This is a genomic window from Rhodococcus sp. ARC_M5 (assembly GCF_022810405.1).
GTDB lineage: Bacteria > Actinomycetota > Actinomycetes > Mycobacteriales > Mycobacteriaceae > Rhodococcoides > Rhodococcoides navarretei.
In genome coordinates, this window is record NZ_JALGQE010000003.1 from 56,075 (window position 1) to 169,900 (window position 113,826).

Annotated in this window: 110 protein-coding genes (2 of these 110 only partly in view); 61 read left to right on the forward strand and 49 right to left on the reverse strand. The window is 65.0% G+C overall.

Features of this window, described 5'->3' with window-relative positions:
- The 6 genes from MTX34_RS05740 to MTX34_RS05765 all read left to right on the forward strand — a co-directional run.
- Positions 1–87: the final stretch of a LacI family DNA-binding transcriptional regulator gene (locus MTX34_RS05740; protein ID WP_243608751.1), read on the forward strand. It extends 933 nt beyond the left edge of the window; 87 of the gene's 1,020 nt are visible here — the last part of the coding sequence; its start codon lies beyond the left edge, outside the window; the stop codon is at positions 85–87.
- An 8-nt stretch (positions 88–95) separates the two neighbouring features.
- Complete coding sequence (fbaA, locus tag MTX34_RS05745; RefSeq protein ID WP_243593947.1) at positions 96–1,118, forward strand: class II fructose-bisphosphate aldolase; 1,023 nt, start codon at positions 96–98, stop codon at positions 1,116–1,118.
- 95 nt (positions 1,119–1,213) lie between these two features.
- Entirely contained in the window at positions 1,214–1,621 is a 408-nt protein-coding gene (locus MTX34_RS05750; RefSeq protein WP_243593946.1) for a YciI family protein, read from the forward strand.
- Positions 1,622–1,629: 8 nt separating this feature from the next.
- Positions 1,630–2,766, forward strand: a complete 1,137-nt coding sequence (locus tag MTX34_RS05755) for an RNA polymerase sigma factor (protein ID WP_243608752.1) — start codon at positions 1,630–1,632, stop codon at positions 2,764–2,766.
- A gap of 107 nt (positions 2,767–2,873) precedes the next feature.
- Complete coding sequence (locus MTX34_RS05760; protein WP_243593944.1) at positions 2,874–3,869, forward strand: alpha/beta hydrolase family protein; 996 nt, start codon at positions 2,874–2,876, stop codon at positions 3,867–3,869.
- 60 nt (positions 3,870–3,929) lie between these two features.
- Complete coding sequence (locus tag MTX34_RS05765; protein WP_243593978.1) at positions 3,930–4,145, forward strand: DUF2945 domain-containing protein; 216 nt, start codon at positions 3,930–3,932, stop codon at positions 4,143–4,145.
- 51 nt (positions 4,146–4,196) lie between these two features.
- On the opposite strand, the gene MTX34_RS05770 is transcribed toward MTX34_RS05765, so the two are convergent.
- Complete coding sequence (locus MTX34_RS05770) at positions 4,197–6,185, reverse strand: hypothetical protein (RefSeq protein WP_243593977.1); 1,989 nt, start codon at positions 6,183–6,185, stop codon at positions 4,197–4,199.
- 41 nt (positions 6,186–6,226) lie between these two features.
- Positions 6,227–7,468 (reverse strand): acetyl-CoA carboxylase biotin carboxylase subunit family protein, encoded by a 1,242-nt coding sequence (locus MTX34_RS05775; RefSeq protein WP_243593943.1) that lies wholly within the window; start codon positions 7,466–7,468, stop codon positions 6,227–6,229.
- A gap of 216 nt (positions 7,469–7,684) precedes the next feature.
- Between MTX34_RS05775 and MTX34_RS05780 the strand changes: the two genes are divergently transcribed.
- From MTX34_RS05780 to MTX34_RS05790, 3 genes are all read left to right on the forward strand, one after another.
- A complete protein-coding gene (locus tag MTX34_RS05780; protein WP_243593942.1) occupies positions 7,685–8,026 on the forward strand; it encodes a GNAT family N-acetyltransferase in 342 nt (113 codons plus the stop codon).
- An 82-nt stretch (positions 8,027–8,108) separates the two neighbouring features.
- The gene (locus tag MTX34_RS05785) at positions 8,109–9,044 is read left to right on the forward strand and encodes a pirin family protein (RefSeq protein WP_243593941.1); all 936 of its coding nucleotides are present in this window, start codon (positions 8,109–8,111) and stop codon (positions 9,042–9,044) included.
- Between the two features lie 28 nt (positions 9,045–9,072).
- Entirely contained in the window at positions 9,073–9,648 is a 576-nt protein-coding gene (locus MTX34_RS05790; protein ID WP_243593940.1) for a hypothetical protein, read from the forward strand.
- Here the strand turns inward: MTX34_RS05790 and MTX34_RS05795 are convergent.
- Complete coding sequence (locus MTX34_RS05795) at positions 9,645–10,577, reverse strand: DAPG hydrolase family protein (RefSeq protein WP_243593939.1); 933 nt, start codon at positions 10,575–10,577, stop codon at positions 9,645–9,647. The genes MTX34_RS05790 and MTX34_RS05795 overlap by 4 nt on opposite strands.
- Positions 10,578–10,657: 80 nt before the next feature.
- Between MTX34_RS05795 and MTX34_RS05800 the strand changes: the two genes are divergently transcribed.
- A complete protein-coding gene (locus tag MTX34_RS05800) occupies positions 10,658–11,302 on the forward strand; it encodes a TetR/AcrR family transcriptional regulator (RefSeq protein ID WP_243593938.1) in 645 nt (214 codons plus the stop codon).
- Here the strand turns inward: MTX34_RS05800 and MTX34_RS05805 are convergent.
- From MTX34_RS05805 to MTX34_RS25945, 8 genes are all read right to left on the reverse strand, one after another.
- On the reverse strand, positions 11,291–12,016 hold the full coding sequence (locus MTX34_RS05805) for a YoaK family protein (protein ID WP_243593937.1): 726 nt from the start codon (positions 12,014–12,016) through the stop codon (positions 11,291–11,293). The two genes, MTX34_RS05800 and MTX34_RS05805, sit on opposite strands and share 12 nt — an antisense overlap.
- 50 nt (positions 12,017–12,066) lie before the next feature.
- Positions 12,067–12,819, reverse strand: a complete 753-nt coding sequence (locus tag MTX34_RS05810; protein ID WP_243593936.1) for a TauD/TfdA family dioxygenase — start codon at positions 12,817–12,819, stop codon at positions 12,067–12,069.
- A complete protein-coding gene (locus tag MTX34_RS05815) occupies positions 12,816–13,838 on the reverse strand; it encodes a D-alanine--D-alanine ligase (RefSeq protein WP_243608753.1) in 1,023 nt (340 codons plus the stop codon). Before MTX34_RS05815 ends, MTX34_RS05810 begins: the two co-directional genes overlap by 4 nt.
- A complete protein-coding gene (locus tag MTX34_RS05820) occupies positions 13,838–15,124 on the reverse strand; it encodes an ATP-grasp enzyme (protein ID WP_243608754.1) in 1,287 nt (428 codons plus the stop codon). The genes MTX34_RS05815 and MTX34_RS05820 overlap by 1 nt, the downstream gene beginning before the upstream one ends.
- Entirely contained in the window at positions 15,121–15,900 is a 780-nt protein-coding gene (locus tag MTX34_RS05825) for a class I SAM-dependent methyltransferase (RefSeq protein ID WP_243608755.1), read from the reverse strand. Before MTX34_RS05825 ends, MTX34_RS05820 begins: the two co-directional genes overlap by 4 nt.
- Positions 15,901–15,917: 17 nt before the next feature.
- Positions 15,918–17,129: a sedoheptulose 7-phosphate cyclase gene (locus tag MTX34_RS05830; protein WP_243608756.1), complete on the reverse strand. Its 1,212-nt coding sequence runs from the start codon at positions 17,127–17,129 to the stop codon at positions 15,918–15,920.
- A 29-nt stretch (positions 17,130–17,158) separates the two neighbouring features.
- The gene (locus MTX34_RS05835; RefSeq protein WP_243608757.1) at positions 17,159–17,824 is read right to left on the reverse strand and encodes an HAD-IA family hydrolase; all 666 of its coding nucleotides are present in this window, start codon (positions 17,822–17,824) and stop codon (positions 17,159–17,161) included.
- Positions 17,825–17,959: 135 nt separating this feature from the next.
- Entirely contained in the window at positions 17,960–19,465 is a 1,506-nt protein-coding gene (locus MTX34_RS25945; protein ID WP_243608758.1) for an adenylate/guanylate cyclase domain-containing protein, read from the reverse strand.
- 153 nt (positions 19,466–19,618) lie between these two features.
- On the opposite strand from MTX34_RS25945, the gene MTX34_RS05845 reads away from it, so the two are divergent.
- The 4 genes from MTX34_RS05845 to MTX34_RS05860 all read left to right on the forward strand — a co-directional run bounded on the left by MTX34_RS05845 (position 19,619) and on the right by MTX34_RS05860 (position 24,722).
- Positions 19,619–20,524, forward strand: a complete 906-nt coding sequence (locus tag MTX34_RS05845) for a diiron oxygenase (RefSeq protein ID WP_243593929.1) — start codon at positions 19,619–19,621, stop codon at positions 20,522–20,524.
- A gap of 39 nt (positions 20,525–20,563) precedes the next feature.
- On the forward strand, positions 20,564–22,060 hold the full coding sequence (locus tag MTX34_RS05850) for a 4Fe-4S binding protein (protein WP_243608759.1): 1,497 nt from the start codon (positions 20,564–20,566) through the stop codon (positions 22,058–22,060).
- A gap of 97 nt (positions 22,061–22,157) precedes the next feature.
- Entirely contained in the window at positions 22,158–23,255 is a 1,098-nt protein-coding gene (locus tag MTX34_RS05855; RefSeq protein ID WP_243593927.1) for a ferredoxin reductase, read from the forward strand.
- A 24-nt stretch (positions 23,256–23,279) separates the two neighbouring features.
- On the forward strand, positions 23,280–24,722 hold the full coding sequence (locus MTX34_RS05860) for an acyl-CoA desaturase (protein WP_243608760.1): 1,443 nt from the start codon (positions 23,280–23,282) through the stop codon (positions 24,720–24,722).
- Between the two features lie 92 nt (positions 24,723–24,814).
- On the opposite strand, the gene MTX34_RS05865 is transcribed toward MTX34_RS05860, so the two are convergent.
- The gene (locus tag MTX34_RS05865) at positions 24,815–26,167 is read right to left on the reverse strand and encodes an MFS transporter (protein WP_243608761.1); all 1,353 of its coding nucleotides are present in this window, start codon (positions 26,165–26,167) and stop codon (positions 24,815–24,817) included.
- A 288-nt stretch (positions 26,168–26,455) separates the two neighbouring features.
- Between MTX34_RS05865 and MTX34_RS05870 the strand changes: the two genes are divergently transcribed.
- The gene (locus tag MTX34_RS05870; RefSeq protein ID WP_243608762.1) at positions 26,456–27,277 is read left to right on the forward strand and encodes a trans-aconitate 2-methyltransferase; all 822 of its coding nucleotides are present in this window, start codon (positions 26,456–26,458) and stop codon (positions 27,275–27,277) included.
- Positions 27,278–27,281: 4 nt separating this feature from the next.
- Here the strand turns inward: MTX34_RS05870 and MTX34_RS05875 are convergent, their stop codons facing one another.
- Positions 27,282–27,722, reverse strand: a complete 441-nt coding sequence (locus MTX34_RS05875; protein ID WP_243608763.1) for an SRPBCC family protein — start codon at positions 27,720–27,722, stop codon at positions 27,282–27,284.
- A gap of 23 nt (positions 27,723–27,745) precedes the next feature.
- A complete protein-coding gene (locus tag MTX34_RS05880) occupies positions 27,746–28,213 on the reverse strand; it encodes a polyketide cyclase (protein ID WP_243608764.1) in 468 nt (155 codons plus the stop codon).
- 189 nt (positions 28,214–28,402) lie between these two features.
- Between MTX34_RS05880 and MTX34_RS05885 the strand changes: the two genes are divergently transcribed.
- Positions 28,403–30,583: a glutamine synthetase III gene (locus tag MTX34_RS05885; protein WP_243608765.1), complete on the forward strand. Its 2,181-nt coding sequence runs from the start codon at positions 28,403–28,405 to the stop codon at positions 30,581–30,583.
- 100 nt (positions 30,584–30,683) lie between these two features.
- A complete protein-coding gene (locus MTX34_RS05890; RefSeq protein ID WP_243608766.1) occupies positions 30,684–31,757 on the forward strand; it encodes an alkene reductase in 1,074 nt (357 codons plus the stop codon).
- Positions 31,758–31,818: 61 nt separating this feature from the next.
- Here the strand turns inward: MTX34_RS05890 and MTX34_RS05895 are convergent, their stop codons facing one another.
- Genes MTX34_RS05895 through MTX34_RS05905 form a run of 3 tightly spaced genes read right to left on the reverse strand, consistent with a single transcriptional unit; the run spans position 31,819 to position 34,857 of the window.
- The gene (locus MTX34_RS05895) at positions 31,819–33,324 is read right to left on the reverse strand and encodes a tripartite tricarboxylate transporter permease (RefSeq protein WP_243608767.1); all 1,506 of its coding nucleotides are present in this window, start codon (positions 33,322–33,324) and stop codon (positions 31,819–31,821) included.
- A gap of 16 nt (positions 33,325–33,340) precedes the next feature.
- Positions 33,341–33,871, reverse strand: a complete 531-nt coding sequence (locus MTX34_RS05900) for a tripartite tricarboxylate transporter TctB family protein (protein ID WP_243593918.1) — start codon at positions 33,869–33,871, stop codon at positions 33,341–33,343.
- A complete protein-coding gene (locus MTX34_RS05905) occupies positions 33,868–34,857 on the reverse strand; it encodes a tripartite tricarboxylate transporter substrate binding protein (protein ID WP_243593917.1) in 990 nt (329 codons plus the stop codon). Before MTX34_RS05905 ends, MTX34_RS05900 begins: the two co-directional genes overlap by 4 nt.
- A gap of 143 nt (positions 34,858–35,000) precedes the next feature.
- On the opposite strand from MTX34_RS05905, the gene MTX34_RS05910 reads away from it, so the two are divergent.
- From MTX34_RS05910 to MTX34_RS05920, 3 genes are all read left to right on the forward strand, one after another.
- Positions 35,001–35,363: a universal stress protein gene (locus MTX34_RS05910; protein ID WP_121872675.1), complete on the forward strand. Its 363-nt coding sequence runs from the start codon at positions 35,001–35,003 to the stop codon at positions 35,361–35,363.
- 120 nt (positions 35,364–35,483) lie between these two features.
- Complete coding sequence (locus MTX34_RS05915) at positions 35,484–36,887, forward strand: hemolysin family protein (protein WP_243593915.1); 1,404 nt, start codon at positions 35,484–35,486, stop codon at positions 36,885–36,887.
- Positions 36,884–37,903 (forward strand): hemolysin family protein, encoded by a 1,020-nt coding sequence (locus MTX34_RS05920; protein ID WP_243593914.1) that lies wholly within the window; start codon positions 36,884–36,886, stop codon positions 37,901–37,903. Before MTX34_RS05915 ends, MTX34_RS05920 begins: the two co-directional genes overlap by 4 nt.
- 324 nt (positions 37,904–38,227) lie before the next feature.
- Here MTX34_RS05920 and MTX34_RS05925 read toward each other — a convergent pair whose 3' ends face one another.
- The gene (locus MTX34_RS05925) at positions 38,228–38,707 is read right to left on the reverse strand and encodes a DUF6764 family protein (protein ID WP_243593913.1); all 480 of its coding nucleotides are present in this window, start codon (positions 38,705–38,707) and stop codon (positions 38,228–38,230) included.
- Positions 38,708–38,888: 181 nt separating this feature from the next.
- Positions 38,889–39,263, reverse strand: coding sequence for a helix-turn-helix domain-containing protein (locus MTX34_RS05930; RefSeq protein WP_243608768.1), 375 nt, complete (start codon positions 39,261–39,263; stop codon positions 38,889–38,891).
- A gap of 113 nt (positions 39,264–39,376) precedes the next feature.
- Here MTX34_RS05930 and MTX34_RS05935 point away from each other — a divergent pair, with 113 nt between their 5' ends.
- The gene (locus MTX34_RS05935; protein WP_243608769.1) at positions 39,377–40,231 is read left to right on the forward strand and encodes an SDR family oxidoreductase; all 855 of its coding nucleotides are present in this window, start codon (positions 39,377–39,379) and stop codon (positions 40,229–40,231) included.
- Between the two features lie 59 nt (positions 40,232–40,290).
- The gene (locus MTX34_RS05940) at positions 40,291–40,878 is read left to right on the forward strand and encodes an FKBP-type peptidyl-prolyl cis-trans isomerase (protein WP_243608943.1); all 588 of its coding nucleotides are present in this window, start codon (positions 40,291–40,293) and stop codon (positions 40,876–40,878) included.
- A 103-nt stretch (positions 40,879–40,981) separates the two neighbouring features.
- Here the strand turns inward: MTX34_RS05940 and MTX34_RS05945 are convergent, their stop codons facing one another.
- Complete coding sequence (locus MTX34_RS05945) at positions 40,982–41,611, reverse strand: lipocalin family protein (protein ID WP_243593910.1); 630 nt, start codon at positions 41,609–41,611, stop codon at positions 40,982–40,984.
- Positions 41,608–43,608 (reverse strand): MMPL family transporter, encoded by a 2,001-nt coding sequence (locus MTX34_RS05950; RefSeq protein ID WP_243608944.1) that lies wholly within the window; start codon positions 43,606–43,608, stop codon positions 41,608–41,610. The genes MTX34_RS05945 and MTX34_RS05950 overlap by 4 nt, the downstream gene beginning before the upstream one ends.
- 208 nt (positions 43,609–43,816) lie before the next feature.
- Here MTX34_RS05950 and MTX34_RS05955 point away from each other — a divergent pair, with 208 nt between their 5' ends.
- The gene (locus MTX34_RS05955) at positions 43,817–44,296 is read left to right on the forward strand and encodes a MarR family winged helix-turn-helix transcriptional regulator (RefSeq protein WP_243593909.1); all 480 of its coding nucleotides are present in this window, start codon (positions 43,817–43,819) and stop codon (positions 44,294–44,296) included.
- 217 nt (positions 44,297–44,513) lie between these two features.
- Positions 44,514–44,915 (forward strand): STAS domain-containing protein, encoded by a 402-nt coding sequence (locus tag MTX34_RS05960; protein ID WP_243593908.1) that lies wholly within the window; start codon positions 44,514–44,516, stop codon positions 44,913–44,915.
- A 150-nt stretch (positions 44,916–45,065) separates the two neighbouring features.
- Here the strand turns inward: MTX34_RS05960 and MTX34_RS05965 are convergent, their stop codons facing one another.
- The 3 genes from MTX34_RS05965 to pruA form a co-directional block, all read right to left on the reverse strand.
- Positions 45,066–45,254, reverse strand: a complete 189-nt coding sequence (locus MTX34_RS05965) for a hypothetical protein (protein ID WP_243593907.1) — start codon at positions 45,252–45,254, stop codon at positions 45,066–45,068.
- 73 nt (positions 45,255–45,327) lie between these two features.
- Positions 45,328–46,272: a proline dehydrogenase family protein gene (locus tag MTX34_RS05970; RefSeq protein WP_243593906.1), complete on the reverse strand. Its 945-nt coding sequence runs from the start codon at positions 46,270–46,272 to the stop codon at positions 45,328–45,330.
- Positions 46,269–47,918, reverse strand: a complete 1,650-nt coding sequence (gene pruA / locus MTX34_RS05975) for an L-glutamate gamma-semialdehyde dehydrogenase (RefSeq protein WP_243608770.1) — start codon at positions 47,916–47,918, stop codon at positions 46,269–46,271. The genes MTX34_RS05970 and pruA overlap by 4 nt, the downstream gene beginning before the upstream one ends.
- A gap of 99 nt (positions 47,919–48,017) precedes the next feature.
- On the opposite strand from pruA, the gene MTX34_RS05980 reads away from it, so the two are divergent.
- Positions 48,018–49,622 (forward strand): CdaR family transcriptional regulator, encoded by a 1,605-nt coding sequence (locus tag MTX34_RS05980; protein ID WP_243608771.1) that lies wholly within the window; start codon positions 48,018–48,020, stop codon positions 49,620–49,622.
- A 49-nt stretch (positions 49,623–49,671) separates the two neighbouring features.
- Here the strand turns inward: MTX34_RS05980 and MTX34_RS05985 are convergent, their stop codons facing one another.
- The 8 genes from MTX34_RS05985 to MTX34_RS06020 form a co-directional block, all read right to left on the reverse strand.
- Positions 49,672–50,682 carry a LacI family DNA-binding transcriptional regulator gene (locus MTX34_RS05985; RefSeq protein WP_243608772.1) on the reverse strand — a complete coding sequence of 337 codons (1,011 nt, stop codon included), beginning with the start codon at positions 50,680–50,682 and terminating at the stop codon, positions 49,672–49,674.
- Between the two features lie 75 nt (positions 50,683–50,757).
- Positions 50,758–52,089, reverse strand: a complete 1,332-nt coding sequence (gene mmsB, locus MTX34_RS05990; protein WP_243608773.1) for a multiple monosaccharide ABC transporter permease — start codon at positions 52,087–52,089, stop codon at positions 50,758–50,760.
- Positions 52,086–53,624 (reverse strand): multiple monosaccharide ABC transporter ATP-binding protein, encoded by a 1,539-nt coding sequence (mmsA, locus tag MTX34_RS05995; RefSeq protein WP_243608774.1) that lies wholly within the window; start codon positions 53,622–53,624, stop codon positions 52,086–52,088. The genes mmsB and mmsA overlap by 4 nt, the downstream gene beginning before the upstream one ends.
- Positions 53,625–53,632: 8 nt before the next feature.
- Positions 53,633–54,769, reverse strand: coding sequence for a multiple monosaccharide ABC transporter substrate-binding protein (gene chvE / locus MTX34_RS06000; protein WP_243593900.1), 1,137 nt, complete (start codon positions 54,767–54,769; stop codon positions 53,633–53,635).
- 194 nt (positions 54,770–54,963) lie between these two features.
- Entirely contained in the window at positions 54,964–55,767 is an 804-nt protein-coding gene (locus tag MTX34_RS06005) for an ABC transporter (protein WP_243593899.1), read from the reverse strand.
- A 32-nt stretch (positions 55,768–55,799) separates the two neighbouring features.
- Entirely contained in the window at positions 55,800–56,114 is a 315-nt protein-coding gene (locus MTX34_RS06010; protein ID WP_243593898.1) for a multidrug efflux SMR transporter, read from the reverse strand.
- A 154-nt stretch (positions 56,115–56,268) separates the two neighbouring features.
- Positions 56,269–57,006, reverse strand: a complete 738-nt coding sequence (locus tag MTX34_RS06015; RefSeq protein ID WP_243608775.1) for a TIGR03943 family protein — start codon at positions 57,004–57,006, stop codon at positions 56,269–56,271.
- The gene (locus tag MTX34_RS06020; RefSeq protein WP_374638948.1) at positions 57,003–58,007 is read right to left on the reverse strand and encodes a permease; all 1,005 of its coding nucleotides are present in this window, start codon (positions 58,005–58,007) and stop codon (positions 57,003–57,005) included. Before MTX34_RS06020 ends, MTX34_RS06015 begins: the two co-directional genes overlap by 4 nt.
- A gap of 100 nt (positions 58,008–58,107) precedes the next feature.
- On the opposite strand from MTX34_RS06020, the gene MTX34_RS06025 reads away from it, so the two are divergent.
- Complete coding sequence (locus tag MTX34_RS06025) at positions 58,108–58,815, forward strand: response regulator transcription factor (protein ID WP_243593895.1); 708 nt, start codon at positions 58,108–58,110, stop codon at positions 58,813–58,815.
- A gap of 26 nt (positions 58,816–58,841) precedes the next feature.
- On the forward strand, positions 58,842–60,227 hold the full coding sequence (locus MTX34_RS06030) for a HAMP domain-containing sensor histidine kinase (RefSeq protein WP_279392973.1): 1,386 nt from the start codon (positions 58,842–58,844) through the stop codon (positions 60,225–60,227).
- Here the strand turns inward: MTX34_RS06030 and MTX34_RS06035 are convergent.
- The 3 genes from MTX34_RS06035 to MTX34_RS06045 are packed head-to-tail and all read right to left on the reverse strand — an operon-like array spanning position 60,207 to position 63,151.
- Positions 60,207–61,328, reverse strand: coding sequence for an AbrB family transcriptional regulator (locus tag MTX34_RS06035; RefSeq protein ID WP_243608777.1), 1,122 nt, complete (start codon positions 61,326–61,328; stop codon positions 60,207–60,209). The two genes, MTX34_RS06030 and MTX34_RS06035, sit on opposite strands and share 21 nt — an antisense overlap.
- Positions 61,325–61,735, reverse strand: coding sequence for a universal stress protein (locus tag MTX34_RS06040; protein ID WP_243593893.1), 411 nt, complete (start codon positions 61,733–61,735; stop codon positions 61,325–61,327). The genes MTX34_RS06035 and MTX34_RS06040 overlap by 4 nt, the downstream gene beginning before the upstream one ends.
- A 33-nt stretch (positions 61,736–61,768) precedes the next feature.
- Complete coding sequence (locus tag MTX34_RS06045; RefSeq protein WP_243608778.1) at positions 61,769–63,151, reverse strand: CitMHS family transporter; 1,383 nt, start codon at positions 63,149–63,151, stop codon at positions 61,769–61,771.
- Between the two features lie 168 nt (positions 63,152–63,319).
- On the opposite strand from MTX34_RS06045, the gene MTX34_RS06050 reads away from it, so the two are divergent.
- Together MTX34_RS06050 and MTX34_RS06055 are read left to right on the forward strand one after the other, a co-directional pair.
- On the forward strand, positions 63,320–64,984 hold the full coding sequence (locus MTX34_RS06050; protein ID WP_243593891.1) for a sensor histidine kinase: 1,665 nt from the start codon (positions 63,320–63,322) through the stop codon (positions 64,982–64,984).
- The gene (locus MTX34_RS06055; protein ID WP_243593890.1) at positions 64,981–65,637 is read left to right on the forward strand and encodes a response regulator; all 657 of its coding nucleotides are present in this window, start codon (positions 64,981–64,983) and stop codon (positions 65,635–65,637) included. The genes MTX34_RS06050 and MTX34_RS06055 overlap by 4 nt, the downstream gene beginning before the upstream one ends.
- Here MTX34_RS06055 and MTX34_RS06060 read toward each other — a convergent pair.
- Together MTX34_RS06060 and MTX34_RS06065 are read right to left on the reverse strand one after the other, a co-directional pair.
- Positions 65,620–67,002 (reverse strand): MFS transporter, encoded by a 1,383-nt coding sequence (locus MTX34_RS06060; RefSeq protein ID WP_243593889.1) that lies wholly within the window; start codon positions 67,000–67,002, stop codon positions 65,620–65,622. The genes MTX34_RS06055 and MTX34_RS06060 overlap by 18 nt on opposite strands.
- Before the next feature lie 108 nt (positions 67,003–67,110).
- Entirely contained in the window at positions 67,111–67,536 is a 426-nt protein-coding gene (locus tag MTX34_RS06065) for an HIT family protein (RefSeq protein ID WP_243593888.1), read from the reverse strand.
- Between the two features lie 88 nt (positions 67,537–67,624).
- Here MTX34_RS06065 and MTX34_RS06070 point away from each other — a divergent pair, with 88 nt between their 5' ends.
- The 3 genes from MTX34_RS06070 to purD all read left to right on the forward strand — a co-directional run bounded on the left by MTX34_RS06070 (position 67,625) and on the right by purD (position 72,184).
- Positions 67,625–68,851 carry a bifunctional glycosyltransferase family 2/GtrA family protein gene (locus MTX34_RS06070; RefSeq protein WP_243593887.1) on the forward strand — a complete coding sequence of 409 codons (1,227 nt, stop codon included), beginning with the start codon at positions 67,625–67,627 and terminating at the stop codon, positions 68,849–68,851.
- Complete coding sequence (locus MTX34_RS06075) at positions 68,848–70,854, forward strand: glycosyltransferase family 39 protein (RefSeq protein WP_243593886.1); 2,007 nt, start codon at positions 68,848–68,850, stop codon at positions 70,852–70,854. Before MTX34_RS06070 ends, MTX34_RS06075 begins: the two co-directional genes overlap by 4 nt.
- A 79-nt stretch (positions 70,855–70,933) precedes the next feature.
- Positions 70,934–72,184: a phosphoribosylamine--glycine ligase gene (gene purD / locus MTX34_RS06080; protein WP_243608779.1), complete on the forward strand. Its 1,251-nt coding sequence runs from the start codon at positions 70,934–70,936 to the stop codon at positions 72,182–72,184.
- A 67-nt stretch (positions 72,185–72,251) separates the two neighbouring features.
- On the opposite strand, the gene MTX34_RS06085 is transcribed toward purD, so the two are convergent.
- The gene (locus tag MTX34_RS06085; RefSeq protein WP_243608780.1) at positions 72,252–73,088 is read right to left on the reverse strand and encodes a DUF559 domain-containing protein; all 837 of its coding nucleotides are present in this window, start codon (positions 73,086–73,088) and stop codon (positions 72,252–72,254) included.
- 167 nt (positions 73,089–73,255) lie between these two features.
- On the opposite strand from MTX34_RS06085, the gene MTX34_RS06090 reads away from it, so the two are divergent.
- Positions 73,256–74,416: a pyridoxal phosphate-dependent aminotransferase gene (locus tag MTX34_RS06090; RefSeq protein WP_243608781.1), complete on the forward strand. Its 1,161-nt coding sequence runs from the start codon at positions 73,256–73,258 to the stop codon at positions 74,414–74,416.
- An 18-nt stretch (positions 74,417–74,434) separates the two neighbouring features.
- Here the strand turns inward: MTX34_RS06090 and MTX34_RS06095 are convergent, their stop codons facing one another.
- Positions 74,435–75,466 carry a GntG family PLP-dependent aldolase gene (locus MTX34_RS06095; protein WP_279392944.1) on the reverse strand — a complete coding sequence of 344 codons (1,032 nt, stop codon included), beginning with the start codon at positions 75,464–75,466 and terminating at the stop codon, positions 74,435–74,437.
- 49 nt (positions 75,467–75,515) lie between these two features.
- On the opposite strand from MTX34_RS06095, the gene MTX34_RS06100 reads away from it, so the two are divergent.
- A complete protein-coding gene (locus MTX34_RS06100; RefSeq protein WP_243593881.1) occupies positions 75,516–76,154 on the forward strand; it encodes a TetR/AcrR family transcriptional regulator in 639 nt (212 codons plus the stop codon).
- A 99-nt stretch (positions 76,155–76,253) separates the two neighbouring features.
- Here the strand turns inward: MTX34_RS06100 and MTX34_RS06105 are convergent, their stop codons facing one another.
- On the reverse strand, positions 76,254–76,904 hold the full coding sequence (locus MTX34_RS06105; protein ID WP_243608782.1) for a DsbA family protein: 651 nt from the start codon (positions 76,902–76,904) through the stop codon (positions 76,254–76,256).
- A 107-nt stretch (positions 76,905–77,011) separates the two neighbouring features.
- Here MTX34_RS06105 and purB point away from each other — a divergent pair, with 107 nt between their 5' ends.
- Positions 77,012–78,430, forward strand: coding sequence for an adenylosuccinate lyase (purB, locus tag MTX34_RS06110; protein ID WP_243608783.1), 1,419 nt, complete (start codon positions 77,012–77,014; stop codon positions 78,428–78,430).
- On the opposite strand, the gene MTX34_RS06115 is transcribed toward purB, so the two are convergent.
- A complete protein-coding gene (locus tag MTX34_RS06115) occupies positions 78,431–79,222 on the reverse strand; it encodes an HAD-IIA family hydrolase (protein ID WP_243608784.1) in 792 nt (263 codons plus the stop codon).
- A 68-nt stretch (positions 79,223–79,290) separates the two neighbouring features.
- Here MTX34_RS06115 and MTX34_RS06120 point away from each other — a divergent pair, with 68 nt between their 5' ends.
- Positions 79,291–79,716: an HIT family protein gene (locus tag MTX34_RS06120; RefSeq protein ID WP_243593877.1), complete on the forward strand. Its 426-nt coding sequence runs from the start codon at positions 79,291–79,293 to the stop codon at positions 79,714–79,716.
- Here the strand turns inward: MTX34_RS06120 and MTX34_RS06125 are convergent.
- Positions 79,703–80,809 (reverse strand): ABC transporter substrate-binding protein, encoded by a 1,107-nt coding sequence (locus MTX34_RS06125; RefSeq protein WP_243608785.1) that lies wholly within the window; start codon positions 80,807–80,809, stop codon positions 79,703–79,705. The genes MTX34_RS06120 and MTX34_RS06125 overlap by 14 nt on opposite strands.
- Before the next feature lie 340 nt (positions 80,810–81,149).
- Here MTX34_RS06125 and MTX34_RS06130 point away from each other — a divergent pair, with 340 nt between their 5' ends.
- The 5 genes from MTX34_RS06130 (at position 81,150) to MTX34_RS06150 (ending at position 86,348) form a co-directional block, all read left to right on the forward strand.
- On the forward strand, positions 81,150–82,436 hold the full coding sequence (locus MTX34_RS06130) for a lysine N(6)-hydroxylase/L-ornithine N(5)-oxygenase family protein (protein ID WP_243608786.1): 1,287 nt from the start codon (positions 81,150–81,152) through the stop codon (positions 82,434–82,436).
- 17 nt (positions 82,437–82,453) lie between these two features.
- Positions 82,454–83,506 (forward strand): iron chelate uptake ABC transporter family permease subunit, encoded by a 1,053-nt coding sequence (locus tag MTX34_RS06135; protein WP_243608787.1) that lies wholly within the window; start codon positions 82,454–82,456, stop codon positions 83,504–83,506.
- On the forward strand, positions 83,503–84,570 hold the full coding sequence (locus MTX34_RS06140; RefSeq protein WP_243608788.1) for an iron chelate uptake ABC transporter family permease subunit: 1,068 nt from the start codon (positions 83,503–83,505) through the stop codon (positions 84,568–84,570). Before MTX34_RS06135 ends, MTX34_RS06140 begins: the two co-directional genes overlap by 4 nt.
- Positions 84,567–85,373, forward strand: a complete 807-nt coding sequence (locus tag MTX34_RS06145; protein ID WP_243608789.1) for an ABC transporter ATP-binding protein — start codon at positions 84,567–84,569, stop codon at positions 85,371–85,373. Before MTX34_RS06140 ends, MTX34_RS06145 begins: the two co-directional genes overlap by 4 nt.
- An 81-nt stretch (positions 85,374–85,454) precedes the next feature.
- The gene (locus MTX34_RS06150) at positions 85,455–86,348 is read left to right on the forward strand and encodes a siderophore-interacting protein (RefSeq protein WP_243608790.1); all 894 of its coding nucleotides are present in this window, start codon (positions 85,455–85,457) and stop codon (positions 86,346–86,348) included.
- Here the strand turns inward: MTX34_RS06150 and MTX34_RS06155 are convergent.
- Positions 86,345–87,538 (reverse strand): FAD-dependent monooxygenase, encoded by a 1,194-nt coding sequence (locus MTX34_RS06155; protein WP_243608791.1) that lies wholly within the window; start codon positions 87,536–87,538, stop codon positions 86,345–86,347. The genes MTX34_RS06150 and MTX34_RS06155 overlap by 4 nt on opposite strands.
- 117 nt (positions 87,539–87,655) lie before the next feature.
- On the opposite strand from MTX34_RS06155, the gene MTX34_RS06160 reads away from it, so the two are divergent.
- The 3 genes from MTX34_RS06160 to MTX34_RS06170 are packed head-to-tail and all read left to right on the forward strand — an operon-like array spanning position 87,656 to position 91,338.
- On the forward strand, positions 87,656–88,714 hold the full coding sequence (locus MTX34_RS06160; RefSeq protein WP_243608792.1) for an iron ABC transporter substrate-binding protein: 1,059 nt from the start codon (positions 87,656–87,658) through the stop codon (positions 88,712–88,714).
- 3 nt (positions 88,715–88,717) lie between these two features.
- Positions 88,718–90,286 carry an iron ABC transporter permease gene (locus MTX34_RS06165; protein ID WP_243593868.1) on the forward strand — a complete coding sequence of 523 codons (1,569 nt, stop codon included), beginning with the start codon at positions 88,718–88,720 and terminating at the stop codon, positions 90,284–90,286.
- Positions 90,283–91,338 carry an ABC transporter ATP-binding protein gene (locus tag MTX34_RS06170; RefSeq protein ID WP_243608793.1) on the forward strand — a complete coding sequence of 352 codons (1,056 nt, stop codon included), beginning with the start codon at positions 90,283–90,285 and terminating at the stop codon, positions 91,336–91,338. The genes MTX34_RS06165 and MTX34_RS06170 overlap by 4 nt, the downstream gene beginning before the upstream one ends.
- 3 nt (positions 91,339–91,341) lie before the next feature.
- Here MTX34_RS06170 and MTX34_RS06175 read toward each other — a convergent pair whose 3' ends face one another.
- Positions 91,342–92,754: an MDR family MFS transporter gene (locus MTX34_RS06175; RefSeq protein WP_243608794.1), complete on the reverse strand. Its 1,413-nt coding sequence runs from the start codon at positions 92,752–92,754 to the stop codon at positions 91,342–91,344.
- A gap of 62 nt (positions 92,755–92,816) precedes the next feature.
- Between MTX34_RS06175 and MTX34_RS06180 the strand changes: the two genes are divergently transcribed.
- Positions 92,817–93,701, forward strand: a complete 885-nt coding sequence (locus tag MTX34_RS06180) for a phosphoribosylaminoimidazolesuccinocarboxamide synthase (RefSeq protein ID WP_243608795.1) — start codon at positions 92,817–92,819, stop codon at positions 93,699–93,701.
- Positions 93,698–95,824 (forward strand): S9 family peptidase, encoded by a 2,127-nt coding sequence (locus tag MTX34_RS06185; RefSeq protein WP_243608796.1) that lies wholly within the window; start codon positions 93,698–93,700, stop codon positions 95,822–95,824. The genes MTX34_RS06180 and MTX34_RS06185 overlap by 4 nt, the downstream gene beginning before the upstream one ends.
- Before the next feature lie 48 nt (positions 95,825–95,872).
- Here the strand turns inward: MTX34_RS06185 and MTX34_RS06190 are convergent, their stop codons facing one another.
- Both MTX34_RS06190 and MTX34_RS06195 read right to left on the reverse strand, forming a co-directional pair.
- Positions 95,873–96,547 carry a response regulator gene (locus tag MTX34_RS06190; RefSeq protein WP_243593863.1) on the reverse strand — a complete coding sequence of 225 codons (675 nt, stop codon included), beginning with the start codon at positions 96,545–96,547 and terminating at the stop codon, positions 95,873–95,875.
- Positions 96,544–98,121 (reverse strand): sensor histidine kinase, encoded by a 1,578-nt coding sequence (locus MTX34_RS06195; protein WP_243593862.1) that lies wholly within the window; start codon positions 98,119–98,121, stop codon positions 96,544–96,546. The genes MTX34_RS06190 and MTX34_RS06195 overlap by 4 nt, the downstream gene beginning before the upstream one ends.
- Before the next feature lie 151 nt (positions 98,122–98,272).
- Between MTX34_RS06195 and MTX34_RS06200 the strand changes: the two genes are divergently transcribed.
- The 5 genes from MTX34_RS06200 (at position 98,273) to MTX34_RS06220 (ending at position 102,868) form a co-directional block, all read left to right on the forward strand.
- Positions 98,273–99,667, forward strand: coding sequence for a cation:dicarboxylate symporter family transporter (locus tag MTX34_RS06200; protein WP_243608797.1), 1,395 nt, complete (start codon positions 98,273–98,275; stop codon positions 99,665–99,667).
- Between the two features lie 130 nt (positions 99,668–99,797).
- The gene (locus MTX34_RS06205) at positions 99,798–100,307 is read left to right on the forward strand and encodes a glutathione peroxidase (protein ID WP_374230235.1); all 510 of its coding nucleotides are present in this window, start codon (positions 99,798–99,800) and stop codon (positions 100,305–100,307) included.
- Positions 100,308–100,362: 55 nt separating this feature from the next.
- The gene (locus MTX34_RS06210) at positions 100,363–101,064 is read left to right on the forward strand and encodes a DUF2334 domain-containing protein (protein ID WP_243608798.1); all 702 of its coding nucleotides are present in this window, start codon (positions 100,363–100,365) and stop codon (positions 101,062–101,064) included.
- 171 nt (positions 101,065–101,235) lie between these two features.
- Positions 101,236–102,054: a hydroxyethylthiazole kinase gene (thiM, locus tag MTX34_RS06215; RefSeq protein ID WP_243593858.1), complete on the forward strand. Its 819-nt coding sequence runs from the start codon at positions 101,236–101,238 to the stop codon at positions 102,052–102,054.
- Between the two features lie 193 nt (positions 102,055–102,247).
- Positions 102,248–102,868, forward strand: coding sequence for an LppP/LprE family lipoprotein (locus MTX34_RS06220; protein ID WP_243608799.1), 621 nt, complete (start codon positions 102,248–102,250; stop codon positions 102,866–102,868).
- Here MTX34_RS06220 and MTX34_RS06225 read toward each other — a convergent pair.
- Positions 102,865–103,503, reverse strand: a complete 639-nt coding sequence (locus tag MTX34_RS06225) for an MBL fold metallo-hydrolase (protein ID WP_243593856.1) — start codon at positions 103,501–103,503, stop codon at positions 102,865–102,867. The genes MTX34_RS06220 and MTX34_RS06225 overlap by 4 nt on opposite strands.
- A 100-nt stretch (positions 103,504–103,603) precedes the next feature.
- Here MTX34_RS06225 and purS point away from each other — a divergent pair, with 100 nt between their 5' ends.
- The 5 genes from purS to MTX34_RS06250 are packed head-to-tail and all read left to right on the forward strand — an operon-like array spanning position 103,604 to position 105,393.
- Positions 103,604–103,840: a phosphoribosylformylglycinamidine synthase subunit PurS gene (gene purS, locus MTX34_RS06230; protein ID WP_032371340.1), complete on the forward strand. Its 237-nt coding sequence runs from the start codon at positions 103,604–103,606 to the stop codon at positions 103,838–103,840.
- Complete coding sequence (gene purQ, locus MTX34_RS06235) at positions 103,837–104,514, forward strand: phosphoribosylformylglycinamidine synthase subunit PurQ (RefSeq protein ID WP_243608800.1); 678 nt, start codon at positions 103,837–103,839, stop codon at positions 104,512–104,514. Before purS ends, purQ begins: the two co-directional genes overlap by 4 nt.
- 36 nt (positions 104,515–104,550) lie before the next feature.
- Positions 104,551–104,901: a VOC family protein gene (locus MTX34_RS06240; protein ID WP_243608801.1), complete on the forward strand. Its 351-nt coding sequence runs from the start codon at positions 104,551–104,553 to the stop codon at positions 104,899–104,901.
- A gap of 4 nt (positions 104,902–104,905) precedes the next feature.
- Positions 104,906–105,235 carry a hypothetical protein gene (locus tag MTX34_RS06245; RefSeq protein WP_243608802.1) on the forward strand — a complete coding sequence of 110 codons (330 nt, stop codon included), beginning with the start codon at positions 104,906–104,908 and terminating at the stop codon, positions 105,233–105,235.
- A complete protein-coding gene (locus MTX34_RS06250) occupies positions 105,232–105,393 on the forward strand; it encodes a hypothetical protein (protein ID WP_243593851.1) in 162 nt (53 codons plus the stop codon). The genes MTX34_RS06245 and MTX34_RS06250 overlap by 4 nt, the downstream gene beginning before the upstream one ends.
- Positions 105,394–105,418: 25 nt before the next feature.
- Here the strand turns inward: MTX34_RS06250 and MTX34_RS06255 are convergent, their stop codons facing one another.
- Positions 105,419–106,315 carry a hypothetical protein gene (locus MTX34_RS06255; protein WP_243608803.1) on the reverse strand — a complete coding sequence of 299 codons (897 nt, stop codon included), beginning with the start codon at positions 106,313–106,315 and terminating at the stop codon, positions 105,419–105,421.
- A gap of 58 nt (positions 106,316–106,373) precedes the next feature.
- Between MTX34_RS06255 and MTX34_RS06260 the strand changes: the two genes are divergently transcribed.
- Complete coding sequence (locus MTX34_RS06260) at positions 106,374–107,678, forward strand: M18 family aminopeptidase (RefSeq protein ID WP_243593973.1); 1,305 nt, start codon at positions 106,374–106,376, stop codon at positions 107,676–107,678.
- Positions 107,679–107,983: 305 nt separating this feature from the next.
- Here MTX34_RS06260 and MTX34_RS06265 read toward each other — a convergent pair whose 3' ends face one another.
- Positions 107,984–108,748: a nucleoside phosphorylase gene (locus MTX34_RS06265; RefSeq protein WP_243608804.1), complete on the reverse strand. Its 765-nt coding sequence runs from the start codon at positions 108,746–108,748 to the stop codon at positions 107,984–107,986.
- A gap of 113 nt (positions 108,749–108,861) precedes the next feature.
- Between MTX34_RS06265 and purL the strand changes: the two genes are divergently transcribed.
- The 4 genes from purL to MTX34_RS06285 all read left to right on the forward strand — a co-directional run.
- On the forward strand, positions 108,862–111,153 hold the full coding sequence (gene purL, locus MTX34_RS06270) for a phosphoribosylformylglycinamidine synthase subunit PurL (RefSeq protein ID WP_243608805.1): 2,292 nt from the start codon (positions 108,862–108,864) through the stop codon (positions 111,151–111,153).
- Between the two features lie 80 nt (positions 111,154–111,233).
- Complete coding sequence (locus MTX34_RS06275) at positions 111,234–112,961, forward strand: alpha/beta-hydrolase family protein (protein ID WP_243593972.1); 1,728 nt, start codon at positions 111,234–111,236, stop codon at positions 112,959–112,961.
- Entirely contained in the window at positions 112,958–113,551 is a 594-nt protein-coding gene (locus MTX34_RS06280; RefSeq protein ID WP_243608806.1) for a CPBP family intramembrane glutamic endopeptidase, read from the forward strand. Before MTX34_RS06275 ends, MTX34_RS06280 begins: the two co-directional genes overlap by 4 nt.
- A gap of 2 nt (positions 113,552–113,553) precedes the next feature.
- Positions 113,554–113,826, forward strand: the 5' portion of a protein-coding gene (locus MTX34_RS06285; protein ID WP_243593846.1) for a sterol carrier family protein. Its footprint extends 114 nt past the window's final position; 273 of the gene's 387 nt are visible here — the first part of the coding sequence; it begins with the start codon at positions 113,554–113,556; its stop codon lies off the right edge, out of view.

The following is a 113,826-nucleotide window of genomic DNA, read 5'->3' on the forward strand; positions in this document are numbered from 1 at the left end:
CGATCCATCCGTGTACCGACCACCTTCACCCATCGAAATTCCTGCGGCTGTACGGCAGCAGACAAGCCGGTCGCACCCCGAAGATAGGACAGCTCATGCCGATTGCCAGTCCGGAGCAGTACAAAGCCATGCTGGACCGCGCCAAGGAAGGCGGGTTCGCGTACCCGTCGATCAATGTCACCGGCTCGCAGACACTCAACGCTGCGCTTCAGGGATTCGCCGAAGCCGAGAGCGACGGCATCATTCAGGTGTCGGTCGGTACCGCGCTCTACCTGTCCGGCAATGCGGTGCAGAACCGCTTCGCCGGCTCCAAGGCGCTCGCGCAGTACGCCCACGAAGTGGCGCAACACTATTCGATCTCGGTGGCACTGCACACCGATCACTGCCCCGCCGAGAACCTCGACGACTGGGTCCGGCCATTGCTGGCCGACGCGATCGAACGCCGCGGCCGAGGACTGGAACCGCTGTACCAATCGCACATGTGGGACGGCTCGGCGGTGCCGCTGGACGAGAACCTGCGGATCGCGCGCGAGTTGCTCGACCTGTCGGTGGAGGCGAACACCATTCTGGAGATCGAAGTGGGAGTGATCGGCGGCGAGGAAGACGGGGTGTCACACGAGATCAACGAACAGCTGTACTCGACGGTCGACGACGCTCGCGCCACGATTGCCGCGCTCGGTGCGGGGGAGCGCGGTCGCTACATGACGGCTCTGACCTTCGGCAACGTCCACGGCGTCTACAACCCCGACTCGGTACATCTGCGACCCGAGATCCTCGACGAGATCCAGTCCGTCGTCGGAGCCGAGACCGGTAAGGACAAGCCCTTCGATCTGGTGTTCCACGGCGGATCGGGTTCCAGCGCAGAGGACATCGCCTCCGCTGTCGCCAGCGGGGTGATCAAGATGAACATCGACACCGACACTCAATACGCCTTCACCAGATCGATCGCCGGACACATGATCAGCAAATACGATCAGGTCCTCAAAGTCGATGGCGAGTACGGAAACAAGAAGGCGTACGACCCCCGCTCCTGGGGCAAGCCCGCCGAGACGGCCATGGCAGCTCGGGTGGTCGAGGCCACGCAGATGCTCGGTTCGGCGGGTCGCACGATGCGCTGAGAACTTTTTGCGCCGAACGTGTCGAAATCTGCGGACCGGTTCCGTCCCAGGGTCGAATGCGGCAAGAATGGCCGCATCGAACGTCAGGAGACATCATGGCCAAGTACCTCATGCTCAAGCATTACCGCGGCGCTCCTGAGCCGATCAACAGCGTCCCGATGGACCGGTGGACGCCTGCGGAGGTGCACGCCCACATTCAGTTCATGCAGGATTTCGCCGCCGAACTCGAAGCCACCGGAGAGTTCGTCGACGCTCAGGCCCTGGCTCCCGAGGGGACCTGGGTGAGCTCCGGCGGTGAGGGCAAGCCACCGGTCACCGACGGTCCGTTCGCCGAGACGAAGGATCTCATCGCAGGCTGGATGATCATCGACGTCGAGAGCTACGAGCGGGCGCTCGAGCTCGCCGGACAGCTGTCGGCCGCGCCGGGAGCAGGCGGCCAACCGATTCACGAATGGCTCGAACTGCGTCCGTTCATGGAGGCTCCTCCCACCATCGCCGACTGACGATCGCCATGGACCCCCAGGTGCTGCGGGCATCGACACCCGCGGTGATCGGCGTCCTCGTCCACCGCGGAGCAGACTTCGCGTCGGCCGAGGACGCCGTACAGGAGGCGATGCTCGAGGCGACCTCCACATGGGTCGACCGAGTGCCGACCGATCCGAAGGGTTGGCTGGTGACCGTCGCGTGGCGAAAGTTTCTGGACGCGCAGCGCTCCGAGAAGGCGCGACGAGCCCGCGAGTATCGAGTCGCTGCCCAACCGGATCCCGGCAGTGTGGGCGGCGTCGACGACACGTTGCAGTTGTTCTTCCTGTGCGCGCATCCCTCGCTCGGTCCGGCGGCAGCGGTGGCACTGACGCTGCGTGCCGTCGGGGGATTGACGACACGGCAGATCGCGCAGGCGTATCTGGTGCCGGAGAAGACCATGGCGCAACGCATCAGCCGAGCCAAACGCACAGTGCGCGACGTGCGTTTCGACGCGCCCGGTGATGTCGGGACGGTGCGGCGGGTGCTGTATCTCGTCTTCAACGAGGGGTACACCGGGGACGTCGACCTTGCGGCGGAGGCGATCCGCTTGACTCGGCAGTTGTCGACGCTGTCCGAGGACGAGGAAACGGCCGGACTGTTGGCGCTGATGTTGCTGCATCACGCGCGGCGCTCGGCGAGGACCGGATCCGACGGCCACATCATCCCTCTCGCCGAGCAGGACCGATCTCGTTGGGACACAACGCTGATAGCGAAGGGAGTGTGGATTCTGCAGGCAGCGCTCGCGCAGGATCGGTTGGGCGAGTTTCAGGCTCAGGCGGCCATCGCCGCCCTGCACGCCGATGCGACGACTGTGGAGGAGACCGACTGGCTGCAGATAGTCGAGTGGTACGACGAGTTGCTCGCTCTCACCGACAGCTCCGTCGTGCGACTCAATCGAGCGGTGGCGATCGGGGAAGCCGACGGTCCGGCGGCGGGGCTCGAGGCACTGGGCGAGGTCGATCCGGCCGTCCCGCGGCACACGGCGGCGGCCGCGTATCTGTGCGAGAAGTCGGGTGATCTGCTGCGTGCCGCCGAGTTGTACGCGCAGGCGGCGGAGAAGGCGTCGTCGATTCCCGAGCGGCACCATCTGACGCTGCAGGCCGCGCGGATCAGGGCCAGCTGAGACCTGCGACCAACCAACGGACCGATCGGTTTCGTAATCCGATCGTTAGCGATCGAAAGCTGAATTCGTGCAACCCTCGTATGGTGCTGAAGTTGCCAATGGGACAGATGAGGAACAAACAGAGTCGCTCGGCCTCGGTGGTGACGGTCCTTGCGGTGGCGGCGATGCTGATGACCGGAACGTCGGCGCAGGCGTTGCCCGGCAACTCGGGATCGGCCGATGCGGCTGCGGGAGCCATCGGTATCCATCAGGTGTCGGCCACCCGCGCGGTGCTGAACGTGTTCTCCCCGTCCATGAATCGGGTCATCTCCAATGAGGTGCTGCATTCGCCCGACGGTGGACCAGCGCCCACTCTGGTACTGCTCAACGGCGCGCTCGGCAACGAGGACGGCGTGGGGTGGCTCAACAACTCCGGCGTCGAACAGTTCTTTCTGGACAAGAACGTCACGGTCGTCGCGCCCATCGGCGGGCGCTTCAGTTTCTACACCGATTGGCAGACTACGGATCCGGTGCTCGGCAGCAACATGTGGCAGACCTACCTCAGCCGCGAATTGCCTGCCGCCGTCGACGCGGCCTACGGATCCACCGGTAGGCGCGGCGTCGCCGGGCTGTCGATGAGTGGTGGGCCCGCCCTCGACCTGGCGATCCAGGCTCCGGACGTGTTCGACGCGGCCGCGTCGTTCAGTGGATGCCCGGCCCCGTCCAACCCGCTTGCCACTGCTGGGATCTCGGCGATGATCGCCGGCGGGCTCAACAACCCCTTCAACATGTGGGGTCTGCCGGGAAGCCAGGGATGGCGGGATCACGACCCGTCGCTCAACGTCGAGCGGCTACGCGGCACCGCGGTCTATGTCAGCTCGTCCCGTGGACTACCCGGACCGGTGGATCGCATTCCCGAGGGCGCGATCCCGCCGTTCGGGGGAATGGCGGTCGAAGCGATGGTCAACCATTGCACGTCGATCTTCGTCGACGCCCTGCGCCGAGCCGACGTGCCGGCGACGGTGTCCATGCGTGGGGAGGGCGCACACACCTGGCCGTTGTTCGAGGATCAGTTGCGCGAGGCCTGGTTCACCACTCTGGCACCGGCTCTCGGAACCAGGTGATTGCACCGAGACCGTCGCGGGTACGCGTCCGTGGACAGCACCGACGAAGGGACCACGTACATGTCGAAGGACGAACTGCACAAGGGCGACAAGGTCGAATGGCAGACCCACGGCACCACGACCGAGGGTGAGGTGGTGGAGAAGATCACCTCCGAGACCGAAGCTGCAGGCCGAACCGTGAAGGCCTCGAAGGACGAACCGCAGTATCGCGTCGAGAGCGACAAGTCGGGCAAGGACGCGGTGCACAAGCCGGAGTCGCTCGACAAGAAGAACTGACGATCGAAGTTCGCTGCGCCCCGAGTCTTGGACTCGGGGCGCAGCGTCTTCTCAGGCCTGAGGCACCGAACGCTCTGCGCCCCAGCTCCGTTCGATGTATCCCCGAATTCGCTCGATGTCCTCGGCGGGAATTCGCTCCGGCTCGCCGTTCTCCAGCGGATCCGTATGGAATATGTAGAGCCGTGACGCGAACTGGTCGAACGGCAGCGAACCTTCCCCTGCGCGTTCGCCGTTGCCCGCCGTTCCCACCACGACGCCGTCGCCCCAGTCCTGCCCGCTGTCGTTGTTCGGGTTGAAGAAGTACACCCGCATCACGCCGTCGGGGTCTGTGGTCACGCGCAGGATCGTGATGGCGTGCCAGCCCACATACCGTGCCGCACTGTCGGTTACGGCCACACCCGCCGGCTGCGGGTGGATCAACGGTTGGTGGCCGTTGTACTCGGGGTGGTACGCCGCATAGAACTGGCGCAGGAATGCGTCCAGGTCGACGAGATTACCGGTCGCGACATCGACGTCGATATGGAACTCGCGTGCTGACCACCAGCCGTGGAACTCCGGGTTGACCCAGCGGTGCGGATCGCCCGGACGGTCGGCGCACCGCCGGACCATCTCGGCGTAGATGCGATCGAGGTGCGGAACCAGCAGCAGCGACGTGGGGTCGAGATCGACCGGATCGGACGTGGCGACGCCGCTCACGCTCTCGGTCGACGAGATCGACTGGCCCTCGAAGTGCATGACGATCTCCTCGTCACGCGCCGCCCACACCACCATCTGCAGGAGGTAATCGGGATCGTTGTAGGCCCACATCGACAACGCTCGCGCGGATTGACACGTCGGGTTGTCGCCCTGGCCGACGCCGAGCGGTTGCCCGAGCATCGAGAGCAAACCACCGAGCAAGCGCGACTCGGGTGCGGGGACCGGCCCGAACGTGGTGATCAGTCGTTCCCGCACTGCCGGAGCGAGTTTCAGCGACATCTGGCGCCACAGTGACGGCACGATCGGCGGCTGATGCAGAATCCCGCGATCGAGGAGCAACGCCAGTCCGTAGAGGCACTGCGCAGTTTCGGGGAACACCGTCTCCTCGATGAGGCGATGGACCAGTTCCGGATATCGCGTCAGGCAGGTCCGGCCGGTATCGGACAGACCCAGTGCCTCGGGAAGGACGTACGAGTAGTGATCGACGAGGTACTGCGTCAGCGTCGCGTGGTACGGCGACACCAGACCGGTGTCGTGCATCGCGCGCGCAAAACCGCGAGCCTCGAACTGCAGCGCCTCGACATCCATCGCCTCGAGCCGCGATCGGTACACCTCGACGCCCGGATCCTCCCGGCACGCATCGGTGGTACCGAACAGGGCTGTGATCAGTCGATCCAAGCCCTGCCCGGAAGTACCGAGGTCGACGGTCGGATCGTCGCGATAGATCGCGATACGGGTGACCATCGCTTTGATGGTGTCCACCTGGATCGGACGCTGGCGCAGTATTCGCCAGATCTCCTCGAGCAACTCGTCGAGCACACTGTCGTACCCGATCTGCTGCGCGATGTACCCGAACAGATCGCGAATCAGATGTGCGGTGCGCCCCAGGCGAACTCGCTCCGATTCCGACGGCGGTGTGAACAGCACGTCGAGATTGAGCGCAAGCACCTGTGACAGGAACCGGCGCGCGTCCTCGGCAGTCACCGCCGAGTGGTCGTACTCGCCCGCGACGATCGCGACCATGCGCAATTCGCTCGTCGCCTCGAGCACCACGGTGTCGTCGTTCCCGCTGCGCAAACTGGGTCCGACGAATCCCGGGACGAGAATGTCCGGCTGGGCCCAGTCCGTGCCGGCGAACAGCCCGGCCTTCTCCAGCGTCGCAGCGCGCTCACGAATTGCGTGACAACCCCCGGTTTGCAACAACACTCGATGCAAGGCGTCGAGAACTCGTCGCACCTTCGTGCTCTTGCTGAACTCAGGTGCATCGGCCAAGGCATGCGTCGCATGGTCGAGTTGCGCCAGCCGCGACGCCAGAGCCTTGTCGACCGGTGCGGGCTCATCCATCGTCTGCGACGGCGGGTCGGTGTCGTTCCCGAGTTGTTGCCTCACACGTAGAAGTCCAGTTCTTCCTGATGCTTCAGCAGGTCACGCATGACGTAGGTATCCTCGCCGAAGAAGTACAGCAGTCCCCAGTGGGTACCGAATGCCGTTCTCTTGGTGACGGTTTCCTCGACGGGTGCCGACAGGTCGTTGGTCTCGTAGTAGTCGTGCCCGGTCGTCTCCTCCGGAATCTGCAGTTGGCTCACGACGCGGCGTCGGGGGTAGACGCCGAAACATCCGGCGACACCGGTGGCATCGACAACCTCCCGCGGGAAGAAGGCGTCGATTTCCTCCTCGGTGGTCTTCGGATCGAACGCCAACGCCAGGCCCTGGTAGGCGTTGAATCCGTAGGCCCGCTCGAGGAGCTCGAACACCTTGAAACCCGGTGGGCGGTAAGCCACTTCACCGAAGTACATTTCACCGTCACTGGTGACGAAGTACTCCGGGTGAATGAACCCGAACTCGATGTCGAAGGTCTTGATCAGCTTCTCGATCTGCACCGTGATCTGCTCGCGGTACTTCTCGAGTTCCGGCGTCGCGGGAACGAACACCGAGTATCCGAGGGTCACGTACTCGGAGATGTTGAGGAACTTGATCTTGCCGTTGTGGATCCACGCTTCCACGGCGAACTCCCAGCCGTCGAGGTGCGATTCCATCAGTGCCGGGAATTCCTCGTCGGGAATGGAGTCGACCTCGTCCGGAGTGCGAATGACGCGGTGGCCGAGGCAGCCTGCTTTGTCGAATGCCTTGACATGGATGGGATCGTTCGGATCGCCGTCGAGCTTGAGCAGGGTCTGGTTCACCCGCTTGAGGAATCGGATGACGTCCTCGCGGTCGTGCGCCTCCTCGAAGATGCCGACGCGGATTCCGCCGAGCTGAGCGCGACGCTTCATCAAGGACTTGTCGCGCAGCAGCATTGCCTGCCCGAACAGTCGCGGGTTGTCGAGAAGTACAGAATTGATGGCACCGGCCCACTCGACCGTCTCCTCGTAGAGCGGGATCGCGACGTCCACACCCTTGGCCTGCAGAGTTTCGGCGATCTCCAGCGATCTGTCGTTGAGTCGCTCGAAATTCCACGGTAGGTAGGGAATGTCGTGCTCGGTGCAGTACGCCTCGGCCCACTCGGGCGCGACGACGACGTAGCGCCGGTCGAACTTGTCCAGTGCTTCCACTGCGGCCAAACTCCACCCCAGCAGAGCCACGAAACCCTTGTTCGGGTCCTTCTCCAGCCTGTCTGGCTGCGCCATGAAGTTCCTTTCCCTTCGATGATTCATCGGTCGAGGTCCTTCGCTCCACCGTACAGAGGCGCTATCGGCTGCTCGGCACCGCTGTGTGTGACGGTCGATCTCGAACCCGCCGTACGCAGGTGTTCAGTACTGTTCACGATCGACAGATATCCGCAGATCGTGCACGATCGTGAACGGTGAGGTGCGGTTCGCGCCCACGACGAGCGAGGAGGACGGATGACGGTCGACAAAACCGGTGCCGAGGTCGAGATCTCCGAACAGGCGGACCGTTTCACCGTGTCGGTGGACGGCGCACAGGTCGGGTTCACCGAGTTCGTCGACGACGAACACGGCAGACGCATCTTCTTCCACACCGAGGTCGACGCGGCCTACGGCGGACGTGGTCTGGCAACGATTCTGGTGCAGGAGGCGCTCGACGCCACCCGCGCAGACGCCAGGCGAATCGTTCCGATCTGCGAACTGGTTGCGGCCTTCGTGGGCAAACATTCGGAGTACGAGGACAGCGTGGAGCAGCCCACCGACGAGATCCGGCAGTGGCTGGCCGACCGACAGGGCTGAACACGGGAATACGGTCGGCGCTCGTCCCGTTGGACTCGGTACAGTAGTTGCACAGTCAACTACATTGCCGAAAGGGACGATGATGCCTGCAGTGACGGTCGACAACATTCTCGAGTTGCCCCGAATCCCCATGCCCGACGCCACCGCGGTCCCTCGGCCGGTTCGGTCCGTCACGACGGCACCGACGGGCTACGAGGGTGAGGGCTTTCCGGTCCGTCGAGCGTTCGCCGGACTGGACATGACGTCCCTCGACCCGTTCATTCACATGGATCAGATGGGTGAGGTGAATTACGCGCCCGGTGAGCCGAAGGGAACGCCGTGGCATCCGCACCGCGGATTCGAGACGGTCACCTACATGATCGACGGCATCATGGAGCACAAGGACTCTCACGGCGGCGGCGGAATCATCAGCGGTGGCGACACCCAGTGGATGACGGCGGGTGGTGGCATTCTGCACATCGAGGCCCCGCCGGAGTATCTGGTGCTGTCCGGCGGGCTGTTCCACGGTGTGCAGCTCTGGGTAAATCTGCCGCGCGAGAACAAGATGGCGCACCCGCGTTATCAGGACATCACCGGGAGCAAGGTGGCGTTGGCGTCGAGTCCCGACGGCGGTGCCTTGGTGCGCGTCATCGCCGGTGAGATCGCGGGTCTGCAGGGACCTGGGTCCACATACACTCCGATAGCGCTCTCGCACAGCACGATCGCACCGGGCGCGGAGTTGACGCTGCCGTGGAATCGTGAATTCAACGCACTCATCTACGTTCTCGCGGGCGAGGGAACGGTGGGTGCCGAGAAGCATCCGATACGGATGGGACAGACGGCGTTGTTCGGCCGCGGCGACACGATCGAGATGTCCGCGTCGGCGGTGGGGGAGTCGCTGGAGGTGTTCGTTCTCGGTGGCAAGCCGATTCGGGAACCCGTCGCGATGGCAGGCCCGTTCGTGATGAACACCAAGTCCGAGGTGCTGCAGGCGTTCGAGGACTACCAGGCCGGCCGGCTCGGAGTTCCCGTCGAGTGATCGTCTCGGCCGTGCGACGATCTCCCGCATGAGCGACGCAGAACCCCGTATTCGTAGAACACGGCTGTATCGCCGATTGGTCACCCGCGCGGACGGTCCGCTCGAGCCCGCGCGGGCGGCCAGGAGGCTTTCGGCCTACGTCTACGGGAACATTCTGGTCCTCGCGGCGGTCGCGGCGTCGACGCCCGGTTCGATCGAGCACGGAACGGCTGTTGTGCTGGTTCTGGGCACTGCGGTGACGACTTTTCTGGCGCACGTGTTCGCGGATTTCGTCGCAAGCAGTCAGATTCCCGAAGCGCACGGTGATGCGACCGACGAGCAACGCACGTTCGAAGCCGTCGAGGAACTTCGTGATGCAGTCCCCATCCTGAGTTCCGGTACCGTCCCTGCACTGATGCTGGCCCTCGGTTGGTTGTCGGTGCTTCCTGGCCAGTGGTCGGAGCTGCTGGCCGGTGTCGTCATCGTGGTGCGCATCGCCACTATTCAGATGGTCACGGAGCGAATTCGTGGGAACTCGTTGACCTTCCGCGCATTTCTGGGTGGGTTGGCCACCGCGGCGGTTGCGGCACTGATCGTCTTGGCGAAGGTCTTTCTGGGGCACTAGCTCCCGAACTCGGCGTACAACTCCGGCAGGAAGCCCGCGAGGTGGTTCATCTCCTGCCCGCAGTGCAGCATCAGTTCTCGGGCGAGATCGAGCCCGAGTACGAGGTCGGTGGGGTCCACCGACGCGCCGCGTTGGACGGCGCACGCGGCCTGCTTCACGTCCGGCACGCGCAGTCCTCGCAGGTTCAGGTGGAAACGGCTCCGCATCTCGGCACCGCCGGCGACGGGTCGGACCTGGTGGGCCAACCAGCCCAGGTCCACCGGTGCGATGGAGCTGCCTACTCTGCCGAACACGATCGTCTGGTCTGCGGGAACGTCGAAGCCGTGCGCAATCGGATCGCGAAAGCCGATACCCAACTGCTGCAGCTTCGGCCCGACGTATTCGTCCACGAAGGTCGTGTTGCCGATGTATTTGGCCTTGTCGGGTATGTCGAGTGCAGTTCGATCGTCGGCCAGCGCGGCATACAGATGGGCATCGGGATGCCACAGTTTGTAGCGCGCGGCCTCGGTGGAATGCCAGCCGAACCACCAGTCCCACATGGCCGCCGTCACGCGTGGCATCACCGTACGGACCGCCACGAATGTCACTCCGTCCGCGCGTCGGCCGTATCCGGTCTCGACCGCGGAGTAGCCGGTGGGTGCGAGATCTGTTGTGATCGAGTCGAATTCGGGAACCGAGTCGGGCGCGAGTGCAGGTCCGGCGTAGGCCTCGGTGACGGCTTCCTGTGCGGGAGTGGTTCGCTGCGCCATGAACCGTGCATAGGGCCGTTCTCTGTCGGTGTCGCGATAGCCCTGATAGCGCTCGCCGCACCCGGTACTCGAACCGGTCGTGGGAGACGCTGCGGCCGTGGCGACCGGACCGACGACGGCTGCGGTGGCCGCGGCTGCTGCTCCCATGATGATCTGGCGTCGGGTCGGTCCTCTGCTCACTCATCCACCACTCTCAACAGAAGTTGAGGATAATGTGCAGAATCGTCGGCTGTCAATGGCCGGGCACTACACTGCGCGGTATGAGTCCGGCACACCCCAAGGACGACGAATCACGAGTGCGGCGGCGCGACGAGATCGCGACGGCAGCGATCGAGGTGCTGGCCACCAAAGGTTTCCGTGGCCTGACCCACCGCGCGGTGGACGCGGCCGCGGGACTGGGGCCCGGGTCGGTCAACTACCACGCGCCCACTCGAAGTCGGCTGCTGCACCTGGCTCTCGGCCAGTTGTTCGCTCGCGACTTCGAGATCGCCGGAGCGACCTTCGGCAGTCTCGTCGATGTCAAACCGCTGACCGTGGACGTCGTGGTGGCTCGGATCGTCGACTTCATCGAGGCGATGACGACCGGCGAGGCCGCAAAACGAGTGATCGCTCGCAGCATCATGCTGGGCGAGGCGCAGCACGACGCCGAGGTTCGCGAGCTGTTCGACACTCAGCGCGGTGCCTTCGTCACCTACACCCAGTGGATCGTCGCCGCACTCGACTCCGAGGACCCACAGTCGGAAGCAGAAACTCTGGTGGTGATGATCGAGGGTCTGATTCAGCGGCAAGTGCTCATCGGGTCTCGCCTGCCCCGGTCTTTCGTGGAGCAGATGCTGCGCACGATCGTGGTGAACTCGCCGCTGATTGCCGATCGGGCACAGGACGGGCGGACATCACCCCAGTAGCGACCGACGCTCGGTGTGGGTGAACGTGAAGATCGTTGCGCCGAAGCTGATCAGCGCGGTCAGGAGCAATACCTGCGGGCCGGTGATGACGACGCCGATGAAGGCACCGATCGCGCCACCCAGTGCGAACGATCCGAGAAGTGCTGTGTAGCAGAGCCAGTCGTAGCGCGTCCCGCCGCCGAACAGGTGCCGCTCGATACCCTGGCCGAGTTTGACCAACGTGCCGGTGACGTAGCTGAGCGGAATGTACGTCTCTTCCTTCTTCGTGAAGGCGGTGTTCAACGCACCGAGGGCGAACGCCACCAACAGGATCGGGTAGAAGTTCACGGTCGCCGACGACCAACCGGAGATGGCGATGTCGATCGATCCTGCCGCTGCGAGCGCGACGGTGGTCAGCACGGTTGCCCCGTGCGGATGGTTCGACCAGTAGCGACGACGGCAGATGGAGGAGACGACCACGCCGGCCAGGAAAGAGCCCATGAGTGCCAGAGCCGCAATGGGTGAGGCTCCCGGGGTGACCTCCTTGCCCTCGGGATGCCCGAAGTGCCCGACGACGGCACGTTCGGTGTTGCCGGTCATGAAGGTAACGAAGTAGCCGGCGGAGTGCAGGAAGGCGACTGCGCCCACCATCCCGGCAAGCCCGGACAGAATCCAGGACAGACGAGCTTCGGCACCGACGGCTGTCTCGCGGCTGATCGTCAATGGGGAAGTCATGACTCGATTCTCCTGGGCTGAGGCGAACCGGCAATACTTTGAGTTGTCGGTCACATAACCGACGTCGATTCCTCGACGGCCACCATTCCGCGGTGCATCACCCTGTTTCCTACCACCGCGCTGTGATCGGCTCGATGCATCACACATCTGTTGTCCCACATCACCACGTCGTCGGGTGCCCACGAGTGCCGCAGCAGGTTGTCCTCGTGCGTGGAGTGCTCGAAGAGGTATCGAATCGTCTCCTGCGCCTCGTCGGCGGACATTCCGCTGATCGCCACGCACCGCGCGGGCGCAGACAGGGCCAATGCGGTACGCCCGGACACGGGATGCACTGCGAACAAGGGATGTTCGGCGGAGGAATCGGTGTCCGACGCCACCCCGGTCACACGATGCGTCACCATGCGTCCGGCCAAGTGCGCTTTTCGGTCGTCGGGCAACGTGTCGTAGGCCGCGTACTGGTCGCTGAACAATGTGCTGCCACCGGCCCGCGGTACCTCCACCGCGCGTAAGGCGGTGTACGCAGGTGGATTCGGAACGTAGGTGGTGTCCACGTGAAAGGTCGATTTCGGAGGTGTCGTTCGGCCGACGTTGCTGATGACGTTCAGGTCGGGGAATCCCGGCACCGGCGTCTCGCCCTCGGTGAACATCATGTCGCCGAATCGGCGCAGGAACGCGAGAAAGTGCTCGTCGTCCACAGACTGCCGCCGCAGGATCAGTACGCCGTGTTCGGCCAACAGCATTCGTAGTTCGTCGACCGCGGCCGAGCCCACGTCCAGGTCGTCGATCTCGATTCCCAGCGTCATGAGGACAACTCCTTCACCAACAGTTCGTCGAGCGAGTGTGCGAACAATTCGTCGACGGCGATCCCGGCTGCCGAGGCCATCACAGCGAGCACACTGGACGGGGAGTACGAGCAGTAGAGACCGGCTTCGAGAAACCACGGTTCACCGTCGGGGTCGATGCGAAAGTCGAAGAGTCCGTAGTGCCGGCAACCCAGGGCTCGGTAGCACGATCGTGCTGCGGCCCAGACCTTCTCGGTGATCGGATCGGAGACGTCCACCATCCACGCCTTGGTCTGCTCCTTCGCGACCAGGTACAGATCTCCGTTCGAGGTGCGATTCAACTTGTCGGCGCTGGTGCGTATCGACTCGACGGCATACTCCTCCAGGGGAAGACAGATCAGTTCACCGCCTCGTTCGATGATGCCGCAGCGGACTTCGCGGCCGAGTTCGATGTACGACTCCACCAGCGCCGCGCTCGAATACGTCAGCGCCTCACTCACTGCGCTTGTCAGACGGTCGGATTCGCGAACGAGCGTGACGCCCATCGAATTGTCCGAGTCCACGGGTTTGACCACGACCGGCAGATCGACCTCGACGTTCTCGCCGCATCGCACCACAACGCCGTCGGGAACCGCGACCCCGGCCGCGGCGACGACGGCTCGGGCACGAGCTTTGTCCGCCGTCATCGCCATCACGTCAGGACCGTTGCCCACATACGGCACGCCCAGCAGGTCGAACAGGCTGCGATACGTCGTCATGCCGGGTAGGCAGAACATCTGCGGCACCATGACGTCGAAGTGCCACGACGATATGACCTCCACTGCCTGCGTCAACGACATCTGGTGCGCCGCAGCCACACTGGCGGCATCGATGCCGCCGGGGAAACTCCAGAGTCCGCCGGGGGAGACGAACGCGACCTCGAACCGGTAGGCGGGATCACCACCGAACGCGTCGAGAAAGCCGCCCGCGTACACCCGAGACAGATCGCAGTGGAACTCGTCCACCGAGGATCCGACGAGTACCAGGACCGACACGGTCATCAATCGCCTCCGTTCTCCACGAGCTTGCCGATGTTGAAGTCGATGCGAGACCACCCTCGGCGCATCAGCAGGTTGCGCACCAGCAGTGACGGAATCTGGAGGTGGTGCACCAGCAGGTACGGCAGAGGATCCCATCCCGTCAGGATGGCGTCCGTGCCACGGAAGATGCTGCGCAGCCGAGCCTTCCGATCGGACTCGGTGATCAGACGCCACAATTCGTGGTAGATCCAGTACGTCGGTCGGGCCGTCGGGCGCGGGACGATCACCGGATGACCGTCGTCGAGGTACGCGGCAGCCAGGTCGGGATGGTCGTAGAACATCGTGATGGCCGAATGGGTGCGGGGGTTGCATTCGATGGCGTAGATGTGGCCGTCGGCGGCGGACTCGATGAAGTCGAACGAGAGCTGGCCGGTGACGTCGAGCGAGGAGACGAAAGTGTCCACCCAGCGCAGGATCTCGGGCTTGTCCACCATCTCGTAGTTGACCTGGAACGCCGACGATTCGCAGCAGCCGTACACCTGCAACTGCCCGCCACGAACGGTCCCGTGAGTGCAGTACTCCTGGCCGGGAACGAACTGCTGGAGGATCCACGGATCGTCCTCGGAGATTCCGAGACCCTGTGCGAACCGCAGATTCTCGGCCGGGGTCTCGCGGGTCAGGCGGGTGAGGTCCATTCGGCCGACCGGGTTGTAGGAGATGCGCTTGAGGATGTACTCGCGGCCCGGTGGGAAGTCGAACTTCTCGATCTGCTGCACGTCGGTGATGCGCTGCCAATCGGGAACGCGTAGTCCCAGTGCTGCAGCGTGCTCGGAGAATCGCGATTTGTCGTCGAGCATGCGAACCGTGTCGCCGTCGCCGTGAATCACCTCGCAGTGTGGATCGAGGAGTGCTCGTGCGTCGGCATCGTGAATGCTCGCAGCGGGGCTTGCGACGGGGACGAAGACGTCGACGCCCTCGCGAAGAACCACATCCAGAAGCGCTCGGGCGTAACCGGATTCGGTGGGCTCGGGAATGCAGTGGAATCGGTCGACTGCTCGCGAGAACCGATGGCCGGTAAAACGGTACTTGGCCGATTCCACCAGGACGACGCGATGCCCGGCGAGGTGGAAGGACCGTGCGAGCTGCAGGGCCTTGGTCATCTTGCCGCCGCTGATCAGGACCGTTCTGGGTGAATCGGATCGGCGCGTGGCCGGTCGGCCACCGCGAACGACAGCCACCCCCGCCGCCACGAGATCGGCGGGGATGGTGACCGCGAGGCCGGCGAGCGCGGCAAGGGTACGAATCATGTTCGACGGATCAGCGTCACGCCGTCGCGCAGAGGAAGCAGTACCTGCTCCACGCGGGGGTCGTTCGCCACGTAGTCGTTGAACTCGGCGACGGCGCGACCGTTCTCGGTGGGCTGTTCGCTGTACGGCTGGCCCTGCAGCAGGGTGTTGTCGACAGCGATCACGGCGTTCTCGGCCAGCAGCTCGCTGCCGAGCAGGTACTCCACGTACGCCCGGTATCCGGTCTTGTCGGCGTCGATGAAGACCAGGTCGAATTTCCCGTCGAGCCGGCGCAGGGTGTCCAGCGCCGGACCCACTTCCACCGTGATGGACGCGCCCGCAGGCGATTCCGCGAAGCAGGACTGCGCGAACTCGGCCACGTACGGATCCACCTCGCACGCGACGACCTCGCCGCCCGCGGGCAGGGCCTCGGCCATCGCCAAAGCCGAGTAGCCCGTGAACATACCGATCTCGAGCACCCGCTTCGCTCGGGTCATGTGCACGAGAAACGCAAGGAAGCGTCCCTCCACGTGGCCGGAGAGCATCTCCATCTCCAGGGGCCCCGAGCCGGAGACGATGTCGCGTGATCTCCAGTCCTCGGTGCGGGTCCGCGATGCCAGCGTCGCCAGCGCTGCGGATTGGGAGGTGGTGCAGGTGTCGAGATACGGGTCGAGTCCCACAGCGAGATCGCGGGCTCGATGAACACGGGTGGTCAGCTCGTCGGTGACCCCGGCACCGGCGTCGAGCAGAGCGGCTATCTCGCTCAGCTCACGCGCCAGAATGGTCGTCGGGGTCACCGGTCGCGGGGCCTTCGTCACGGCGTCGGTGCGGTGAACATGTCGAGGCCCTCGCCTGCCCGAGGGAAGTCCAGACAGATCTTCTTGTGCAGCGTCAGGACGTCGGCCAGCTCGGCGGCGTCGAGGTCGTTGAGGAAGCGGCACGTACCGATCGGATCCGGCACCGCGGCACGCAGAATACCGTCGCGAGTCTTGAGGATCGATGCCGTTGCCTCGGACAGCAATTCGGGTGTCAGGTAGGGGCTGTCCAGAGCGAGGCCGATGCTCGACATCACTCCGAGCACTCGATCGCGGTCGGCCGTGGACAGGTGTCCGCGTTGCTCGGCGACGGTCGTGGACAGAGCCATGTCGATGTTGATCGCGTGGCCGTGGAAGAACGGTGCGGGCGGGGTCAGTTCGAGTGTGGGGCTCCACGTGTGGCCGAACGCGATGACGCGATCGAGATCGATCTCGTGCAGATTGGGAGCCTCCAGTTCGAGCATGGTGGCGATCGCCGAGTAGGTCAGTCTGTCTGCGACCGAACGCAATTCCGCTGTTCCGTCGAGATGACCGAATCGGGTTCGCAGTAGTTCCGGTCCGTACTGTTCCAGCATCTCGAAGATCTCCAGATTGCCGACGACGGAGATCTTGATCAGCTCGGCCATGCCGTTGCGCACCTGATCCTCGGGCAGTGTGCCGAGGAAAGAGAAGTCCAGCAGCACCTTCTGCGACGCGTGGTACGCACCGAGGCGGTTCTTGTGCTTTCCGTAGTTGACGGCCACCTTGATGGAGACGCTCGCGTCGATCAGGCCGATCAGTGTGGTGGGAATGCGAATGTACGGAGTGTTGCGACGGTAACTGGCGCACGCGAAACCTGCTACGTCCGTGGTGAGTCCGCCGCCCACCACCAGTACCGGCTCGGTGCGGACCAGGCCGAACGCATCGAACTCTCCCACGATGCGCTCGAATGTCTCCAGCGACTTCGCGGTCTCCGCAATCTGAACCGGAACGACCGTGAGGGCGATGTCGTGGTGATCGAAATACGCGCTGATCCGGTCGCCGTAGATCTCGTGGACCGATTCGTCGACGACCATCAGCGCGCGACCGTACGGCCGGTAGCTGTCGGCCAATTCGGTGTTCTCGAGTGCGAACATCCCGTCGACATAGATCAGGTCGTATTCGATCCGCTCGTATCCTTCGACACGAAACGACCTGTCCCCGGCAACGACCTGGGCCTGAAGATTGCTCACTGGTTACTCCTGGAGGATTGGATGGAAGGTCAGACTGAGAGCAGAGCTCGGAGGCGCTCGGGATCGAGTGCATCGACCGTCTCGGTGGCGGAGCCGAATTCGGTGCCCGCGGTGTTCTCGTTGGGGAATGCAACGCAGGTGATACCCGCGGCTGCTGCTGCCTGGACGCCGCCTGCGTTGTCCTCGATGGCCACGCTGTCGGACGCGTTCTCTCCCAGCGTCTTCAAGGCGTATTCGTACGAGGCGGGATCGGGCTTTCCTGGCTCGACCGAGGTCGCATCGACGATGATGTCGAACGAATCTGCGGTCAGCTCGGGAGACAGAGCGGCCAGCAGCGCGTCGATGTTCTCGCGCGAGGTCGTCGTCACGAAGCCGACCTTGAGGCCGTTGGCCTTGGCCGAGTCGATCGTGTCGGCCACGCCGGGCCTGGTCTCGACGTCGGATTCGCCGATCAGACGCTGGAAGATCTCGGACTTGGTGGCGTGCACGGCGGCTGCGTCCACCTCGGTGCCGGTCTCGGACGCGTACTCACTGATGCGGTCGGCACCACCGTTGGATCCGAGCATGGCGCGGTAGTCCTCGCGAGACCAGTTCCAGTTCAGGTCGTGTGCAGCGAACGCCTCGTTGAACGAGCGGCGCTGCAGTTCGGACGTGTCGACGAGAGTGCTGATCGAGCCGAACAGAATTGCGGACATGGATGCCTTTCGGAGCGAGAGACGTTGTATCGGTCAACGTCTCGCGCATGCGCGATGGGGTGAGTTGGTTCGGGGGGTATGCCCCATCGGCACCGAATTGGAAACCTTCGAATTTCTCGGCGGAACGGTCGGACGTCAGCGGTGACGCACGGGTGCGGCCAGAGTGGTCGGTGTCGAGCGGCCGCGCAGTGTGACCGTCTCGCCCGTCTTCCAATACGAGCGTTCGTCAGGGGATGCGTGATCGAGCACGATCGACGACGTGAGCACGTCGGTGTTCGGGTCGTCCTTCGCCAGATCGGTGAGCCGGGCGGCCTGGTTCACGGTGTCGCCGATGACGGTGTACTCGAAACGAGACTCGGCGCCGATGTTGCCTGCGATGACCGTTCCGTACGTGACTCCGATGCCTATCTCGTAGTCGCCGTCGGTGGCGAGTGCGGCCGCCAGGGTGCGCGCGGTGCGCAGTGCGGCGGTCGCCGGATCCGGGTGATCGACCGGAGCGCCGAAGATGAGCAGCGCCGCGTCGCCCTCGAACTTGTTGACGAATCCGCCGCCGCGTTCGCCGTGCTCGACGACGACCGCAAAGAATCGATTGAGCAGATCCACCACGGTCTCGGCCGATTCACGTTCGGCCAGCGCCGTCGAACCCACCAGATCGATGAACAGAACCGCCACCGTCCGGTTCTCGCCGCCGAGGCGGGGTGCGCTCGCGAGTGCGCGTTGAGCAACGTCCTGGCCGACGTGGCGACCGAACAGTGAGCGGAGCCGCTCACGTTCGTCGAGTCCGACGACCATCTTGTTGAACCCGTTCTGCAGTCTGCCGATCTCGGAGGCGTCGTAGACGTCCACACGGGTGTCGGTGGCTCCGGCCTCGACGCGCTGCATGGCCGAGCTCACCTGCTGCAGCGGATCGGATACGGAACGACCGACGAGAAACATGCCGCCGAAACCGACGACGAGGGCGATGGCCGACAGCGAGACCATCGCGGGAGACAGGTCCACGTCCGGGGGAATGACGGTATCGATCAGTCTGCCGAGTCCGATGAGGCCCAGTCCGAGGATGGGAATGGCCGTACTCAAGACCCAGATCAGGACGACGCGAAGCCGAACACCGAGTGCGGCCGCGTCGGTGACCGCACTGACCTCCATCACAGCCGCGGTGATCGGCCGGAGAGTGCGCTCGGCCACCAGATAGCCCAGTGAGCAGGTGGCCAACCCGCCGAAGCTGACGGCTATCGCCACGATGATCGACAGCGCAGCGCCGGCCGATGCATTGACTGCGACGAACACTGCGACGCCGAGCGCCCACAGCAGGACATGGACGCCGAGTTGGCGCAGAGGCAGTCGGACGACGGCGATCGCGGTCTCGTCCGAGGGCATACCGCCGGTGTGCAGCCACCGCACCAGAGGTGCTGCGACGCGGAGTCCGAGCGCGATGCCGATGCCGATCGCAACCGGCAGATACACGAAGAACGCCAGGTAGTTGCGGTCGGAGAGGATCTCTTCCGAACCGACCGGCAGCGGCAGGATGAAGCGCGCCAGCACGAACACGATGACGGCACCGATGGCGTTGGCCGACACCATTCCCACCGCGTACAGACGCATGGGTGTGCGGTCGAGGGCGGACCGTAGAGCTGCGATCACCGGTGAATCTCCGTTCTCTGGTCGCTCGCACTCTAGGTGCCCGAAAAAAAGAATCGAGGATTTTCCGCGCAAGTGACTATCTGTGTCGGCAAGTACCTGGTAATCTCCGTAACAGTTAACCACTCCTGTTCGACGATGAAAGGAACGACGGCGATGACCAGCACACTCTCCAGGAACGACGTCCTCGAGCCCGAAGACGTTTCCGCTCGTTTGCTCGATTCCGCCGCCCAGCTGTCGTACGACCCGTCCGAGGAGGTCGACTGGGAGGCCGATCTGGATCCCTCCCTCTACGGACTCAACCCGGAGTGGAGCACCCTCTACGGCACGAAGCTGTGGGACGAGATGAGCGAGGAGCAGCGCATCACGCTCACCCGCCACGAGGTCTGCTCGATCATGAGCACCGGCATCTGGTTCGAGATGATCCTGCAGCAGATGGTCCTGCGCGATCAGTACTGCAAGGACTCGTCCAACTCGGACTTCCAGTTCGCGCTCACCGAGATCGCCGACGAGTGCCGTCACTCGATCATGTTCGCTCGCGCCTGCCAGAAGATGGGCATCAAGGCCTACCTGCCGCGCCGGTCGAGCATCGAGCTCGGCCGTGGCTTCAAGGCTCTTGCCTCCGCCGAGGTCGCCTACGGTGGCATCCTCGTCGCCGAAGAAGTGCTCGATGTCATGCAGCGCGACTGGATGCGCGGCGAGAACGTGTTGCCGCTGGTGCGTACCACCAGCAAGATCCACGTCGTCGAGGAATCGCGGCACATGACGTTCGCACGCGCACAGATGCGTGAGGAGATCGCCGAGAAGAGCCCGGCGCGCCGCAAGGCCAGTGCGCTCGTCGTCGCGATCGCCGCTCGCATGATCGTGTCCAACATGGTCAACAAGGAGGTCTACGCAGCAGCGGGCCTCGATGTCGACCGTGCGGTGAAGGAAGCGAAGAACAACGCCCACCACCACACGATGATGCGCACCTCGAGCGAGCACCTGATGGCATTTCTTCTCGACTGCGGTTTGGTCACCAAGCCGGCCGAGATGATCTACCGTCGTCTGCACATGCTCTGACCACTCTTTTCGAGGCCGTGAAGGACATCTGAGAAACCCATGCCGTTCGCGATCACGCAGAACTGTTGCAACGACGCATCATGCCTGTCGGTGTGCCCGGTCAACTGCATTCATCCCACGCCCGACGAGCCGGATTTCGGTAAGACGGAGTTGCTCTACATCGATCCTCGCTCGTGCATCGACTGTGGGGCCTGCGCCGACGCGTGCCCGGTGGACGCCATCACTCGCGTCTCGCGATTGACGCCCGACCAGCAGATCTACGCCGACATCAATGCCGACTACTACAAGGACAAGCCGGCTGTGGCGGAGTGGGGCGCGCCTCGGTTCCCGGTGGCAACGGTCAACGATCTGCCGCCGATCGACATCGCCATCGTCGGGACCGGACCGGCCGCCTGCTACACCGCCCAGGCGCTGCTGCGAGTGCCCGGCACCACCGTCACGTTCTACGACCGGTTGCCCGTAGCGGGTGGCCTGGCCCGGTTCGGTGTCGCTCCCGATCACCTCGGTACCCGACGCATCAGCGAGCACTTCCGCGGGATCTTCGTGCATCCACGAGTGACGATGAAGCTCGGCGTCGAGGTCGGTAAAGACGTCGATCACGTCGAACTGGCCCGAAAGTTCGACTCGGTCGTCTACGCCGTCGGTGCCGACAAGGACCGAGCCCTCGAGATTCCCGGCATCGACCTCGATGGATCCGTCAGCGCGCGCACCCTGGTGGGTTGGTACACCGGCCATCCCGACGTTCCCGCCGACGCGATCGATCTCACCGGCGTCGACCGCGTCACCATCATCGGAAACGGCAACGTCGCCCTCGACGCGGCTCGTATCCTCACTGCCGACCCGAACCAGCTCGACGGGACCGAGATCGCGCCCCATGCCTTGGCCGAGCTGCGTCGAAACAGAGTGAGCGAGGTAGTCGTCCTCGCCCGCCGTGGCCCGGAGTTCGCGGCGTTCACGCGCTCCGAGTGCAAGGCTCTGGTCGATCGCCCGGACGTCGACGTAGTCGTGGCAGGACCGGACGGAATCGTCGACGCCATCGACAGACTGCCGCTCTCGTCCTCGGCCTCTGCGCTGGCAGGAGCCCCGCGCGTTGATCTCGGCTCTCGCGCGCCGGGGCGTCGCATCGTCTTCGCGTTCGGGCGCGCACCGTCTGTCCTGCACGGGCAGGGCTCGGTGGAGTCCATCGAGGTCGGTGTCGGCGACGCCGCCGTCGAACTGTCTACCGAGTTGGTACTGCTCGCCATCGGTTATCGCGGAACCCCGTCGCCGGGCATCCCGTTCGACGACATCACCGGCACCGTTCGCAACGAGGGCGGTCGAATCACCGCCGCCGACGGCACTCCCGTTCCCGGGTGTTACGTCGTCGGATGGGCCAAGCGAGGGGCCACCGGCGGTATCGGCGACAACAAGATCGACGCGGAGGAAACCGCCGAGGCGTTGCTCGCGGACGTCCCGACGCGAGGCCCGGCGCGTCCGCTCGGCTGGTACGGCAAAGTGAGCGCCGCTCTCGGTGATCGAGTCTCGCGAGCGCGTTGACCGCTGGTGACGCCTGTTCTGTTCACCTTGTGTAGCAGTCTCATTCGAGTCTGACCGATTCGTACGCACGGCGAGCTTCTCGGAGTTACCGTTGAGTATGGCTGAACGGGGGGCCAAGCCCCAGGTTTCTTTTGTGAGACGGACGATGCTGCGCGCAGTCCGATCTCTGTTCAATCCGCTCCGACCCGACGACTACCTGTCGATGATCAATCCGCTGTGGACGACTCGCGAACTTCGCGGGAAGGTCGAGCGGGTGGTTCCCGAGGGATCGGAAGCCGTCTCGGTGTACATCCGTCCCGGTTTCGAGTGGCAGGGACATACGCCCGGCCAGTACGTCCGACTCGGAGTACTGATCGACGGTCGGTACCACTGGCGGGCGTATTCGCTGACATCCGATCCGGATCCGGTGGACGGACTCGTCAGCGTCAGCCCCAAGCTGGTGCCGTCGGGCACGGTCTCGCCATACCTGGTGGGCACCATCAGAACCGGCGATATCGTGCGCCTCAGCGAGGTGGAGGGTGAATTCACTCTGCCGAGTCCGGTTCCGGACAAGATGGTGTTCATCAGCGCAGGCAGCGGCATCACGCCGATCATCAGTATGCTTCGCGCCCTCGACCACCACGATCAGGTGACCGACGCCGTGGTTGTGCACTCGGTGCACAACCGTGAGCAGTTGATGTTCGCCGACACCCTCGACGAACTCGAAGCCAAGCACGACGGCCTGACGGTGAAGCTGCGGATCACCAGCGACGAAGGTCGAATGAAGGCGTCCGAACTGGACGAGTTGGTTCCGGATTGGCGGGAGCGCGAAGCATTCTGCTCCGGTCCGGGTGAACATCTGGACGATCTGCGCTCGTATTGGAAAGACCAGGGCGATTACGACAAATTCCATCACGAAAGTTTCCAGCCCGTCATCGGCGGCGGCGACGATGCAGGCGAAGGCGGCGTCGTCAAGTTCCTGAACAGCAAGAAGGACGTCGAATGCGACGGTGGCACAACAATTCTCGCAGCAGGAGAGGATGCCGGACTGGACCTGACGTTCGGTTGTCGCATCGGCATCTGTCATACCTGTGTAGGTACCTTGAAAAAGGGGCGTTTACGTGACCTACGTAACGGGGATATCTCCGAACCTACGGGGCAAGCGGTTCGGATCTGTGTCAACACCGCTGAGGGCGACATCGAAATCGAACTCTGATCTTCCATTCGAACAGGGGAATGTATGTCTATCGACGAAACCACCAGGCGCGTCACCGACACCGATGAGCCGGTGAACCCGCTGGCGCACCTGAGTGACGAGACCATTGCCGAGCTCGCCAAGGAATTCGACGCCATCCACGACGAGGTGTACGCCAGCCTCGGTGAGAAGGACCGAAAGTACATCACTTCGGTGATCGCGGCCCAGCGTCAGCTGCTTGTCGCCGGACGCGTGCTGTTGCTCGGTTCCACCAGCAAGCCGGCCTGGCTGGCCGGCACCGCATGCCTCGGAATCGCCAAGATTCTCGAGAACATGGAGATCGGCCACAACGTCATGCACGGCCAGTGGGACTGGATGAACGATCCGGAAATCCACTCGTCGGTGTGGGACTGGGATACCGCCTCCACTGCCAACTCGTGGAAGCACTCCCACAACTACGTGCACCACACGTACACCAACATCCGCGGCAAGGACAAGGATCTCGGCTACGAGATTATGCGGATCGACCCACGTCAGAAGTGGAGTCCCGTCTACCTGGCCCAGCCGTTCTACAACGTGCTGCTGATGGCGTTCTTCGAGTGGGGCGTGGCCCTGCACGATCTCGACATCGAGGCCATCCGTCGTGGCGAGAAGCCGATCAAGGATCTCGTCGAGGACCTCAAAGGGATCGGCGTCAAGGCACGCAAGCAGTTCGTCAAGGACTACGTCGGTTGGCCCCTGATCAGTGCCGGTGCGTTCGCATTGGCACAGCTGGCGTCCGGTGGCCGTCTGCCCGAGAGCAAGAGGTCTCGCCTGGCGTCCAAGCTGCGGGGATCCGCGCGTTTCGGCAAGAACCGTCGCACGGCAGCATTGCTGGACAGCCGACTCAGTGGTGTCGAGAGCACGTTCCTGTCGACGGTGGCCGCGAACTTCACCGCCAACATCATTCGTAACGTCTGGTCGAATGCCATCATCTTCTGCGGTCACTTCCCGGACCAGGCCTACACCTTCAGCCAGGAAGAGGTCGAGAACGAGACCCGCGGCGGCTGGTATGTCCGTCAGTTGGTCGGAGCCGCGAACATCGACGGCGGACCGCTGTTCCACCTGATGAGTGGCAACCTGAGCTACCAGGTGGAACACCACCTGTACCCGGATATGCCCAGCACCCGGTACTCGGACGTCGCGCCGAAGATCAAGGACATCTGCGAGCGCTACGAATTGCCGTACAACACCGGACCGTTCTTTCAGCAGTGGGGCATGGTCCAGCGGACCATCGCACGGCTGGCGTTCCCGGGTGGCAAGGTTCGGCCGAAGCCGGGCCCCTACCGTCCCGAGGAGAGCTGGCGTCGCAAGTTCGCCGAGGGTGCCACCAAGGACAGCGAGGCCGCGAAGACGCGTGGACGCGTACCTGCCGGTCATCCAGCGGCCGGACCGGAGCACAATTCCGGTGGCGTCGACGTTCAGCCGCCGCCCCGTGGCGACGACTGAGTTTCGTCCCACCGAACAGCCGACAAGAACCGCGGCCACCCGACTTCCGGGTGGCCGCGGTTCTTCGTTGTTCGCGGTCGGGTTGTCGGCCCTCACGCCATGTCGACATCCTTGGTCTCGATCAGTCTCTTGGTGCAGACCAGACTCAGCACCGACAGCAGAGCCAGCATCACGCCGATCGAGATACTGCCGAACGCGGCGGTGAGCGGAGCGGCCAGCATCGGCGGAATCGCTCCACCGAGAACTCCGGCGAGGTTGTAGCCCAAACCTGCTCCGGTATAACGGAATCGGGTCTGGAACAGCTCCGGGAGCAGGGCCCCGGTCGGTCCGTAGGCAACTCCGAAGATGGCGAGCGTGACGCACATGCCGATGACGAACGCCGCAGACGAACCCGTGTCGAGAATCGGGAACAGAGCGATCGACCACGGTATCGCGATGATGCATGCTCCCATGATCACTCGCCGTCGGCCGACGCGATCGGAGTAGGTCGCCGAGAGCGCGATCGCGATTCCGAAGATGACCGCGGCTCCGATGCCGGTGACCAACACGAAGGGGCGGTCGAACCCGAGGGTCTTGGTGCCGTAGCTCGTCAGGTATGCGGTCCCCATGTAGAAGAAGGCGAACAAGGATGCCAATGCGCCTGCCGCAGTGATGATTTCACGCTTCTGAATGCGCCAGGCGTCGAAGATCGGCAGTTTCGTCGGGGTCGCGTTCGCCGGTGCCTGCTCCTCGGCGAGTTTGTTGGCGCGAAAGACCGGGGTCTCCTCGATGGCCAACCGCATGTACAGGCCGATGAGCACCAGAACAGCACTGAGCAGGAACGGGATTCGCCAGCCGTAGTTCAGGAACGTCTCGTTGGTATCGCCGAGCAGCAGACCGGTCGCGAGGAATGTCGCGCTGGAGAAGATGAAGGCGGCCGACGGTCCGAGTTGGGGGAACATGGCGTAGAAGCCGCGTTTACCGGGCGGTGCGTACTCGGCCGTGAGCAGGGTCGCGCCTGCCCATTCTCCGCCGACCGCGAACCCTTGCCCGAACCTCAGTAGCACCAGGATGATCGGGGCCGCGACGCCGATGGTCTCCGCGCCGGGCAGCAGACCGATCGCGAACGTGGACACCCCCATCAACAGCAGCGTCGAGATCAGGGTCTTCTTGCGACCGATGCGGTCGCCGAAGTGCCCGAACAGGACTGCGCCGACGGGCCTGGCGATGAACGCGACCGCGAACGTCGCGAACGAGGCCACGGTGCCTGCTGTGGATCCGAGGGCCGGGAAGAAGATCGTCGGGAAGACCAGCGCGGCAGCGGTGCCGTAGATGAAGAAGTCGTAGAACTCGATCGTCGTGCCGATACCGCTGGCGACGGCGACCCGTCGAACACTGGTCTTGGTCTGCACCGCAGGTGACGACGGTGCGGACACACCCGGGTCGTCGGGTGAGACAGTGGTCATGGTTCCTCCGTTTTGTCGGGTATCGGGTGAATGCGCGATACCGAGTGCGACGAACGGTAGTGACCCGAGTCACCCCACGAATACCCCCGAATGGGGGGATCGGTCGAGGGCGGAGAAGTCGGCGACGGTACGTGGCTCGAGTTCATACTTCGTTTGTCGCCGTCGGTGGTGGCGGAGGCCACACTTCGGTGGGTATTCGGCCTCAGGCGCACCTCAGGCTTCGCCGGTACCGTCTGATTTCGGGGCGAGGCGCGGGTGGCAGCGGTCAGGGAGGAAGAGGTGATCGGCGTGTCCACAGACCACAATCGGGATGTGTTCGACAGTGCTCGGGTGGCCGCGGCCTATGTGGAGTACGCCGGCCCCACCGATGGATTTCTCGACCGTGGGGAGGCCGCAGCGTTGGTCGCTGCCGCCTCGGTTGCGCGCGGAACGCCGGTGCTGGACGTCGGCGTCGGCAGTGGGCGAACGACGGCCCTGCTCCGACTCGTGAGCGATCACTATGTTGCGATCGACTACGCGCCCAACATGATCGACGCGTTCCGCCGAAATTTCCCTGACCTGCAGGCGCATGTGGCCGACGCGCGCAATCTGACGGCGTTCACCGACGGCGAGTTCGGCCTGATCGTGTTCAGCAACAACGGAATAGACACCGTCACCCACGAGGAGCGCGGCCAGATACTCGCAGAATTCGGCCGACTGCTGGCGGATTCCGGAGTGTTGGTGTTCTCCACCCTCAACCGCAACGGACCGTCGTTCGGGGAGAAGCCGTTTCAGCTGAGCAGGCCGACGCAGCGGTTCAGCTTCTCGCCGAAACGGGCGGTGACGGCCATCGGGCGGAGGCTGCTCGATCCTGCCGGTGTCGTTCGCAGCGTGCGCAATTGGTGGTCGGCCAAATCCCGCGTCGACGATCGGGGATCATGGGCCATCGCTCCACTCGCTGCACACGACTTCGCGCCGTTCATGCATTTCACCACGGTGTCGGACGTGCGATCGCTGGTGACGGGTGCCGGGTTCACGATCGTGGAGATCTTCGCCGACGACGGTTCGATCGTGGCACCCGACGCCGTGGCGAGCTCGGCCGACAACTTCACGATCGTCGCGCGCAAGTAAGCGGTCAGTTCAGCCGCTCGAGCGCCTCGGTCATCTTCTCCACCGTCTCCGGAGCGACTTTCGCCTCGAATCCGGCTTTCAGGAACGGGCCGGCTACCTTGGCTGCACCGTTGAATTCGACCTTCGCGTGGTAGTCGATTCGGGTCGAGTGCGGTCCTTCGGAGGTCAGCGTGATGTCGTCGACGCTGGTGGCCGTCTTGTTCTCTCCCTCGAACACGATGTGTGTCGGTTCGTCGGTGACCAACGTGTAGGTCAGTTCGGTGGTGATCCCGAACAGTTTCGAAACGTTGTGCCACTGCGTACCGACGGCGACCGGGCCGGCGGAAACCTGTGTGCAGCTTTGTGTCCCGGGATCCCATGCCGTCGCGTTGGAGAAATCTCGAAGAAAGGCTGCGGCCTTCTCGATCGCGACTGCGGCGGTGAATGTTCTGGTGACGTCGACCATGACGCTCTCTCTTTCTGTGCGGATCAGTTTTCGAGGCGGACGCCAAGATGCTCGGCGATGCGGCGCATGGTGCCCACTATCTGGTCCTCGGTCACCCGAGGAAAGCCGGCCATCTTGCGAAACTCCGGATCGGTGACACGAGACCAGTCGTAGACCTGAGTCAGCGCGGTGCGACCCTCGGAGACCGCGTCGAGCTCCCAGGACCACCGCGTGCCGCGAGGCTCCATGCCCTGACGGCGGGGAATCCAACCGATACGCCGGTCCTGCTCGAAGACGAAGACGGTGTTCTCCATGACGTACTCGCCGAGCTGCGGCTGATACATGTCCATCGCAAAGGTATCGCCGACCGCACGCAGCGGCGTCGGGTCGATTGCGCCGCGCAGCATCTCCGAGCCGTCGACCGCGGCCTGGACCTCGGGGTTGGCCAAGGCGGTGAACACCGAGGCGGGGGGAGCGTCGATCACGCGGCGGACGGTCAGCTGGTCGGTCACGGGGCTCGCTTTCGGTTGTTTACGCTGGCTACGGAGTTACCCCCGTCTGCGTGGAAAGAAACTCCGATCGCGGTTTTGCATTGCAGTGGACACAGCGACGAAACACCACCGCCACGAGGCATTCGTACAGTCGCCGGGTCGGACTCCGCACAATCCAGGTGCGGAGCAGCACCTTGTCAAGGGGTAGCCATGAGTGGAAATACCGTACGCCTGCAGGCGATCAAAGACGTCGAGGCGTATGTACCGCCTGCGGTCAGCTTCGTCGGAGACGAGAAGCCGGGCGAGATCTTCGGTGAGAACGTCTTCAGCAAGGTCGTCATGCAGAAGCGTCTGCCCAAATCGGTCTTCAAGTCGGTGATGGCGACGATCGACAAAGGCAAGAAGCTCGACCCGATGGTTGCCGACGCGGTGGCGTCGGCGATGAAGGACTGGGCCCTCGAAAAGGGTGCCACGCACTACGCGCACGTCTTCTACCCCCTCACCGGCTTGACGGCCGAGAAGCACGACAGCTTCTTCGACCCCGTCGGTGACGGCAGCGCACTCGCAGAATTCGCGGGCAAGACGCTGATCCAGGGCGAGCCCGACGCCTCCAGCTTCCCCAACGGCGGCCTGCGCAACACGTTCGAGGCCCGCGGATACACCGGCTGGGACGTCACCAGCCCGGCGTACGTGCTCGAGAACCCGAACGGCAACACCCTGTGCATCCCGACGGTGTTCGTCTCGATGACCGGTGAAGCCCTCGACCACAAGACGCCGCTGCTGCGCAGCCAGCAGGCGATGGGCGGACACGCGGAGCGCATCCTGAAGTTGTTCGGGCACGAGAACATCGAGAACATCGTCTCGTTCTGTGGCCCGGAGCAGGAGTATTTCCTCGTCGACCGGCACTTCTTCCTGGCCCGTCCCGACCTGCTCAATGCCGGTCGCACCCTGTTCGGCTCGAAGCCGCCCAAGGGCCAGGAATTCGACGACCACTACTTCGGTGCCATCCCCGAGCGTGTCCTCGGCTTCATGATGGACACCGAGCGGGAGCTGTTCAAGCTCGGTATCCCGGCCAAGACCAGGCACAACGAGGTTGCACCCGGACAGTTCGAGATCGCCCCGATGTTCGAGCGCGGCAACATCGCGGCCGATCACCAGCAACTGCTGATGACGACGTTCAAGACGATCGCCAAGAAGCACGGCATGGAGTGCCTGTTCCACGAGAAGCCATTCGAGGGCGTCAACGGCTCGGGCAAGCACGTCAACTTCTCGCTCGGCAACTCCGACCTGGGATCGCTCCTGGTGCCCGGCGACAATCCGCACGACAACGCGCAGTTCCTCGTCTTCTGTGCCGCCGTCATCCGCGCGGTACACAAGTACGGCGGCCTGCTGCGCGCATCGGTGGCGTCGGCGACCAACGATCACCGCCTCGGTGCCAACGAGGCTCCGCCCGCGATCATCTCGATCTTCCTCGGCGATCAGCTCGCCGACGTGTTCGATCAGATCGCCAAGGGTGCGGCCACGTCGTCGAAGGGCAAGGGCACCATGATGATCGGTGCCGACACCCTGCCCGTGCTGCCCACCGATCCCGGTGATCGCAACCGAACCAGCCCGTTCGCGTTCACCGGCAACAGGTTCGAGTTCCGCGCACCCGGTTCGATGCAAACCGTCAACGGCCCGATGGTCACGATCAACACGATCATGGCCGAGGCTCTCGACTACATGGCGACCAACCTCGAGGCGGCCGTCGCCGACGGCACCGATTTCGACACCGCCGTGCAGAACCTGCTGACGGAGATCATCACCGAGCACGGCGCGGTGGTGTTCAACGGCGACGGCTACTCCGACAACTGGCAGATCGAGGCCGAGGCGCGCGGGCTACCGAACCTGCGCACGACACTCGACGCGTTGCCCGAGCTGATCTCGGACTCGGCCATGGAACTGTTCGAGAAGTACAAGGTCTTCAACCACCGAGAGATGCACTCGCGCTACGAGATCGGGCTCGAGCAGTACGCGTTGACAGTGTTCGTCGAGGCGCGGTTGACGCTGGAGATGGGCCAGACGTCCATCCTGCCCGCGGCGGTGCGCTACCAGACGGAGCTGGCGCAGAACGTCAGCGCACTCAAGGGCGCGGGCGTCGACGACGTGGACATGACTGCGCTGCAGGCGGTCTCGGCTCCACTGTCGGAGCTGCGGGCAGCGTTGGCGACATTGAAGGGCGCGCTGGAAGCCGACCCGGGTGGCGACGCTCTGGCCGAGGCCACGCACGCCAAGGACGAACTGCTGCCCGCCATGGCTGCCGTCCGCTCTGCGTCGGACACGCTCGAGGCGATGGTGGCCGACGATCTGTGGCCGCTGCCGACGTATCAGGAGATGCTGTACATCCTGTAATTGCGTGAGCAATGTCTCGGATCGGAATAGCTTCATGGATCTCGATCGTTCGAGTGGTCAGTGGCAAAGATTGTGCACGCACTCGTAAGGAGAGAGATCCATGAAGTTGTTCACCCCGTTGACGCTCGGTGACCTGAAGCTCGACAATCGGCTGGTGATGGCCCCGTTGACTCGGGTGCGGTCCGGCAAGGACGGCGTGCCGGGCCCGATGGTGGTCGAGCACTACAAGCAGCGGGCATCTTTGGGGCTCATCGTCAGTGAAGGCACCTACCCGAGCCATGCAGGCCAGGGCTTCCCCGGTCAGCCCGGTCTGGTCACGGACGAGCAGATCGAGGGTTGGCGCAACGTCGCCGACGCAGTGCACGCCGATGGCGGCTTGATCGTCGCTCAGGTCATGCACGCCGGTCGCGTGACTCACGAGGCGACGACGGGTGGCCGTGAGGTCGTCGGCCCCAGTGCCATCGCCATCGAGGGGGAGACCCACACCTACGAGGGCAAGAAGCCGTACCCCACCCCGCGCGCGTTGCGTGAGGACGAGCTGCCTTCGGTGATCGAGGACTTCGTGCAGGCGTCGAAGAATGCGATCGCTGCCGGCATGGACGGTGTCGAGATTCACGGTGCCAACGGATACCTGTTGCACGAGTTCCTCTCGCCGGCATCGAACCAGCGAGACGACAAGTACGGCGGCTCGCCCGAGAACCGTGCGCGCTTCGTCGCCGAGGTCGTCGAGGCAGTGGTCGCAGCTCTGGGCGCAGGCAAGGTGGGCATTCGAATCTCACCGGCGCACAACATTCAGGATGCGCTCGAAACGGACGCCGCGGACGTGCGGGCCACTTACCGTGCGTTGGTCGACCGGATTGCACCGCTGGGTCTGGCGTATCTCAGTGTGCTGCACAAGGATCCGGCGGGCGAGCTGGTTCAGGATCTGCGGCAGGCCTTCGGTGGTGCCGTTTTGGTCAACAGTGGTTTCGGTGAGATCACCAACCGCGACGAGGCGCTGTCGCTCCTGGACGACGGCATCGGTGACGCCGTCGTCGTCGGCCGTCCGGCGATCGCCAACCCCGATCTCGCATACCGCTGGCGCGAGGATCTGCCGTTGAACGAGCCGGATCCGAGCACCTTCTACACCGACGGTGCCAAGGGCTACACGGATTACCCAGCGTTCAGTGCCTAGCGGCAGTGGTGTGTTCAAGTGCCCCAGGGGGCACTTGAACACACCACTGCGCGGAGCGCACTCAGAAGTCCGCGGTCTTGCGGGCCCGGATCTTGCTGACGATCGAGAACACCACGGCGATGATCATCAGTGCGTACAGCACGATGGTGATCGCGCTGCCGACGAGGATCGACGGGTCGCCCTCGCTGACGGCCAGTGCGCGTCGGAGCGACTCCTCGGCCAGCGGGCCGAGGATCACCGCGATCAACACCGGTGCCAACGGAATGTCGTAGCGGCGCATCATGAATCCGACGATGCCGAGCCCGAGCATGAAGATCAGATCCACGATCGAGGCACTCGACGCATAGACGCCGAGGGCGGCGAACACCGAGATGCCGGCGTAGAGGTAGTTCTTCGGGATCTTCAGCAGCTGCGCCCACAACGGTGCGAACGGCAGGTTGAGGATCAGCAGCACGATCATCGCCACGAACAGGCTGGCCAGCAGGGCCCAGACGATGTCGCCGCTGCGCTCGAACAACAGGGGCCCGGGCTGCATGCCGTACTGCTGGAAGGCAGCCAACATGATGGCCGCCGTCGCCGACGTCGGCAGACCCAGAGCCAGTAGCGCTCCCATTGCCGTTCCTGCCGTGGAGTTTCCGGCGGCCTCCGGTCCGGCGACACCGCGGATGGCACCCTTACCGAACATCGGCTTCTCGCGCTTGCGATCGAGCCTGCGCTCGGTGCCGTACGCCAGGAAGCTCGGTACTTCGGCACCGCCCGCGGGGATCACACCGAACGGCACACCGAATGCCGTGCCGCGCAACCAGGCCGGCATCGCGTCGCGGAACTCGGCCTTGCTCAGCCACGGACGTCCCTGCGACTTGATCAGGCTGCGATCCTCGGGCCGACCGATCTTGGATGCGATGTGGATGACCTCACCGAGCGCGAGCATCGCGACGGTGATGACGACGATGTGAATGCCGTCGAACAGGGCCGGTACCTCGAACGTGAATCGTGAAGCGCCCGAGGGACCGTCGATGCCGATCACGGCCAGGGTGAGGCCGATCAGCAGAGCGGTCAGGCCCTTGAGCGCCGAGTCCGAGACCACGGCCGAGGTGGCGATGAACGCGAACACAGCGAGGGCGAGGTATTCGGCGGGACCGAAGTTGGTCGCCAACGACGCGAGCGTGGGAGCGAAGAACACCACCAGGGTCGTGGCGACGATGCCGCCGATGAACGCGCCGATGGCCGAGGTGGCCAGAGCCTGTGGGGCTCGGCCGTTCTTGGCCATCCGGTGCCCCTCGAAGGTCCCGGCGATCGCGGTGCTGTTGCCGGGGGTGTTCATCAGGATGCCGGAGATCGAATCGCCGAACAGGCCGCCGAAATACACACCGGCGAACATGATCAGCGCGGCGGTGGGGTCGAGAGTGAACGTGACGGGCAGCAGCAGTGCCACCGCCATTGCCGAGCCGAGACCGGGTAGGACGCCGACGGCAGTACCGAGCAGTGCGCCGACGAACACCCAGACCAGGTTCATCGGAGTCAGCGCGGTGCCGAACCCGTCGAGAAGATTGCTCAATGAATCCATCGAAAATTCAGCTCCGTCAGAAGATCTGGGCGAGAACGCCGCCGGGCAGGGTCAGGCCGAGGCCCGCGGAGAATGCGATCTGAATGGCGCTGGAGACCAGCAGCGCGACGGCCGCGTCGAACACGTAACGGCGACCGCCCAATCCGATCGAGACGCCCCAGAAGAGGATCGCACCTGCCAGAACCCAGCCGAGCGGGTCGAGGAGGGCGATGAACACCGCCACCGATCCGACGGTGATCGACAGGGTGCGCCAGTTGCTGACGGTACCGGTGTGTGGCTTGCCGTCCTCGTCGACACCGCGGTCCACCACCTCGGGCTTGACCAACAGTTGGATGGCGACCAGCAGGGCGACCACGAAGCAGCCGCCCGCGACGATGGCCGGAAAGACCTGCGGGCCAGGGGAGGTGGCGGTCGATGGAACCTCCATGGTGACGGTTCCGTAGACCAGAAATGCTCCCAGTGCGACGAGCAGCGCGGGAACGATCAGTCCACTGCGGCCCGTCCAGAACGATCGGGACACGTCCGTGTCGGTAGTCGTCGTTGTCATACCAGCCCCAACTCTTCGAGAATTCCGGTGATGCGTGTCTGCTCGACCTCGAGGAATTCTCCGAATTCGTCTCCGGTCAGGACGGATTCCTTCCAGCGGTTGCGTTCGACGGCCGTCGCCCATTGCTCGGTCTCGACCATCTCGGTGACGATGTCGACGAGAGTCTGCCGGTCCTCGTCCGAGATTCCCGGCGGCGCAACGATTCCGCGCCAGTTCACCAGGTCGACGTTGTAACCCTGCTCGATGAAGGTGTCCACGTCGAATCCCTCGAGCGGCTCGGGCGAGGCGACGGCGAGCGCGCGGACGTTGCCGGCTTCGATCTGATCGCGGAAGTCGTTGAAGCCACTGACGGCAACGCCGACGGTGTTCGACAGCAATGATGTGAGTACCTCACCGCCACCGGAGTAGGCGATGTAATTGATTGCGGCGGGGTCGATGTCGGCTTCCTGCGCCAACTGACCCGCGACGATGTGGTCGATTCCGCCGAGCGAACCGCCGCCGATCGGAAGTCCTCCTGGGTTGGCGCGCCACGCCTCGATCATGTCCTCGAGATTCTGGATCGGTGAATCCTTCGGGACGACGAACACCTCGAAGTCCTCGGCGAGTTTTGCGATCGGGACGGTGTCGGCCAAAGTCGTCTCGGAGTTGTTGATCGCGATACCGCCGAGCATGACGGTGCCGGTGATCATGACGGTGGTGGGCTGCCCACTGAGGTTGTCGAGCTGGCTCAGACCGATGGTGCCGCCTGCGCCGGGGACGTTGACGACCTGGGCGTTGTTGACGATTCCGTCGCTGCGCAGTGCCTGCTGCGATTCACGGGCGACGAGATCCCAGCCGCCGCCCGCAGCGGCCGGTGCGATCAACGTGAGCTTGGCGCGTGCGTCGGAGCCGCTGGCGCTGTTGGCGGCATCGATTCCCGCAACGGTCACCGCTCCCACCACCGCCAGGGCTCCGGCTGTTCGTAGCAGTGTGGGCGATATCGCCATCAGAAACCTTTCGTGTGGTGTGTCACAGCGTCAGGTTAGATACAGTCTGTCGGATTAGTCCAGTTCACAACATCGAGGACGATCTTCGATGGATTCGAGCAACGGGAGACACCGTGTCGGTAGCGAGCGCAGTGGCAGTAGCGATGAGCAACACACCCGAGGGGCAGGAAGCGTTGCGACGTGGTGCCGCCGAGGCCGAGCTGCGTCAGGCCGAGCTGATCGTATTGTCCGTGGTGGACCGCGATTCCGTGTCGGCGGAGGACCAGAGCGCGGCTCAGGCGGAAGTGGAGCGAGCCCTCCCCGGAAAGGCGACGACCGTGCGCGTCGAACCGGACGGCGGCGACCCGGCGGGCGCTCTGGTCGATCTCGTCGCAGACGTCGGTGCGGGCATGGTCGTCATCGGTTCCAAGCGTCGTTCAGCGGTGGGCAAGTTCTTGATGGGCAGCACCGTGCAGCGGGTGCTCTTGGACTGCCCGGTGCCCGTCCTGGTGGTGAAGGCGCCGTGACCGAGTAGTATCGGACAAACTTCACACCACACGACCCCGAGGAATCATGGACAGCGATAAACCCGGGCCGGACACGGCTCCCCGCACTACGGCTACTACGTGCGAGGCGGTGTCCGGCGAATGAGCGTTCTGCTCACTCTTCTGCTCGGCCTGCTCGTCGTTTTCCTCATCACCGTCGCGACCGGCTACTTCGTAGCCCAGGAATTCGCGTACATGACCGTCGACCGGTCCCGTCTCAAGGCTCGCGCCGAGGCCGGTGACGCCGTCGCCGCTCGTACCTTGACTGTCACCAAGCGCACGTCGTTCATGCTGTCCGGTGCACAGTTGGGCATCACGGTCACCGGCCTGTTGGTCGGCTACGTGGCCGAACCGCTGATCGGTCAGTCCTTCGGCGCGATGCTGGGCGGGGTCGGAGTTCCGACGGCAGTCGGTGTCGGCCTGGGTGCTGTTCTCGCGATCACGTTCGCGACGTTCGTGCAGATGCTCTTCGGCGAGCTGTTTCCCAAGAACTTCGCCATCGCTCGTCCCGAGCCGGTGGCCCGATGGCTGTCGCTCTCGACGACCATCTACCTCAAGCTCTTCGGCTGGTTGATCACCATCTTCGATCAGTCGTCCAACTTGTTGCTCAAGGCGCTCAAGATCGAGCCGGTGCACGACGTGGAGCATTCGGCCAGCCTGCGCGACCTCGAGCACATCGTCTCGGACTCACGCGAGACCGGCGATCTGCCCGACGAGTTGTCGACGCTGCTCGACCGGATCCTCGACTTTCCCACTCGCACAGTCGAACACGCGATGATTCCGCGTTCACGTTCGGCGACGGTTCGCGATACCGACACCCTCGCCGAGGTCGCGGCCCTGATGGGCCAGGAACACTCCCGGTACCCGGTGCTCGACGACGACGACGGCATCGTAGGCGTTGTCCATCTCGCGGACGTACTGGCCGCGACGGTGCCGGGCTCCACGCCGATCTCGGAGCTCACGCGGGACGCGTTGATCCTTCCGGAGATCCAGAGCCTGCCCGACGCGATGCGCGAGTTGCGCTCGACGAAGAACCAATTGGCTTGCGTCATCGACGAATACGGCGGTCTGACCGGCGTCATCACGATCGAGGACCTGGCCGAGGAACTGGTCGGCGAGATCACCGACGAGCACGACGACGACCTGTCCGATCCGAGCCCGGTCAGCGCCGACGACGGTAGTTGGACCATGGCCGGTGAAGTGCACATCGACGAGGTCGAACGCTCCATCGGTATCGATCTGCCCGAGGGCGATTACGAGACCATCGCCGGTTTCGCCATCGCGCACAACGGATCTCTGCCGGACATCGGTGAACGTATCGAAGTGGACCTACCACCGGACAATGCCGATCTGGCGAACGACGAGGAGAGTCCGGTTCGCTTCGTGATCCTCGAGATCGAGGAGATCGACAGCCACGTCCCGTCTCTGCTGACCCTGACGCTCGGTGAGCGTGACCCCGAGCACGACGACGAGTCGGCCGAGACGAAGGAAAGTGTGCACCGATGAGCAACATCTGGGTTTTCCTGGCCGTCACGATCGGCCTCATCGCTGCCAGTGCCTTCTTCGTGGCCGTCGAGTTCGCGTTGTTGGCCGCCAAACGGCATCGACTCGAGGACGCCGCTCCCAATTCACGGGCGGCGCGGGCAGCGCTGCGCAGTTCGTCCGAGCTGACCGTCCTGCTCGCCGGATCCCAACTGGGCATCACCGTCTGCACCCTCGGCCTCGGTGCGACGACCAAGCCGGCCGTGCACTACTGGCTCACGCCTCTGTTCGAGAGCGGCGGCCTGCCGTACTGGTTCGCCGACGTCCTCGGCTTCGTGCTCGCGCTGATCGTCGTCACCTTCCTGCACCTGGTGGTCGGTGAGATGGCTCCGAAGTCCTGGGCCATCGCCCATCCGGAGAAGTCGGCAACGATGCTCGCAATTCCTATGCGCGGGTTCATGTTTGTCACCCGCCCGGTTCTGACGGCACTGAACAACATGGCCAACTGGTGCCTGCGCCGGGTCGGCGTCGAGCCGGCCGACACCGTGGGTACGGGCCAGAACGCCGACGATCTTCGTCAGTTGGTGGAGCACTCGGTGAATGTCGGTGCTCTCGACGCCAGCTACCAGGCGCAGATCTCGAGTGCGCTCGAACTGCAGGAACTGACGGTCGGCGACCTGGTGCGCCAATTCGGCAAGCCGACGTCGGTGCCGTCGACGGCGACCATCGACGACGTGCGTGAGGCGTCGCGTCGTTCGGGGCATCTGCGGATCCTGGTCAGCGACGCCGACGTGGTCAAGGGAGTGGTGCACGTGCGCGATACGTTGACCGCTCCGCAGACCCTCGCGGAGATCACGCGTCCGGCGTACACACTCGAGGCGACGACTCCGGTGTACGTTGCCCTGCAGTCGATGCGCGAGACCCGGCACCACCTGGCTCTGGTGGTGGACGGTTCGGCAGCGGCGGACGATCCGGCGCGCAGCGTCGGCGTCGTGACCCTGTCCGACGTGCTGACACGACTGTTGCCTCAACCCGTCTGATTCGGAGGGTTTCGAACCAAGCATCCCCGCCCGGCCTGCGCGGCCGAGCGGGGATGCTCTTTTCGTATCGGACCCGAGAACTCAGATCGGGGCGACGACCAACAGGTGTGCCCAGTACGACGCGACGTCGTGGCCGAGTTGGGGGAGCAGAACGTCGTAGAGCAGGTAGGACATCATTGCCGTCGAACTCCTTGTTCAGCGGGCCGTTGCCGGCTCGCGTTCCGAGACTGTGGGTGACCGAGAGTGTCGGTCAGTGAGACTGTAGATCACGCGGACCCCCGTGACATCCATATCGCCCACTCGTGTCCGCCCCCGTGGCGTACGTCAGCCGATGCAGCCCTGCAAGGTGGTGAAGCTGCCGGCAATGCCGGCACCGTTGCACACCGCACCGGTCGGGGTGAGCGTGATGGTCGAGCCCGGCGCTGCCACTGCGATCGAGAGCCCGAGGCCGGCTGCGGTGTTCTGTGCGACGGCACCCGGGCCGAACGCGATGGCTGCAGGCGCGCCGCCGAAACTGCCGTTGGCGACGGCAGTTCCACCGCTCAGTCCGAGTGCAAGCGCGGCTGCGTTGTTCATGGCCTCGGCCGAGCCCCAACCCTCCAGCCCGAAGCCGGCCGCCGCGCTCGCGACGTCGGCGGAGCTGTCGCACTGCGATCCTCCGTCGATCGTGGCGACATCGACCCCGCCGGGTGCGGTGGTGCAGGCGACCGGCGCGGCCGATGCGGTGCCGGGTACCAGTGCCGCGAACGCACAGGCGAATCCGAATGCTGCTGCGCCGCCGACAATTCTCTTGGTGTGGAACATGGTGAATGCCTCCCGAGATCGGTGCGTCGGCACCGGTGTGCCGATCGTGTCGGTCGCCGGGCAACCGTGCTCGGGACCCGACTCCCTTCGTCCGAGTGTTACCCCGTTGCAACGCCGTCGGAGGTCATCGGAATCACGAATCCATCTCGGTAGCATAACGCCGAGATAACGCCCCGGATGATCAGCGAGCGTCGTGCTCGGCGCGCGACTCGAGAACGGTCGGCATCGATCCCTCGATCAATTCGATGAGGTCGGTCAATCGGGTACCGACGTCGCGTCCGAGTGGGGTGAGGCTGTACTCGACCTTCGGTGGAATGGTTTCGAGCACGGTACGCACGATGAGGCCGTCGCGTTCGAGAGTCTGCAAAGTCTGCGAGAGCATGCGTTCGCTCACGCCGTCGACGCGTCGGCGCAGAGCGTTGAATCGATAGTCGCCTTCGGTGAGCGCGGCGAGTGCGAGGACGCCCCACCTGCTGGTCGCGTTCTGCAAGGTCTGTCTCGACGCGCAGTCCCGCGCGAAGACGGACGCTTCGAGTGACGCGGCGGGTTCGGGCATTCCGCCATGCTAGCGCATGTGAAAAAAGAAGCAGTGATTTCTCTGCTTGCACTGCACGAAAAGTAAGCGCATAGTTGTGCAGAACTTGAAACCTCAACCTCAGGAGCTCGATCATGACCACAGCGGTAACCGGAGCAACGGGCAACCTCGGCGGACTCGTCGTCGACGCACTCATCGAACGCGGTCTCGCGCCCGCAGACATCGTGGCGGTCGTACGCGACGCGGACAAGGCGTCGACGCTCGCCGAACGCGGTGTGGTGGTGCGCGTAGCCGACTACTCCGATTCGGCCGCCCTCACGTCTGCGTTCGCGGGCGTGGACAAGCTGCTGCTCGTCTCGGGTTCGGAGGTCGGGCAGCGAATTGCGCAGCACACCAACGTCATCGAGGCAGCGGAGGCCGCAGGGGTGGGTCTCGTCGCGTACACGAGCCTGCTCGCCGCCGACACCTCCGGCATCAGCCTCGCGCCCGAGCACAAGGCCACCGAGGAGCGGCTGACGGCCTCGCCGATCCCCGCTGTGTTTCTGCGCAACGGCTGGTACTGGGAGAACTACCTCGGCTCCCTCGCGCAGACCATCGAGGGCGGAGTGCTCCTCGGCGCGGCAGGCAACGGCAAGCTCGCCGCCGCGTCTCGCGTCGACTTCGCCGCCGCGGCCGCCGCCGTGCTGACACTCGACGATCAGGGCGGAAAGATCTACGAGCTCGGCGGCGACGAACGCCTCACCTACGCCGAGCTTGCCGCCGTCATCAGCGAGATCTCCGGCAAGTCGATCGCCTACAAGGACGTCGCCGAGTCCGAGTACGCCGCGATTCTCCAGGGCGCAGGACTGCCCGACTTCGTGGCAACGATGTTGGCCAGCGCGGACGCCGGCATTTCTCGCGGCGAACTCGACACCGATTCCGGAGACCTGCAGTCCCTGATCGGTCGCGCATCCACCCCGGTGGCAGACGTGCTTCGCGCTGCGGTTTGACGGGCATCGGGGGCGGTACTTGTACCGTGGGCGCGGTGAATCACTCCTACACCCGCACCATGTTCCTGGCCGCCTCCGCCTCGCTCGCCCTGTTGGCGGGAGCCTGCAGTTCGGATGCGGACTCCTCGTCCCCGGCGACCTCCACTCCGTCGGCCTCGGCGTCGGCAAGCACCGGTGCCACAGCCGCGAGCACCTGCCCCACCGCGGAACCCGACGCCGCTGCCACACCAGACTGGACGCTGGACGGAGACACCGGCAGCATCGCCGTCGTCGGATCCACGGACACGGCAGCACCCTCGGTCACCGTCGAAGCACCGTTCAGCGTCGCGGAGACACAGGTGGAGACCCTGGCCGAGGGAGACGGACCGGTCGTTGCAGCCGACGCCGAGGTCTCCGTCTGCTACATGGGCGTCAACGGACGCAACGGGGAAACCTTCGACAGCAGCTTCGACCGGGGTGCACCGGTCGAGTTCCCGCTCGACGGAGTCGTCGCGGGATTCCAGAAGGCCATCGCTGGACAGACTGTCGGCTCGACCGTCGCCGTTGCTGCGACCGCGGCGGACGGCTACCCGAGCGGTCAGCCGCAGGCAGGAATCGAACCGGGAGACAGCTTGATCTTCGCTATCTCGATCCTGTCCGCGAGCTGAGTGCCTCCAGCAGTGGTGCGGCTCTGTCTCTGGGTCGTTCCGCGGGCTCCACTCCCGCGTGCCCCAGGGGGGCACTCAACCGCACCACTGCGGCTCCGCCGCACTACACCGTCGAGAGCTGCTGAATCGTCGTCGCGCCGCCCGGGGTGGGCGTCGTGGTGATGAAGTTCGAGTCGTAACCCAACGACTCGACGACGCCGCGGATCTCACGGAACTGCTCGACGCTGACGTCGGGCGTGCGCTTGAGTACGAATCCGGACGTGCGGGTGGGGCTTCCGACGAATGCCCACGAGTAGTCGTCGGCGATGTAGGCCACGATGTAGTTGGTCGGCCCCTCCTGGCTCTCCTGCGTGGGGACGCCCGGGAAGCTCACGTGCAGTTGGGCATTGGTGACGGTGTCGTTGACTCGTGCGTTACCGACGATGCGGTTCTCCTGGCCGGTCCAGGTGGTGCAGGTGTTCTCGACGCGAATGTTGGACTCGTCGATCATCTGGTAGTTCGCCTGCGTGTCACGAGCACAGATCAGGTTGAAGGGCTGCGGCACGGCGGCGACCTGGTTCCAGGTGCCCAGGTAGCGCTCGACATCGAGTGACGGGATCGGAGCCAGTGGCTCGAGGCCGACCGATCCCAGGGGGCCGACCGGCTGCGCCTGAGCCGGGGCCGCGGTCAGCAGTGCACCAGCGGCGAGGGCACCGACGAGTGCGGTGCGGCCGAATGCGTTGCGGATCTTCATGTGTTCGCTCCTTGAGTTGCGGATGTGTTCTTGCTCGAGTCGATCCTGTTCGGCCACCAGATCCCCGGGCCGATGAGGGTGAACAGGGCGGGAATCACCACGGTGCGTACGACGAAGGTATCGAGCAGAATACCGAGTCCGACGATGATGCCGAGTTGGGTCAGAGTGATCAGCGGGAGGACGCCGAGCACGCAGAACACGGCAGCCAGAACGATTCCCGCGCTCGTGATGACACCTCCGGTAGCCGACACTGCCCGCACGATAGCTGATCTGGTGCCGTGCCGAGGCGTCTCCTCGCGGGTGCGTGTGACCAAGAAAATGGTGTAGTCCACGCCGAGGGCAACGAGGAACAGGAACGCGAACAGCGGAGTGTTGTCGTCGAGGGCCGGAAATCCGAAGATGTGCAGGCTCACCCAGCTACCGATCCCGATCGCGGCCACTGCGCTCAATACCGTTGTGGCAACCAGGATCACGGGTGCGACGAGGGCGCGCAGCAGTACCAGGAGGACGGCGAGCACGACCGCGAGGATGGCGGGAATGACCACGAGGCGATCGCGAGCCGCTGCGTCCGTCGTGTCGAGCGCCTTGGCGTCGCTGCCACCTACCTGTGCCTGGTCCACGCCGCTGAGTGCGCCGCGGATGTTCTCGACCACGGTGAACGACTCGTCCGATGCGGGAGCTGCGTCGGTGACGACCGAGAGGCGAGTGAGTCCGGTGTCCGAATCTGCGACGCGGTCGACCGAGACGACTCCGTCGATCCCCTCCACTGTGCTGATGACCCCGTCGATGTCAGCGGTGGGGGCCAGGACCGTCATCGGATCGGCCGATCCGGCCGGGAAGTGCTGCGAGAGAGTGTCGAAGCCTTCGACGGATTCGGCGGTCACGCGGAACTGTTCGGTTTGAGAGAGTCCGATCTGTGTCCCGAACAATGCTGCGCAGCACGCCAGTAGCGCAACGATGGTGACCGAGGCCGTCGCTACGGGGCGTCGAGAGACGCCCGCCGCGATCGAGTGCCAGACGCCCTCCGTTGTGGTGTCCCGGTCCGATTCCTTGGGAACGAAGGGCCAGAACAGTTTCGGGCCGCAGAGTGCCAGGAGCGGCGGCAGTACGAACAGTACGAAGACCGCTGCGACGACGAGCCCGGCTGCGGCCAGAGCGCCCAGGCTGCGGGTGCTCGGCAGTATCGCCAATAGCAGCGTGAGCAGCGCCAGTACGACGGTGGCGTTGCTGGCGAGGATGGCAGGTCCGGCCTGGCGGACGGCGTGGCGGAGGGCGAGGCGATGATCGGGCTCGCGCCGCAGTTCCTCGCGGTACCGAGAGATCAGCAGCAGCGCATAGTTGGTGCCGGCACCGAAGACCAGCACGCTGGTGATTCCCGACGTGGACCCGTCGAAGGACAGGCCGGTGACCTCGGCCAGGGCGGTGCCGACGGTGGTGGCGAAACGGTCGGCGAATCCGATGACGGCCAGCGGCACCAACCACAGGATGGGTGACCGATAGGTGACGATGAGCAGGACGGCCACCACGAGTGCGGTGACGGCGAGAAGAGTGAAGTTGGCCCCGGAGAACGAGTTCGCGATGTCGGCACCGAAGGCGGGTCCGCCGGTGACCTGAGCGCGCAGCTCCGGTGCGAGGCCGTCGGTCGCGGCCGACCGCAGTTCGGTGATCAGTTCGTTCAGCGTGAAGCCCGACAGCTCGGAATCGACTTGGACCAGCGCGATCGCAGCTTTGCCGTCGGGTGCGACGATCGGGGGAGGTCCGGGCTCGTCCGGTACGGAACGGTCGACGGCGAGCAGCCGGCTCTGTGCGGCAGCTGCTCCTTCGATGTCGGCCGGTGTGAGGTCACCGCCGTCGACGCGGCTCAGTACCAGAATCACCGGGGCGGAGTCGGAGTCCGGAAACTGAGAGAGCAGCTCGTCCACCTGGAAGGACTCGGCCGACGTCGGCAACGAGTTCGGTGATTGGTCGGCGGAGTCGTTGCTGCCGACCAGCCCCATGACGGCGATGGAGAGAACAAGGATGGCGAGCGCGATCGCCCACGATCTACGGTGCGTCACGGCTGCGGCGACGCGGTCCAAGGCGGCGGGGTTCTCGGTTCGGGTGCTGTCCACGTTCCAAACAATCTCATTTACTTAGATATTAAGCAACTGAATCTGTTGTGGGCAGTACTCTGACGTTGACCGTAGCGAAGGAGTTACCACCGACATGGCCGACCGAGACCACCTCGAATCCGCGATCTCTGCGGATCTGCGAGCGCTGTCGTCGGTCTCCGAACAGATCGGCCAAGTGTTCGGGGCTCTACACAGCCTGCGCCCCAACGATTTCCGAGCACTGCTGCACGTCATGGTCGCCGATGTCGAGGGTGCGCCGCTGACGGCGGGCGAACTGGGCACCATGTTGGGACTGTCGTCCGCGGCGATGACCTACCTCGTCGAGCGCATGATCGCGTCGGGGCACATCCGTCGCGAATCCGACGCGTCCGATCGACGCAAGGTCATTCTGCGCTACGACGAGCACGGGATGGAGGTTGCTCGCGGGTTCTTCGGACCCCTCGGCAGGCGCACCAGCGCTGCGTTGGCGGACCTCCCCGATACGGATCTCGCCGCCGCGCATCGAGTGTTCGAAGCACTCATCGGTGCTATGCGCGAACACCACGCCGACCTGGGTGACAGCACTCGCGCATAGTGCGTGCGCCCGGGCGCAGTGTTCGAACTGCTGGTGGGCGGCCTCCTCGATCCGATGCTGGACGCCGAGCGTGCGAGTGACGTAGGGTTGTCCCTGGTTGAGCTAACAGCCGGTCACGGGGAAACGCAGCGAAGTCGGCGTCCGGGTCAGGCAACACTTCTGCTCCCGCTGCGTCAATCGGTTTCCCCTTCAGTTCGACCGATCGATGGGATCTGCCATGAGTGTTGAATCTTCAGGCAACAAAGTTCGAACCACCCCGGTGACCGTCGCGGAGAAGTCCGTGTCGGTCGCAGCAACCGGAGCAATCTTCACCGCGCACGACGGTCCCGACGGTTCACTCGTCGTCGCCGTCCACGGCGACATCGACATGCGCAGCGCGCCGATGTTCTCCGATTTCGTCTGCAGCCGCGTGTCCAGCAAACGGCATGTCACTCTCGATCTGTCCAATGTCGAATTCTTCGGCATCGCAGGTCTCACCGTCTTCGATGCAGTCCGTGAGTACACGGCCGGTATCGGTGCATCATGGTCGATCGTCGCAGGACGCTCGGTCTCACGTCTGATCCAGGTCGCCGACCTCGAGTCCACGATTCCGACGGCTCGTCCTTCGACCGACCAGTAGAACTCCGGCGATCATCGCCGCGACAAGAGGTGGGCAGCTCCAGTACAGGGGCTGCCCACTGTTCGTTCGGTCCCTCACAGAAACGGACGACCCTGCCCGACGGGGTGGCCGGGGCGCAGGATCGTCCGTGAGTGTTTCCGTACGGGCGAACTAGTCCTTGGTTCCTTCGGAATCGCTGAAGAACGCCCACTCGCCGTCGTGCTCGACCTCGAGTCGCCACCCCAACTCCTCGTTGTCGGAACGGCTGTCCTTGAACCACGCGTGCGCGTCCTCGGAACTGGAGATGTCCTTGGTGTCGACGACGGTTCCGTGCGGATCGATAACTCTGTAATTTGCCATGACCTCGGGATGCCCCGATGCCGCGCAACCTAATCCACACAGAAGCGTCGAGGCGTGTGCGGCGGCCGGCCCACTACGTGCGGGAGAGCACCGATCGAGCGAAGAACACCAGGTTCGCCGGACGCTCGGCCAGTCTGCGCATGAAGTAGCCGTACCACTGCGATCCGTACGGGACGTACACGCGAACGTGTTGTCCGGCGTCCACCAGTCGCCGCTGCTCGGGATCGCGGATTCCGTACAGCATCTGGAACTCGAACTCCTCGGACGACCGTCCTGCAGCCGACGCGAGACGTTCTGCCGCCTCGATCATCTCCGGATCGTGTGAGGCCACCATCGGGTAGCCGCGGCCGTTCATCAGCACCTGCAGGCACCGGAGGTAGGAGTCGGACACCTCCCGTGCACCCTGAAACGCTACCGACGACGGCTCGTTGTACGCCCCCTTGCACAGTCGGATACGAGATCTCGGCCCGGACAGGTCCCGGCAGTCGGCCTCCGTTCGTCGCAGGTACGCCTGCAGCACCGTACCCAGGTCGGGGAAGTCCACGCGCAGTTCGCGGACGATCGACAGGGTCGAATCGGTGGTGGTGTGGTCCTCGGCATCCACCGTCACCCACACCCCGGCCGCGGCGGCAGCAGTGCAGATCGTCCGCGCGTTCTCGAGTGCCAGAGTCCGGTCGATTCCCTGGCCGAGCGCCGACAGTTTCAGCGAGATCTCCAGTGCAGTCGCATCGGCGTCACGCGTCGAAAAGCGTTGTATCAGTGACAGATACGCGTCCACGGTTGCTGTCGCCTGAGCTCGATCGGTGGTGTCCTCACCGAGATAGTCCACCGAGACGAACCGGCCCGACGCCAGCAGGGCGTCGACTGCGCTGACGGCTGCGGGCTCGGATTCGCCCGCGACGAAGCGGTCGACGAGAGATCGGGTGGCGCGCAGCCGCGTCACCGTCGCCTGCAGTTTCGGTGAACGCGCCGCCGCCAGCAGTGCCGGCCGCAGCGGATTGCTCAACAGAGTGGTCATCGCGTGCCCTCACCTTCCTGATGCGGGTAGCCGTGCGTGGTCGGCGGTACGAACGTTTCCTTCACGGTGCGGGCCGAGGCCCAGCGCAGCAGATTCTGCGGTGAACCCGCCTTGTCGTTGGTGCCCGACGCGCGGGCTCCGCCGAACGGTTGCTGTCCCACCACTGCGCCGGTCGGCTTGTCGTTGACGTAGAAGTTTCCGGCGGCGAATCGCAATGCCGCATGGGCCTGTTCGACGGCGGTGCGATCGGTGGCGATGACCGCACCGGTCAATGCGTACTTCGATCCGGAGTCGACGGTGCGCAGGGTCTCGGCATAGGCGTCGGGCCTGCTGTCGTCGTACACGTGGACGGCGAGGATGGGGCCGAAGTACTCGGTGGTGAACGCCTCGTCGGTGGGATCGTCGCCGAGAAGCACAGTGGGAGAGACGAAGTACCCCTCCGAGTCGTCGCAGGTACCACCGGCGGCGATGGTCAGACTCGAGACGGACTTCGCCCGATCGAGGGCAGCTGCGTTGCGGTCGAACGCCTTTCGGTCGATGACGGCTCCGCCGTAGTTGGACAGGTCGGTCACGTCGCCGTACTTCAGGGCCGAGACCTGCTCGATGAACGTATCGCCCATCGAGGCCCACAGCGATTTCGGTACGAACGCCCTCGACGCTGCCGAGCACTTCTGTCCCTGGAAGTCGAACGCGCCGCGAATCATGGCCGTGGTCAGCACATCCGGGTCGGCCGAGCTGTGCGCGACGATGAAGTCCTTGCCGCCGGTCTCGCCCACGAGCCGTGGGTACGAGTGGTAGTTCGAGATGTTGTTGCCCACCTCGCGCCACAGCGTCTGGAATGTCGCGGTGGATCCGGTGAAGTGGATTCCGGCCAGCCGCGGATCGGCGAGGGCCACCTCGGACACCATCGGCCCGTCGCCGAGAACGAGGTTGATCACCCCTGGTGGCAGACCTGCGGCTTCGAGCAACTGGAGCGTCAGATACGCGGCCACTGCCTGAGTGGGGGAGGGCTTCCACAGCACGGTGTTGCCCATCAAGGCAGGCGCGGTGGGGAGGTTGCCTGCGATGGCGGTGAAGTTGAACGGGGTGATGGCGTAGACGAAGCCCTCGAGCGGACGGTATTCGACGCGGTTCCACACTCCCGGAGCCGAGACCGGCTGGTCGGCGAGGATCTGTCGTGCGAATGCGACGTTGAACCGCCAGAAGTCGATCAGCTCGCAGGGTGCGTCGATCTCCGCCTGATAGGCCGACTTCGACTGTCCGAGCATCGTTGCAGCAGCGATTCTTTCGCGCCACGGACCGGACAGCAGATCGGCGGCGCGCAGGAACACTGCGGCTCGCTCGTCGAAGGGGAGATCGCGCCACGCGGGGGCGGCGGCCGTGGCGGCGTCGATGGCGTCACGCACATCCTGGTGGTTGGCCCCGGTGAAGCTGCCGATGATCGACGAGTGCCTGTGCGGCTCGACGACGTTCTCGACCGGGCCGTCGGCAACGCGGTGGACGCCGCCGATGACCTGGTGGATCTCGACGGGCGATGTCCGGAGCTCGGTCAGGCTGGTCCGGAGGCGAGCGCGTTCCGGGCTCCCCGGGGCGTAGGTGTTGACCGGCTCGTTGGTGGGGGTGGGGACGGATGTGACGGCGTCCATGGCTGCTCCTCGTCTTCGGTGTGTGCTGTTCATTGAAGACCGATCCGCACCTCGTTCAATCAGTCCGTCGGCCAAAGAATTCGTGATCTACTTGTCCGTATGGCCAACACTGTGTCGCTGCGATCGTTGCTGACCTCACTGCACAGCGCCGTCGTCGAGCTCGTGGTGGCACCGGTGGGAATGGACATGGCCGTGGAGTCCGTCGCGCTGCTCGACGCCGACGACCTGCGGTCACCTCCGGGAACATCCGCTGATCTGGCGCTGCTGGTGGGCGTGACCGAGGCCGATGTGATGCGGTGGTTCGACGATCTCGCGTTGCGCCCGGTCGCAGACCGACCGCGTGCGGTGCTGACCAAAGTCGCCGCCTCGACTGCGCTGTCCCACGGTGCGCGAGAGACAGGCATCGCACTGGTTGCGGTGCACCAGCAGACACGGTGGGAGCTGTTGCTGTCGATGATGCGTGGAGTCCTCGACCAGGTCCGGGCCCAGAGCCCCGACGACGGACTGTTCGGTGCCGACACCGACCTGTACGAACTCGCGCAGACGGTGGCGTCGCTGACGAAGGGCATGGTGAGCATCGAGGACGAGCGCTCGCACGTGTTGGCCTATTCGGCATCCGACGACGCGGCCGACGAACTACGCACCCTGTCGATACTCGGGCGAGAGGGTCCGGCGGACTATCTGCGCAGACTGCACGAGCGCGGCGTGTTCGATCGACTCCGCCGCACCGACGACGTCATCGACGTACCCGCGGATCCCGAACTGGTGATTCGTCGACGCCTCGCGGTGGGGATTCGTCGGATGGCCGGCAGGAGTGGAGCCGGCGGAACGACCGTTTCGATCGGCCCGACGACCCTCGGGACGATCTGGGTGCAGGAGGGTTCCGCCCCGCTCGCCGCCGACGCCGACGCAGTACTGCGTGGTGCCTCCGCCGTTGCGGCCCGACTGATCACCCGCATTGCGAATGCCCCCACCAACGAGGCCCTGCAGATTCAGCGCCTGCTGGGGGCCAGGGGCGGCGGTGTCGACGTCCCGTCGTTGGCATCGGCGCTGTCGATACCCACCACGGGATCTGCAGCGGTCGTCGGATTCGCTGCCTGCGGGGAGTTCGAGATCAGCTCCCTGGCCCCGGCTATTCGATTGCACGCCAGTGCTTTCCGCCGAGATTCGTTGGTCACGATCATCGGTGAGAGAATCTACGCACTGTTTCCCGGGGTGGCGTCGGGCACGGGTATCGCGGCGTGGACCGCCGATGCCGTTGGCCGGATCGAGACGCGTACCTCGCTGGCGCTGCGCGCCGCGGTCGCCGCACCGATCGCCGACCTCGACGGGGTGGCGGTGGCCAGATTCGAAGTCGACCGAGTACTCGACGGCACCACCGGCGAGGTACGCGTCACGACGCTGGAGGAGTCGAGAACCTCTGTGTTGCTGGGCGAGATCCTGGAACTGATCGCCAATCACGAACAGCTCCGAGACCCGCGGATCGCCGCCCTCGACCGATACGACGCCACGAACGACTCGAGAATGCGCGAGAGTCTCGAGGCTTATCTGGAGTGCTTCGGCGACGTTCGGGCCGGTGCCGAGCGACTGCACATCCACCCGAACACCCTGCGCTACCGTATTCGCCGCGTCGAGCAGATCCTGGACCTCGACCTGACCGATTCCGACGCACGCCTACTGGTGGAAATACAGCTGCGGATGTAAGAGGGCCTGCGGCCCATGTGCATAGAACCTCGTAGCAGGCTACGAAGTTTCATGCACGTGCGGCACCGGTGCTCGCTCGGATCACCAGTCTCGGTTCGATGCTCGAACGCCTGGTGCTTCGGTTTCCGGTGTCGATCTGGTCGAGCAGAATTTCGACGCTTCGGACACCGACGTCGGTGAATTCCTGGCGGATGGTGGTCAGCGGTGGTGAGAAGAACTCCGCATCGGGAACATCGTCGAAGCCGACCACGCTGACGTCCTGTGGTACTCGCTTGCCGTGGACGTTCAGTGCGCGCAGCACCCCGAGTGCCATGGAGTCGTTGCCGGCGAACACTGCAGTGACGTCGGTGTTCCCGGCCAGTTCGGTGCCGGCCCGAAACCCCGATTTCGCGGTCCAGTCGCCGCTGAGGGCGGCAGGCGGATCGATGCCTGCATCCTCGTGGGCCAGCCGCCATCCGGTGACGCGATCGGCAGCCTCGTACCACCCCAGCGGGCCGGCCACATGCCACACGGCGCTGTGTCCGAGCGAGAGCAGGTGGGCGGTTGCGGCTCTCGCTCCGGCGATCTGATCCACCGAGACGACGGCCAGATCACCGGCAGGCGAACCCTCGACGGCGACCAGCGGGAGTTCGCCGGCCAGATCGGCGATGTCGCCGCCGTCGGTTCGCAGTGGAGCGATGACGACGACGCCGTCGACCCCCTGCTTCTGCAATCGGCGCACGCAAGTGATGATCGCCGACTCCTCGAACGAGGTGGGGACGCCGACCACGACGGAGTAGCCGGCCTCGCGGGCTGCGTATTCGACGCTGTAGAGCGTCGACACCGGACCGTAGAGAGCATTCCCGGTTCCCACGATTCCGATGGTCCTGCTTCGGCCGGTGACGAGAGCGCGAGCTGCAGTGTTCGGCCGGTAGCCGAGCTCCGAGATAGCCTGATGCACTTTCGTTCTCGTCACTTCGGTCACGTTGGGGTGACCGTTGATGACGCGGGAGACGGTCTGATGGGACACGCCTGCGAGCCGGGCGACATCGGTCATGGCGGGTCCGCGAGTCGGCGTCATCGTGTCCGAGCCTCCCTTACTTGGTCGAGGACAATCACAGCATGCCCGGGCCCGTGATGCCCGCGACTACGTGGTTTACGTGGGTGTGGTCACCGCCGAGCCGGTCGTGGTGGGTGCAGGCTTACCGGACTCGGGACCGGAGAACATCTCGGCCGGGACGGGCACACCCAGATAGCTGCTCGGCGGCGCGGCTCTGTCGCCCTTGCTGCCCTTACCGCTCGCTGCTCGGCGTTTGGTCCAGATGTCGAATGCCACGGCAGCGAGGAGCACCAGCCCCTTGACCAGCTGAACGCGCTCGCTGGGCGAACCGATGAGCGACATTCCGCTGTTGATCACGGCGATGATGAGTCCACCGGTGAGCGCTCCGACGATGCGTCCGACGCCGCCCTGCACCGCTGCGCCGCCGATGAAGGCCGCCGCGATCGCGTCGAGCTCGAAGCCGTTGCCCGCGGTGGGGCCGGCCTGATTGAGTCGGCCGGCGAAGATGATTCCGGCGAGGGCGGACAGCACTCCCATGTTCACGAAGATCCAGAAGGTGACCGGTTTGACCTTGATGCCGGAGAGCGACGCAGCGTGAATGTTTCCGCCGATGGCGTACACGTGCCGACCGAACACCGTCCTGCCTGCCAGAGTGGAATAGGCCATCACCAGCACGGCGAGAAGGATCAGCACGTACGGGAGGTTCTTGAAGCGGGCAAGTTGGACGGCGATGGCGAGCACCAGACCGCCGGCCAGAATCATCTTGGCCAGGAACAGCGGCATCGCGTCGACGGCCTGCCCGTACTTCTGACGGCCCGTCCGAGAACGCCACTGCGTGAACACGATTCCGGCAACGGCGAGGATCGCGACGAGCAGCGTGAAGATATCGGCACCACCGAGCGGCCCGAGGCCCACATTGCCCATGAAGCCGGGGAGAAATCCGTTGGAGAGGGTCCGCACGGGACCGGGGAACGGCCCGATGCCCTGGTTGCCGAGAACGATGAGAGTGACCGCTCGGAAGATGAGCATGCCGGCCAGAGTCACGATGAATGCCGGAATGCCGAAGTACGCAACCCAATACCCCTGCCAGGCACCGATCAGCCCACCGACGATCAGGGTGATCAGGACGGCCAACGGCCACGGCACGTTCTGCTGGACCATCAGGACACCCGCGATCGCTCCGGTTGCCGCGACGACCGATCCGACGGAGAGGTCGATGTGGCCCGCGATGATGATCACGACCATGCCGATGGCCAGAATGAGGATGTACGAGTTCTGCACCACCATGTTGCTGATGTTCTGCGGCACCAGAAGCTGACCGCCCGTCAGTACGGTGAAAAGCACGATGATCAGCGCGAATGCAATGAAGATTCCGCTCTGGCGGAGGTTGCGCGTGAGCAACCCCCGCACGGTCGACAACTGATTCATCGAAGTACTCCTGTTCCACGGGTCATGAGATGCATGAGAGATTCCTGCGTCGCGTCCTCGCGAGTCACCTCACCGGTGATGCGGCCTGCGGACAGCGCATAGATCCGGTCGCAGAGCCCGAGCAGTTCCGGTAGTTCGGACGAAATCACCAGAACTGCTTTGCCCGCATCGGCGAGACCGTTGATGATCGAATAGATTTCGAACTTCGCGCCGACGTCGATTCCTCGCGTCGGTTCGTCGAGAATGAGCACATCGGGATCGCTGAAGATCCACTTGCTCAGCACGACTTTCTGCTGGTTGCCGCCGGAGAGCTTGCCGACCACGGCGGAGACGTTCGGTGCCTTGATGTTCATGCTCTTGCGGAAGCCTTCGGCGACCTTGTACTCCTGGTTGTCGTCGACGAATCCACCGGTCACCAGTTTGTCGAGTGCCGCGGTGGAGATGTTGCGCTTGATGTCGTCGATCAGGTTGAGGCCGTACCGTTTTCGGTCCTCGGTGGCGTAGGCGATCCCGTGATGGATGGCGTCGCTGACGGATTTGACGTGAATTTCCTTGCCGTACTTGTACAGACGCCCCGAGATGTCGATGCCGTAGCTACGGCCGAAGACACTCATGGCCAACTCGGTGCGTCCGGCACCCATCAATCCCGCGAGACCGACGATCTCGCCGCGGCGCAGCGTCAGATTCGCCCCGTCGACGACGGTTCGGCCGTGCTGAGTGGGGCTGTGTACGGTCCAGTCCTCGATGCGCAGAACCTCCTCTCCCACCGTGGATTCGTGCGGTGGGAATCGGTGCTCGAGATCGCGGCCGACCATCAGCGAGATGATGCGGTCTTCGGTGACCTCCGGGTTGCGCATGTCCAATGTCTCGATGGTGCGGCCGTCGCGAATGATCGTGGTGCGGTCTGCGACGGCCGCGATCTCGTTGAGCTTGTGCGAGATGATCACGCACGTGATGCCCTCGTCGCGCAGTCCGCGCAGCAGGTCGAGGAGATGAGCCGAATCCGAATCGTTCAGTGCTGCAGTCGGTTCGTCGAGGATCAGCAGCGTCACGTCTTTCGAGAGTGCCTTCGCGATCTCGACGAGTTGCTGCTTGCCCACGCCGAGATCGCCCACGACCGATACGGGGTTCTCCCGCAGCCCTACCCGGTTCAGTAGGGCTGCGGCCTCGGAGTTGGTGCGGTTCCAGTCGATGAACCCGCGCTTCGACCGCTCGTTGCCGAGAAAGATGTTCTCGGCGATCGAGAGATGCGGACTCAGCGCGAGTTCCTGGTGAATGATGACGATGCCCTCGGCTTCGCTGCTCCTGATGTCGGAGAATGCACACGGCCGACCGTCGAACACGATCTCGCCGTCGAACGTGTCGTGCGGGTAGACACCCGACAACACCTTCATGAGCGTCGACTTGCCTGCGCCGTTCTCGCCGCAGATCGCGTGGATCTCACCGCGATTCACCGAGAGAGTGACATCCTGTAGCGCCTTGACGCCGGGAAAAGTTTTGGTGATGCCGCGCATCTCCAAGATCGGGCTCGTCATCGCCGAACTCACTTCAATTGATCGTCGGTGTAGTAGCCGCCTTCGACCAGCAGCTGCTCGTAGTTGCCCTTGTTGACGATCTCGGGCTGCAGTAGGTACGCGGGAACGACCTTGTCGCCGTTGTCGTAGTCCGTCGTGTTGTTCGTCTCCGGCGTCCCACCGTCGAGCATGGCCTGAGCCATCGCGATCGTGACCTCGGCCAGTTCCCGGGTGTCCTTGTAGATCGTGGAGTACTGCTCGTCGGCGATGATGGACTTGACCGACGGCACTTCGGCGTCCTGGCCGGTGACGATCGGGTACGGCTGGCCGGCGGTGCCGTAGCCGTTGCTCTTGAGTGCGGAGAGGATGCCGATCGACAGGCCGTCGTACGGCGAGAGCACGCCCTGAACCTTCTGGCCCGAGGAGTACGTCTTGGTGAGCAGATCCTCCATGCGCTTCTGGGCGGTGGCCGGATCCCAGCGCAGTGTTGCGGCAGTCTCGAAGTCGGACTCGCCACTGCCGATTTTCAGAGTTCCGTTGTCCAGGTACGGCTTCAGGGTTTCCATCGCGCCGTCGAAGAAGAAGGTGGCGTTGTTGTCGTCGGGGGAACCGGCGAAGACCTCGATGTTCAAGGGGCCTGCAGGCGCGTCGGCCTTGTCGGTGCCGTCCTCGTTCTTCAGGCCGAGACCGACGAGTAGCGACGTGGCCTGGTCGACGCCGACCTTGTAGTTGTCGAAGGTCGCGTAGTAGTCGACATTGGGCGAGTTGCGGATGAGACGGTCGTAGGCGATGACGCCGATGCCGTTGTCCTTGGCTTCCTGCAACTGCGTGGTGATGGCAGTGCCGTCCACCGAGGCCACGATGAGAAGCTTTGCGCCCTGGGTGATCTGGTTCTCGATCTGGTTGACCTGAGTGGGGATGTCGTTCTCGGCGTACTGCAGATCGACTTTGTAGCCCTGGCCCTCGAGCGCACTCTTGAGATTGTCGCCGTCGGCGATCCATCGAGCCGATGACTTGGTCGGCATCGTGACGCCGATCAGGGCTCCCGCCGTGCTGCCGCCCTCGGCCGGGGCCTCGTCCGCGGTCTTGGTGCTCGATCCGCACGCGCCGAGCGTGAGGGTGAGTGCCACCGCGGCCGCGGCCATGGATAGGTGTCGAAACTTCATCGTTTCTCCCTGCGTAGTGGAGTAGACCGTGAAGCGGGGCCGCCGGGGTGTCCCTTGTGGTTCGCATCACATCAAGACGAAAGTGTGAGCGATAACATCCACGTTGTCAAAGATTTCCGTTCTGCACCCACGTGACCAGTGTGAGCGCTAACATCAACCGAATCAGGAACCGCCGTACGCGCCTGTCGGACGGGTCAGTGCAGCTCTTGCACCGACTGCTTGCCGCTCTTGAGCCAACGACCGGGTAGCCGGCCGACCAACTCTCCCAGCGGGTGCACGGCGGCCGAGAGGATCTCCACCGAATCCTGCAGGATGTCGATCGAGATGCTCATCCGCTCGATGTTCGGGGCCACGGACGTCAGCGTCTCCGAGAGCTTGACCAACTGGTCCAGTGGACCGTCCTTGGCGGTCAGGCGCTCGACGGCACCGTCCTCGGCCAGAAGCGTTTCGAGGATGCCCTCCTCGGCGATGGCTCGTTCGATGAGGCCGTCCTGACGGGTCAGCACCTCGAGCGGGCCGTCCTTGGCCGTCAGTCGTTCGAGTGGTCCGTTGGTGGCCGTGATGCGATCGAGGAGGCCGCCCTCGGCGAGCAATCGTTCGAGCGGACCGTCCTCTGCGAGCAGCCGATCCAAGGGTCCGCCGGGGGCCAGGATTCGCTCGACCGGGCCGCCCGGAGACAGTAGGCGTTCGAGGGTGCCGTCCTCGGAGGTGAGGCGATCGACGACGCCACCCTGGGCGAGAAGGCGATCCAGTGGCCCGCCTTCCTTGAGTGCGTTGCCCAGGGCGCGGTCGTCGGAGGTGAGCTGGCCGAGCTGGGCGAGCAATTGCATCGTGCCGCCGCGCGGGTTGGCGAGCGACGCCACTCCGGCCGTGCCCGACGCACCGGTGGCCAGGGCCATCCTGGTGGTCGCCAGCGCGACCTCTGCGACGCCGATCGCCTGCTCGGCGATAGCAATTCCGGCCCGCGCGGGCAGTGTGATCGCTGACACCCAGTTCATCTTTTTACTGTAACTGCTTGTAGCTCGGAAAATCAGTGAAGAACCTTCAGTCCGACGACGCAGCCGACGATGCCGACCAAAAGCGCGACTTTGAGCAACGACGCTGCTTCGGCACCGGTGATCATCGCGTACGTGACGGTGAGGGTGGCACCGATTCCCACCCAGACGGCGTAGGCGGTACCGGTGGGCAACGACCGCATCGCAATCGCGAGACCGATCATGCTGAGCACCACCGCGACGCCGAAGACGACGGACGGTCCGAGTTTGGTGAAGCCCTCGGACTTACCGAGTGCGGTGGCCCAGATCGCTTCGAGGACGCCGGAGACGACGAGAATCAGCCAAGCCATGAGAAATCACTCCTTGCACCGTCTTGTCGCTGTTCGGGCTCCGCACGAGGGTCGTTCCGCAGGCTCCACTCCTGGTGTGCGCTCGTCCGATTGTCGGAAGTGACTTGTACGATCGTACCAATCCTCGCCGGGTCGGGACAGAGCATTCGAGTTCTCAGTAGGCATACGTGTTCGCCGGTGCCTCGATTCGCTCGACCGTCGACACCGTCATCGTGGGTGTGAACGCGGTGTCCTCCGTCGCCGTGGCAGCGTCGACGGTTCCCGATATCTGCAGCCAGGTGCCGTCCGGAATGTCGTCGAGAGCTGCGCTACCTGCGTCGAGATGAATCCTGACGGACCTGGCGTCGGCCGCGCAGCAGATGATGAGAATGCGGGCGAGGTCGAGGCCTTCTGTCGTGCCGTCGGCCCGCGGCGAGCCTCCGTTGGCAGTCGCGACGGCGAATCCGGTGACGCGAATCTCCCGTCCGTCGAGGCTGCCTTCGGTGTCCCTGACCGCGCGTTGCACGACATCGAGCAGCGGAACCTCGGGCGCGCGCTCGTCCGGCAGGGGTGGAAACGCGGTCCTCTGACGATCGGCCGCCGAGGTGACGGATCGATCGCCGACTGCCGAGACTCCCAGTGCGGGCGGTGCGACGAACAGGATGACCGCGAGCGGAACCAAGAGCAGCCAGTACGGGCGCGCATCATGATCGTGTCCGTCGTCCCCTGGCCCACCGCGGCGGATGTCGGCGACGATCGACGCGATCGCCAGGGCGACGATCAACACCCCGGCGGTCAGCAGATACGGATGCAGCGACGGTTTGACGTATCGCACAAAGCTGCCGTCCCACGAGATCTTGACCATGGCTCCGCCGAGGAGGAGCAGCAGAAGATTCTGCACCTCACGTTTCATCGCGCACCCAGGACGAGGTAACCGCACACCGTGGCGCACACGATCGCGACGACGAACGTCAGCGGGGCGAAGCGAGCCACGAAGCCGCGTCCGAAACTACCCGCCTGCATCGCCATCAACTTCACGTCGACCGCGGGTCCGACCACCAGGAAGACCAACCGTGGCAGCAGCGGCAGCATCGACATGCTCGCGGCGACGAATGCGTCGGCCTCCGAGCACAATGCCAGGATCACCGCGAGAACAGCCATGACCACGATCGACAGCAACAACTGCCCGGCGAGATGGGTGAACACCCAGTCGGGAACCACCAGGTGCAGCAGCGCGGCGGCCGCTGCTCCGAACACGAGGAAGGCTCCGGCCTGAAGCAGATCCGCACGCGCCGACTCACGGAAGGTCTCCCACTTCGAGGTTCCGTGGCGGTGTTCACGATCAGCGAGTCGAGCGGTGATCCACTCGGCCTTGCCGAACCTGGTCCACAGCCAGCCCATCACCAGAGCGGTGGCGAGCGATCCGAGGAACCGGGCGAGAACCATCGCCGGTTCGCCGGGAAAGGCCACGGCGGTGGAGACGAGGACGACGGGGTTGATCGCCGGTGCGGACAGCAGAAACGCCAGAGCCGCAGACGCGGGTACACCCTGATCCATCAACCGACGCGAGACGGGAACGGCACCGCACTCGCACCCGGGCAACGCCATTCCCGCGAGTCCGCTCACTCCGACGGCAGCGGTGGCGTTCTTCGGCACCACCTTCTGCAGCACCGCGGGCGAGACGAATGCGGCGATGCCTCCGCTCACGAGCACACCGAGGACCAGGAACGGCGTCGCCTGCACGAAGATCCCGGTGAACACCGTTGCGCCGGTCCGCAGCGCGGGAGACGAGTCGACCCATTGGGCGATGTCGCCGCCGAACACGATGCCCAACACGAGCAGAGTTGCGAATACGTGCATGGATGACACTGGAATCCGAGTCCTGGTGCGGGTGTCCGTGTTCGCGTCGACCATGTTCCTGCCATCATGCCTCCTCCAGGTTTCGGAGTGACGGCCGTGGCTCACAGCAACCTCACAGCGAGAGTGCAGCGGACGAGCAGCTACCCGCGCGATGATGGACATCGTGAGCGAGACACCCGAGGCACGAGTCCTGATCGTCGACGACGAACCGACCATCGTCGAGCTGCTGTCGGTCAGCCTCCGATTCCAGGGATTCGAGGTCGCGACGGCGTCATCCGGTCCCGAGGCGTTGGACAAGGCCCGCAACTTCAGACCCGAGGCGCTCATTCTCGACGTGATGATGCCCGGCATGGACGGCTTCGGTCTGCTGCGCCGGCTGCGAGCGGACGGGATCGATGCGCCCGCCCTGTTCCTGACCGCGCGAGATTCCGTGGAGGACAAGGTGACCGGACTGACCCTCGGTGCGGACGATTACGTCACCAAGCCGTTCTCGCTCGAAGAGGTGGTGGCTCGGCTCCGGGTCATCCTGCGTCGATCGGGCAAGAGCGAGGACGCGCAACCGTCCCGAGTTGCGTTCGCAGACATCGAACTCGACGACGACACCCACGAGGTGTGGAAGGCGGGCGAGCCGGTCTCGCTCTCGCCCACCGAATTCACGTTGCTGCGGTACTTCATGGTCAACGCGGGCACCGTGCTGAGCAAGCCGCGGATTCTCGACCACGTGTGGCACTACGACTTCGGGGGTGAAGTGGGAGTGGTGGAGTCGTACGTGTCGTACCTGCGGCGCAAGGTCGACACGGGTGATACGCGATTGATCCACACACTGCGGGGAGTCGGCTACGTCATGCGCCGGCCACGGTGACGGGCATTCGAGTTCGGATTCGGAATCTGCCGCTGCGGTTCACCTTGGTCGCAGCGTTGCTGCTGCTGGTCGGGCTCGGTCTGCTGGCATCGGGGGTTGCGGTGACCTCGTCGCTCGAGACCTCGCTGATGCGACGCCTCGACAGTCAACTGATCGAGGCGTCCCAGGGGTGGGCGAAGCCGGGTGGAGAACGCCCGCCCTTCCCGGTCGACGAACCCAGCCCGAACAGACCGCCGTCCAACTTCTTCGTTCGTTCGGTGGCCACCGACGGTACCGTCCGTGGTCCGATCAACGATGTGGCAGAGGATGTTCCGGATCTGTCGGGCACGCCGTCCGCCATCCCGACGACCGTCGGTTCCGAGGGTGACCCGTCGAAACAATGGCGGGTGATCACGGTGACCAACAACCAGGGTTCCACCACCGTGGGAATGTCGCTCAGCGCCAACCAGCAGACCGTCAGCAGGCTCGCGGTTCTCCAGTTCTACATCGGCGCGGCGGTGTTGCTGGCACTGGCCGTGATCGCCTACTTCGTGGTGCGGCGCAGTCTGCGACCGTTGCGGGAGGTGGAGACGACTGCTGCGGCCATCGCTGCCGGGGATCTGCATCGCCGAGTGCCCGAATGGAGTGAGAAGACCGAGGTGGGCCGATTGTCGTTGGCCCTCAACGGCATGCTCTCGCAGATTCAGCGTGCCTTCGCGGCAACCGCTGCCTCGGAGGAGGCGGCACGTGCGTCCGAGGATCGGATGCGCCGCTTCGTCGCCGACGCCAGTCACGAACTACGGACGCCGCTGACGACGATCCGCGGGTTCGCCGAGTTGTACCGGCAGGGCGCGATGAGCGACATCGCCGTGTTGATGAACCGAATCGAGGGCGAGTCGGCGCGCATGGGACTGCTCGTCGAAGACCTGCTGATGCTCGCGCGCCTCGACGCCCAACGGCCCCTCGAAGTGCGCCGAGTCGATCTGCTGACCATCGCCGCCGATGCCGTGCACGACGCCAAGGCGGTCTCGCCCCAGCGCGACATCTCGCTGAAGGTGTTGGCGGGACCGGGAATTCCCGAGGTCGACGGCGACGACGCCCGGCTGCGTCAGGTACTCGCGAATCTCGTCGGAAACGCAGTTCGGCACACGCCCGAATCGGCGTCGATCACCGTGTGTGTGGGGACCACCCAGTCCTCGGTGCTGCTCGAAGTACAGGACACCGGACCGGGTCTGCGAGAGGAGGAGGCTGCGCACGTCTTCGAGCGCTTCTATCGTGCCGATTCCTCGCGGACCAGGGAGAGCGGCGGGAGCGGGCTGGGGTTGTCGATCGTCGCGGCCCTGGTCGCCGCGCACAACGGCACGGTGAGCGTGCAGAGCGTCCCGGGGGAGGGCGCGACCTTCCGGGTCGAATTACCTCGCGCCGACGGTTGATTCGCGTTCCGTCCTGGCCTTCTTGCGTTCGGCCAGCTTCGTGTACGCGGCTGCGGCGAGAGGCGCGGCGACGAGCATTGACACCAGCCGGATCACCTGAACGCACGCCACGAAGGTGACGTCGGATCCGGTCGTCGCGGACACCGCGAGCACGGCGGCCAATCCGCCGGGTGTGGTGGCGAGGTAGCCGGTGAGCATGCTGACCCCGGTGATCGCAGACAGCGCCCAACCGAACAGGGCGCACACCAGGCCGATCGAGAGAACCAACAGCGCTGCCCACGGAAAGATCCGTCCGATGGCCCGCAGGCTCGCGGTCGTGAAGGCAAGTCCCGCTTGCCATCCGATGACGATGAATGCCACCGGCAGCAGCACGGTGGGCACCGAGATGTCCACGGGCCACCCGAGCAGCTCGCAGGCGCCCGCCACGACCAGCGGTCCGAGCGTTGCCGGTGCGGGCAGTCTGATCACACGGGCGAGCACGATTCCGACGACGACGGCTCCCAGCAGAAACGCCGTGCCGATGTACCAGGGCGTCGTCGACTGCTCCTGTGTTCCGGCCCCACCACCGGTGTCGGTGTGAAAGGCGAAGGTGACGATCAGGGGCATCGTGACCACCACCAACGCCACGCGGAGATACTGGACCACGGCGACGATCCGCTCGTCGCCGCCGAGCTCCCGGGCAATCGACACCAGACCCGTTGCGCCACCGGCAATGAGAGACAAGGCACCGGTGACCGGGTCGACATCACGATGCAGTGCCAGCAGAGCGCCACAGCCGGCGCTGACGACCAGCGTTCCCGCGCCGACGAGAACGGCGGGAATCCAGTTCTCGCCCAGCGCACCGAGTGTCTCGGTGTCGAGCATCAGCCCGATCGTCACCGCCAGGGTCCCCTGCGCCGCCATCGAGAGTGAACGGGGGACAGCCGCGGGTCCGAGACCGGTCAGTGCGAAGACCACGGCGACGACGAGAGCCGCGAACAGTGACGGTGCCGTGAGCCCCAGCGCCGCGAAAAGGGCCCAGCCCCCGACGGATACGGCCGCGAGGCCGATCCATCGGAGGCTGTGCCCCACTACTTTTCCGGCGCGGTCTGAGACACTCACACTCCGGACTTGACGAGCAGAACCGGGACCGGAATCTCGAGCAGCAGACGCTGAATCGTCTGCCCCATCAGGAACTTGCCGACGGCCGAACGGTGGCGTGACCCGACGACGAGGATCTCGGACTTCTGCTCTTCGACCAGTGTCAGCAGGGTATTGACGGCATCGGGATCGGGCCTGCCCACCGCCACGGTCCAGGAGACGGCGTCGGCGTGGTCGATGTCGGTGAGGGCCGTGTCCACTGCAGTGGAGACTGCAGCAGTTTCGGCGGCCTCGGCGGACGGCTCGGCCGATCCCGACAGGGCGTGCAGGACCACGAGGTCCGTCTCGCGGATGCGTGCCTCTCGAACGGCGGCTGCCAATGCTGCGCGGCCCTCGGGTGAATTGTTGTGCAGTACGCCAACAGTCATGACGGTTTCTCCTACGAGAGGTGGGGTGGGGGATCAGCCGAACGGGATCTGGCCGAGGACTATGCCGACGGCCAGCATCGCGAGGGAGACGACCACCGCTCGCCACAGGACCTTCTTGTGGTGATCGGCCAGCGACACTCCGGCGAGGGTGACGAGCAGCAGGATGGCCGGAACCAGCGGGCTCTGCAGGTGGACGGGCTGACCGGTGATCGAGGCACGGGCCATCTCGACCGGGTCGATGCCGTACTTGCTCGCCGTCTCGGTCAGCACCGGGAGGATGCCGAAGTAGAAGGCGTCGTTGGTCATGAAGAACGTCAGCGGGATGCTCAGGATGCCGGTGATGACGGCCAGGTACGGGCCCATGCCGGACGGGATGACGTTGAGCAGCCACTCGGCCATGGCCTCGACCATGCCGGTGCCCTGGAACACGCCCGTCAGAATTGCGGCGGCGAGCACCATGGCGACGACGGAGACGATGGAGGACGAGTGCCGTGCGATCGCGTCGCCCTGCTCCTTGACCTTGGGGAAGTTGACCGTCAGGGCGATGGAGGCGGCGATCATGAACAGCACCGGGATGGGCAGGATGTCCATGACGAGGATGACGAGGAGGATGACCGTCAGCGCAGCGTTGAACCACAGCAGCTTGGGGCGCAGGGTGTCGCGATTGGGGTCGAGGCCGTCGAAGAACTGGCCCGATTCGCCGTTGTCCGATCCGCCGGTGCCTGCTCCGCCGGTTGCCTTGCCGCCCTTACGGATACTGCCGCCGCCACCGGAGGCCACCAATTCGGGTTCGTAGATCAGCTTGCCGATGCGTCGGCGCTCCATGATGCCCAGGTGAACGGCGAAGAGCAGCACGATGATCAGGCCGACGATCATCGACGGAACCATCGGAACGAAGACGTCGGACGGGGAGATGCCGAGAGCGGAAGCAGCGCGAACCGTCGGGCCGCCCCACGGAATGATGTTCATCGTGCCGTTGGCGAGACCGGCGACGACCGTCAGGATCACCGGGCTGACACCGAGTTTGAGGTAGAGCGGCAGCAGCGCGGACGTGACGATGATGAACGTGGTGGAGCCGTCACCGTCGAGCGAGACGACCATGGCCAGAATGGCAGTTCCGACAACGAGTTTCATCGGGTCGTTGCGCACCAGGCGCAGGATGCCGCGCACCAGTGGGTCGAAGAGTCCGACGTCGATCATGATTCCGAAGAAGATGATGGCGAAGAACAGTAGGGCTGCGGTAGGGGCGAGGGACTTGATGCCGTCGGTGATCATGTCACCGATGCCGAGCCCCGCGCCGGCCAGCAGGCCGAAGATGACGGGTACGAGGGTGAGTGCGACGACGGGCGTGGCTCTCTTGGTCAGGATCAAGAACATGAAGGCGGCTACCATGAGGAAGCCGAGTATCACCAACATCGTGCACTCCTTCTCGAATGTGTGAGGTGGGTCCGGTTGGACTGCGTCTGTGACTGAAGTTACGTAACCGGCATCACATGGTCGCCGTTGTGCGCACTACCCGCGCAAGCAACGTAAAGAGCCTTTTGCGCATTGTGCTCGAGCCCGCTCGGCGCATAGCCTGAGTCTGTGCGATTGAGGACCCAGGTGCTGTTGTTGCAGGCAGCGCTGGTGGCGGTGGCCCTGGCAGTGGCGTTCGGGGTGTTCGCGATCAGCAGTGGCAGGCAGGCGAGCGAGGAATACGGCGAACGTGCGCTCGCAGTCGCCCGGACGGTGGCGTCGGACCCGGAGGTGCGCTCGCTCGTCGAGCAGTTCTCGGCCGTCGACACCGCAGGCACCGATGCCGCGCCCGCGGGAGTGTTGGCGGGCGGTGCGCTGCAGCGCGCTGCCGAGGGTGCGCGCAATCGCACCGACGCCCTGTTCGTCGTCATCACCGATGATCGGGGTCTGCGCTTGGCGCACCCCGATCCGACGGTGCTGGGCCAGCGGGTGAGTACCGATCCTTCGGGTGCGTTGGCGGGTAACGAGGTGGTCGAACAGGAGCGTGGCACGCTCGGCGACTCCGTACGTGCGAAAGTGCCTGTGCTGGCGCTCGGTTCGACCGACCTGGTGATCGGCGAAGTGAGCGTCGGCATCTCCACGACGGCCGTGCGCACCGAGCTGGTGAAAGATCTGATCAACGGCGGCTTGGTGACCGGTGCCGTGCTGTTGCTCGGTCTTGCCGGCTCGACCCTGTTGGCGCGCAGATGGAAACGACTGACGCTGGGGCTGGAGCCGGAGGAGCTCGCCGAATTGGTCCGTGAACAGGAGGCGGTGCTGCACGGGATCGGTGAGGGTGTCGTCGCCGTCGACCCCGACGGAGTCGTCACGGTCGTCAACGACGAGGCGCGTACGTTGCTCTCGATCGACGGCAAACCGGGAATGCGCATCGAGAACATCGGCCTGACCCCCAGATTGCTCGAGGTCATCCGAACTCCGACGGCCGAGCCGGTGCTCGCGGCCGTGGACGAGGTGGTCGTCATCGCCTCCGCCCGAAAGGTGCTGCGTGACAATCGCAATCTGGGTACGGTGCTGACCGTGCGCGACCGGACCGACGTGGAGACGCTGACGCGTCAGCTCGACGCGGTGCAGTCGATGTCGGCGGTGCTGCGCGCCCAACGTCACGAGTTCGCGAACCGGATGCATCTGGTCAGCGGACTCCTGCACGAGGGCCATCCGGATCGCGCGTCGCAGTACATCGACGAGATCCTCGGTGTGGGGCCGAGATCGGAAACCGTCGAGGGCATCGATGCCGTGTCCGACGCCTATCTGCGGTCGTTCCTGACGGCGAAGGCCGCGCATGCCCGCGAGAGCGGGGTTCGAATGGTGTTGGGCGAGAACACCTGGGTCGGGGGAGAGGTCGCCGTTCCCGTCGACGTCACGACCGTGCTGGGCAATTTGGTGGACAACGCGATCGATGCGGCCAGGATGGGAGTCAGGCGGCCGGCCGAGGTGGAAGTGGAGCTGGTGCAGGACGGTTCGACGCTGCACATCGTGGTCGTCGATTCCGGCGACGGTGTGGATCTGGAACTCGATCAGGTGTTCGTGGAGGGAGTCTCGACCAAGTCGACGGCGGAATCCCCGGGCGGTCGAGGCGTGGGGTTGGCGCTGAGTCGGCAGATCGCGCGCACCCGCGGCGGTGACGTGACGTTGGCCGATGTCGGTGGGCAGATCACCGACGAGAACGAACGAGGCGGCGCAGTGTTCATTGCGTCGATACCGGATGCACTACTGACCGACGAGGTGTCGCAATGAGAGTACTGGTGGTGGACGACGATTTCCGAGTCGCGGATCTGCATGCGGCACTGGTGAATTCGCTCGACAACTTCGAGGTGGCCGCGGTGGCGACGAGCATCGCCCAGGCGCGGGAGTTGGCGTCGACGCACTCGTTCGATCTGGCGCTGGTCGACGTCTATCTGCCCGACGGGTCCGGAATCGACCTGGTGCGCGAACTCGAGTGCGACGCAGTGGTGCTCTCCGCTGCAGCGGATCAGCAGACGGTGCGCTCGGCGATGACCGCGGGTGCCTGGACGTATCTGATCAAACCGTTTCCGCGCTCGGCGCTGGTCGATCGCCTGACCGGATACCTGACGTACCGCAGCGCTCTGGACCGTGCGGACGAGCTGAGCCAGGCCGACATCGACAGCGGACTCGATGCGCTCCGTCCGCGGGCTGCGGCACCGCTGCCGTCCTCGCAGTCCGTCACCCGTGATCTCGTGCTCGACGCGGTGCGCACGACGGCCGAGCCGATGTCCGCGGGTGAAGTTGCTGCAGCGATCGGCATTTCACGTGCGACGGCGCAGCGCTATCTGGCAACCCTGGTGTCCAAGGGGCGACTGCGCATGCAGCTGCGCTACGGGTCGACCGGGAGGCCGGAGCAGGAGTACTCGCTACCTCCGGGTGCGTGAGGCCGCCACGACCACGGCTCCGACCACAGAAATTGCCGCGGTGACCAGAGCTGCGGTGTTCCATCCGTGCACCAGCACCGCTGCGCTGTGGTCGCCGGCCGGAACGGCAACCACCGCAACGACGGTGACACCGATGGCGGATCCGACGTAGCGCGCAGTGTTGTTCGCCCCGCTGCCCATGCCGCCGCGTCCGGCGGGCACGCTGGCCACGGCCTCGCGTCCGAGAGCGGCGTTGAGCACTCCGCTGGCGACGCCTGCCACGAGTAGTCCTGGCAGCAATCGCGGCCAGGCTGCGTTCTCGGACAACCCTGTGAGCATCAGCATGCCGAGTGCAACGCCCACCAGACCGACGGCAAGTTGCGTTCGGCCACTCAGGGACGCGGGCAACCTGCGGGCGAGCAAGGCGGTGACCACGGAGGTGGCCGACCAGCCGAACAGCAACAGGGCGGCACCGAGCGCATCGATTCCCAATACGGTTCCGAGAAATCCGGGCATGTACGACAACAGCGCGATGATGCCACCGCCGGTGGCAAGCGCGGCGATCGTGGCGGCCAGAAACGGTGGGTGTCGGAAGAGGTTCAGGTCGAGCATCGCTGTGGTGCTGCGTAATTCGAGGACTGTGAAGGCGGCCAGTAACAGGGCTGCGAGGACGAAGAGAACGATCGGGGTCACGGCCGTCCAACCCTGTCTGCCCTCGACCAGCGCGGCCAGCAACGCGGTGATGCCCGACGCCAACAGCAGCGCGCCGATCGGATCGAGGCCTCGCGGGGCGTCGGAGATGGATTCTTCGACGAGCAGGTGTGCGGCGACGGCGAGCGCGAGTGTGGCGATCGCAAGCACCACGTAGGCCTCACGCCAACTTGCCCAGCGATCCAATACCGCGGCGAGCAGTGGACCGAGGGCAATGCCGGCACCCACGCTCGCACCCCAGACTCCGCTGGCTTTCGCGCGCACCGGACCGGCCGGGTGGGTGTGCGCGATGATGCCCAGGCTCGATGCGACGACGGCTGCGCCGCCCAGGCCCTGCAGGATCCGCGCCACGACGAAGATCAGCGTGTTGGGCGAGACGGCGCAGGCAACAGCTCCGACGGCCAGAACGGCGGCACCGAGTGCGAACGTGCGACGACGTCCGAAGTCGTCGGCGACGGTACCGGTGGTCAGTAGGGCCGCGGCGAGGCCGATGCTCATCGAGCTGAGAATCCAGGTGCGTCCTGCTGCGTCCGACATCAGGTCTGCCGCGGTGCTGTTGATGGTCGCGAGCGGTGCGGTGAACGCCATCAGGGTCAGCAGGGTGCCGAGCGCTGCGATGGTGAGCGCGCGGGTGCTGTTCGCAGTGCCGGCGGGCGAGGGTGCAGCGTCGGTCATCGTTGTCCTTGTGGTCGGGTGATCGAACACCCGACCAGGTGCCGATGCAGCTACGGACGCGTCGACGACTGTCGACGCCTCTGCGTCGAGGCTTGCGCGACCGGGGTGTCAGTTCGGGACGTGAGCCTCGTGCCCGAGGTCACGCAACGCCGCCCGGAGCTTGGTCGCCGCCTCGTCCTGTGACTCCGCCGACGGATTCGGATCGGCACCCGAGATGTCGAAGTTCCCCATGTCGTACGCCGGAAACACATGCAGGTGCAGGTGCGGAACCTCTAGCCCGGCGATCAGCAGTCCGGCGCGGGGAGCGTCGAATGCAGTTCGGACGGCCTGGCCGATGATCTGCGCAACGGCAGTGATCTTGGCGAACACGGCCCCGTCGACGTCCTGCCACTGGTCGATCTCCTCGCGCGGAACCACCAACGTGTGGCCCTGCGTGACCGGCGCGATCGTCAGAAACGCAACCACGTCGTCGTCCTGCCACACGAAACGTCCCGGGATGTCACCGGCGATGATCTTGCTGAAGATGGAAGCCATGGGAACAGGATGCCTTACTGCTGTTCCTCCCAGGTGATTGCCAGGTCTGTCGCAGGATCGGTCCAGCTGCGCACACGAGGGTTGCCTCATGACAACAAAATCCCTCGTACGAGCAGCAGGCCAGCGGCCCGGCTCGAACGCCACGGCCACTCTCGAGGTGGTCATTCCGGTATACGACGAAGAGGCGGATCTCGAACAGTGCATTCGTCGTCTGCACGAGCATCTGGAGGACCGGATCCCGTTCCGGTCGCGAATCACCATCGCCGACAACGCCAGTACCGACGGCACCCTCGCCGTGGCACAGCGGCTCGCCGACGAGATCGAGGCAGTTCAGGTTCACCACCTGGACGAGAAGGGCCGCGGCCGCGCTCTCAAGGCCGTGTGGCTCGCATCGGACGCCGAAGTAGTGGCCTACATGGACGTCGATCTGTCCACCGACCTCAACGCTCTGATGCCGCTGATCGCGCCGCTGATGTCCGGTCACTCGGACGTCGCCATCGGATCGCGACTCGATCGATCGTCCCGGGTTGTCCGTGGCGCGAAGCGTGAATTCATCTCGCGCAGTTACAATCTCATTCTGCGTGCGTCTCTGCGCGCACGTTTCTCGGATGCGCAGTGCGGCTTCAAGGCCATGCGAACCGATGTCGCTCGGCAACTGCTGCCGCTGGTCGAAGACAACGGATGGTTCTTCGACACCGAATTGCTCGTCATCGCAGAGAGAGTTGGGCTGCGAATCCACGAGGTACCCGTCGACTGGGTCGACGACCCGAACAGCAGCGTCCATCTCGTCGACACCGCCGTCAAGGACCTGCAGGGATGCTGGCGCGTCGGCCGCGCCCTGGCCACCGGAGTGCTTCCGGTCGCCGAACTGCGTCGAAGCCTGGGACGGGAGCCGCTCGTGCCCGGAGTACCGCACGGAATGATCAGCCAGATGGTGCGATTCGGCATCATCGGCATCGCCAGCACCGTCGCGTATGCGTTGCTGTACCTCGTACTGCATTCCTTGATCGGCGCGCAGGCCGCGAACTTCTTCGGACTGTTGATCACCGCGGTGCTCAACACGGCGGCCAACCGTGCCTTCACCTTCGGCGTCCGTGGATCGGACGGCGTAGGCAAGCATCAACTGCAGGGGTTGGCGATCTTCGGCTTCGCCCTGCTCGTCACCAGTGGGTCGCTCGCTGTGCTGCACGCGTGGGCACCCGAGGTGTCCCGGCACGTGGAACTCGCGGTCCTCATCGTCGCCAATCTCGTTGCCACCGTGTGCCGATTCGTCGCACTGCGGTGGGTCTTCCGTGACTCGAAGAAGGCACTGTGACCACCGTGATCGAGCGTCCCGCCGAGGCCGCGCCGCCCACCCGCGAGAACTCCCCACGGTGGGAACGGATCGGGCTGATCGCGCTGTTGGTCGGCACCGGTGTCGCCTACATCTGGGGCCTCGGTGCATCGGGCTGGGCCAACTCCTTCTATTCCGCTGCGATACAGGCGGGCTCGGTGTCGTGGAAAGCCTTCTTCTTCGGATCCTCCGACGCCGCCAACTCGATCACCGTCGACAAGCCCCCGATGTCGCTGTGGTTGATGTCGTTGTCGGTGCGCATCTTCGGACTGAACACCTGGGCGATGCTCGTGCCTCAGGCTCTCCTCGGAGTCGCCTCCGTGGCACTGCTGCGAACCACCGTCAAGCGTCGCTTCGGTGGCGCGGCCGGTCTGCTCGCAGGCCTGGTACTGGCCGTGACTCCGGTTGCCGCATTGATGTTCCGGTTCAACAATCCCGACGCGTTGCTGGTGCTGCTGATGATCGCCTCGGTGTGGGCGCTGCTGCGAGGCGTCGAGACCGGAAAGACCAAGTGGCTGTTGATCACCGGCATGTTCGTCGGATTCGGCTTCCTCACCAAGCAACTCCAGGTGATGCTCGTCGTACCGCCACTGGCGCTGACCTATCTGATCGCCGGTCCGCCGAAGTTCCTCACTCGACTGTGGCAGCTCTTCGGAGCGCTGGGCGCGATGATCGTCGCGGCGGGATGGTGGATTCTGATCGTGGAATTCTGGCCGGCGTCCTCCCGCCCGTGGATCGGTGGCTCGCAGAACAATTCGATTCTGGAACTGACACTCGGCTACAACGGATTCGGCCGCCTCAGTGGTGACGAGACCGGAAGTGTCACCCCCGGCCGCGGCGGTACGGGAGCAGGTATGGGCGCTTCGATGTGGGGAGAGACCGGCATCTTCCGCATGTTCGACGCCTCCCAGGGCGGCCAGATCGCCTGGCTGATCCCGGCCGCGTCGATCCTGCTCGTGGTCGGACTCGTGCTGCGCGGCAGAGCCCCTCGGACAGATGTGCAACGAGCCTCGATGATCGTCTGGGGATCGTGCTTGCTCGTCACCGGTCTGACATTCAGCTTCATGGCCGGAATCTTTCACTCGTACTACACCGTTGCGCTCTCGCCCGCCGTCGCTGCTCTCGTCGGCATCGGCAGTGTCGTGCTGTGGCAGCGACGCGAGAGGTACTGGGTGCGCATCGCGATGGTCGTCGCGTTGGCGTCGAGCGTCGTGATGGCGTGGGTGCTGCTCGGTCGTAGCGCGAGCTTTGTGCCGTGGCTGAAGTGGGCGATTCTCGTCGTCGGACTTCTGGCGGCCGTCGCGTTGCTGATCCCGGCGCTGACCCGCGGCAGGCTGGCCGCGGCGTCGATCCTGGCGGTGTTGTTCGCCGGGCTCGCCGGCCCGACGGCCTACGCCGTCGACACGATCGACACTCCGCACAACGGATCCATCGTCTCGGCCGGGCCCGACACCGGTATGCGCGGATTCGGCGGCATGGGCGAGGGTCGACGTGGTCAGGGCGGGATGCCGGGTGGAATGCAGTTGCCGGCCGGGATGCAGCTGCCGGCCGGGATGCAGCTACCGGCGGGCGCTCCCGGCCAGATGCCGGGTGGTGACGGTGCGGCCGGTGCCGAGCTGGGTGGTGGAATGGGCGGTCTTCTCGAAGGTAGTGCGCCGACCGCCGCGATCACCGAGATGCTCGAGCAGGACGCAGACTCCTACACCTGGGTGGCAGCGGCCATCGGAGCCAACACGGCGGCCGGTTATCAATTGGCCACCGAGGAGCCCGTGATGCCCGTCGGCGGGTTCAACGGCACCGACCCGTCGCCGACACTCGCCGAATTCCAGCAGTACGTCGCCGACGGAGAGATCCACTACTTCATCGGAGGCGGCGGCATCCCGGGCATGGAGTCGGGAACCTCGGCCGCGATCTCGGCGTGGGTCGCCGAGAACTTCACCGCGACCACCGTCGACAACGTGACGTTCTACGACCTCACGCGGTAGCACCGATACCACCACGAGAAAGCCCCGCACCGTGACAGGTGCGGGGCGCTGTCGCGTCGAGCAGATAGTCTGATGCACTGTGCGCGTACTTGTCATAGGTTCCGGTGCTCGTGAGCACGCCCTTCTACTTGCGTTGAAGGCCGATCCGTCGGTCGAGAAGCTCTTCGTGTCTCCCGGCAACGCAGGCACCGCGAAGCTTGCCGAGCAGCACGCGGTCGACGTGGCCTCCGGCGAGGCGGTGACCGAGCTGGCGAAGAAGCTCGAAGCCGATCTTGTGGTCATCGGACCGGAGGTGCCCCTCGTTCTCGGTGTGGCCGACGCGCTGCGGGAAGCCGGCATCGCCGCGTTCGGCCCGTCCGCCGACGCCGCCCGCATCGAAGGGTCCAAGGCATTCGCCAAGGACGTGATGGCAGCGGCCGGAGTGCGAACCGCGCACAGTGAAATCGTCGACTCGCCCGCCCTGCTCGACGCAGCACTGGACCGTTTCGGTCCCCATTGGGTGGTCAAGGACGACGGATTGGCGGCGGGCAAAGGCGTCGTCGTCACCACCGATCGTCTCGTCGCCCGTGATCACGCTGCCGAACTCCTCGAGAACGGCCACCCGGTTCTGCTCGAATCGTTCCTCGACGGCCCCGAGGTGTCTCTGTTCTGCCTCGTCGACGGCGAGACAGTGGTGCCGCTGCTGCCCGCGCAGGACCACAAACGCGTCGGCGATGGAGATACCGGACCCAACACCGGCGGCATGGGCGCGTACACCCCGCTGCCGTGGTTGCCCGAGGGTGCGGTCGAGGAGATCGTCCGCGACGTGGTGAAGCCTGTTGCCGCCGAGATGGTGCAGCGCGGCGTGCCGTTCTCCGGTCTGCTGTACGCCGGTCTGGCAATGGGTGCCGACGGCCCGGCTGTGGTCGAATTCAACTGTCGCTTCGGCGATCCCGAGACCCAGGCGGTGCTGGCGCTGCTCGACTCGCCCCTCGGCGAGGTGCTGAACGCGACTGCAACCGGCACACTTGCATCGCTTGCGCCGTTACGCTGGAAGGACGGCGCGGCCGTCACCGTTGTCATCGCCGCCGAGAACTACCCCGGTCGACCGCGTACCGGTGACGAGATTCTCGGCTCGGATGGCGAAGGCGTCCTGCATGCGGGCACCGCGGTGAAGGATGGTGCGGTCGTCTCCGCGGGTGGACGCGTGCTCAGCGTGGTCGGCACGGGATTCGACCTCACCGCCGCCCGAGACGACGCCTACTCGCGTATCGCGGGAATCCGTTTGCCGGGCAGCCACTTCCGCACCGACATCGGCCTGGCTGCGGTGGAGGGTCGTATCTCGCTGTAGATGACCTCAGCGCCCACTATTCGTGCTGAAACACCTTTTCCCGATTGTGGGAGCGAATTGTGGGCGCTCAGGTCAGTGCCTTCCGGCGTCGACGCACCGTATCGATGATCTGGTCCACCACGTACGCGAGGTTGCTCATCACCATCGCTGCCGAATAACGCAGAACCAACCAACCGTCGAGTTGCAAAGCGTTCTGCCGAACTCGATCGCTGGTGAACACGGTGGACTCTATGTGGAACTCACGGCCGTCGATCTCCACGATCACCCGTGACCTCCGGTCCATCAGGTCCGCAAAGTACCGGCCCACCTCGGCGTTGATTTCCAAGTGGTAGCCCCGCGCCGTGAGTGCGCGCGCCACTATCCGCTCCGGCTCGGACAAGGTGCGTGGACAACACACGCGTAGTTGTTTTCTCACCGCTGCAATCCCGGCCATACCTGCAGACTTCTCACACTGCAGCGCAACCGCCCGCCAGCTGACCTTGTGCGTGAGAGCGGCGTCGAAGAATCGCTCCAGTGCAGTATTGGGCAACATGGCTGCAGCGTCGATGATGCACTGTTCGATCGTGACAACGGGAAGGAGATCGACGTAGCTGGACTCGATCAGGGTTCGGCGGTATTGGCGAACCCACGGCGGGCCTGCCCGTTTCGTCGAGCGAGCGATCGTGAGGTGAACCTGCTCCGGTTCGTGGTCGAGCAGGGTCCACCACCACGCAGCCGTCAGGTGACTGAGCACGGCTTTCGGTTGCCACAACGTGACCGCGGCGCACCGGTCGCGGAAATCGGGCTCGCCGGTGCAGTAGATGGCAGGCAGTATCCGCGTCAACTTTCCGGTCTTGGTGCGGTAGGTGATAGCTCCTCTGGTCAGTCCCGAATCGAGTAGTTGTTGTTGCGTGTATACCGTCATTCGCACAGCCTTGCGTCGAAACAGTCGTCGCGGGAGAGAGATTCGTGAATTGTGGATAGCCTTGATTCCTGTGGATAACTGACCCCAGGTCACACTGTGCGAAGGCTCCGACGGCATGCCGTGTAGTAGTGCGAATTGTGGGCGGTGAGGTCGGTAGGGTCGGTCGAATGCACAGTGAATCGCAGCGGTCGAAGGTCGAGCCGTTCCACGTGATGGATGTGTTCGCCGCGGCGGCCGAGCGGGCGCGCACTCACGGCGACGTGCTGTCTCTTGCTGCAGGTCAGCCCTCCACCCGAGCGCCCGAGCCGGTGTTGCGCGCCACTCGCGAGGCTCTGGATGCGCATCTGCTCGGGTACACCGAGACGCTCGGGATTCTGCCGCTGCGTCGCGCGATCGCCGAGTATCACAGTGCGCGGTACGGCATCACCGTCGGCGCTGACGACGTGGTGATCACGACCGGCTCGTCGGGCGCGTTCACGCTGCTGTTCCTCGCTGCGTTCGACGCGGGTGACACCGTCGTCATGGCCAGGCCGGGCTATCCGGCGTATCGAAACACGTTGGCGGCGTTGGGCTGCCGCGTCGTCGAACTCGACTGCCTGGAGAGTGCGCGGTTCCAGCCGACCGTCGCCATGCTCGAGGAACTGCCCGAGCCGCCCGCGGGGCTGATAATCGCGAGCCCGGCCAACCCCACTGGCACGATCATCGACCCCGACGAGTTGGCCGCCATCGCGCGGTGGTGCGACGAGCACGGAACTCTGCTGATCTCGGACGAGATCTACCACGGCATCTCGTACGGCGATGCGCAGACGGCGAGCGCCTGGGAGACGTCGAAGGAATCCGTCGCCATCGGATCGGTGTCGAAGTACTTCTCGATGACCGGCTGGCGGTTGGGTTGGATGCTGCTGCCGGCCCGATTGCGCAGAGCCGTCGAACGATTGGCGTCGAACATGACGGTGTGCCCGCCGGCGATCTCGCAGGTTGCCGCCATCGCCGCGTTCACCGAGGAGTCCCGCATCGAGTTGGATTCTCATGTCGAGCGCTACGCCGTCAACCGCAGAATTCTGCTCGACGGTCTGCCGGCCATGGGCATCACCGACCTCGCACCGGCCGACGGTGCCTTCTACGTGTACGCCGACATTGCGCACCTCACGGACGATTCGCGAAGTTGGTGTGCCCGAGTGCTGTCCGAGACCGGTGTCGCACTGGCACCGGGCGTCGATTTCGATACGTTACGCGGGAACCACACCGTGCGATTCTCGTTCGCCGGCACCACGGCTGACGTCCAGGAGGCGTTGGCACGACTTCGGGTCGTGAGCGGTAATTCGTAGCAGGCTACGAAGTGCCGCTCACATGCGGCGCAGCCGCTCCAACACCTCGGAAATATCTGCGGCATCGACGTCGCGGTGGGTCACGAAGCGCACCTTGCCCGCAACGGTGACCGCGGCGATGCCCAACTCGGCCAGCTCGCTCACCGTCTGCGCTGGGTCTTCGACAGTGGCCAGCACGATGTTGGTTTCGGGGGTCGGCACGTCCCAGCCCCGCTCGCGCAGCCCGGAAGCAAGGGTGGACGCGTTGGCATGATCCTCGGCCAGATCACCGATTCGGTCCAATGCGACGAGCCCTGCGGCAGCAAGAACACCACCCTGACGAACGCCGCCGCCCAACATCTTTCGCACGCGGCGAGCCTCGTGGATACGTGCGGAATCCGAGACCAACATCGAGCCGACGGGTGCGCCGAGACCCTTGCTCAGGCACACCTGCACGGTGTCGGCGCCTGCAGTGAGTGACGCGATCGGAACATCGAGGGCGACAGCGGCATTCCACAGTCGCGCGCCGTCCAGGTGGACTTTCAACCCGCAATCACGCCCGGCCGCAACGAGTCCCGCCCACTCGTCCGGCCCGAACACGGCACCGCCGGCGAAGTTGTGCGTGTTCTCGAGCGAGAGCAGCGTCGTCCGCAACGCGAAGTACGGCCCGGCACCACCGGCTTTCGCGCGGACCGTCGACGCGAGGGGACGGCCGGGCCCGGCGTCGTGGGGGAGGGCGTCGGGCATACCGCCTGCGAGCCATGCTGCGGTACCGAGCTCGGACCCCAGCACGTGCGCGTGCTCGGGTGCCAGGAAGCGATCGCCGCGCTGCAGATGCAGCATCAGCGCGATGATGTTGCCCATCGACCCCGACGGCACCCACAGGGCCGACTCGAATCCGAGCAGACCTGCCACGGCTTCTTCCAGCGCCGCCATCGTCGGATCGTGATCGAGGACGTCGTCGCCCACTTCGGCGTCGGCCATGGCTTTTCGCATGACCGAATCGGGTCGGGTGATGGTGTCGGAGCGAAGGTCGATCGTTCGATGTGCCACAAGTGTCGACAATTCCATAGCGCGAAAGCAGTCCGACGAACGGCCTCGAGCTGGCACGATGACTTGAATGTCCGCAGGTCCGACCGAGTCGCAACACAAGGTGTCGGGTGCGACTCCGAAGGGGGTGCGCCGCCGCCAGGCATTGGCGTCGGCCGCTGCGGACCTCCTCGTCGAGGGCGGATTCGACGCGGTGCGGCACCGATCGGTGGCCGCACGAGCCGGATTGCCGCTGGCGTCGACCACCTACTATTTCGAGTCCCTCGGAGACCTGGTAGCCGCGGCGGTCGACGTCGTCGGGACGCGCGAGATCGACGTCATGCGCGGTCGTATCGACGACGAGGGCAAGTGCTCGAACGAGATGGAGTCGACGGTCGATCTCATCGTCGACCTTCTCATCGGGCCCCTGGACGGCCACGAGCAGCTGATCGCGCGCTACGAACGCTTCATCGCCTCGGCACGGCATCCCGAACTGCGAGAGGTGCAACTACGGCTGCGCGCCCAGATCGACGACCTGCTCACCGACGTGCTGCGCAGATCGGGCCGAACCGTGCAGGAAGAGCAGCTACGACGACTCGTGGCAGTGGTCGACGGAGCCGTCGTCGGAGCGCTCAGCGAAGTGGATCCCGACCCCCGTCACATGGCCCGAAGCATGCTGCTCGCGGTCATCGACGTCGTGGCACCGGCGGAACAGGTGCCGGCCGATTGACTGCTCTCGAGCCGGAGTCTGCGTCGTGGATCGGTGGCACCTCGCACACGCCGTTCTCGCAGACGGGGCCGTCGTCGCCGACGATCTCCAAAGGACCGCTCATGAGCCGGCAGCGGCTTTGTGCAGGACGTCGGTGAACACCGACGGGTTCTGCGCGCCCGACACACCGAACCGTCCGTCGATCACGAAGAACGGCACACCACTGATCCCGTAGGCGATGGCCTGCTCCTTGTCCGCGCGCACTGCCGGCAGGAACTCCTCGGACCTCAGCGCCTCGACCACCTCGTCACGGTCGAGGCCGATCTCCGCGGCAAGGTCGGCGAGGTCATCGGTGCGGCCGACATGTCGGCCCTCCTCGAAGTAGGCCGCCAGGAGCCGTTCCTTCATCTCGACCTGCTTGCCCTTCGACTTGGCGAAGTGCAGGAGCTCGTGCGCCTTGACGGTGTTGGTGTGCTGCAGGGCGTCGAAGTCGTACGCGAGCCCCTCGGCTGCGGCCAGCTCGGTCATCTGCGCCAACATCTGCGTGACCTGGGCGGCCGGCATCCCTTTGTGAGAGACGAGAAAGTCGACCTCGCTGCCGTCGAAGTCGACCGGTGTGTCGGGTGCGAGCTCGAACGAGTGGAACTCCACCTCGAGCGTTCCGCCCCCGGCGGTGAACTCCGCAGCGCCTGCCTCGAAACGGCGCTTGCCGACGAAGCACCACGGGCACGCGATGTCGGACCAGATGTCGACCTTCACTGTTCGGCTCACGACGCCTGCAACATGGGAGCGCGCTGCGGTTATTCCAGCGGCCGGCAGGAGGGAACAGTGCAGTCGTCTTCCGAGACCGACAACTGCGCCACGTAAGCTGGTCGCTCGTGAGCATCCCGAATGTCCTGGCCACCCGCTACGCGAGTCCCGAACTGGTGGAGCTGTGGTCTCCGGAGCACAAGATCGTCCTGGAACGTCAGTTGTGGATTGCCGTGCTGCGCGCGCAGTCCTCCCTCGGAGTCGACGTCCCCAACGCTGCCATCGCCGACTACGAAGCCGTTGTCGATCAGGTGGATCTCGCGTCGATCGCCGAGCGTGAGCGGGTCACCCGGCACGACGTCAAGGCTCGCATCGAGGAGTTCAACGCCCTCGCCGGGCACGAGCACATCCACAAGGGACTCACCAGCCGCGACCTTACCGAGAACGTCGAGCAGCTGCAGATTCTGCGCTCACTCGAACACGTCCACGGGCACGGCGTTGCTGTCGCGAAGCGGCTCGCCGAGCGCGCGGCCGAGTACTCCTCGCTGGTGATGGCCGGGCGCAGTCACAACGTCGCTGCCCAGGCCACCACGCTGGGCAAGCGATTCGCGTCTGCCGCGGACGAGCTGCTGTTGGCGCTGTCGAGGGTGCAGGAACTGATCGCGCGCTACCCGCTGCGTGGAATCAAGGGGCCGATGGGCACCTCGCAGGACATGCTCGACCTGTTCGGCGGTGACTCCGCCAAGCTGGTCGCTCTCGAGCGGATCGTTGCCGACCACCTCGGCTTCCGCCACACGCTCACCAGCGTCGGCCAGGTCTACCCGCGCTCGCTCGACCACGAGGTCGTGTCCGCGCTGGTCCAGGTCGGTGCCGGCCCGTCCTCGTTCGCACACACCGTCCGACTGATGGCAGGCCACGAACTCGTCACCGAAGGTTTCCAGCCGGGCCAGGTCGGCTCGTCGGCGATGCCGCACAAGATGAACACCCGGTCGTGTGAGCGCGTCAACGGCCTGCAGGTGGTGCTGCGCGGCTACGGATCGATGGCCGCCGAGCTCGCCGGAGCGCAGTGGAACGAGGGCGACGTCTTCTGTTCCGTTGTTCGCCGCGTCGCGCTGCCCGACGCGTTCTTCGCCATCGACGGTCTCATCGAGACCTTCCTGACCGTGCTCGACGAATTCGGGGCGTATCCAGCGGTCATCGCGAAGGAACTCGACCGCTACCTGCCGTTCCTCGCAACGACCAAGGTGCTGATGGCAGCCGTGCGCGCGGGCGTCGGACGCGAAACCGCACACGAGGCGATCAAGGAACACGCCGTTGCCGTCGCATTGGCGATGCGTGAGCAGGGACTCGACCCGGACCTGCTCGACCGCCTCGCCGCAGATGATCGGCTGCCACTCGACCGCGCTGCCCTCGATGCGGCACTGGCCGACAAGACGGCCTTCATCGGTGCGGCCGACGCTCAGGTCGGTGCTGTCGTCTCGGCCGTGGAGCGGCTGATCGCGAAATTCCCGGCCGGAGCGTCGTACAGCCCGTCGCCCATTCTCTAGTCAGGCGAGGACGTCGGGGAGGTCGGCGACCGAGTCGATCACGTGGTCGGGTTCCATCGCGAACTCGTCGGTGATACGTCGATCGAGGACGTCCTGACGGAATTTCCCGGTGCGAACGAGTACTCCCGTCATGCCGACGACCTGGGCGGCAAGGACGTCGTTGTCGAGATCGTCACCGACCATCACGACGTCGTCCGGGTCGACGCCCATTCGATCTGATGCCGTCCGGAAGCCCAGGGGAGCGGGCTTGCCAATCGCTTTCGCAGCGTGCCCGGACGCTTGCTCCATCCCGGCGAGGTACATGCCGGTGTCGATGCGCAACCCGCCACCGGTGCTCCACATCAACGACCTGTGCATTGCGACGACGGGTATGCCGCGGCACAGCCAGTCGTAGACGCGGCTGAGCCGCTCGTGCGTGAACTCCGGCCCGGCACCGCCGACCACCACGACGTCGGGATCCTCGGACGTCTCGTCGACGAAGTCGATTCCCGGCATGTCCCTTGCGATCTCACCGTTGTTGATCAGCACCACCCGTGAATCCGGATAGTTCTCGCGAAGATGATCTGCGGTGAGCGACGCGGCCGTGACGATCTCGTCCGAATGGACGTCCAGCCCGACATCGCGCAGTGCGGTCGCGATCTGCTCACGCGTCCTCGACGTCGTATTGGTCAGAAATGCGCGCGCAATGTCCTTGCTGTCCAAGTACTTCAGAGTGTCCGCTGCCCCTGGCACCGCTTGCCACGACGTCACCAGAACGCCGTCGATGTCGAAAAGAACCCCGCCGATACCCATCGACAAACAGTAGTCTCCGGCTTCGGGCTCTGCAGCCTCAGAGCACCGAGCGCCTACGCTCGGTGGTTGTGAACCCCTACACGATTTTCGCCGAGATCATTGCCGGGACGGCCGAGGCTTCTCGCGTCCACGAGGACGAGACAGCGGTTGCGTTCATGGACATCAGGCCGCTCACCAGCGGACATGTGCTGGTCGTGCCCAGGCAGCAGTTCCGGACTCTCGAGGAGCTGCCACCGGAGATCGGGGCGCACCTGTTCGTGGTGGGACAGAAAGTGGCCGCCGCTGTGCGAGCAAGCAATCCGCGTGTCGCCGGAGTCAACTTCTTTCTCGCCGACGGCACGGTGGCCGGTCAGGAGATTTTCCACGTGCACCTGCACGTGATCCCCCGGATGATCGGCGACGGCTTCGGGCTGCGGGCTCGGCCGTCGTCGCCGCAGCGATCCGAACTGGACCGGCAGGCCACAGAGATCGCAGCCGCTCTCACTCGGTCGTGACCTTCTTCGCCTTGGACAGCGCGTCGGCATAGACGTCGATGGTCTTGGTGTAGCGGCTGTAGCTCTTGTTGGCGCCGTAGTCCCACAACACCATCTGCTGGTCGTCGACGGCGGCGATCGTGTCGAAGGCCGGGTAACGACTCGGGATATCGGCGAGCTTCACGTCGGCGGCGTTGGCGACGTCGTGATAGACGAACGCGACGTCGGCGTCGACGGTCGACACGTTCTCCCACGACACCTTCTTCCAGTACCCGTCATCGGTGCCGTCGGGGGTGTACATCCTCAGGCCCCACCGTTGATAGTCGCTGAAGTCGGGGTCTGCCGACGGGTCGAGGACGTACGCGACGTCGAGTGGCCAGACGCCGACGCCGGTGAGGTCCTGGCGCTCCGAGGCAACCTCCTCGAATTTCGTCACGGCGGCGTCGAATTCGGCCTTGATGTCGGCCAGTTGTGGCGTGTCGAGGTCGACGCCGAGCGAGGATGCGAGTCCGGCGTAGTTCTCGATGGTCTTCGCCGTCGAGGTCGTATCCAAGGTGACACCCAGAGTGGGGGCGAGCAGATCGATCGTGTCTGCCTTCGACGAGTCGGCCGTGGTGGTCAGCTTGCCGAACTGGCCGAATCGAGGGTTGTACTCGCCGATGACGAGATCCGGTTCGAGGCCGGCGGCTTTCTCGATATCGAATGTCCCCCAGCTCTCGCCGACCGATTCGATGCCCGTGAGATCGGAGCAGTTCAGAATCGGGCTGGTGGACATCGGAGTCGTCGACCAGATGGCGATGGGTCTGATTCCGTACGACATCAGAGCCGCGGCCGATTCTTCGTCGGCGATGATTCTGGTCGGCTGAGTATCGAGCGAGATCGTGCGTCCACGACCGTCGGTGTACGTGAACGGTCCCGATGCTCGGTCGACTGCATCGACGCGGTCGTTCTCGCCGCACGCGGCTGGGTTCGCGTTGAGGTCGACGACCTCGGTGTCGGTGGTGCCGCTGCTGCACGCTGCAGTGGCGAGAAGCACGAGCACCGCGATACCTCCGGTGCGGGCGCGGGGGCCGGATCTGTATCGCCCCATGGTGCGGATTCTTGTCGAAGACATGCGCTCACTTTCGCGTTCGATGATGGACGGTGGAACCGAGGGAGATCGAGGGCCGCACACGTTTCCGGGCGCACTCGGCGAACGACGGAGCCGTTGTAGCCGAGAGAATGTTAGGTTAGCCTACCGTAGGCAAGTAGCGTTGCTCATGACATCGAGCCAGGACGCTGGGCACTGCCGAGACGGCCACCGACGGACCCTCGCCGGCGTCACCCCGAATCTCGTCCGCAAGTAGAAGGAGACGCCTCATGCACCGCACCCAGCTCGGTGGAGCGATCCACCGTGTAGGCCTCGTTCATGCCGATCTGCACTCCACCGATCGAATCTCGGGGGCGATCGGTCGATGACCCCGCACAACGACCACGTCGACGGTCAGTACGACATCGTCGGCGTCGGATTCGGTCCTTCCAATCTCGGTCTGGCCATCGCGATCGAGGAACACAATCGAACATGCGCGCCGGCCGAGCGTCTGACCTCGTGTTTCATCGAGTCGAAGGACGAGTTCGCCTGGCACCCCGGCATGTTGTTGCCGGGCACCTCGATGCAGATCTCGTTCCTCAAGGACCTGGCGACGCAGCGCAATGCCGGCAGTGAGTACACCTTTCTGGCGTATCTGTCGGAGCAGGATCGGCTCAATCACTTCATCAACCTGCAGACGTTCTTCCCGAGTCGGCTCGAGTTCCACGATTACCTGGCCTGGGCCGCCGGAAAAGTCGACGCGACCGTGCACTACGGGACCCGAGCGGTGGACGTCGTCGACACCGGCGACGGGTACGGCGTCCGTACCGATGGCCGGCGAACCGGGACCGTCCGGGCGCGCAACATCGTGCTCGCCGGTGGACTGACCGCCACCCTGCCCGACGGGGTCACTGCGTCGGACCGGCAGTTCCACAATCACGATCTTCTCGGCCATCTCGATCGGTTGCCGTCGCAAACGCATCGCGCGTTCGTCGTCGTCGGTGCCGGGCAGAGCGCAGCCGAGGTGGTGGACTACCTGCACTCGACGTACAGCGATGCCTCGGTGCACGCGGTGCTGCGCAAGTACGGGTACAGCCCGGCGGACGACAGCCCGTACGCCAATCGCATCTTCGATCCGACGGCCGTCGACGACTTCTATTCGTCGTCGCACACGCTGCGCGAACAGTTGCTGCAGTATCACCGCGGCACCAATTATTCCGCCGTCGACCTGCCGCTGATCGAGGAGTTGTACGCGCGCGAGTACGCCGAGCGGGTCAGCGGGCAGCGCCGGTTGTTCGTGCACGGAGCATCCCGGTTGGTCGGAGCCACCGAGGAGACGTCGGGCGTGCGTGTCTCCGTAGAGCACGGCCCGACGGGGCTGGCCGAGGACGTACTGTGCGACGCTGTCGTCTATGCCACCGGCTTCACGTCCCTCGATCTACCCGAGATCCTCGGTCCACTGTTCGACGCCGTCGAATACGACTCTCGCGGTCCTCGCGTGACGCGTGACTACCGACTCGTGACGCGAGAACCGAGTGCGGGTTCGATCTACCTCCAAGGCGGCACCGAGCACACGCACGGTCTGACCTCGTCCTTGTTGTCCAACATCGCTGTTCGCAGCGGTGAGATCGTGAAGTCCGCTGTGAGCGCGAGGGTGCGATCGGTGGTGTGAATCGGGTGAGGACGAGCGTGGGCGACGAGCCGGAACAGCGAGACGTTCCGGCTGAAGTCGGTGGCCTGGCTCGTACCGATGCGCGGCGGGCCGCAGGATTGTTCTTCGTCGTCGCTGTCTTGGCAGCGTTGTGCCTGGTGAGCATCTCGGTGGGGACCGAGTACATCCCGATCGGTCAGGTGTGGCGCGGGCTGTTCTTCACCGACGGATCCACCGAATCCGTGATAGTCCGCGAACTGCGGCTTCCCCGTACCGTTCTCGGGTTGCTGGTCGGGATCGCCCTCGGGGTGGCCGGTGCGCTGATTCAGGCGATGACGCGAAATCCACTGGCCGACCCGGGAATCCTCGGTGTCAACGCCGGGGCGGCGTTCCTCGTCGCGATCGCCGTCGGTGTGTTGGGTGTCACCGGCATTCGGTCCTACATCTGGTTCGCGTTCGCCGGGGCCGTGCTCGCCACAGTGGCGGTGTACGCGCTGGGGTCGCTGGGGCGAGCGGGAGCGACTCCGATTCGCTTGACGCTGTCCGGAATTGCGCTCGGTGCGGTCCTCGGCGGCATCACCTCGGGCATGCTGCTGCTCGATCCGGATGCCTTCGACAGGATGCGGTTCTGGGGTGCGGGGTCGTTGGCCGGTCGGGGTGTGGACGTCGCGTTCGAGATCGCCCCGTTCATCGCGGTCGGCGTCTTCCTGGCCGCCCTCATCGCTCGTCCCCTCAACGCGGTCGCGCTCGGCGACGACCTGGCGCAGTCGTTGGGGGCGAACGTGGTTCGTACCAGAATCATCGGTGTCGTCGCAGTGACTCTGCTCGCCGGCGCTGCGACGGCGGCTGCCGGTCCCATCGGATTCGTCGGACTGATGATTCCACACATGGTGCGATGGTTCGTCGGCCCGGACCAGCGCTGGATCCTGATCTACACGGTGTTCGCAGCACCGGGCTTGCTCCTGCTCTCGGACGTGGTCGGACGTATCGTGATCAGGCCGGGGGAGCTGCAGGTCGGCATCGTCACCGCGTTCGTCGGCGCACCGGTGCTCATCGTGCTGGTCCGCCGGAAGAAGGCGAGCGGACTGTGACCCGTGAACAACACCGCGGCGGCATCGATTTCGGCCGAAAGCTGTGGGTCGTTCGAGTGCGGGATCGAGTGGACGGCCGTATCGATATCCGGGCGGTCGGCGTCTGCGCGGCCTTGCTTCTGGTCACGGTGGTGGTCTCCGTTCTCGCGGTCGGGACCGGCGACTTCTACATTCCGCCGAACGAGGTGCTCACCGCGGTGTTCGGCGACGCGCCACGCCTGACCGAGATCGTGGTGATGGAGTGGCGGTTTCCCCGAGTTGCACTGGCCTTCCTGTTCGGAGCCGCCCTCGGTGTATCGGGTGCGATATTCCAATCTCTGACGCGAAATCCTCTGGGCAGCCCGGACATCATCGGATTCGCCACCGGTTCCTACACCGGCGCGCTCGTTGTCATCCTCGCCCTCGGTGGTGGCTACTACCGGACCGGAGCGGGCGCGCTCGTCGGTGGCCTCGCCACGGCCGCGGTGGTGTATCTGCTCGCATACCGGCGAGGGGTACAGGGCTTTCGGTTGATCATCGTCGGGATCGCCGTCAGTGCGGTACTTGCCTCCGTCAACACCTGGCTCGTGATCAGGGCCGACCTGGACGACGCGATCGCAGCCGCAGTGTGGGGCGCGGGCACGCTCAACGGGCTGGGATGGTCGCAGGTGGGACCCGTACTGGCAGTGTCGATCGTCATCGCGTCGGGCTTGGCGCTGCTCTCGCGTCGGCTGCCGATGTTGGAGATGGGGGACGACGCGGCGAGGGCGCTCGGTGTGCGTCCCGAGCCGACCCGGTTGATGCTGGTGTTCCTGGGAGTTGCACTCATCGCGTTGGTCACCGCGGCGGCGGGGCCCATCTCGTTCATCGCGCTCGCTGCACCGCAGTTGGCGCGCCGCCTCACCGGCACCTCGGGAGTGACGATGGTGCCCGCCGCGTGCATGGGAGCGCTGCTGTTGGTCGTGAGCGACGTGGTTGCGCAGCGCGTCTTCGCTCCCACTCAGCTGCCGGTGGGCGTGGTGACCGTATCGGTCGGCGGCGCATACTTCGTGTGGTTGTTGGCGCGGGAAGGCAGGAAGCAGTGACGAAGCCTCGATTGCACACCGACGACATCACGGTCGGCTACGACAAGAGTGTCGTCAGCGAGAACCTGACCGTCGAGATTCCCGACGGCAAGTTCACCGTCATCGTCGGACCGAATGCCTGCGGCAAATCGACTCTGCTGCGGGCGCTCTCGCGGCTGTTGAAGCCCTCGCACGGAACCGTTCTGCTGGACGGGAAGTCGATCTCGTCGTATCCGGCGAAAGAAGTTGCCCGACGCCTCGGCCTGCTTCCGCAGACCTCCATCGCACCCGACGGTATCTCGGTGGCCGATCTCGTTGCGCGGGGCCGTTATCCGCATCAGAAGCTGATCCGGCAGTGGTCGGCGGTGGACGAGGCTGCAGTGATCGAGGCCATGAACGCCACCGGAGTGACATCACTGTCCGCCCGTCCGGTCGACGAACTGTCCGGCGGACAGCAGCAACGCGTATGGGTGGCAATGGTTCTCGCGCAGCAGACGCCACTGTTGCTGTTGGACGAACCGACGACCTTCCTCGACATCGCGCACCAGGTCGAACTGCTCGACCTGTTGGCCGGTCTGAACCAGGAGAACGGTCGCACTCTCGTCGCGGTACTGCACGATCTCAACCACGCCTGCCGGTACGCCGACCACATCATCGCGATGAAGGACGGAGCGGTGGTCACCGAAGGCGCGCCCGCCGACGTCGTCACCGCCGAGCTGGTCGAGGCCGTCTTCGGGTTGCCGTGCCGCATCATCGACGATCCGGAATCACACACTCCGTTGGTGATTCCCAAGGTGGGCGGTCACAGGCTAGGCAAGGCTTAGTTTAGAATTGGTGGAGAACGGCCGCCGAGTCAGCTCGAAGGTCTCGCAAGAGTGACGTCGAGATATGTATCGAGGACGAAGATGAGTGAACAACCGCGGGGTTACTACTACGCCGATGTCGTTGCAGTGGAACAGCTCACCGTGCACATGGTGCGCGTGACGTTCGGCGGCGAGCATGTCGCGGGCTACCGCACGCTCGGGGTGCCCGACGAATGTGTCGGCGTCTACTTTCCTCGGGCGGGGGAGATGAAGCCCCCGCCGATGACCGAGGTCGACGGCGTGTGGTGGTTCCACGGTCTGGACGACGCACCGGAGGGCCGCAACTACACCATTCGCCGCCTCGACGAGGCACGCGGTGAGCTGACCATCGACTTCTTCGCCCACGAGGGCGGCGTCGCGGCCACCTGGGCGCAGCAGGCCGCGCCGGGGCAGACGGTGCTGTTCACCCGGCCGCGATCCTGGTATTCACCGCCCGCCGACGTCGAATGGCTGTTGCTGGTCGCGGACATGACCGGGTTGCCCGCACTCGGACGGCTCGTCGAACAGTTGCCTGCCGGGATGCGGGCGCATGCGATCGTAGAGGTTCTCGAACGCGGCGACATCCAATCCTTCGAGACCCAGGCCGACGTCACCTTCGACTGGCGCATCGGATCCGGAAACGGCGACAGCGCAAGCGTTCTCGATGACGCGGCGCTGGCCTACCCCGTGCCCGAGGGACGTGGGTACGTGTGGTTCGCCGGCGAGGCGTCGTCCTCGCGTCGGGTGCGCAAGCACTTCCGCAAGGAATTGGGCTACGACATCGCGTACTTCGACATCATCGGATACTGGCGCGCCGATTCCGAGAAGTGGCTCGAGAAATACAAGCAGTACCAGGAAGAGGCGCTGGCGGTGTACAACGGCGTCATCGAATCCGGCCGCACCGAGCAGGAAGCCAGCGAGGCATTCGATGCACTGCTCGAGCGGGTGGGGCTCTAACTCTGGAATACGTAGTTCGGCAACTCCAGTGTCGCCGCGTCGGGGCCGAGGAACTTGCTGGTCACGGCCTGCACAGGCTTCGATCCGGCCAGGCGCAGGACGGTGCGAAATGCGGCGACTCCCACCGAGGTCTTCGGATGCGCGACGCGCGGCACGCCGGGTGGGAGTCTTTGCGCCTGATCGACGAACGGACGCATACGCGCCTCGAAGGCCTCGAACCCGGCGCGATTATCGGTCGCCCGTGCGAGTTCACCGGCGAGCACGTACGCACCGGTGACCGACAACGTGGTCCCCATTCCGCTCAACGGCGTTGCGCACCAGGCGGCGTCGCCGAGCAAGCCGATTCTGCCGTTCGACCAGCGCGGGGCCTTCACCTGCGCCAGATAGTCGACGTACAGTTCCGAGTCCGGACCGAGGGAGTCCAGGATCCGGGGCACCTCCCAACCGACATCGGCGAACTGCGTCCGCAGCGCGGCGACGACCTGCTCGGTGGACGCGCCCTCGTAGCCGCCGGCGTTCGACACCCAGGACAGGCTGAATCGCGTCGTGCCGAGGTTGTCCGGTCGCAGATTCGCCACTCGCGATCCGGGGGCGTTGTACCAGCGCCACCAGCCGTCGTCGCTCGGTCCCTTCGGCAGTACGCCGTAGGCGGTGTACAGGCCGACGGGTGTGGTCTCGGCCTCCCCGGCGAACGCCAGTTCCCTGCTGCTGGAACGGATTCCGTCTGCGAAGAGAACCAGATCGAATCGCTCGGACGGCCCCGACGCGAACGTCACATCGACTCCGTCGGCATCCTGGGCCACGTCGAGAACGCGATTGCCGTAGCGATACTCGGTTCGGGGTCCCGCGGATTCGACCAGAATCCGCGCGAACTCCCCGCGCAGAATCTCCAACTCCGCCGTCGGGCCGTCGTGGGATCCGTCGCCGGCCGGGAAGGCCGCGATGGTGGCGTTTGCGTCGTCGACGAATCGGGTGCCTTTCTCGGTGGTGCCGTTCGCGAGCAGGGTCTCGTCCAGGCCCATGCGCTGCAGCACCTCGCGGCCGGAGCCGCGCACGTCGATGTTCTGGCCGCCGAGTCGCAGTTGCGGTGCGCGTTCGACGACGGTGACCTCGTAACCGGCTCGGTCGAGCCAGAAGGCGAGAGTGGGTCCGGCGATGCTGGCACCGGTGACGAGCACACGAGAAGACATGGGGCGCGGATGCCCGGGCGGCTGGTCGTTCAATCCCGGAGGGAAAGTAGCTGAGCCTCACCTTTGTGGTGTACTTTCATCGAATTGTCCGAATGACCCGTTTCCGTCAGGAGAACCGTGTTCCCCGTTCGCCGTCTGGCGCTGCTCTCGTTCAGCGCAACCCTCGCCCTCGGTCTCGTCGCATGCAGCTCGGAAGGCTCGTCCGACGAAGGCACGTCCACCTCCGAGTCCGCCTCCGCCGAGTCCGCCTCCGCCGAGTCCGCACTCGTGGTGTACTCCGGCCGCGGTGAGGAGCTCGTCGACCCACTGATCGAGCGCATCGGTGGCGGTATCGAGGTCGACTACTCGGGCAACACGAACGCCCAGGCCGCGAAGATCCTCGAAGAGGGCGACGCCACCCCGGCGGATGTCTTCTACGGTCAGGACGCAGGCGCACTCGGTGCCCTCGACGAGGCGGGTGCCCTCGCGCCGCTGCCCGAGGACATCCTCTCCCTCGTTCCCGAGCAGTACCGCGGTGCCGACGGCACCTGGGTCGCCACCTCCGCGCGGGCCCGCGTGCTGGCCTACAACTCCGATTCGGTGCAGGCAGCAGACCTGCCCACCGGTATCGACGGACTGCTCGACCCGCGCTGGCGCGGACAGATCGGCTACGCACCCACCAACGCGTCGTTCCAGGCCTTCGTCACCGCCCTGCGCGTGCAGCGCGGTGAGGACGGAGCCCGCACCTGGCTCGAAGGCTTCGTCGCCAACGAGCCCGTCGCCTTCGAGGGCAACAACCCGCTGCTGACCGCAGTCAACGACGGACAGGTCGCCACCGGCCTGCTCAACCACTACTACTGGTACCCCTTCAAGGACGAGAACGGCGACGACGCCCCGGTCGAGCTGCACTACTTCGAGCCCGGCGATCCCGGCGCGCTGATCAACGTCGCCGGTGCCGGTGTGCTGGCCGACTCGGACAACCAGGAAGCGGCATTCGACTTCGTGCGCGAGTTGCTCTCCACCGAATCGCAGACGTACTTCGCGAACGAGACCGCCGAATACCCCGTCATCGACGGAGTCACCTCCGACTACGACCTGCCGCCGCTGTCCGAGCTGGGCTCGACCGATCTCGATCTGGGCCAGCTGTCGTCCCTCGAGGAGACCCAGACCCTGCTCACCGACGTCGGAATCATCTAGCTGGTGCCCACGTCTGCACTCCAGCCGCTTCGGCGGCGCCACTTCGGCGGTCGTCCCGTTCTCGGGACGACCGCGTTGTGCGTGGGAGCGCTGACGCTGACACCCTTGGTGTACCTGTTCGTTCGAGCGTTCGACGGCGGAACCGAGAAGGTGCTGCGACTGCTCCTTCGGCAACGCACACTCGACCTCGCGATCCGTACGGCAACACTGACTCTCACCGTGCTCGTCGCGTCCGTCGTGGTCGGGACGCTGCTGGCCTGGTTGACCGTCCGTACCGATCTACCGGGGCGACGCTTCTTCGCGATGGTCCTCGCTGCTCCACTCGCCATCCCGTCCTACGTGTCCGGGTACCTGTGGATCGCCGAATTCCCCTCGTTGGCAGGCTTTTCCGGTGCCGCACTGGTGCTCACGTTGTCGTGCTTCCCGCTGGTGATGCTGCCGGTCTCCGCGGCGTTCGCCACCGCCGATCCATCGTTGGCCGAGGTGTCTCGAACCCTCGGCCGCGGGGCCGTGCGCACGGCGCTGACCGTCGAGTGCCGTCGCGTGGTTCCGGCCGCGGCGGCGGGCGCTCTGCTGGTCGCGCTCTACACCATCAGTGACTTCGGGGCGGTGGCTCTGATGCGATACGACGCCTTCACGCTCGGTATCTACAGTGCGTACCGCGGGGGACTCGATCGCACCGCAGCCGCTGTTCTCGGGCTGGTCCTCGTGGTGGGTGCGTTGGTGCTCACCCTCCTCGAACGGCGTGCCCGACGCGGTGCCACGGCGAGAGTGGGATCGGGAACCGATCGGACGGCCGAGCCGGTCGTGCTCGGCCGCTGGCGTATCCCGGCTCTCGCCGTCGTCGTTGCGGCACTGACACTCTCGGTAGTGGTGCCGATACTGGCCCTGGCGCGATGGCTGAGTCGATCGTTGCGATTCACCTTCGACTGGGTGGACGTGCTGGCCGTCACGGCCAAGACCGTCCAGTACTCCGCGACCGCCGCAGTGGTGGTGGCCGTGCTCGCGTTGCCGGTCGCGCTGTTCGCGGCCCGATCCACGTCGAGGGCCGCTCGGGGTGCCGAGTTGTCCACCTACATCGCGCACGGGCTACCGGGTATCACCGTCGGGCTCGCCACGGTCTTTCTCGGAATCCGGTTCCTGCCGTCGTTCTACCAGACGGCGGTTCTGCTGGTACTGGCATACGTGGTGCTGTTCCTGCCGTTGGCCGTCGGCAGCACAAGAGCTGTCGTCGACGCCACTCCCGTTGTCCTCGAGGATGTCTCACGGACGTTGGGCGCGGGCCGGCTCCGCACCGACCTTCGGGTGACGATTCCGATCGCGGCACCCGGCATCGCCGCCGGGGCTGCTTTGGTTTTCCTGACCGTCGCCAAGGAGCTCCCTGCGACGTTGATGTTGCGCCCTCGGGGAGTCGACACTCTCGCGACTACGCTGTGGTCCACCACCGAGGCGTTCCGATACGGCGAGGCGGCTCCCTACGCCCTGGCCCTGATCCTGATCTCGGTGGTCCCGACGGTCGTACTGACACGAGCGCTGGGGCGCACGACGCGGAAGCGAGTAGCACTGCCATGAGCATGGTGATCTCCGGTCTGGTGGCCTCGTACGGCAGTACGGCTGTGCTGCACGGGATCGATCTCGACCTCGGCGACGGCGAGATGCTCGCCGTCCTCGGTCCGTCCGGCTGCGGCAAGACGACTCTGTTGCGATCCATTGCGGGACTGCACCGCATCGATGCAGGCCGGATCACCTCCGATGGGCGGGACATCTCGGTGGCGGGGCAGATTCAGGTGCCACCGGAGAAGCGGGGGATAGGCCTGATGCCGCAGGAGGGTGGACTCTTTCCACACCTGTCGGTACGAAGGAACATCGAATTCGGTTTGCGTGCAGGGTTTCTGCGGCCCTACCTGTCCGGTCGCGCAGAGCGCACGCACCGCGTCGACGAGATGCTCGAACTCGTCGGACTGCCGGACGCCGGTGGGGTCAAACCCAGCGAGCTCTCGGGCGGCCAACAGCAGCGCATCGCGTTGGCGCGCGCGCTCGCTCCGGCCCCGTCGGTGGTGTTGATGGACGAGCCGTTCGCCGCCCTCGACGCGGGACTGCGAACCTCGATCAGGCAGGACGTACGAGAGTTGTTGCAGTCCAGCAAGACCGCGTCGATCCTGGTCACCCACGATCGGGCGGAGGCGCTCGGAACTGCCGATCGGGTCGCCGTGCTGCTGGGTGGTCGCTGCGCCCAGATCGACACACCGCGTGAGGTGTACGAGCGACCCGCCACACCCGCCGTCGCGCGCTTCGTCGGCGATGCCTACTTCGTCGACGCTGCAGCCGAGGGCGGCCACGTCGACACCGTTCTGGGACGTCTCGAATCCACCACCCGAGCGACGGGAAACGGGCAGGCGCTGCTCCGGCCCGAACAGCTGGCGGTCTCGGAACGCAAGGACGGCGCATTTTTCGTCGAACACGAGTTCTTCACCGGCCCGGAATCCTCGGTCACCCTGCGGCACAGTGACACCGGGCTTCTGCTCCGGGCCATCGCCCGGACCTCCGATCGATTCGCTCCCGGCACCGCCGTGGACGTCTCCGTGACATCGCCGGTGCACTGGTTTCCGCGTCAGGTGAGTTGAGAACTATCGGGTCGGTTCCGCTGCCCGGTTGGGCATGAACAGTGCCGCGACGGCCATCACCGCTGCTGCCGCCAGGACACCCAGAAAGACCGGATGGATGGCGTCGGACAGTTGTTCGGGGCTCGGATCGCCGGAGACGCGCGAGTTGACGATGGCACCGAAGATCGCGACCCCGACTGCGCTGCCGATGGACCGGGCGAACATGTTGGTCGAGGTGGCGACGCCGCGCTCGGACCATTCGACGCTCGACTGGGCGGCAATGAGGGTGGGGCTGGCGATCAGGCCCATGCCGAGGCCGATCACGAAGCACACCGCGCCCACCTGCCACACCTGTGAATCGGCACCGAGGCCGGTGGCGAATGCCGCTCCGACGACCGCGATGGAGGCACCGACGAGCGCCGTGGTGCGGAAGCCGAAGCGCAGATACACCCGTCCGGATTGGGATGCCGCGATCGGCCAGCCGAGGGTCAGGGTGGACAGCGAGAAGCCGGCGACGATCGCGCCGGTACCCAGAACGCCTTGTACGAACGTCGGCACGTACGAGGTCAAGCCGAGGATCAATGCACCGACGAGCAGCGAGATGAAGCTGCTGACCACCAGGACCCGACGCGTGAACACCCACAGCGGCAGGATCGGTTCCTCCACTCTGGTCTGAACCACCGCGAAAGCGGCGAGCAACGAGAGTCCGGCGGCGAAGATGGCGATGCTGACGGGGGAGTTCCACGCCCAGGACTGTCCACCTTCGAGCAGCCCGAGCAGCACCATCGCTGCGCCCACCGTCAGCAGCCCGGCACCGAGGTAGTCGATCTTGGGCTTGGTGCGTTCCACGGCTCCCTCGTCGAACTTGCGCCACAGCATCCCCGCCGCCAGCGCACACAACGGAATGTTGACGAAGAAGATCCAGCGCCACGACAGGTATTCGGAGAAGATCCCGCCGAGCGCAGGCCCGAGCACCGAGGACATGGCCCAGACGCTGGCCAGGTAGCCCTGCACCTTGGCGCGCTCGGCCAGGGTGTAGATATCGCCGGCGATGGTGATGCCCATGGGCTGCACGGCGCCCGCCCCGAGACCCTGGATCGCCCGGAACGCGATCAGGGCGGGCATGCTCCAGGCAAGTCCGCACAGGATCGAGCCGAGCAGAAACACCGCGATGCCGAACAGTATGATCTTCTTGCGCCCGAACAGGTCGGCCAGTTTCCCGTACAGCGGCACCGATACGGCCTGCGCCAGGAGATAGATGGAGAACAGCCACGGAAACTGGGTGAAGCCGCCCAGGTCGTCGACGATGGACAGCACCGCCGTGGCGATGATGGTCGCATCGAGGGCGACCAGAGAGGTGCTGAGCATCAGCGCGACCAGGATCGGTCCGCGTTCGGAGCGGAATCCGACATCCGAGGTCGTGTTGTTCGTTGCCACAGCTACCAGTCTGATCCCTGCAGACGCCCCCACCGCCACCGGCCCAGATAGTGTTGAACACCGTGCGACCATCACTGAGTAGCTACGAGCATCTGGCCGGCGGCAAGGTCCGCGATCTGTACACCATCGACGACGCGCATCTGCTGCTCGTCGCGAGCGACCGAATCTCGGCATACGACCACATCCTCGACACCCCGATTCCGGACAAGGGACGTGTGTTGACGGCCATGAGCGTGTTCTTCTTCGAGGAGCTCGGCGGTGTCAACCACCTGGCGGGCGATCCGCTCGACGAACGCATTCCCGCCGAACTGCTCGGCCGTGCACTGGTGGTGAAGAAGCTGAGCATGGTGCCGGTCGAGTGCGTGGCGCGCGGCTACCTCACCGGCTCCGGGCTGACGGATTACAACGCGACCGGCTCGGTGTGCGGCGTAGAGCTTCGGCCGGGGTTGATCGAATCCAGCAAACTCGACCAAGCGATCTTCACCCCCGCGTCCAAGGCCGAGATCGGCGACCACGACGAGAACATCACGTTCGACCAGGTCGTCGACCTGGTAGGAGCCGAGCTCGCGTTCAAATTGCGTGAAGACACCATCGAGATCTACTCGCGCGCAGCCAACTTCGCTCTGGAACGCGGAATCATTCTCGCGGACACCAAGTTCGAGTTCGGCACCGACGCCGACGGTAACCTCGTCCTCGCCGATGAGGTACTCACGCCCGATTCCTCGCGTTACTGGCCTGCCGATTCGTACCAGGAAGGTCGCGTCCAGCCCAGCTTCGACAAGCAGTTCGTCCGCGACTGGTTGACGGGCGAATCCGGTTGGGACCGCAGCTCCGACACCCCGCCACCACCGTTGCCGGACGACATCGTCGCCGCAACCCGCAGCCGCTACATCGAGGCCTACGAGCGCATCTCGGGCCTGAACTTCGACGATTGGGTCACGCCATGACGATCACCCCACCCGTTGCCAAGAAGGTGCCGCACGAGCGCACCCATCACGGCGACACCTTCATCGACAACTACGAGTGGTTGCGAGCCAAGGAAGATCCCGAGGTGATTGCCTACCTCGAAGCCGAGAACGCATACACCGAGCAGCAGACGGCCGGCCTGGAGTCGTTGCGTGGCAAGATCTTCGACGAGATCAAGTCGCGAACCCAGGAGACCGACCTGTCCGTGCCGACGCGCATGGGCCAATGGTGGTACTACTCGCGCACCGTCGAGGGCAAGTCGTACGGTCTCCAATGCCGTTGCCCCGTCGACTCTCCCGACGATTGGACCCCGCCGACGTTGTCGTCCGACGTGGACGTTCCCGGTGAGCAGGTCCTGCTCGACGCCAATCTTGAGGCGGAGGGTCACGACTTCTTCTCCCTCGGTGCATTCTCGATCAGCCTCGACGGCACGCTGCTGGCGTACTCCACCGACACCGAGGGCGACGAGCGGTACACGTTGCGTTTCAAGAACCTCGAGACCGGCGAGCTGCTCGCCGACACCATCGAGAACGTCGCGCCGGGTGCCACCTGGACCGCCGACGCCACGCACGTGTTCTACCTGACGGTCGACGAATCCTGGCGTCCCGACACCGTCTGGCGGCACACGCTCGGCAAGTCCGGGGACGTCAAGGTCTTTCACGAGCCCGACGAAAGCTACTGGGTCGGTTTCGGTTCCACCCGTAGCGAGAAGTACCTGATGATCTGGGTCGGATCGAAGATCACTTCCGAGTGCCTCGTGCTGGAATCCACCGATCCCGAGGGCGAGTTCCGCGTCGTACTGCCGCGTACGGACGGTATCGAGTACAGCATCGAACACGCTGTCGTGGCCGGTGAGGATCGCTTCCTCATCACCCACAACGGCTCGGTCAACGGCTGGGGTACCGAGGGGGAGAAGGCCGAGAACTTCCTGCTCGCGGAGGCTCCGGTGAGCGATCCTTTGGATCAGCGCATCCTGGTGCCGCATCGCGACGACGTCCGAGTCGAGGACATCGACGCCTTCGCCGGACATCTGATCTTCACCTACCGGCGAGAAGCATTGACCCGCATGGCGATCTGGCCGCTGACCGACGAGGGATACGGCGAATACCGCGAGCTCGAGTTCGACGAGGAGCTCTACTCGGTCGGAGCCGGCTCGAACCCCGAGTGGGATCAGCCTCTGCTGCGGATGGTCTACACCTCGTTCATCACTCCCGGGCAGGTCTACGACCTCGACATCGCCAGTGGCGAACTGCTGCTCCGCAAGTCCCAGCCGGTTCTGGGGAAGTTCGACGCCGCGGACTATGTGCAGCATCGTGAGTGGGCCACTGCGCCCGATGGCACGCAGATTCCGCTGTCGGTCATCGCGCGCAAGGACGTCCCCGAAGGGCCTGCGCCGACGTTGCTCTACGGCTACGGATCGTACGAGGCGTCGATGGACCCGTCGTTCTCCGTCGCTCGGTTGTCGTTGCTCGACCGCGGCATCGTCTTCGTCGTCGCGCACGTGCGCGGCGGTGGTGAGATGGGTCGGCACTGGTACGACAACGGCAAGACGCTGAAGAAGAAGAACACGTTCACCGACTTCATCGCTGCCGCACAGCATCTCATCGACACCGGACGCACCTCACCGAAGCACCTGGTCGCCGACGGCGGCAGCGCGGGCGGACTGCTGATGGGCGCGGTCGCCAACCTCGCGCCGGAGTTGTTCAACGGCATCCTCGCCAACGTTCCGTTCGTGGATCCGCTCACTTCCATCCTCGACCCGTCGCTGCCGCTGACGGTCATCGAATGGGACGAATGGGGAAACCCGTTGGCGGACAAGGAGGTGTACGACTACATGAAGTCGTACAGTCCCTACGAGAACGTCGAGGCGAAGGACTACCCGTCGATCCTGGCGATCACGTCCATCAACGACACCCGCGTCCTCTACGTCGAGCCCGCCAAATGGGTTGCTGCGCTGCGCGCAACCAAGACGGGGGACTCGGACCTGCTCCTCAAGACCGAAATGAGCGCCGGACACGGCGGAGTCAGCGGACGCTATGAGAAATGGAAAGAAGCGGCTTTCGAGTACGCGTGGATTGTGAGCGCCTCCGGCGCACGTGCATAGAAATTCGTAGCCTGCTACGAATTTCCGCTCACATGCGGCGCAGCCGCTCTAACGCCAGACGTAGCGGACCTGCGGTCGCCCGGCCTTACCGTATTCGGTGTGCCGGGTGACCAGTCCGTCGTCGGCGAGGCGTTCGAGGTATCGCCATGCCGTCACTCGGGAGACTCCGACGACCTTGGCGGCCTCGGATGCGTTGAGTCCGTCGGCCGCTTCCTTGACGCTGGCGGTGATGCCGTCCATCGTCTGCGGGGCAATGCCTTTGGGAGTCGAGACGCGTTCGTCGGCCGTCCGTAGATGCGCCATGGCACGGTCGATGTCGCGTTGACTCGACGCGTTCTCGCCGGCAGGCAATGCGGCATGGAATTCGCGATAGCGCTCGAGTTTGTCGCGGAACGCAGCGAACGTGAAAGGCTTGAGCAGATACAGCACGATGCCGTGCGCCACCGCCGAACGCACCACCGACAGATCCCGCTCGGAGGTGATGGCGATGACGTCGGGGCTCGGTCGCAGACCGCCGAGCGCGGCGGCCACGTCGATGCCGCTGGCGTCGGGCAGGCCGATGTCGAGCAACACCAGATCGACGGCCTCGGTACTGGCGAAGCGCATAGCCGACGCGCCGGTGTGCGCCACCCCGGCCACTTCGAAGCCCGGGGTGCGCTCGACGTACGTCTTGTGAGCCTCGGCGATCAGCGGTTCGTCGTCGACGATCAGCACCCGGATCACGAGGTAGCTCCCGGAATGGTCGCAACCAGGACCGATCCGTACGTCACTTCCGACGTCAGAGTGCCTCGATGGCGCGTGATCACCTGGGCTACCAATGCCAAGCCGAGCCCGCGCGAGCCGGACTTGGTCGAGTAGCCGCGCCGCAGAGCAGCTTTCAGCGTTTCGGGCGGCATTCCCGGACCGCTGTCGGCGACCCGGACGACGAGTTCACCGTCGGCGTCGCGGACCGTCACTTCGACCCACGGTTGGTCGGATTCTTTCGAGGCATCGATCGCATTGTCTATCAGATTGCCGACCAGCGTGACCAATTCACGGGCAGTGAGCACACCCTCGTGCTCCATCGCGGTGTCATCGGTGATCGTCAGCTCCACGCCCTGCTCGGCGGCCTGACTGACCTTGCCCAGCAGCAGCGCCGCGAGTGCAGGCTCGCCGACGGAGTTCATCAGGCGGTCGATCAGCGTCTGGGAGAGTTCGAGATCGGCCGTCGCGAACTCGACGGCCTCCTCGGGTCGACCGAGCTCGACCATCGTGATGACCGTGTGCAGCCTGTTCGCCGACTCGTGAGCTTGCGAACGCAGCGACTCCGCAAAGCTGCGGACCGAGTCCAATTCACCCATCAACGAACGCAATTCGGTCTGATCGCGAATCGTCAGAACATTGCCCAGGCGTCGGCCCTCCCACATCACCGGATCCTGGTTGACGACGAGCACGCGATCCTTCGTCAGATGCAATTCGCCGCGCACGATGCCGGTGTCCATCTGCTGCATCGACTCCGGCAACGACTCGAACGAGACCGGGCCCTCCGGCAGATCGAGGAGGCGTCGGGCCTCGTCGTTGACCAACTCCGCCTCGTCGCCGCGGCCGAACACCAGCAGTCCCTCACCGATCGAGTGCAGGACGGCGTCGTGATGTTCGTACATCGTGCGCAGTTCCGCCGGTGCCATTCCCAGTGTCTGACGCCGGAGCCGTCGGCTGAGCAATGTCGAACCCGCTGCGGCGACGACAAAGGCGGCGAGCACGACCCCGATGATGAGCGGAAGGCCCTGGAAGAACTGATCGCTGATCTTCTGCCGGGTGACTCCCGCCGAAACGAGCCCGACTATCTCGCCGGACGAGTCGGTGACCGGTGTGACCGAACGGATCGACGGACCGAGAGAACCGACGTACGTCTCGGTGAACGTCTCGCCCTGCAATGCGCGATCGATGTTGCCGCTGAACGGTTTACCGATCAGGTCGACGGTGGTGTGCGTGAATCGGGTGCGATCCGGAGCCATGACGACGATGAAGTCGACGCCGGTGACCTGCCTGATCTTCTCGGTTTCCGGTTGCAGACGCGACGTCGGGTCGTCGGACTCGATCGCGATAGGCGTCGACGGTTCGTTGGCGATGCTCACCGCGATCGCCGTGACTTCGCGTCGGGTCGCGTCGTCGCTGTTGGACCGTTCGTTGAGCACCGTCAGGATGCCGCCGGCGAACACGACGACGCCGATGACGACGAGCTGCAACACCAAGACCTGGCCGGCGACGCTCAGCGGGCGCTTCGAGGACAACGCATTCCTTTCGAGCAAGAACATTCGGTGTGAACGAAATGAACGTATAGGTGACTCCTGTCACGGCGTCGAGCAACATCATCTCTCAGCAGGGGTGATGCACCTCACTCCACTCCCCGTAGTCACGAAGTCAGCAGTTCGACTCGCGCTTCACCTGAAACCAGAAGGAACATTCATGACAATCATCGATGGCGAGCGGCACGAGATCCCGCCCACCGAGCCCAAGAAGAAGCGCGACAAGACTCACTGGCTCTACATCGCCGTGATCATCGCCGTGATCGCCGGTGTGGCCGTCGGCCTGCTGTGGAAGGACTTCGGCGTCGAGCTGGCCGTTCTCGGCACGCTGTTCGTCAGCCTGATCAAGATGATGATCAGCCCGGTCATCTTCTGCACCATCGTCCTCGGCATCGGATCGGTCCGCGCCGCAGCCAGTGTCGGTCGCGTCGGCGGCCTGGCTCTGGCCTACTTCATCGCAATGTCGACCATCGCACTCGGCATCGGCATGGTCGTCGGCAACCTCATCCAGCCGGGCGAGGGACTCAACATCGTTCCTGGTGGTGGCGCCGAGTACGCCGAGGACGCGGAGGGTGCCGGCGGCACCATGGACTTCATCGCCGGCATCATCCCGGACACACTGTTGTCCTCGCTGACCGCGGGTAGCGTGCTGCAGACTCTCTTCGTCGCCATCCTGGTCGGCTTCGCGCTGCAGGCCATGGGCAAGCAGGGCGAAGGAATCCTCAAAGGCATCGGTGCAGTGCAGAAGCTCGTCTTCCGCATCCTCACCATGATCCTGTGGCTCGCCCCGATCGGTGCCTTCGGCGCCATCGCCGGTGTCGTCGGCAAGACAGGGTTCGACGCGGTGATTCAGCTCGGCACGCTGATGCTGGCCTTCTACATCACCTGCTTCATCTTCGTCTTCGGGTTCCTGGGTCTGATTCTGCGATTCGTCACCGGTTTCTCCATCTTCAAGCTGGCGAAGTACCTGGGCCGGGAGTACCTGCTCATCGTCGCGACCAGCTCCTCCGAGTCGGCCCTGCCGCGTTTGATCGCCAAGATGGAGCACGTCGGAGTCGAACGGACCACCGTAGGCATCGTCGTCCCCACCGGGTACTCGTTCAACCTCGACGGCACCGCGATCTACCTGACGATGGCCTCGATCTTCATCGCCGACGCCATGAACATGCCGCTCTCGATCGGTGAGCAGTTCTCCCTCCTGCTGTTCATGATCATCGCCTCGAAGGGTGCAGCCGGAGTGTCCGGTGCCGGCTTGGCCACCTTGGCCGGCGGTCTGCAGAGCCACCGTCCCGAGTTGCTGGACGGCGTCGGTCTCATCGTCGGCATCGACCGATTCATGTCCGAGGCCCGCGCACTGACCAACTTCTCCGGCAACGCGGTGGCGACCCTGCTCGTGGGCACTTGGACCAAGACCCTCGATGCCGGACGTGTCAAGGAAACGCTGGACGGCCAGCATCCGTTCGATGAAGCAACCATGGTCGACGACCACCTCCCCGAGGACGACCGACCCGCCGACAAGCAGGTCGTCATCGAAAAAGCCGCCGCCAAGGCGTAATACCTGCCGGGCGCCGCGCATCCCCCCGTCGCCCGGTTCGGAAGAACGCAAGTACGACCCCGCCACCAGCGGGGTCGTACTTGCTTTTGTGCGTCGGTTCCATTCTGTCGGTACTCACAGGTAAGTTCGGGTGATGACTGAAGTTCAGAACATCGGCATCAACACGCTGGGTGGTGCGCCCACCTCGCTCGACGAGTACGCCGGAAGAGCCGTCCTCGTGGTCAATGTCGCCTCCAAGTGTGGACTGACCCCGCAGTACGAGAAGCTCGAGAAGCTCGCCAACGAATACTCGGCCCGTGGCCTCTCGGTCGTCGGAGTGCCCTGCAACCAATTCGGTGGCCAGGAGCCCGGTACCGCCGAAGAAATCGAAACTTTCTGCTCCACCACGTACGGCGTCACGTTCGCGATGACCGAGAAGGTCGACGTCAACGGTGACAACCAGCACCCGTTGTACGCCGAATTGACCCAGGCCGAGGACGCCGACGGCAAGGCCGGAGACGTCCAGTGGAACTTCGAGAAGTTCCTGATCTCGCCCGACGGAGTCGTCACGAACCGCTTCCGTCCGCGCACCGAGCCGGACGCCCCCGAGGTGCTCGCCGCGATCGACAAGATCCTGCCGAAGGAAACGATCGCCGTTTAGCTTCTGTCTGCATCGACGTCGAGCCTCGTTCACACTGGTGTGCGAGGCTCGAGTCATGTCTGGACGCCTGATCGTGTCGGTGAGCGGAATCAAGAACGACACCTACGAGCACGCCGCCGAGTTCGCGCGAATCCTCGACGGACGAGGCGTCCCGCTGTCGCTGCTCGTCGCGCCTCGGTTGAAGGACAAGTACCGCCTCGCAGCGGACGTGCCCACTCAGGAGTGGTTGCGGGCCCGACGCGACGGTGGCGACGCGATCGTTCTGCACGGCTACGACCAGGCCGCGACGAAGCGTCGACGCTCCGAGTTCTCCGCACTACCGCGTCACGAAGCCCGACTTCGATTGATGGCCGCTGACCGCGTCATGGAACAGACCGGCCTGCGCACCCGAGTGTTCGCCGCTCCGCGCTGGATCGCCTCACCCGGAGCCGTCGAAGCCCTGCCCGACGCCGGCTTCCGAACCCTCGCTTCACTGAACGGCATTCACGATCTCGATCGTGACGGAGTCGTGCGCGCTCGGGTGTGGGGAATCGGCGAAGGATTCAAAGCCGAACCCTGGTGGTTCAAAGCTCTGGTACTCGGCGCAGGCCGCACCGCCCGACGCGGCGGAGTGGTGCGCCTGGCCATCAGTGCCAAGCAACTCGGACGGCCCGCGCCGCGGCAGGCAGTCCTCGACGCGATCGACCTCTCCCTACACCACGGAGCCGAGGCCGGCGTGTACGAATGGATCCCGCGAACCAAAGCCCGCGTGGCGTAGTTCCTCGCTGCACCCCCGGCTCTGCGTCAATGGACCCTTGCACGGCCCAGACGTATGCAAAGCGCCACTCACGCGCACCGAGTAGCTGCGTGAATGTGCCACTGCACCGCTCAGACGTGTGCAGTGGTCCATTGACGCGAACGGGGTGGGTGCGGTCGTAGACTCGGATCGATGAGTGCCTCGAGTGTGACCCTGGACGACATCGCCCACGCACATCGACTTCTGCGCGAACGCAATCCGTTGGTGCAGTGTCTGACCAACACCGTGTCGGTGCAGTTCGTCGCCAATGCACTGTTGGCTGCCGGGGCTGCTCCCGCGATGGTGGACAACCCCGAGGAAGCGGCCGGCTTCGCCGAGATCGCCGACGCGGTCCTGATCAATCTCGGAACACCGACGGCTGCCCAGGTGGAGAGTGCTCACCTGGCGTCGGCCGCAGCGAGGGCAGCGGGGAAGCCGTGGGTACTCGATCCGGTGGGAGCCGGCGGTCTGCCGTGGCGAACCCAGGTGGCCGTTGAGCTACTTGTCAACCGGCCCAGCGTCATTCGTGCAAACGCGTCGGAGGTGATGGGTCTGGCGGGCGCTGAGGGTGGATCAAGGGGAGTGGATTCGTCTGCGCACGCGGCAGATTCGGTCGATGCGGCGCGTTCTTTGCTGGACCGAGCCGAGGTGGTGGCTGCATCGGGGGAGACCGATCACATTCTCGGCCCCGACGGCATGGTGAAGGTGGGTGGCGGAAGCGCACTGCTGCAACGGGTTACGGCTACCGGGTGTGCGCTCGGTGCGCTGACGGCGGCGTACTGCTCGGTTGCTCCGACTGTGCTGATCGGTGCCGTCGCCGCGCATGCGCATGTTGCGGTGGCGTCGGAGATCGCGGCCCGGTCGACTTCGCGGCCGGGATCCTTCGCCGTCGCATTCCTCGACGGACTCGACACGGTCGACGAGTCGGCAATTCGTGAATTGGTTCGGCTCGACATCGGCTGGCCTGAATGACACGCGCTCCAGTGTGCAACTGGTGCTCCACTGTGCAGCAATATGCGTGGGAATGTCGCGAAATGTGCGCGTAGTGGTGCGAAAAATGCAGATCGCTGCGGAGGTTACGCCCTCTTGACCGAAACGTGATGTAACGGAACATGTTTGCGAGTGGACATACCTGGCGTCGGACAAATCGAACCAGGCGGTCTACATGAAACGACTTCTGCTCCTTGCAGTCGGTGCAACAGCTCTCGTCGCGTGCGGCGGGTCGGAGCAGGGAACGCCGTCGGCAGCACCGTCCTCGGCCGTTTCGGCGACCACACCGGAAAGCCCAGCACAGGTGACGCCGGATCCGGCAACCGAAGGAACGCAGCCGCAGCAGACCCCGCCCGAGGAGGCCGGCGACCTGGTTCCGATGGGCCCGCCTGACGACGAGCCGCAGTGTCTCGATCTGGCGTCGGCACCGGTGACACAGGCCGTGGACTCGCTGCCGCTGGTGTTCGCCGATTCACCCTGGGTCGCCACCGACATGGGCGATCCGTGTGCGTCGTTCACCTGGGTGGAAGCGCTGCCGTACGGCGCGACGGTGAGCTCGCCGACGCATCTGCTGTTCTTCCACGACGCCGAGTATCTGGGCACGGCCACGCTCGAGCCCTACGGATTCACTTCTGTGGCGGCGCAATCCGTCGATACCGTCACAGTGAACTACCGCTGGCCGCTCGCGAACGACGCCAACGCCAATCCCACCGGCGGCCCGGTGACGATCGACTATCGCTGGGACGGGACGCAGGTGACCATGATCGGCACCCTCCCGCCCGAGGTCACCGGCTAGATCGAGACGGACGATTCCTCGGGAAGCTCGCGGATTTCGGCGTCGGACATCTCCTTGAAGCGGCCGTAGTAGACGCCCCTCGCCTGTTCCGCGACGATGGCCTGGTGAATGGGAAACGCCATCCTCGGGGCCACTGCGCGCAGGAACTCGACGGTCTCGGAGAGCTTCGACCACGGCGCGGCTGCGGGAAGCGCGAGCACCTCGACCTGCTGCTCGGGGACGAACAGCGAGTCGCCCGGGTGGAACAGCTGGCCTGGATTCTCCGGAGTGCCGAGCAGGTAGCCGGTGTTGTCGATCTCCGGCAGTTCGGGATGAATGACGGCATGAGTGCCGCCCACGCCGGTGACGGTGATGCCGCCGACAGTGAAGGCCTTGCCTGCAGGAGCCGCCGCCCACTTGCCGCCGAGTTGGCCCGCGGTCATCGGATCGGCGTGTAGTGCCGCTCGCGGATTGGCCTCGACGAGAGCGGGAAGTCGTTGCAGATCGACGTGATCCGGGTGCTGATGGGTGACGAGGATGGCGTCGAGTCCGGTGATGCCCTCGAACCCGTGGGAGAACGTGCCCGGATCGAACAGGACGGTGGTGCCGTTGAGTTCGACGAGAACGCAGGAATGTCCGAAGTGAGTCAGCCGCATGGACTCCACAGTAAGCGCGGTTTCGCGCCTCCCGCCAGGGCTGCGTAGACTCCCACCTGCCGGTAACTGTCTTGCTGTACGTATTTCAAGGAGCACTTTCGTGGCCCGAGTCGTTGTCGATGTCATGCCCAAGGCCGAGATTCTCGATCCGCAGGGTCAGGCGATCGCGGGTGCGCTCGGCCGTCTGGGAATCTCCGGCGTGTCCGACGTTCGCCAGGGCAAGCGTTTCGAGCTCGAGATCGACGATTCCGTCGACGACGCGGAGCTCGAGAAAATCGCCGAATCGCTGCTCGCCAACACGGTGATCGAGGACTGGAAAGTGACCCGCATCTCATGAGCGCCCGCGTAGGTGTCATCACCTTCCCCGGCACACTCGACGACGTCGACGCCTCCCGCGCAGTCACCCTTGCCGGCGGAGAAGCCGTCAGTCTGTGGCACGCCGACGCCGATCTGAAGAACGTCGACGCCATCGTCGTACCCGGCGGATTCTCCTACGGCGACTACCTCCGGGCCGGCGCAATCGCCCGCTTCGCTCCCGTGATGGAGTCCGTCGTGAAAGCAGCCGAGGGCGGTATGCCGGTTCTCGGTATCTGCAACGGCTTTCAGGTGCTCTGTGAGGTGGGGCTCCTTCCAGGCGCGCTGACCCGCAACGAAGGGCTCCACTTCGTCTGCCGCGATCAGTGGCTGGCAGTGGAGAACACCGACACTGCGTGGTCGTCGCGCTACGAGCCCGGTGCGGAGATCCTGATTCCGGTCAAGAACGCCGAAGGTCGCTTCCAAGCACCGCAGAACGTGCTCGACGAGCTCGAGGGCGAGGGCCGGGTGGTGTTCCGTTACAGCGGAACCAACCCGAACGGATCGCAGCGCGGGATCGCCGGTATCTCCTCGGCCAACGGCCGGGTCGTCGGTTTGATGCCGCACCCCGAGCACGCCACCGAGCCACTGACCGGACCGAGTGACGACGGCTTGGGCATCTTCTACTCGGCACTGGACACGATCGTCAACTCCTGACTCGAACCTGTCGGTGGCGGCGGTTATCGTGCCGCCATGACACTGACGTTGGGCATGATCACGTTCGACACCACCGATCCGAAACCGCTCGCACGCTGGTGGGCGGCGCAGGTGGACGGAACGATCGTGGAGGAGAACGACGGCTGGTTCTACGTCGTCGAACTCGCCGCCGCGCCGTACCGAATGGCCTTTCAGAAGATCGACGACCCGACGCCCGGCAAGAATCGCGTCCACCTCGACATGACCACCGCTGATCTCGACGGTGAGGTCGCGCGCCTGCTCGAGGCGGGTGCGAGTGAAGTTGCCCAGCACACCATGGGCGACTTTCGTTGGGTCACCCTGACCGATCCCGACGGCAACTCGTTCTGCGTGTCCGGGTCGCACTGAGCGGATGCCCGCCCAATCGTGGGTCACCCTGATCGTCGGTGTGCTCGCCGTCCTCGGAGTCGCTCTCACCATTCGTCAGCGCACCGTCGCCGACAAACGGGCCCAGGCTTGGCAACGCATCACCTGGTGCCTCGACCACACCGTCAGTGACAGTGATGACGAAGCAGAACTCGGCTGGGACGTCTTTGCGACGGTCACCGACTCCCCGCTCATCACCAGCACCGAACGCAAGGTGCTGCTGGCCGTTGCGGGCCGATCTGCACGTCGCGCACTGGCGCAACCGCGCGAAACCGAGGACACTGACGGCGAGAGCGAGCAGGAGGACCCGCGATGACCACCACCGACGAACGCAACGTCAGAGCACCACGGCCCACGGTCGCCGCCGCCGCTGCCCGCGCGTACATCACCATGGCCGAACGCGATCATCAACCCGTACCCGACTGGATTCGCGACGCTGCAGCCGGACGGCCCACCACTCCGCCGCCCGAATAGCGGGTCTACCGGCACGTGATCGCGGTCAGGCCGCGCACGCTCGCAGCTCTGCCAAGGTAGAGGCGAAAACTCCCGTGGGCCCGCTCGATACGTCGCAGTACTCGCCGTCTCGCCAGAAGAACACCGAGCGTGACAGTGGGCTCGGCGTGTCACGACTGAACATATCTGCCAGATCGGCGAGCTCGGCTGCTGCCGCGAGCGCCACGTCGGCGTTGCGTGGCCGGTGAAAAATGAACTCGTAGGCATTGGGAACGACGAACAATACGCCGTACAGACATTCGCCGAGGTGTGCGGAGATCAGCGTGGACATATCGGCGACTTTCGACGCGAGGTAGATCGAATCGCCGCTGAGGACGTCGATGTCGATGCCGTTTCTGCTGAGAATTCGGCCGTCCTCGAACTTCAGCGCTGCGGTGTTCCTTCGGCCGGCTGCCCAGGCGGCGTTCAGATCTCGGCCTACGAGATGTCGATCTGCCAGTGTCACAGCGCGATTCGGAGAAGACAGGTTCAGTACCCGCCTCGGTGCGCCCGGCACGTCGAGTAGCGGGACGGAATACTCGTACTCGCACTCACCCATAGCCGCCAGGGCGGACGGAGCGATGACGCGCTCGCGCAGCCTCGAGTGGAACTCGTCGTCCGACAGTCCGGTGAAGAACGTGGGATCCGCCTCGCGCATCGTCTCGATCATGAGGTCGACATGGCCGGCGATGATGCCGTCCCACGCCGATCGACTCACCCCGGAGCACCGAGCGAACACATTGTTCAGTGACATACGAACGCCCGAGCCCACCGCCAAAGTCGTCGCGTCCTCTCGGTGAACCACCACCCCTCGCTTACGAAATGCTTCGATCGTCTTCATCCGCACGATGGCGAATGTGGTCGCATGAACTGCGCCGTAGTCAGGCAAAGAATGAAATTTCATGACGTTGTCCCCCCGGTCGGTGTGTGCTCTCGAGGTGTTCGACGCGGCGGCTGCCACAATGGTTCCCATGTCGACTCACGCCTCCGCAACCGGTCTCTGCAACTTCGTCGACGTCTCGCCGTCCCCGTTCCATGTGTGTCGGACGGTGTCGGTGCAGCTCGAGGATGCCGGGTTCGTGCGGCTGGACGAGACCGATGCATGGCCGACCGAGGCGGGTCGCTACTACCTCATCCGCGGCGGTTCGCTCGTCGCGTGGAGTACCGAGCGTGATTCGGGTCGTTCCGCAGGCTCCACTCCCGATGGCCCCTTCCGCATCGTCGGCGGACACACCGACAGCCCGAACCTCCGCGTGAAGCAGCATCCCGATCTGCAGTCCGCAGGCTGGCAGATGGTGGGCCTCGAACCGTACGGCGGCGCGTGGCTCAACTCCTGGCTCGACCGCGATCTGGGTATCTCCGGCCGGTTGAGTGTGCGCGACGGAAATGCCGTGCGCGAGGTGCTGGTGAAAGTCGACGAGCCCATTCTGCGAGTTCCTCAGCTGGCGATCCACCTGTCCGAGGATCGTAAGGGCGTCACCCTCGATCCGCAGCGGCACGTCAATGCCATTTGGGGAGTAGGCAATTCGCCGCAGTCGTTCATCTCCTACGTCGCCGAGCGAGAAGGCGTCGACCCGCATTCGGTGTTGGGTTGGGAGCTGATGACACACGATCTCGCGCCCAGTGCCGTCGTGGGCGTCGAGTCCGAGCTGGTCAGTGCGCCGCGTCTGGACAATCAAGGTACCTGCTACGCCGGAACTCAGGCTTTGCTTGCAGCAGTCGACAATCCGACTGCCGTCACGCCGGTTCTTGCGCTGTTCGATCACGAGGAAGTCGGCAGCATGTCCGACCGCGGCGCGTTCTCGGATCTGCTGAACACCGTGCTCGAGCGCATCGTGATCGGACGCGGCGGTGGCCGTGAGGAGTTTCTCCGCGCGATGGCCGGATCCGTCTGTGCATCGGGCGATATGGCACACGCAACGCATCCGAACTACCCGGATCGGCACGAGCCTGCGCACCGCATCGAGCTCGGCGGGGGACCGGTGCTGAAGGTCAACCAGAACCTGCGCTACGCAACGGATTCCGCGGGTGCGGGTGCCTTCGCACTAGCGTGTGATCAGGCCGGAGTTCCCCTGCAGCGCTACGTACATCGCGCCGATCTGCCGTGCGGATCGACCATCGGGCCGATCACTGCGTCGCGCACCGGACTGTCGACGGTGGACGTCGGTGCAGCGCAGCTCGCCATGCACTCCTCGCGAGAGTTGATGGGAGCCGCGGACGTGAAGCTGTACGCCGACGCCTTGGCGGCCTTCCTCGCCCCTGCCTGAGCCCGATCACCGGTCGCAAACGCGCGCGCATTCGTCAGCTGCGCGCGGATTCGCTACCTAATCCGGGGTGATTCAGCAAACGCGCGCGCGTTTGCGAATCCCGATGGGGCGGAGGGTGTGGGCGGAAGCCGAATACCGCGGCGCGACATCGTTCCTCGTTCGGCAATCGCAAACGCGCGCGCATTCGCCAGGTGCGCGCGGATTCGCTACCTAATCCGGGGTGATTCAGCAAACGCGCGCGCGTTTGCGAATCCCGATGGCCCAGCGCTGCGAATCCCGATGGCCCAGCGCGGCGGACCCGCGCGCTACACAGGATCGAGTTGCAGACACGCATCCGCCGCGAGCCAGAACAACTGTTCGCGCACTGTTGTTGCCTTGGTCCAGCCGCGGTGATCCCAGTCGGCGGCCAGGGAGTCACCGGCGTACAGCAGTTGCGCGAATCGCACTCCGCGGAATCGGGCAACGGCGCAGAAGGCCGAGGCTTCCATGTCGACGGTTCGGCAGCCCTCTTCGACGCGACGGGAGACGCGCGCACGGGTCTCGCGGTAGAGCGCATCCGTCGTCCAGGACCGGCCGGTGACGAAGTCGATTCCGGCGTCGGTGAGCACCGACTGCAGCACGGCCACTCCGTCCGGATCGGCGTCGACCACCCGGCCCGGCGGTAGGTAGTGGAACGAGGTGCCCTCGTCGCGAATGGCGCTGTCGACCACCATGACGTGTCCCATGCCCAGGTCGTCGGACAGTGCTCCCGCGCCGCCCACGGCCACGAACTGCGTGCAGCCCATCGCGATGGCCTCCTCGAGGAACAGTGCGGCCAGTGGCGCGCCGACGCCGGGGTGGAAGACGGCAAGCTTCTGCCCGTTCCGTTCGATCTCGTACACGGGGTGTTCGCCGTGCTCGGAGCGCATGATCGAGACGACTCGGGCGTCGCCTTTCGCGCAGATGCTCTCGATCACCTCGGAGAAGAAACAGACGACGGCTTTCGGCGGGACGTCGACTCCCTTGGCCACCATCGACGGGTCGATGACGCCCGTTTCGTCCAGATCGTCCTCGGTCAGCGCGATGTCCATGAGGTGATGTTCGCACGACCGAAGCGCAGCCCTGCACGACCGATGCCATACATGTCGCAGGGTCCCGATAGACTCTCCCTGGCATTTCGCTCCATCGAAGGGACCTATTCCTCGTGTCCGCTAGCTCCGTACCCACAGACACCGTCTCCAACGCCGTCGCCACCCCCGACGTTGCGCAGCCGTACAAGGAACTCGGACTCAAGGACGACGAATACGTCCGCATCAAGGAAATCCTCGGCCGTCGGCCCACCGACGCCGAATTGGCGATGTATTCCGTCATGTGGAGCGAGCACTGCTCGTACAAGTCCTCGAAGGTGCACCTGAAGTACTTCGGCGAGACCACCACCGACGAGATGCGCAAGCCCATGCTCGCCGGTATCGGTGAGAACGCGGGCGTCGTCGACGTCGGCGACGGTTGGGCCGTCACCTTCAAGGTGGAGAGCCACAATCACCCGTCGTACGTCGAGCCCTACCAGGGTGCAGCCACCGGCGTCGGCGGCATCGTCCGCGACATCATGGCCATGGGCGCGCGCCCGATCGCCGTCATGGACCAGCTGCGATTCGGTGCTGCGGATGCACCCGATACGCGCCGCGTCCTGAGCGGCATCGTCGCAGGCGTCGGCGGTTACGGAAACTCCCTCGGCCTGCCCAACATCGGCGGCGAGACGGTGTTCGACGCCTCCTACGCCGGTAACCCCTTGCTGAACGCCCTGTGTGCCGGCGTCATGCGCGTCGAGGACATGCACCTTGCCTTCGCGTCGGGCCTGGGCAACAAGATCATTCTGTTCGGTGCCCGCACCGGTCTCGACGGCATCGGCGGCGTGTCCGTCCTCGCCTCGGAGACGTTCGACGGTGACGAGACCGGCGGCGGCCGCAAGAAGCTCCCCGCGGTCCAAGTGGGCGATCCGTTCACCGAGAAGGTGCTCATCGAAGCCTGCCTCGAGCTGTACTCCAACAAGTTGGTCGTCGGCATCCAGGACCTCGGCGGTGCCGGGTTGTCGTGCGCCACTTCGGAACTCGCCTCCGCCGGCAGTGGTGGCATGCACATCGAGCTAGAGAAGGTGCCGATGCGCGCCACCGGCATGACGCCCGCCGAGGTGCTCTCGAGCGAATCCCAGGAGCGCATGTGCGCGGTGGTGACGCCCGACAACGTCGACGCGTTCATGGCCGTCTGCAAGAAGTGGGACGTGCTGGCCACCGTCATCGGTGAGGTCACCGACGGTGAACATCTGCAGATCACCTGGCACGGCGACACCGTCGTCGATGTTCCGCCGAAGACCGTTGCGCACGAGGGACCGGTCTACAACCGTCCGGTGCAGCGTCCCGCCACTCAGGACGACCTGGTAGCGAACACCACTGCGTCGCTGCAGCGCCCGGAAACCGGGGACGAGCTGAGGGCGACGCTGAAGAAGATGATCGGCTCGCCGCAGCTGTGCAGCCGCCGGTTCATCACCGAGCAGTACGACCGCTACGTGCGCGGCAACACCGTCCTCGCCGAGAACGCCGATGCCGGAGTGATCCGCATCGACGAGAAGACCGGTCGCGGAATCGCTTTGGCCACCGACGCGTCGGGCCGCTACACCGCACTCGATCCGTATCGAGGTGCACAGCTCGCGCTCGCCGAGGCGTTCCGCAACGTCGCGGTCACCGGCGCGACGCCCAAGGCCGTCACCAACTGCCTGAACTTCGGCTCGCCCGAGGACCCGGGCGTCATGTGGCAGTTTCAGCAGGCCGTGCGTGGACTGGCCGACGGCTGCGTCACCCTCGGCATCCCGGTGACCGGCGGCAACGTCAGTTTCTACAACCAGACCGGTGCCGAGCCGATCCTGCCGACGCCCGTCGTCGGTGTTCTCGGCGTCATCGACGACGTCCATCGCCGCATCCCCACCGGTCTCGGTCTCGAGCCCGGTGAGACGCTCATCCTGCTCGGCGACACCTACGACGAGTTCGACGGGTCCATCTGGGCGCAGGTCGAGCACGATCACCTCGGTGGCGTACCGCCGAAGGTCGATCTCGCCCGCGAGCAGCTGCTGGCCGACATCCTGCTATCGTCCTCGCGTGACGGTCTGGTCTCGGCGGCACACGACCTGTCCGAGGGCGGCCTCGCCCAGGCCGTCGTCGAAGCCGCTCTGGCCGGCGAAACCGGTTGCCGCATCATCCTTCCCGAGGGCACCGATCCGTTCGTGACGCTGTTCTCCGAGTCCTCGGGCCGCGTACTGGTCGCGGTACCGCGCACGGAAGAAACTCGCTTCACCGGCATGTGCACCGCCCGCGGTCTGCCGTGGGCGCGCATCGGGGTCGTCGACGAGGGCTCGGACTCGATCGAGGTGCAAGGGCAGTTCTCCGTCCCGATGACGGAACTGCGCGAGACGTTCGAGAGCACTCTTCCCAGACTCTTCGGCTGACCGAGGTGGGGGGACAGGTATCGGAGCGTCGGAAGGAGACCGAGCCCGCACTCGAGCAGGATCAGCATCACCGGTACCACCTGCCGTCGGTCGAATTCTCGGTCCCGTCGCCCGACAAGCATCCGTTCGTCATGTGGGCGTGGGGCCTGCTGCGCCTGGACTTCACCGGAATCGCGTTCAGCGCGTTGTTCTTCTGCTGGTCGTTGACTCCGTCTCTGCTCCCTCGGGGATGGTTGTTCCAGGGCATCATCGGCGGTATCAACGCGGCCATCGGCTACGCATTCGGCATCGCGGTGGGGTGGGCCGTGACCCGATGGTGGCTCTCGTCCCGATCGTGGTGGCCGTTGCCTCGCACGGTCGAGCTGGCCGTCAAAGTCGCTGTGCCCGTAATGGCGATCGCGGCATCGATGATCATGCTGGCGATCTCGGCGGAATGGCAGCGTGAGCTGGCCGCGCTGATGGACGCGGAGGGGACGACCACAACGGGGTACCTCCGCACCGGCGCGCTCAGTATCGCCGTTGCGGCACTGTTGATCTCGGTGTGGCGGGTGTTGCGCGACCTCGTTCGGCTGGTCGCCCGTCAGATCAACCGCATCGTCAAGATGCCGCGAGAAGTGGCCAATGCGCTCGGGGTCGTCGTCCTGGTCGTGCTGTCCGTCGCCCTGGTTCAGGGTGTGCTGCTGCGTGCGGTCTCCGAGGTCACCAACTCGGCCTTCAGCCTGCAGAACGACGAAACCCGGGACGGCGCAGAGCAACCCGTTGCCGACGAACGCTCCGGCAGCCCGAACTCGTTGGCACCGTGGGACACTCTGGGTTTCGAGGGGCGCAACTTCGTCTCGAGTGGGCTGCGCGCCGACGAGATGGAGCGGGCCACGGGCCGTCCGAGTCTCGAGCCGATCCGGGCCTACGCAGGCCTGGAAACCGCAGAGACGCAGGACGAACGACTGAACATCGTGGTCGCCGAACTCGAACGCACCGGGGCATTTCAGCGCGCGGCTCTCGTCGTCGTCCCGACCACCGGAACCGGCTGGGTCAACCCCACCGCCATCGAAGCCGAAGAGCTCATGTTCGACGGCGATGTCGCCACCGTCGCATCCCAGTACTCGTACCTCCCGAGTTGGATCTCCTTCATCGCGGAGGGAGACAAGGCCGCGCAGGCAGGCAAAGCTCTGATCGACAAGGTGCACGACCGCTGGCTGCAGGAACCGGAGGCAACGCGCCCCAAGTTCTACGTCTACGGCGAGAGCCTCGGTACTCAGGCGGGCGAGGGTGCGTTCACCGGCCTGGCCGACATCAGAGCCACCACCGACGGGGTCCTGTGGGTGGGACCGCCGAACAACAACCGCATCTGGAGTCAGTTCGTCAATAGGCGTGACCCGGGAAGTCCCGAGGTTCGGCCGGTGTACTCCGAGGGCCTGACCGTCCGATTCGCCGACAACTCGACGGGCATCCCGCCGGAGGATCAGCCGTGGTACGAGCCGCGGATCCTCTACGTCCAGCACGCGTCGGATCCGGTCGTCTGGTGGTCACCGGACCTGCTGTTCGAGCGTCCCGACTGGCTCTCGGAACCACCGGGACCGGACCGGCTGCCGAGCATGCGATGGTTCCCGGTCGTCACCTTCTGGCAGGTGGCCGCCGATCTGACCAACGCCGCAGGCGTTCCCGACGGGCATGGCCACAACTACGGAACCCTCGTGCTCGACGGCTGGGTGGCCGTCGCTGCGCCCGAGGGGTGGACCGACCGCGACACCGAACGAGTTCGCGGCGTCATGGAGCAGTTCGCCGGCCGAGACGGTCCCGAGAAGTGAACACCGAAGCGCTGCTGGTCGGCTCAGCGACGACGGCGTGGAGCACGGTCGTGCTGCCGTCGACAGGTCTCGATGCCCGGGGACGGGCGGTGGCCAATGCTTCGTTCGCCGTCGGTGTGGCTGCACTGTCCCGAACGGACGCGGAGAAACTCGGTCTACGCAACACTGCTGCCGGTCTGAAATGGGGCGCTGCGGCGTCGGCGATTCCGGTGTTCGGAGCTGCCGTCGTCGCGGCGATTCCGGCGTTGCGACGCCGTGTCCGGCCGTCCGAGGACGATCTGGCCGAGTGGGTGCTGTTTCGGATTCCGGTGGGGACGGTGCTGACCGAGGAGTTGCTGTTCCGCGGTGTGCTCGACGCCGCGTCGCCGGTGCTGTCGCCGATCTTCTTCGGCCTGTGGCACATCCACCCGGCTCGCTCTGCGGGTGACAGCGTGGTCGGAACAGTGGTCGCGACCACGGCCGCGGGCGTGGTGTTCTCGTGGTTGCGGTCCCGCAGCGGGAGCGTGCTCGCCCCGGCCTTGCTGCACTACTTCCTCAACGCCAGCGGTGCCGTGCTGGCGCATCTCGCGGCGAACGACAGGAGTCGGTAGCAGTGCCACCGCACAAAGAAGTCGGCCCCGCCGAGGTACGTGACGCCGTTCTGGCCGTCGAGCAATGGATCAAGGGTGAGGCGGACAAGCCTGCGCGGGCGCAGATCGCCGCCGCTGTACGCACCACCGCCAGAACTCTCGGTCAGAATGCACCGGGATCCTCGGTGGAGGTGCGGGTGCCGCCGTTCGTCGCGGTGCAGTGCATCGAGGGTCCGCGTCACACGCGGGGGACCCCGCCGAACGTGGTCGAGACCGATGCGCTGACGTGGCTGCAG

Coding starts and splice junctions, on each gene's coding strand:
- fbaA (WP_243593947.1), top strand. CDS start 96: ATGCCGATTGCCAGTCCGGAGCAGTACAAAGCCATGCTGGACCGCGCC.
- MTX34_RS05750 (WP_243593946.1), top strand. CDS start 1,214: ATGGCCAAGTACCTCATGCTCAAGCATTACCGCGGCGCTCCTGAGCCG.
- MTX34_RS05755 (WP_243608752.1), top strand. CDS start 1,630: ATGGACCCCCAGGTGCTGCGGGCATCGACACCCGCGGTGATCGGCGTC.
- MTX34_RS05760 (WP_243593944.1), top strand. CDS start 2,874: ATGAGGAACAAACAGAGTCGCTCGGCCTCGGTGGTGACGGTCCTTGCG.
- MTX34_RS05765 (WP_243593978.1), top strand. CDS start 3,930: ATGTCGAAGGACGAACTGCACAAGGGCGACAAGGTCGAATGGCAGACC.
- MTX34_RS05770 (WP_243593977.1), bottom strand. CDS start 6,185: ATGGATGAGCCCGCACCGGTCGACAAGGCTCTGGCGTCGCGGCTGGCG.
- MTX34_RS05775 (WP_243593943.1), bottom strand. CDS start 7,468: ATGGCGCAGCCAGACAGGCTGGAGAAGGACCCGAACAAGGGTTTCGTG.
- MTX34_RS05780 (WP_243593942.1), top strand. CDS start 7,685: ATGACGGTCGACAAAACCGGTGCCGAGGTCGAGATCTCCGAACAGGCG.
- MTX34_RS05785 (WP_243593941.1), top strand. CDS start 8,109: ATGCCTGCAGTGACGGTCGACAACATTCTCGAGTTGCCCCGAATCCCC.
- MTX34_RS05790 (WP_243593940.1), top strand. CDS start 9,073: ATGAGCGACGCAGAACCCCGTATTCGTAGAACACGGCTGTATCGCCGA.
- MTX34_RS05800 (WP_243593938.1), top strand. CDS start 10,658: ATGAGTCCGGCACACCCCAAGGACGACGAATCACGAGTGCGGCGGCGC.
- MTX34_RS05805 (WP_243593937.1), bottom strand. CDS start 12,016: ATGACTTCCCCATTGACGATCAGCCGCGAGACAGCCGTCGGTGCCGAA.
- MTX34_RS05810 (WP_243593936.1), bottom strand. CDS start 12,819: ATGACGCTGGGAATCGAGATCGACGACCTGGACGTGGGCTCGGCCGCG.
- MTX34_RS05815 (WP_243608753.1), bottom strand. CDS start 13,838: ATGACCGTGTCGGTCCTGGTACTCGTCGGATCCTCGGTGGACGAGTTC.
- MTX34_RS05820 (WP_243608754.1), bottom strand. CDS start 15,124: ATGATTCGTACCCTTGCCGCGCTCGCCGGCCTCGCGGTCACCATCCCC.
- MTX34_RS05835 (WP_243608757.1), bottom strand. CDS start 17,824: ATGTCCGCAATTCTGTTCGGCTCGATCAGCACTCTCGTCGACACGTCC.
- MTX34_RS05845 (WP_243593929.1), top strand. CDS start 19,619: ATGACCAGCACACTCTCCAGGAACGACGTCCTCGAGCCCGAAGACGTT.
- MTX34_RS05850 (WP_243608759.1), top strand. CDS start 20,564: ATGCCGTTCGCGATCACGCAGAACTGTTGCAACGACGCATCATGCCTG.
- MTX34_RS05855 (WP_243593927.1), top strand. CDS start 22,158: ATGGCTGAACGGGGGGCCAAGCCCCAGGTTTCTTTTGTGAGACGGACG.
- MTX34_RS05860 (WP_243608760.1), top strand. CDS start 23,280: ATGTCTATCGACGAAACCACCAGGCGCGTCACCGACACCGATGAGCCG.
- MTX34_RS05865 (WP_243608761.1), bottom strand. CDS start 26,167: ATGACCACTGTCTCACCCGACGACCCGGGTGTGTCCGCACCGTCGTCA.
- MTX34_RS05875 (WP_243608763.1), bottom strand. CDS start 27,722: ATGGTCGACGTCACCAGAACATTCACCGCCGCAGTCGCGATCGAGAAG.
- MTX34_RS05885 (WP_243608765.1), top strand. CDS start 28,403: ATGAGTGGAAATACCGTACGCCTGCAGGCGATCAAAGACGTCGAGGCG.
- MTX34_RS05890 (WP_243608766.1), top strand. CDS start 30,684: ATGAAGTTGTTCACCCCGTTGACGCTCGGTGACCTGAAGCTCGACAAT.
- MTX34_RS05895 (WP_243608767.1), bottom strand. CDS start 33,324: ATGGATTCATTGAGCAATCTTCTCGACGGGTTCGGCACCGCGCTGACT.
- MTX34_RS05900 (WP_243593918.1), bottom strand. CDS start 33,871: ATGACAACGACGACTACCGACACGGACGTGTCCCGATCGTTCTGGACG.
- MTX34_RS05905 (WP_243593917.1), bottom strand. CDS start 34,857: ATGGCGATATCGCCCACACTGCTACGAACAGCCGGAGCCCTGGCGGTG.
- MTX34_RS05910 (WP_121872675.1), top strand. CDS start 35,001: ATGAGCAACACACCCGAGGGGCAGGAAGCGTTGCGACGTGGTGCCGCC.
- MTX34_RS05915 (WP_243593915.1), top strand. CDS start 35,484: ATGAGCGTTCTGCTCACTCTTCTGCTCGGCCTGCTCGTCGTTTTCCTC.
- MTX34_RS05920 (WP_243593914.1), top strand. CDS start 36,884: ATGAGCAACATCTGGGTTTTCCTGGCCGTCACGATCGGCCTCATCGCT.
- MTX34_RS05925 (WP_243593913.1), bottom strand. CDS start 38,707: ATGTTCCACACCAAGAGAATTGTCGGCGGCGCAGCAGCATTCGGATTC.
- MTX34_RS05930 (WP_243608768.1), bottom strand. CDS start 39,263: ATGCCCGAACCCGCCGCGTCACTCGAAGCGTCCGTCTTCGCGCGGGAC.
- MTX34_RS05935 (WP_243608769.1), top strand. CDS start 39,377: ATGACCACAGCGGTAACCGGAGCAACGGGCAACCTCGGCGGACTCGTC.
- MTX34_RS05940 (WP_243608943.1), top strand. CDS start 40,291: ATGTTCCTGGCCGCCTCCGCCTCGCTCGCCCTGTTGGCGGGAGCCTGC.
- MTX34_RS05945 (WP_243593910.1), bottom strand. CDS start 41,611: ATGAAGATCCGCAACGCATTCGGCCGCACCGCACTCGTCGGTGCCCTC.
- MTX34_RS05950 (WP_243608944.1), bottom strand. CDS start 43,608: ATGGGGCTGGTCGGCAGCAACGACTCCGCCGACCAATCACCGAACTCG.
- MTX34_RS05955 (WP_243593909.1), top strand. CDS start 43,817: ATGGCCGACCGAGACCACCTCGAATCCGCGATCTCTGCGGATCTGCGA.
- MTX34_RS05960 (WP_243593908.1), top strand. CDS start 44,514: ATGAGTGTTGAATCTTCAGGCAACAAAGTTCGAACCACCCCGGTGACC.
- MTX34_RS05965 (WP_243593907.1), bottom strand. CDS start 45,254: ATGGCAAATTACAGAGTTATCGATCCGCACGGAACCGTCGTCGACACC.
- MTX34_RS05970 (WP_243593906.1), bottom strand. CDS start 46,272: ATGACCACTCTGTTGAGCAATCCGCTGCGGCCGGCACTGCTGGCGGCG.
- pruA (WP_243608770.1), bottom strand. CDS start 47,918: ATGGACGCCGTCACATCCGTCCCCACCCCCACCAACGAGCCGGTCAAC.
- MTX34_RS05980 (WP_243608771.1), top strand. CDS start 48,018: ATGGCCAACACTGTGTCGCTGCGATCGTTGCTGACCTCACTGCACAGC.
- MTX34_RS05985 (WP_243608772.1), bottom strand. CDS start 50,682: ATGACGCCGACTCGCGGACCCGCCATGACCGATGTCGCCCGGCTCGCA.
- mmsB (WP_243608773.1), bottom strand. CDS start 52,089: ATGAATCAGTTGTCGACCGTGCGGGGGTTGCTCACGCGCAACCTCCGC.
- mmsA (WP_243608774.1), bottom strand. CDS start 53,624: ATGACGAGCCCGATCTTGGAGATGCGCGGCATCACCAAAACTTTTCCC.
- chvE (WP_243593900.1), bottom strand. CDS start 54,769: ATGAAGTTTCGACACCTATCCATGGCCGCGGCCGCGGTGGCACTCACC.
- MTX34_RS06005 (WP_243593899.1), bottom strand. CDS start 55,767: ATGAACTGGGTGTCAGCGATCACACTGCCCGCGCGGGCCGGAATTGCT.
- MTX34_RS06010 (WP_243593898.1), bottom strand. CDS start 56,114: ATGGCTTGGCTGATTCTCGTCGTCTCCGGCGTCCTCGAAGCGATCTGG.
- MTX34_RS06015 (WP_243608775.1), bottom strand. CDS start 57,006: ATGAAACGTGAGGTGCAGAATCTTCTGCTGCTCCTCCTCGGCGGAGCC.
- MTX34_RS06020 (WP_374638948.1), bottom strand. CDS start 58,007: ATGGTCGACGCGAACACGGACACCCGCACCAGGACTCGGATTCCAGTG.
- MTX34_RS06025 (WP_243593895.1), top strand. CDS start 58,108: ATGGACATCGTGAGCGAGACACCCGAGGCACGAGTCCTGATCGTCGAC.
- MTX34_RS06040 (WP_243593893.1), bottom strand. CDS start 61,735: ATGACTGTTGGCGTACTGCACAACAATTCACCCGAGGGCCGCGCAGCA.
- MTX34_RS06045 (WP_243608778.1), bottom strand. CDS start 63,151: ATGTTGGTGATACTCGGCTTCCTCATGGTAGCCGCCTTCATGTTCTTG.
- MTX34_RS06055 (WP_243593890.1), top strand. CDS start 64,981: ATGAGAGTACTGGTGGTGGACGACGATTTCCGAGTCGCGGATCTGCAT.
- MTX34_RS06060 (WP_243593889.1), bottom strand. CDS start 67,002: ATGACCGACGCTGCACCCTCGCCCGCCGGCACTGCGAACAGCACCCGC.
- MTX34_RS06065 (WP_243593888.1), bottom strand. CDS start 67,536: ATGGCTTCCATCTTCAGCAAGATCATCGCCGGTGACATCCCGGGACGT.
- MTX34_RS06070 (WP_243593887.1), top strand. CDS start 67,625: ATGACAACAAAATCCCTCGTACGAGCAGCAGGCCAGCGGCCCGGCTCG.
- MTX34_RS06085 (WP_243608780.1), bottom strand. CDS start 73,088: ATGACGGTATACACGCAACAACAACTACTCGATTCGGGACTGACCAGA.
- MTX34_RS06090 (WP_243608781.1), top strand. CDS start 73,256: ATGCACAGTGAATCGCAGCGGTCGAAGGTCGAGCCGTTCCACGTGATG.
- MTX34_RS06095 (WP_279392944.1), bottom strand. CDS start 75,466: ATGGAATTGTCGACACTTGTGGCACATCGAACGATCGACCTTCGCTCC.
- MTX34_RS06100 (WP_243593881.1), top strand. CDS start 75,516: ATGTCCGCAGGTCCGACCGAGTCGCAACACAAGGTGTCGGGTGCGACT.
- MTX34_RS06115 (WP_243608784.1), bottom strand. CDS start 79,222: ATGGGTATCGGCGGGGTTCTTTTCGACATCGACGGCGTTCTGGTGACG.
- MTX34_RS06125 (WP_243608785.1), bottom strand. CDS start 80,809: ATGTCTTCGACAAGAATCCGCACCATGGGGCGATACAGATCCGGCCCC.
- MTX34_RS06130 (WP_243608786.1), top strand. CDS start 81,150: ATGACCCCGCACAACGACCACGTCGACGGTCAGTACGACATCGTCGGC.
- MTX34_RS06150 (WP_243608790.1), top strand. CDS start 85,455: ATGAGTGAACAACCGCGGGGTTACTACTACGCCGATGTCGTTGCAGTG.
- MTX34_RS06155 (WP_243608791.1), bottom strand. CDS start 87,538: ATGTCTTCTCGTGTGCTCGTCACCGGTGCCAGCATCGCCGGACCCACT.
- MTX34_RS06170 (WP_243608793.1), top strand. CDS start 90,283: ATGAGCATGGTGATCTCCGGTCTGGTGGCCTCGTACGGCAGTACGGCT.
- MTX34_RS06185 (WP_243608796.1), top strand. CDS start 93,698: ATGACGATCACCCCACCCGTTGCCAAGAAGGTGCCGCACGAGCGCACC.
- MTX34_RS06195 (WP_243593862.1), bottom strand. CDS start 98,121: ATGTTCTTGCTCGAAAGGAATGCGTTGTCCTCGAAGCGCCCGCTGAGC.
- MTX34_RS06200 (WP_243608797.1), top strand. CDS start 98,273: ATGACAATCATCGATGGCGAGCGGCACGAGATCCCGCCCACCGAGCCC.
- MTX34_RS06210 (WP_243608798.1), top strand. CDS start 100,363: ATGTCTGGACGCCTGATCGTGTCGGTGAGCGGAATCAAGAACGACACC.
- thiM (WP_243593858.1), top strand. CDS start 101,236: ATGAGTGCCTCGAGTGTGACCCTGGACGACATCGCCCACGCACATCGA.
- MTX34_RS06220 (WP_243608799.1), top strand. CDS start 102,248: ATGAAACGACTTCTGCTCCTTGCAGTCGGTGCAACAGCTCTCGTCGCG.
- MTX34_RS06225 (WP_243593856.1), bottom strand. CDS start 103,503: ATGCGGCTGACTCACTTCGGACATTCCTGCGTTCTCGTCGAACTCAAC.
- purQ (WP_243608800.1), top strand. CDS start 103,837: ATGAGCGCCCGCGTAGGTGTCATCACCTTCCCCGGCACACTCGACGAC.
- MTX34_RS06240 (WP_243608801.1), top strand. CDS start 104,551: ATGACACTGACGTTGGGCATGATCACGTTCGACACCACCGATCCGAAA.
- MTX34_RS06245 (WP_243608802.1), top strand. CDS start 104,906: ATGCCCGCCCAATCGTGGGTCACCCTGATCGTCGGTGTGCTCGCCGTC.
- MTX34_RS06250 (WP_243593851.1), top strand. CDS start 105,232: ATGACCACCACCGACGAACGCAACGTCAGAGCACCACGGCCCACGGTC.
- MTX34_RS06255 (WP_243608803.1), bottom strand. CDS start 106,315: ATGAAATTTCATTCTTTGCCTGACTACGGCGCAGTTCATGCGACCACA.
- MTX34_RS06260 (WP_243593973.1), top strand. CDS start 106,374: ATGGTTCCCATGTCGACTCACGCCTCCGCAACCGGTCTCTGCAACTTC.
- MTX34_RS06265 (WP_243608804.1), bottom strand. CDS start 108,748: ATGGACATCGCGCTGACCGAGGACGATCTGGACGAAACGGGCGTCATC.